General features: G+C 51.2%; 86 protein-coding genes and 3 pseudogenes (1 of these 89 cut by a window edge). 38 read left to right on the top strand and 51 right to left on the bottom strand.

Annotated elements, in window-relative coordinates; translation table 11 throughout:
* Together FDX24_RS07475 and FDX24_RS07480 are read left to right on the top strand one after the other, a co-directional pair.
* Nucleotides 1-470, top strand: the 3' portion of a protein-coding gene (locus FDX24_RS07475; RefSeq protein ID WP_137364076.1) for an alkene reductase. The gene continues 631 nt to the left of window position 1, outside the view; 470 of the gene's 1,101 nt are visible here — the last part of the coding sequence; the start codon falls outside the window, past its left edge; it ends in the stop codon at nucleotides 468-470.
* A 97-nt stretch (nucleotides 471-567) separates the two neighbouring features.
* Nucleotides 568-1,215, top strand: a complete 648-nt coding sequence (locus FDX24_RS07480; protein ID WP_137364077.1) for an NAD(P)-dependent oxidoreductase — start codon at nucleotides 568-570, stop codon at nucleotides 1,213-1,215.
* A gap of 213 nt (nucleotides 1,216-1,428) precedes the next feature.
* Here the strand turns inward: FDX24_RS07480 and FDX24_RS07485 are convergent, their stop codons facing one another.
* From FDX24_RS07485 to FDX24_RS07505, 5 genes are all read right to left on the bottom strand, one after another.
* Nucleotides 1,429-1,911, bottom strand: coding sequence for a glutathione peroxidase (locus FDX24_RS07485; protein WP_137364078.1), 483 nt, complete (start codon nucleotides 1,909-1,911; stop codon nucleotides 1,429-1,431).
* A gap of 118 nt (nucleotides 1,912-2,029) precedes the next feature.
* Entirely contained in the window at nucleotides 2,030-2,767 is a 738-nt protein-coding gene (locus FDX24_RS07490; protein ID WP_115602090.1) for an SDR family oxidoreductase, read from the bottom strand.
* A 202-nt stretch (nucleotides 2,768-2,969) separates the two neighbouring features.
* Nucleotides 2,970-3,974, bottom strand: a complete 1,005-nt coding sequence (trpS, locus tag FDX24_RS07495; protein ID WP_137364079.1) for a tryptophan--tRNA ligase — start codon at nucleotides 3,972-3,974, stop codon at nucleotides 2,970-2,972.
* Between the two features lie 257 nt (nucleotides 3,975-4,231).
* Nucleotides 4,232-6,016 (bottom strand): diguanylate cyclase, encoded by a 1,785-nt coding sequence (locus FDX24_RS07500; RefSeq protein ID WP_061067850.1) that lies wholly within the window; start codon nucleotides 6,014-6,016, stop codon nucleotides 4,232-4,234.
* Between the two features lie 116 nt (nucleotides 6,017-6,132).
* Entirely contained in the window at nucleotides 6,133-7,242 is a 1,110-nt protein-coding gene (locus FDX24_RS07505; protein ID WP_061067851.1) for an AI-2E family transporter, read from the bottom strand.
* Nucleotides 7,243-7,550: 308 nt separating this feature from the next.
* Between FDX24_RS07505 and FDX24_RS07510 the strand changes: the two genes are divergently transcribed.
* The gene (locus FDX24_RS07510) at nucleotides 7,551-8,249 is read left to right on the top strand and encodes an RluA family pseudouridine synthase (protein WP_048211772.1); all 699 of its coding nucleotides are present in this window, start codon (nucleotides 7,551-7,553) and stop codon (nucleotides 8,247-8,249) included.
* A gap of 19 nt (nucleotides 8,250-8,268) precedes the next feature.
* Here the strand turns inward: FDX24_RS07510 and mdtK are convergent, their stop codons facing one another.
* Nucleotides 8,269-9,642 (bottom strand): multidrug efflux MATE transporter MdtK, encoded by a 1,374-nt coding sequence (gene mdtK, locus FDX24_RS07515; protein WP_061067852.1) that lies wholly within the window; start codon nucleotides 9,640-9,642, stop codon nucleotides 8,269-8,271.
* A 217-nt stretch (nucleotides 9,643-9,859) separates the two neighbouring features.
* On the opposite strand from mdtK, the gene FDX24_RS07520 reads away from it, so the two are divergent.
* The gene (locus tag FDX24_RS07520; RefSeq protein ID WP_061067853.1) at nucleotides 9,860-10,507 is read left to right on the top strand and encodes a riboflavin synthase; all 648 of its coding nucleotides are present in this window, start codon (nucleotides 9,860-9,862) and stop codon (nucleotides 10,505-10,507) included.
* 41 nt (nucleotides 10,508-10,548) lie between these two features.
* On the opposite strand, the gene cfa is transcribed toward FDX24_RS07520, so the two are convergent.
* A complete protein-coding gene (gene cfa / locus FDX24_RS07525; protein ID WP_137346373.1) occupies nucleotides 10,549-11,697 on the bottom strand; it encodes a cyclopropane fatty acyl phospholipid synthase in 1,149 nt (382 codons plus the stop codon).
* A 290-nt stretch (nucleotides 11,698-11,987) separates the two neighbouring features.
* Entirely contained in the window at nucleotides 11,988-13,193 is a 1,206-nt protein-coding gene (gene punC / locus FDX24_RS07530) for a purine nucleoside transporter PunC (protein ID WP_048211768.1), read from the bottom strand.
* Between the two features lie 111 nt (nucleotides 13,194-13,304).
* Here punC and punR point away from each other — a divergent pair, with 111 nt between their 5' ends.
* Entirely contained in the window at nucleotides 13,305-14,237 is a 933-nt protein-coding gene (punR, locus tag FDX24_RS07535; RefSeq protein WP_048211767.1) for a DNA-binding transcriptional activator PunR, read from the top strand.
* On the opposite strand, the gene purR is transcribed toward punR, so the two are convergent.
* A complete protein-coding gene (gene purR, locus FDX24_RS07540; protein WP_137364080.1) occupies nucleotides 14,234-15,259 on the bottom strand; it encodes an HTH-type transcriptional repressor PurR in 1,026 nt (341 codons plus the stop codon). The two genes, punR and purR, sit on opposite strands and share 4 nt — an antisense overlap.
* Before the next feature lie 297 nt (nucleotides 15,260-15,556).
* Here purR and cydH point away from each other — a divergent pair, with 297 nt between their 5' ends.
* Together cydH and FDX24_RS07550 are read left to right on the top strand one after the other, a co-directional pair.
* A complete protein-coding gene (gene cydH, locus FDX24_RS07545) occupies nucleotides 15,557-15,646 on the top strand; it encodes a cytochrome bd-I accessory subunit CydH (protein WP_003029209.1) in 90 nt (29 codons plus the stop codon).
* A 178-nt stretch (nucleotides 15,647-15,824) separates the two neighbouring features.
* Nucleotides 15,825-16,994, top strand: coding sequence for an MFS transporter (locus tag FDX24_RS07550; protein ID WP_048211765.1), 1,170 nt, complete (start codon nucleotides 15,825-15,827; stop codon nucleotides 16,992-16,994).
* A gap of 40 nt (nucleotides 16,995-17,034) precedes the next feature.
* Here FDX24_RS07550 and sodB read toward each other — a convergent pair whose 3' ends face one another.
* Nucleotides 17,035-17,616: a superoxide dismutase [Fe] gene (gene sodB / locus FDX24_RS07555; RefSeq protein WP_048211764.1), complete on the bottom strand. Its 582-nt coding sequence runs from the start codon at nucleotides 17,614-17,616 to the stop codon at nucleotides 17,035-17,037.
* A 127-nt stretch (nucleotides 17,617-17,743) separates the two neighbouring features.
* Nucleotides 17,744-18,574 carry a C40 family peptidase gene (locus tag FDX24_RS07560; RefSeq protein WP_048211763.1) on the bottom strand — a complete coding sequence of 277 codons (831 nt, stop codon included), beginning with the start codon at nucleotides 18,572-18,574 and terminating at the stop codon, nucleotides 17,744-17,746.
* 334 nt (nucleotides 18,575-18,908) lie between these two features.
* On the opposite strand from FDX24_RS07560, the gene grxD reads away from it, so the two are divergent.
* Nucleotides 18,909-19,256 (top strand): monothiol glutaredoxin 4, encoded by a 348-nt coding sequence (gene grxD, locus FDX24_RS07565; protein ID WP_003832760.1) that lies wholly within the window; start codon nucleotides 18,909-18,911, stop codon nucleotides 19,254-19,256.
* Between the two features lie 53 nt (nucleotides 19,257-19,309).
* Here the strand turns inward: grxD and rnt are convergent, their stop codons facing one another.
* The 4 genes from rnt to FDX24_RS07585 form a co-directional block, all read right to left on the bottom strand.
* A complete protein-coding gene (rnt, locus tag FDX24_RS07570) occupies nucleotides 19,310-19,957 on the bottom strand; it encodes a ribonuclease T (RefSeq protein ID WP_137364081.1) in 648 nt (215 codons plus the stop codon).
* Between the two features lie 94 nt (nucleotides 19,958-20,051).
* The gene (gene gloA / locus FDX24_RS07575; protein ID WP_003029198.1) at nucleotides 20,052-20,459 is read right to left on the bottom strand and encodes a lactoylglutathione lyase; all 408 of its coding nucleotides are present in this window, start codon (nucleotides 20,457-20,459) and stop codon (nucleotides 20,052-20,054) included.
* A gap of 97 nt (nucleotides 20,460-20,556) precedes the next feature.
* The gene (locus FDX24_RS07580) at nucleotides 20,557-21,654 is read right to left on the bottom strand and encodes an alkene reductase (RefSeq protein ID WP_137364082.1); all 1,098 of its coding nucleotides are present in this window, start codon (nucleotides 21,652-21,654) and stop codon (nucleotides 20,557-20,559) included.
* A 54-nt stretch (nucleotides 21,655-21,708) separates the two neighbouring features.
* Nucleotides 21,709-22,308 carry a TetR/AcrR family transcriptional regulator gene (locus FDX24_RS07585; RefSeq protein ID WP_048211760.1) on the bottom strand — a complete coding sequence of 200 codons (600 nt, stop codon included), beginning with the start codon at nucleotides 22,306-22,308 and terminating at the stop codon, nucleotides 21,709-21,711.
* A 101-nt stretch (nucleotides 22,309-22,409) separates the two neighbouring features.
* On the opposite strand from FDX24_RS07585, the gene FDX24_RS07590 reads away from it, so the two are divergent.
* The 3 genes from FDX24_RS07590 (at nucleotide 22,410) to sodC (ending at nucleotide 24,198) form a co-directional block, all read left to right on the top strand.
* Nucleotides 22,410-22,649, top strand: coding sequence for a DUF1289 domain-containing protein (locus FDX24_RS07590; protein ID WP_048211759.1), 240 nt, complete (start codon nucleotides 22,410-22,412; stop codon nucleotides 22,647-22,649).
* 49 nt (nucleotides 22,650-22,698) lie between these two features.
* Entirely contained in the window at nucleotides 22,699-23,595 is an 897-nt protein-coding gene (locus FDX24_RS07595; RefSeq protein ID WP_048214269.1) for an aldo/keto reductase family oxidoreductase, read from the top strand.
* Nucleotides 23,596-23,676: 81 nt separating this feature from the next.
* Nucleotides 23,677-24,198 carry a superoxide dismutase [Cu-Zn] SodC gene (gene sodC / locus FDX24_RS07600; RefSeq protein ID WP_005127180.1) on the top strand — a complete coding sequence of 174 codons (522 nt, stop codon included), beginning with the start codon at nucleotides 23,677-23,679 and terminating at the stop codon, nucleotides 24,196-24,198.
* Here sodC and FDX24_RS07605 read toward each other — a convergent pair.
* The 3 genes and pseudogenes from FDX24_RS07605 to FDX24_RS07615 form a co-directional block, all read right to left on the bottom strand.
* Nucleotides 24,174-26,214, bottom strand: a pseudogene (locus FDX24_RS07605) (FUSC family protein). The gene sodC and the pseudogene FDX24_RS07605 sit on opposite strands and share 25 nt — an antisense overlap.
* Complete coding sequence (locus FDX24_RS07610; RefSeq protein ID WP_048211756.1) at nucleotides 26,211-27,074, bottom strand: HlyD family secretion protein; 864 nt, start codon at nucleotides 27,072-27,074, stop codon at nucleotides 26,211-26,213. Before FDX24_RS07610 ends, FDX24_RS07605 begins: the two are co-directional and overlap by 4 nt.
* Nucleotides 27,075-27,076: 2 nt before the next feature.
* Nucleotides 27,077-27,313 (bottom strand): DUF1656 domain-containing protein, encoded by a 237-nt coding sequence (locus tag FDX24_RS07615; RefSeq protein ID WP_005127177.1) that lies wholly within the window; start codon nucleotides 27,311-27,313, stop codon nucleotides 27,077-27,079.
* 192 nt (nucleotides 27,314-27,505) lie between these two features.
* On the opposite strand from FDX24_RS07615, the gene slyA reads away from it, so the two are divergent.
* Entirely contained in the window at nucleotides 27,506-27,946 is a 441-nt protein-coding gene (gene slyA, locus FDX24_RS07620) for a transcriptional regulator SlyA (protein ID WP_019076732.1), read from the top strand.
* A gap of 48 nt (nucleotides 27,947-27,994) precedes the next feature.
* Here the strand turns inward: slyA and slyB are convergent, their stop codons facing one another.
* Nucleotides 27,995-28,462, bottom strand: coding sequence for an outer membrane lipoprotein SlyB (gene slyB, locus FDX24_RS07625; protein ID WP_003029175.1), 468 nt, complete (start codon nucleotides 28,460-28,462; stop codon nucleotides 27,995-27,997).
* A gap of 274 nt (nucleotides 28,463-28,736) precedes the next feature.
* Here slyB and anmK point away from each other — a divergent pair, with 274 nt between their 5' ends.
* The 5 genes from anmK to pdxY all read left to right on the top strand — a co-directional run bounded on the left by anmK (nucleotide 28,737) and on the right by pdxY (nucleotide 33,315).
* Nucleotides 28,737-29,858, top strand: a complete 1,122-nt coding sequence (gene anmK / locus FDX24_RS07630) for an anhydro-N-acetylmuramic acid kinase (protein WP_048211755.1) — start codon at nucleotides 28,737-28,739, stop codon at nucleotides 29,856-29,858.
* Nucleotides 29,859-29,945: 87 nt separating this feature from the next.
* On the top strand, nucleotides 29,946-30,275 hold the full coding sequence (mliC, locus tag FDX24_RS07635; RefSeq protein ID WP_086523662.1) for a C-type lysozyme inhibitor: 330 nt from the start codon (nucleotides 29,946-29,948) through the stop codon (nucleotides 30,273-30,275).
* Nucleotides 30,276-30,333: 58 nt separating this feature from the next.
* On the top strand, nucleotides 30,334-30,990 hold the full coding sequence (gene pdxH / locus FDX24_RS07640) for a pyridoxamine 5'-phosphate oxidase (RefSeq protein WP_048211753.1): 657 nt from the start codon (nucleotides 30,334-30,336) through the stop codon (nucleotides 30,988-30,990).
* Between the two features lie 126 nt (nucleotides 30,991-31,116).
* Nucleotides 31,117-32,391: a tyrosine--tRNA ligase gene (gene tyrS / locus FDX24_RS07645; protein WP_020996426.1), complete on the top strand. Its 1,275-nt coding sequence runs from the start codon at nucleotides 31,117-31,119 to the stop codon at nucleotides 32,389-32,391.
* A 63-nt stretch (nucleotides 32,392-32,454) separates the two neighbouring features.
* Nucleotides 32,455-33,315, top strand: a complete 861-nt coding sequence (gene pdxY, locus FDX24_RS07650; protein WP_048211752.1) for a pyridoxal kinase PdxY — start codon at nucleotides 32,455-32,457, stop codon at nucleotides 33,313-33,315.
* A gap of 83 nt (nucleotides 33,316-33,398) precedes the next feature.
* Here the strand turns inward: pdxY and gstA are convergent, their stop codons facing one another.
* From gstA to blr, 12 genes are all read right to left on the bottom strand, one after another.
* Nucleotides 33,399-34,004 (bottom strand): glutathione transferase GstA, encoded by a 606-nt coding sequence (gene gstA, locus FDX24_RS07655; RefSeq protein ID WP_137364083.1) that lies wholly within the window; start codon nucleotides 34,002-34,004, stop codon nucleotides 33,399-33,401.
* A gap of 104 nt (nucleotides 34,005-34,108) precedes the next feature.
* Nucleotides 34,109-35,614, bottom strand: a complete 1,506-nt coding sequence (gene dtpA, locus FDX24_RS07660) for a dipeptide/tripeptide permease DtpA (RefSeq protein WP_048211750.1) — start codon at nucleotides 35,612-35,614, stop codon at nucleotides 34,109-34,111.
* 611 nt (nucleotides 35,615-36,225) lie between these two features.
* Entirely contained in the window at nucleotides 36,226-36,861 is a 636-nt protein-coding gene (gene nth / locus FDX24_RS07665) for an endonuclease III (protein WP_048211749.1), read from the bottom strand.
* Complete coding sequence (locus FDX24_RS07670) at nucleotides 36,861-37,553, bottom strand: electron transport complex subunit E (protein ID WP_048211748.1); 693 nt, start codon at nucleotides 37,551-37,553, stop codon at nucleotides 36,861-36,863. Before FDX24_RS07670 ends, nth begins: the two co-directional genes overlap by 1 nt.
* Before the next feature lie 2 nt (nucleotides 37,554-37,555).
* On the bottom strand, nucleotides 37,556-38,176 hold the full coding sequence (gene rsxG, locus FDX24_RS07675) for an electron transport complex subunit RsxG (protein ID WP_048211747.1): 621 nt from the start codon (nucleotides 38,174-38,176) through the stop codon (nucleotides 37,556-37,558).
* Between the two features lie 9 nt (nucleotides 38,177-38,185).
* Nucleotides 38,186-39,238, bottom strand: a complete 1,053-nt coding sequence (gene rsxD / locus FDX24_RS07680; RefSeq protein WP_101742540.1) for an electron transport complex subunit RsxD — start codon at nucleotides 39,236-39,238, stop codon at nucleotides 38,186-38,188.
* The gene (rsxC, locus tag FDX24_RS07685; RefSeq protein WP_137364084.1) at nucleotides 39,239-41,263 is read right to left on the bottom strand and encodes an electron transport complex subunit RsxC; all 2,025 of its coding nucleotides are present in this window, start codon (nucleotides 41,261-41,263) and stop codon (nucleotides 39,239-39,241) included. It abuts the gene before it with no gap.
* Nucleotides 41,256-41,834: an electron transport complex subunit RsxB gene (gene rsxB, locus FDX24_RS07690; RefSeq protein ID WP_005121200.1), complete on the bottom strand. Its 579-nt coding sequence runs from the start codon at nucleotides 41,832-41,834 to the stop codon at nucleotides 41,256-41,258. Before rsxB ends, rsxC begins: the two co-directional genes overlap by 8 nt.
* Nucleotides 41,834-42,415 (bottom strand): electron transport complex subunit RsxA, encoded by a 582-nt coding sequence (gene rsxA / locus FDX24_RS07695; protein ID WP_005121199.1) that lies wholly within the window; start codon nucleotides 42,413-42,415, stop codon nucleotides 41,834-41,836. The genes rsxB and rsxA overlap by 1 nt, the downstream gene beginning before the upstream one ends.
* 76 nt (nucleotides 42,416-42,491) lie before the next feature.
* The gene (locus FDX24_RS07700) at nucleotides 42,492-42,932 is read right to left on the bottom strand and encodes a DUF2569 domain-containing protein (protein WP_116361209.1); all 441 of its coding nucleotides are present in this window, start codon (nucleotides 42,930-42,932) and stop codon (nucleotides 42,492-42,494) included.
* A 91-nt stretch (nucleotides 42,933-43,023) separates the two neighbouring features.
* Complete coding sequence (gene ydgT, locus FDX24_RS07705; RefSeq protein WP_003832804.1) at nucleotides 43,024-43,239, bottom strand: transcription modulator YdgT; 216 nt, start codon at nucleotides 43,237-43,239, stop codon at nucleotides 43,024-43,026.
* 298 nt (nucleotides 43,240-43,537) lie between these two features.
* Nucleotides 43,538-43,663, bottom strand: a complete 126-nt coding sequence (gene blr, locus FDX24_RS07710; protein WP_040233850.1) for a division septum protein Blr — start codon at nucleotides 43,661-43,663, stop codon at nucleotides 43,538-43,540.
* A 241-nt stretch (nucleotides 43,664-43,904) separates the two neighbouring features.
* On the opposite strand from blr, the gene FDX24_RS07715 reads away from it, so the two are divergent.
* On the top strand, nucleotides 43,905-44,945 hold the full coding sequence (locus tag FDX24_RS07715) for an oxidoreductase (RefSeq protein ID WP_048211743.1): 1,041 nt from the start codon (nucleotides 43,905-43,907) through the stop codon (nucleotides 44,943-44,945).
* Nucleotides 44,946-45,035: 90 nt separating this feature from the next.
* On the opposite strand, the gene add is transcribed toward FDX24_RS07715, so the two are convergent.
* The 3 genes from add to malX all read right to left on the bottom strand — a co-directional run bounded on the left by add (nucleotide 45,036) and on the right by malX (nucleotide 48,913).
* Entirely contained in the window at nucleotides 45,036-46,037 is a 1,002-nt protein-coding gene (add, locus tag FDX24_RS07720) for an adenosine deaminase (protein ID WP_137364085.1), read from the bottom strand.
* A 100-nt stretch (nucleotides 46,038-46,137) separates the two neighbouring features.
* The gene (locus tag FDX24_RS07725; RefSeq protein ID WP_121584610.1) at nucleotides 46,138-47,310 is read right to left on the bottom strand and encodes a MalY/PatB family protein; all 1,173 of its coding nucleotides are present in this window, start codon (nucleotides 47,308-47,310) and stop codon (nucleotides 46,138-46,140) included.
* A 10-nt stretch (nucleotides 47,311-47,320) separates the two neighbouring features.
* Complete coding sequence (malX, locus tag FDX24_RS07730) at nucleotides 47,321-48,913, bottom strand: maltose/glucose-specific PTS transporter subunit IIBC (RefSeq protein WP_121584611.1); 1,593 nt, start codon at nucleotides 48,911-48,913, stop codon at nucleotides 47,321-47,323.
* A 169-nt stretch (nucleotides 48,914-49,082) separates the two neighbouring features.
* Here malX and FDX24_RS07735 point away from each other — a divergent pair, with 169 nt between their 5' ends.
* Entirely contained in the window at nucleotides 49,083-50,111 is a 1,029-nt protein-coding gene (locus FDX24_RS07735) for a Mal regulon transcriptional regulator MalI (RefSeq protein WP_048211739.1), read from the top strand.
* Nucleotides 50,112-50,168: 57 nt separating this feature from the next.
* Here FDX24_RS07735 and FDX24_RS07740 read toward each other — a convergent pair whose 3' ends face one another.
* Together FDX24_RS07740 and manA are read right to left on the bottom strand one after the other, a co-directional pair.
* On the bottom strand, nucleotides 50,169-51,677 hold the full coding sequence (locus FDX24_RS07740; RefSeq protein WP_137364086.1) for a YdgA family protein: 1,509 nt from the start codon (nucleotides 51,675-51,677) through the stop codon (nucleotides 50,169-50,171).
* A gap of 107 nt (nucleotides 51,678-51,784) precedes the next feature.
* Entirely contained in the window at nucleotides 51,785-52,960 is a 1,176-nt protein-coding gene (gene manA, locus FDX24_RS07745) for a mannose-6-phosphate isomerase (RefSeq protein ID WP_005121190.1), read from the bottom strand.
* Between the two features lie 263 nt (nucleotides 52,961-53,223).
* Between manA and fumB the strand changes: the two genes are divergently transcribed.
* Nucleotides 53,224-54,870, top strand: coding sequence for a class I fumarate hydratase (fumB, locus tag FDX24_RS07750; protein ID WP_048211738.1), 1,647 nt, complete (start codon nucleotides 53,224-53,226; stop codon nucleotides 54,868-54,870).
* A 141-nt stretch (nucleotides 54,871-55,011) separates the two neighbouring features.
* Complete coding sequence (fumC, locus tag FDX24_RS07755; RefSeq protein WP_137364087.1) at nucleotides 55,012-56,415, top strand: class II fumarate hydratase; 1,404 nt, start codon at nucleotides 55,012-55,014, stop codon at nucleotides 56,413-56,415.
* Here fumC and tus read toward each other — a convergent pair.
* Both tus and rstB read right to left on the bottom strand, forming a co-directional pair.
* Entirely contained in the window at nucleotides 56,412-57,341 is a 930-nt protein-coding gene (gene tus / locus FDX24_RS07760) for a DNA replication terminus site-binding protein (RefSeq protein WP_137364088.1), read from the bottom strand. The genes fumC and tus overlap by 4 nt on opposite strands.
* Before the next feature lie 73 nt (nucleotides 57,342-57,414).
* Nucleotides 57,415-58,716, bottom strand: a complete 1,302-nt coding sequence (gene rstB, locus FDX24_RS07765) for a two-component system sensor histidine kinase RstB (RefSeq protein ID WP_048211735.1) — start codon at nucleotides 58,714-58,716, stop codon at nucleotides 57,415-57,417.
* A gap of 352 nt (nucleotides 58,717-59,068) precedes the next feature.
* Between rstB and FDX24_RS07775 the strand changes: the two are divergent.
* The 7 genes and pseudogenes from FDX24_RS07775 to FDX24_RS07805 form a co-directional block, all read left to right on the top strand.
* Nucleotides 59,069-59,460 (top strand): annotated as a pseudogene (locus tag FDX24_RS07775) (DDE-type integrase/transposase/recombinase); the annotation flags it as partial.
* On the top strand, nucleotides 59,453-59,836 hold the full coding sequence (locus tag FDX24_RS07780; RefSeq protein WP_233608857.1) for a hypothetical protein: 384 nt from the start codon (nucleotides 59,453-59,455) through the stop codon (nucleotides 59,834-59,836). The pseudogene FDX24_RS07775 and the gene FDX24_RS07780, both read left to right, overlap by 8 nt.
* A 1,368-nt stretch (nucleotides 59,837-61,204) precedes the next feature.
* Nucleotides 61,205-61,703 (top strand): annotated as a pseudogene (locus tag FDX24_RS07785) (transposase); the annotation flags it as partial.
* A 101-nt stretch (nucleotides 61,704-61,804) separates the two neighbouring features.
* Complete coding sequence (locus tag FDX24_RS07790; protein ID WP_061068825.1) at nucleotides 61,805-62,149, top strand: DUF1294 domain-containing protein; 345 nt, start codon at nucleotides 61,805-61,807, stop codon at nucleotides 62,147-62,149.
* A gap of 41 nt (nucleotides 62,150-62,190) precedes the next feature.
* Nucleotides 62,191-62,715 carry a hypothetical protein gene (locus tag FDX24_RS23680; RefSeq protein ID WP_048211733.1) on the top strand — a complete coding sequence of 175 codons (525 nt, stop codon included), beginning with the start codon at nucleotides 62,191-62,193 and terminating at the stop codon, nucleotides 62,713-62,715.
* A gap of 44 nt (nucleotides 62,716-62,759) precedes the next feature.
* On the top strand, nucleotides 62,760-63,602 hold the full coding sequence (locus tag FDX24_RS07800) for an aminoglycoside phosphotransferase family protein (protein WP_137364090.1): 843 nt from the start codon (nucleotides 62,760-62,762) through the stop codon (nucleotides 63,600-63,602).
* A 121-nt stretch (nucleotides 63,603-63,723) separates the two neighbouring features.
* Nucleotides 63,724-64,752 (top strand): HoxN/HupN/NixA family nickel/cobalt transporter, encoded by a 1,029-nt coding sequence (locus FDX24_RS07805; RefSeq protein ID WP_048211731.1) that lies wholly within the window; start codon nucleotides 63,724-63,726, stop codon nucleotides 64,750-64,752.
* A gap of 84 nt (nucleotides 64,753-64,836) precedes the next feature.
* Here FDX24_RS07805 and rstA read toward each other — a convergent pair whose 3' ends face one another.
* A complete protein-coding gene (gene rstA, locus FDX24_RS07810; RefSeq protein WP_170973057.1) occupies nucleotides 64,837-65,571 on the bottom strand; it encodes a two-component system response regulator RstA in 735 nt (244 codons plus the stop codon).
* Between the two features lie 126 nt (nucleotides 65,572-65,697).
* On the opposite strand from rstA, the gene FDX24_RS07815 reads away from it, so the two are divergent.
* The gene (locus FDX24_RS07815) at nucleotides 65,698-66,033 is read left to right on the top strand and encodes a GlpM family protein (protein ID WP_137364092.1); all 336 of its coding nucleotides are present in this window, start codon (nucleotides 65,698-65,700) and stop codon (nucleotides 66,031-66,033) included.
* On the opposite strand, the gene folM is transcribed toward FDX24_RS07815, so the two are convergent.
* The 3 genes from folM to ydgH all read right to left on the bottom strand — a co-directional run bounded on the left by folM (nucleotide 66,030) and on the right by ydgH (nucleotide 69,304).
* Complete coding sequence (folM, locus tag FDX24_RS07820; RefSeq protein ID WP_048211729.1) at nucleotides 66,030-66,752, bottom strand: dihydromonapterin reductase; 723 nt, start codon at nucleotides 66,750-66,752, stop codon at nucleotides 66,030-66,032. The two genes, FDX24_RS07815 and folM, sit on opposite strands and share 4 nt — an antisense overlap.
* 37 nt (nucleotides 66,753-66,789) lie before the next feature.
* Complete coding sequence (locus FDX24_RS07825) at nucleotides 66,790-68,172, bottom strand: amino acid permease (protein WP_048211728.1); 1,383 nt, start codon at nucleotides 68,170-68,172, stop codon at nucleotides 66,790-66,792.
* A gap of 187 nt (nucleotides 68,173-68,359) precedes the next feature.
* A complete protein-coding gene (gene ydgH / locus FDX24_RS07830) occupies nucleotides 68,360-69,304 on the bottom strand; it encodes a DUF1471 family protein YdgH (protein WP_005121175.1) in 945 nt (314 codons plus the stop codon).
* A gap of 525 nt (nucleotides 69,305-69,829) precedes the next feature.
* Between ydgH and pntA the strand changes: the two genes are divergently transcribed.
* The gene (pntA, locus tag FDX24_RS07835; RefSeq protein WP_048212589.1) at nucleotides 69,830-71,359 is read left to right on the top strand and encodes a Re/Si-specific NAD(P)(+) transhydrogenase subunit alpha; all 1,530 of its coding nucleotides are present in this window, start codon (nucleotides 69,830-69,832) and stop codon (nucleotides 71,357-71,359) included.
* Between the two features lie 10 nt (nucleotides 71,360-71,369).
* Nucleotides 71,370-72,758 (top strand): Re/Si-specific NAD(P)(+) transhydrogenase subunit beta, encoded by a 1,389-nt coding sequence (pntB, locus tag FDX24_RS07840; protein ID WP_005121173.1) that lies wholly within the window; start codon nucleotides 71,370-71,372, stop codon nucleotides 72,756-72,758.
* Between the two features lie 45 nt (nucleotides 72,759-72,803).
* On the opposite strand, the gene FDX24_RS07845 is transcribed toward pntB, so the two are convergent.
* Nucleotides 72,804-73,655 (bottom strand): aldo/keto reductase, encoded by an 852-nt coding sequence (locus FDX24_RS07845; protein ID WP_048211726.1) that lies wholly within the window; start codon nucleotides 73,653-73,655, stop codon nucleotides 72,804-72,806.
* A 262-nt stretch (nucleotides 73,656-73,917) separates the two neighbouring features.
* On the opposite strand from FDX24_RS07845, the gene FDX24_RS07850 reads away from it, so the two are divergent.
* The gene (locus FDX24_RS07850) at nucleotides 73,918-75,114 is read left to right on the top strand and encodes a multidrug effflux MFS transporter (RefSeq protein ID WP_137364093.1); all 1,197 of its coding nucleotides are present in this window, start codon (nucleotides 73,918-73,920) and stop codon (nucleotides 75,112-75,114) included.
* A gap of 31 nt (nucleotides 75,115-75,145) precedes the next feature.
* Here FDX24_RS07850 and FDX24_RS07855 read toward each other — a convergent pair whose 3' ends face one another.
* On the bottom strand, nucleotides 75,146-76,180 hold the full coding sequence (locus FDX24_RS07855; protein WP_048211724.1) for an AI-2E family transporter: 1,035 nt from the start codon (nucleotides 76,178-76,180) through the stop codon (nucleotides 75,146-75,148).
* Nucleotides 76,181-76,588: 408 nt separating this feature from the next.
* On the opposite strand from FDX24_RS07855, the gene mdtJ reads away from it, so the two are divergent.
* Complete coding sequence (mdtJ, locus tag FDX24_RS07865; RefSeq protein ID WP_161958620.1) at nucleotides 76,589-76,954, top strand: multidrug/spermidine efflux SMR transporter subunit MdtJ; 366 nt, start codon at nucleotides 76,589-76,591, stop codon at nucleotides 76,952-76,954.
* A complete protein-coding gene (gene mdtI / locus FDX24_RS07870; protein WP_040233868.1) occupies nucleotides 76,941-77,270 on the top strand; it encodes a multidrug/spermidine efflux SMR transporter subunit MdtI in 330 nt (109 codons plus the stop codon). The genes mdtJ and mdtI overlap by 14 nt, the downstream gene beginning before the upstream one ends.
* A 34-nt stretch (nucleotides 77,271-77,304) precedes the next feature.
* Here the strand turns inward: mdtI and FDX24_RS07875 are convergent, their stop codons facing one another.
* The 3 genes from FDX24_RS07875 to FDX24_RS07885 form a co-directional block, all read right to left on the bottom strand.
* Nucleotides 77,305-78,126, bottom strand: a complete 822-nt coding sequence (locus tag FDX24_RS07875) for a serine protease (RefSeq protein ID WP_048211723.1) — start codon at nucleotides 78,124-78,126, stop codon at nucleotides 77,305-77,307.
* A 270-nt stretch (nucleotides 78,127-78,396) separates the two neighbouring features.
* Nucleotides 78,397-78,837: an acid resistance repetitive basic protein Asr gene (gene asr, locus FDX24_RS07880; protein ID WP_048211722.1), complete on the bottom strand. Its 441-nt coding sequence runs from the start codon at nucleotides 78,835-78,837 to the stop codon at nucleotides 78,397-78,399.
* Nucleotides 78,838-78,974: 137 nt separating this feature from the next.
* Nucleotides 78,975-80,462 (bottom strand): carboxypeptidase M32, encoded by a 1,488-nt coding sequence (locus FDX24_RS07885; RefSeq protein WP_137364094.1) that lies wholly within the window; start codon nucleotides 80,460-80,462, stop codon nucleotides 78,975-78,977.
* A gap of 173 nt (nucleotides 80,463-80,635) precedes the next feature.
* On the opposite strand from FDX24_RS07885, the gene FDX24_RS07890 reads away from it, so the two are divergent.
* Nucleotides 80,636-81,322: a CPBP family intramembrane glutamic endopeptidase gene (locus FDX24_RS07890; RefSeq protein WP_137364095.1), complete on the top strand. Its 687-nt coding sequence runs from the start codon at nucleotides 80,636-80,638 to the stop codon at nucleotides 81,320-81,322.
* A gap of 35 nt (nucleotides 81,323-81,357) precedes the next feature.
* Here FDX24_RS07890 and FDX24_RS07895 read toward each other — a convergent pair whose 3' ends face one another.
* Entirely contained in the window at nucleotides 81,358-82,611 is a 1,254-nt protein-coding gene (locus tag FDX24_RS07895) for an MFS transporter (protein WP_048211719.1), read from the bottom strand.
* Nucleotides 82,612-82,718: 107 nt separating this feature from the next.
* Between FDX24_RS07895 and FDX24_RS07900 the strand changes: the two genes are divergently transcribed.
* The 3 genes from FDX24_RS07900 to bioD all read left to right on the top strand — a co-directional run bounded on the left by FDX24_RS07900 (nucleotide 82,719) and on the right by bioD (nucleotide 85,787).
* Nucleotides 82,719-83,618 carry a LysR family transcriptional regulator gene (locus FDX24_RS07900; RefSeq protein ID WP_137364096.1) on the top strand — a complete coding sequence of 300 codons (900 nt, stop codon included), beginning with the start codon at nucleotides 82,719-82,721 and terminating at the stop codon, nucleotides 83,616-83,618.
* A 128-nt stretch (nucleotides 83,619-83,746) separates the two neighbouring features.
* Nucleotides 83,747-84,967 (top strand): sugar metabolism global transcriptional regulator Mlc, encoded by a 1,221-nt coding sequence (mlc, locus tag FDX24_RS07905; RefSeq protein ID WP_137364097.1) that lies wholly within the window; start codon nucleotides 83,747-83,749, stop codon nucleotides 84,965-84,967.
* Nucleotides 84,968-85,091: 124 nt separating this feature from the next.
* A complete protein-coding gene (gene bioD / locus FDX24_RS07910) occupies nucleotides 85,092-85,787 on the top strand; it encodes a dethiobiotin synthase (RefSeq protein ID WP_005121161.1) in 696 nt (231 codons plus the stop codon).
* Here the strand turns inward: bioD and clcB are convergent.
* From clcB to FDX24_RS07925, 3 genes are all read right to left on the bottom strand, one after another.
* The gene (gene clcB / locus FDX24_RS07915) at nucleotides 85,743-87,032 is read right to left on the bottom strand and encodes a voltage-gated ClC-type chloride channel ClcB (protein WP_137364098.1); all 1,290 of its coding nucleotides are present in this window, start codon (nucleotides 87,030-87,032) and stop codon (nucleotides 85,743-85,745) included. The two genes, bioD and clcB, sit on opposite strands and share 45 nt — an antisense overlap.
* A gap of 120 nt (nucleotides 87,033-87,152) precedes the next feature.
* Nucleotides 87,153-87,767 (bottom strand): Tat proofreading chaperone DmsD, encoded by a 615-nt coding sequence (gene dmsD, locus FDX24_RS07920; protein ID WP_116361219.1) that lies wholly within the window; start codon nucleotides 87,765-87,767, stop codon nucleotides 87,153-87,155.
* 42 nt (nucleotides 87,768-87,809) lie between these two features.
* On the bottom strand, nucleotides 87,810-88,664 hold the full coding sequence (locus tag FDX24_RS07925) for a dimethyl sulfoxide reductase anchor subunit family protein (protein ID WP_048211715.1): 855 nt from the start codon (nucleotides 88,662-88,664) through the stop codon (nucleotides 87,810-87,812).
* Between the last annotated feature and the right edge of the window lie 36 nt (nucleotides 88,665-88,700).

Raw genomic sequence — 88,700 nt, forward strand, 5'->3', positions numbered from 1 at the left:
TGCTTATAGAAGTGACAGAAGCCGTTGCAGAAATTTGGGGAGCTGACCGCACAGGCGTCCGTTTGTCACCCTTTGGTACATACAACGACGTGGGTGATTCAGACCCAATAGGTCTTTACAGCTATGTCCTGTCAGAACTTGGCAAACTGAATATCGCCTACGTAAGTCTCATTGAAGCGCGTGGCGGTAATGGCATGGAAATCGGAACACCACAATCCGTTGATCAACTGCGTCCTTTCTGGCCTGGAACGCTGATTCTGGCCGGTGGATTTACCGGGAAAACTGGTAATGAAGCCATTGGTTCAGGGCGAGCGGATGCCATTGCGTTTGGTCGTCAATTTATTGCTAACCCTGATCTCCCAGCTCGTCTTCGTCTGAACTTACCGCTGAACAGCTACGATCGTTCGACCTTTTATGGTGGTGGTGAAGAAGGTTACACAACATATCCGGAATTTGAAGACAGAACCTGATTTTAGCGGGCTGAAATTATCCCCAATTATTAATGCGGTGTTTCTGGAGAGGCTTTTTATAGCTGCCAGATATAGCACCGACCACTGGAGTTTTAATATGAAAATTGCAGTTGTAGCCGCAACCGGCCGAGGCGGTAGTACCGCGCTAGCTGAACTTATCCGCCGTGGGCATGATGTTGTTGCTATTGCCCGTGATACCAGCAAGCTCCCGGATGATCTGCCAGCAAACGTAGCTGTTATAAAAGATGACCTGAGTGATGTTGCGCGTCTTGCCGGTATTATCCGTGGTACAGACGCAGTCATCAGCGCAGTTGGCGCGCCACGGGATAACACTGACACAGATACTGATATCCTGGTCAGTACCTCTGCACAGGTGATTGATGCTGTCCGTATATCGGGTGTACCACGCCTTCTGGTTGTTGGAGGCTGCGGTTCGCTCTGGTACAGAGATGGGCTGAAAGTCGTCGATTCAGATGTCTGGCCTAAATTCCTGGTTCCGATTGCGCTCTCGCATATGAAACTTCTCACTGCACTGAGAGAATCTCCCCTGAACTGGACTTACGTCAGCCCTCCATTAATGATCGATCTGGGCGAGCGTACAGGGACTTATCGTAGTGGTAATGACGAATTAGTCGTGGATAAAAATGGTAAGAGCTGGATCTCGTTTGAGGACTATGCGATTGCGCTTGTTGATGAGCTTGAATCCCCAAAACATGAGCGCGCGCGCTTTAGCGTAGGATACTGATTTTTAATAATGTCGGGCCAGCTAATGCGGAATTGCATCTGCTGGCTCTTGATTAGTCCCCAAAATCTCCAAAGCAACTTCCCACAAGGGTTAAATATCCCGGAGCGTAAGAAGTATTACTTTCTGCTTAGTGATAATAATCAGCTCAACTCGACGATGCGTAAGCAACGTCCGCTCCTGGCACCAGGCAGACGGTTCAAATGACAATAATACCTAGATTTCAAGTGCAGCAAGGATGATGGTTTCCATTTTCTCCGGGGTAGTGAACGGCGCAAAACGCTTTAGCGGCTTGCCATCGCGTCCGATCAGGAATTTTGTGAAATTCCATTTTATCCGTCCCCCCAGCATGCCGGGCAACTCGTCTTTTAGATAACGGAATACCGGATGCGTAGCGGCACCGTTAACCTCCACTTTTTCGAACATTGGGAAGCTTACACCGTAGTTGATGTGGCAGGTCTGCGCGATTTTGCCGGCGTCGCCGGGTTCCTGCTTACCGAACTGGTTGCAGGGAAAACCAAGCACTACCAGTCCGCGAGCTGCATACTTTTTGTAAAGCGTTTCCAGACCTGCATATTGTGGCGTGAAGCCACAATGGCTGGCGGTATTTACCACCAGAACCAGCTTGCCAGCATAGTCAGCCATAGGGATACGCTGGCCGTCCAGGCTGGTGGCTGTTAGTTGATAAAAGGTGGTCATAGCGAACTCCTCAGAGCAGGACCTGTCAGACATCGGCATAGCCATACAGCATGGTGCTGCCGGGGCAAGTTAGGAGCGGAGGTGAGTCCGCTCGGTTTAGTGCTGCCAGATTCAGTCCCTAATGCTCCAAATCTTCGCGAGTGGGTCCTTGAAAGTAAAGGGTACTAATATGGCAACTACGCGGTTGAGTCAGCACAAAATGAATTGTTTCCCAGACAGAACGCCCATTCATTAGATGTTCTCCCATTCTGGATTGAGTGTCGACAAGAGGATCTAACCCGGTCAATTCAAAATCCGGTGGGTATAACCCGGTTACCCGTATATTTTCTTTGGATAACTGTTCCGACAGTTTAGTTGTAAAACCACTCATCCCGTGTTTACTGGCAAAAAAAGCGGGATGGGCAATTGAATCCGTAAAATTCGGAATGCCGCATACAGATATAATCGAAACAATGTCAGCACTGTCTGAGCGCCTTAATCCTGGAAGCAATGCCTGTGTTAGTAGAATTGAACCTGTCAGGCCTGAGCTGACGGTATTGTAGATTTCTGAGTCTGGTTGTTCGTCTATAGTCCCTGATAACCACTGAGCAGCATTGAGGATTAGAATGTCGATGGACCTGTCTATATCTAAGAGTTGTGAAGCAAACTGAGAAATAGATTCAGGCTGGGTTAAATCACACAGATACCCTTTTGCAACACCACCTTCAGCGGCGATGATGCTGCAGGTTTTGTGAATATCCTCAACCCGCCGGGCAGAAAAATCCACGTTGACGCCTTCTCGAGCCAACCAAACGCACAACGCCTGACCAAATCCGCCGCCGCCGCCGGTGATAACGGCTCTTTTACCTTTCAACATAACGATGCTTCCCTTTCGTGATGAGTTTGTGTCGCTGGATATATAGCATGGTGATACGGGGTCACATCTTCCCGTTAGTGCCATTTACGGCGGGATATAAATAGTGGTTTGCATGCGTTATATCGTTCTCAAAATGGGCTCAGCTCAGATTTAAGCAAAATGCATACCGACGGGGGGATGCATGATGGGACGTCAATCAAGATTAAAATACCGACAATCCCAATCCTTGTTTTACTTCTCTTAGCGTTTGCTGTGTGATGTCGTAGGCCTGCGCGCTGCCTTTTTTAAGCATCGCCATCAGCATACCTTTATCCTGAATATAGGTTGCCCGACGCTCACGCATGGGCGCGATGAGTTCTTGCAGGCACATCTCCAGCTCATTTTTACATGCCCGATCACCCAATCCTCCTTGCTGATAATTCACTTTCATTTCTGCGACTTTGGCCTTATCCGGGTGAAAAGCATCCAGATAGGTGAACACGACATTACCCTCAATTTGCCCCGGATCGGACACTTTTAGGTGGTTAGGATCAGTGTACATTGCGCTGACGGCGCGATGGATAGTCTCTTCACTTGCCGACAGGAGCAGCGTATTACCGAGTGATTTCGACATCTTGGCGTTGCCGTCAATACCAGGAAGACGGCTGGTTTCGCTTAACATAGCTTTACAGTGATGCAGAACGGGGGTCGGTAACAGGCTATTCATCTTATGCACGATTTCATTAGTCTGTTCGATCATCGGCAACTGATCGTCGCCGACGGGCACCAGGCTGGCTTTGAACGCCGTAATATCTGCTGCCTGGCTGATGGGGTAAACCAGGAAACCGACCGGAAGCGAACGGGCGAAACCTTTTTGCGCAATTTCATTTTTGACCGTTGGGTTACGCTCGACGCGAGCCACAGTAACGATATTCATATACAGCGCGGTGAGTTCGGCAAGGGCAGGTAGTGCTGATTGTAAACAAAGGGTGGTGAGTGAGGGATCAATACCTGCAGCGAGATAATCGGCCAACACTTCGGGTATGTTATTTTGGATCTTTTGTGGATCGTTGCCGTTATCGGTCAGACCTTGCAGGTCTGCGACCAGAACAAACTGCTGATAGTCGTGTTGCAGTATCGCGCGTTGGCGCAGGGAACCGACATAGTGGCCAAGATGCAGTGGCCCAGTAGGGCGGTCGCCGGTAAGGATGATGGATTTGTTGTTCATAGAAGACTCCTTAAGCATAAAACCGAAAGGGGTCTCAAAATGCAAATAACCGCCTTTCGGCGGTTATTTAAAAATGGATAAACACATTCTGACCGCCTTTAAGAAGGCAGCCACCAACGCTTGTGGTTAAAACCGTTGCAATCGTGTTTTATATTCATCGGGTCAACATATCACTACCAGTGGTAGAGGTAAAGTAATGCTCTGCCCGCTCGGGGGGATATTTTAGGAAGTACCCGTCTGGGCTTACGCACCGCTTTTTAGCTCGCTTCCAGCATCCCAAAGCTCACTATGCGCGAACGCCCCAGCTCTTTTGCGCGATACAGCGCGACATCCGCGGCACGTAACAGGTTATCGCTCTGGGCGTGCTGCGGGTAGCTGGCGACACCAATAGACACATCAACATGACCGATGTCAGAGACGCCAAAGCTGAGCGTCAACTCGCGTACCCCGTTGTAAATGTCCGTCGCAAAGCGATTGGCCGCTTCTTCATCCATACCGGCAAGCAGAACCAGAAACTCTTCACCACCGTAGCGGAAGGCCATTCCGTGGTCGTGAACAACGCGCTGAATAATTGCTGCGATACTTTTTATCACCCCATCACCAGCCTCATGACCAAATCGGTCGTTGATGTTTTTGAAGTGATCGATATCGATCATCAGGCAACTGATCGGTTCCTGGTTGTGGACAGCCTGACTCATTTGGGTGCGCAGAGTGTCTTCAAGGTGATGGCGATTGCGCAGACCGGTCAGTGGGTCGTAAAGCGCTTTTTCCAGTAGTGCATCGCGCAGACGTTGGTTGGCTAATGCCAGTCCAAGTGCCTCGGCCATCAGCTCCAGATAAGCACGGGAAGGGGCGGAATTGTCACTGAGATTCTGGAATGAGAGCAGGCCGATGGCTTCCCCCTGGGCGATCAACGGTACGCACAGGGTATGATCCTGACACGACTCAGGCAGGTGGTAGCAGGCGATATCAGGCTCACCTTGCACGGGAGGATGACTTTGCCCACGGCGCACTGCCCAGCAGTCATCCAGATGGAAAGGGTCTGTTTTGCCTTGCGGCGAAAGCCACTCGGCGGCACAGCGCATGTGCCAGGCTTGCCGATCAAGAATGTAGAGCCGTCCGGCAACGCCAGGGGCAATGTTCGGGGCAAAAAGCTGCGCAACATTGATAACATCGGCAAAGTTTTCGCAGCCCTGTAAACGCTGGGTCATACGAGCCAACAGTTCACGGATCGCCCAGTCGGCGTCCCGCTCTTTCTCCAGCCGCTGCCGCACCAGGCCGTTCTCACGAAAGATGCGAATGGCTTGCGCCATATCGCCAATCTCATCAATCTGATTAAAGTTAGGCGTTTCTACGGCATAATCCTGCGATGCGAGACGGTGAACCACGTCGCTCAGACGCACAACCGGACGCAGTACGCGGCGTTTCAAAATAAAGCCGAGGACAAACAAAAACAGCAGCGCGGTTAAACCGACCATAACTTCGGAGAGCGTACGCAGTATGCGGGAAGTCCTGGTGGCATCGTCAATGCTGTTACGTACACGGTTATCGAGCAACTGCCGGAAATGATCTATCCGCACCTGCGCCCGTTCCAGTTCCTGTTCATAGGCTTTGCCGTAGAGCAGGGCGATTGCCTGTGACGTTTCTCCGCGGGCCATACTGGCGAGCGCGGCTGCTTGCTCTTCCTGCAGCGCATCGACAATTTGTAATCCTTCATGCAGCAGCGCCAGCTCTTCACCTGTCGCGCCGAAGTCTTTTAATTTTGTTAACCGCAGCTCAATCGCTTTTAGTGATGACGCCTTTTGGCGATAGGCATTCAGTGCTTCTGGATCTTTGGCGATCACGTACTCGCGAGCTAAATCTGACAATGACCAGGCATCGAGCTCCACCTCTTCGGTTAGCTGATCAAATTTATACCGCTGCTCTACCACCTGACGTTCAGTATTGTCTGCTCCGGATGCCATCAGCATAACGACGCCGGAGGCAATGGTCAGGCATACCGTCGCACTGTAGGCCCAGTTGGTGATTGTGGCTATTCGCACTTTTTCGTTCCTTCTGCGACGATTAATGAATAAGCATGATTGAAATTATAGGAAACGTATGATTTTGCGTGAAAACAAAAGGCGACCCGCGGCCGCCCTTTGTTATCGTCATGCCATCATAAATCTGGAGGGTTTTTTCCTTCTTCCATGAAGGCTTCATCGATACCTTCTACGTTGCCCTCATGGTCACGTCCGGAGAACAGATTCCAGCTCGCCAAAAACAGTGCAGCGATCAGTGGGCCAATCACAAAGCCGTTGATACCGTAAATCTCCATCCCGCCGAGGGTGGTAATCAATATCAGGTAGTCCGGCATTTTGGTGTCTTTTCCTACCAGTAGCGGACGCAGAATATTGTCCACCAGTCCGACAATAATGACGAAGAATCCGACAATAAACAGTCCTTGCCACAGTTGGTGGGTGGCAAAGAGGAAAATAGCCGCCGGGACCCAGACTATCGCCGAGCCAACCGCTGGCACCAACGAGAGGAATGCCATTAGTGCGCCCCACAAAACGCTGCCGTCGATGTCGACAATGGCGAAAGCAATGCCGCCCAGCGTGCCCTGTACGACAGCGACAACCGCCGTGCCTTTGACTGTCGCCCGCGTGACACCCACGAATTTGGCAAACAAGTGCTGCTTGGCAAAATCAGACAGCGGTAAGGAATCCAGAATCTGACGCACCAGATACGGTCCATCCTTCAACAGGAAAAATAGCAGGTACAGCATGATGCCAAAGCTGATGGCGAAGCCGAAGGTCCCTTTACCAATCAGGAAAGCACTGCCTGCGAGGTACTGTCCGCCCTGCAGCGCAATGTCGGAGAGTTTTTTCTGGATCTGCGCGACATTATCCAGATTGTGTTCTGCGAGGAATCCTCTGGCCCAGTCAGGAAGATAAGAAAGAATAGAACTGACCACTTCCGGAAACTGCGTATCGTTTTGCTGCAACTTGGTGTAAACCACATTCAGTTCGATTGCCAACGATGACAGGATCACCATCAGAGGAATAAAGACAATTAAGCAAATAATACCAATAGTGATTAACGATGCCAGACCGTTACGTTCGCCAAGCGCACTGCGCAGTTTGTTTTTTACCGGATTAAAGATAGTCGTCAGAATTGCGGCCCACAAGATTGCGGAGAAGTAGGGGGACAATACGTCGAAAAACGCCCAGGTCACGAGGGCAAGAATGAAAATGAAGAAACCTTTGGTCAGTCCGTTAAATCGCATTAGTGAATCCTGTAACTGAGAAGCAGTCTCGACTATAGAACTGTTCAGCAGAATTACCAACTGTGGATGTTGATTCCGGCTTAACGCCGCCTTGATGAGCAAACAGTGAACTCAGAGCAAAAAATTGCCGCATGTTCCTGTCTCCGTAAGGGGTGAGCGAATGATCTATCTACTCGCCGAGAAAGGGGGCAACGTGTCTGGAAAGCCAAAAATTCTCCGTCGTTTACTGTCCACCATGAAGCGAGTTGATTCGCCAGCCGGTTGAAAATTCGTTATGATCTATCCCCACTTTTTAGTCTGGTTGTCTGATGTCTACGATTCTCGATACCTTTGTTGCTCCGCCGTGCCATGACGAAATAGAAATCCTTTACCAGGATGAACATCTGCTGCTTATCAATAAACCCAGTGGGTTGCTGAGTCTGTCGGGGAAAAATCCGCAAAATCTTGATTCGGTTCACTATCGTCTGGTACAGATATACCCGGGCTGCACGCTGGTACATCGGCTTGATTTTGGTACTTCGGGTCTGATGGTCGTTGCACGCAATAAGGCGATCAATGCAGCGCTCTGTCAGCAGTTCAGCCAGCGCGCGGTGACTAAGGTGTACAGCGCATTGTTATGTGGACACCTGAAACAGGATGACGGTGTGATTGATGCCGCCATTGTCAAAGATCCAGCACTGTTTCCGTTGATGTCGATTAGTGCTATTAGCGGTAAACCTGCGCGTTCCCGTTTTCGGGTGATTGAGCGCTTCAATCAGCTACTGAAGGATGGACGGTCACTGCCCCTGACACGGGTGCAACTGATGCCGGAGACCGGACGAACCCATCAGCTACGTCTTCACTGTCAGCATTTGGGTCATCCGATCTGGGGCTGCGATCTTTATGGTGGACGCGAGTGGCCTGGCACGGAGCAGACGTCGCGGCTGATGTTACACGCCAGCGAACTGCGCCTGGTACATCCCATCAGCCATGAACAAATCAACGTCTGCCATGCCAGCCCATTTTAACCCGGCGGCTATTACGGTGTTATCGTGCTGCACGTTGCAGAATGACGGCTGACGGCTGGCGTTGCAGAAAACGCATCCGCAGCATCATCAGCACCGCGGCAGAGGTCAGGCCAATAATAAAGCCCATCCAGAAGCCCGCTGGCCCCATGCGGTCGACGACCAGATCGGTGAGCGCAAGAATATATCCACTTGGCAAACCCAGCACCCAGTACGCCGTGAAGGTGATAAAGAAAATGGAACGCGTATCTTTATAACCACGCAGGATCCCGCTGCCAATAACCTGAATGGAGTCCGAAATCTGGTACACGGCAGCCAGCAACATCAGCTGTGCAGCCAGTGTGACAACTTCAGGATTATTGTTGTAGAGCAGGGCGATGTGCTCGCGCAAAGTGACGGTGAAAACGGCGGTCATCATCGCCATACATACGCCGACACCTAAGCCAGTTCTGGCAGCGGTCTGTGCATCCAACGTTGATCCCTGACCCAGGCGGTATCCCACACGAATAGTGACGGCAGCCGCCAAAGACATCGGCAGGACAAACATTAATGAGCTGAAGTTCAGCGCGATCTGGTGCCCGGCCACGTCAACAATCCCCAGCGGGGAGACCAACAGCGCCACCACGGCAAACAGCGTGACTTCAAAAAATAATGCCAGCGCAATTGGCAAACCCAGCTGTACCAGGCGTTTCATCACCGCGGTGTCAGGTTTCTGGAAGCCACGCTCATTACGGATATCACGCATTGATCGGGCGTGTTTTACGTAAGAAAGCATGGCGGCAAACATCACCCAATACACCGCCGCCGTTGCCACACCGCAGCCTACGCCACCCAGTTCTGGCATACCCAAATGGCCATAGATGAAAACATAGTTAACCGGAATGTTCACCAGCAGGCCGAGAAAACCCATTACCATTGCCGGTTTGGTCTTGGCCAGGCCTTCGCACTGATTACGGGCAACCTGGAAGAACAAATATCCGGGCGCACCCCATAGCAGCGCGCGCAGATATCCCACGGCTTTGTCGGCCAGTGCAGGGTCAATGTTATGCATAGAGCGGATAATGTATCCCGCATTCCAAAGCACAATCATAATCAGAACGGATACGATCCCCGCCAGCCAGAAACCCTGACGTATTTGATGAGCAATACGATCGCGGCGCCCGGAACCGTTAAGTTGCGCAATCACTGGCGTCAGAGCCAGCAACAGCCCGTGACCAAACAGAATTGCGGGTAGCCAGATGGACGTACCGATAGCAACGGCTGCCATGTCCGTCGCGCTATATCCGCCGGCCATCACGGTATCGACGAATCCCATTGCGGTTTGAGCGATTTGCGCAAGAATCACCGGAATTGCCAGAGCTAATAACTGACGCGCTTCACTTACATACTTTTGCACGTGTACACCACTATATTGTTGTTATTTGAGAGACTAAAAAAGCCGCCTTATATGGCAGCAAGGAGAAAATGCAGGGGAAATTTCAGTCTATTGTAGCGAGGAATCCGTATTTCTCCAGTGAAAAAATAGGCGGGAGCGGCGCATTGCTGGCAACCTGATTTTCCACCTGCTATTGTGCACAGCAGAGATGTCTTAATTGAGTTCAGGAGTTACAGGTATGTTTACGGGTATTGTGCAGGGCACCGCGAAACTGGTGTCGATTGATGAAAAACCGAATTTTCGCACACATGTAGTGGAGTTACCTGAATACATGTTGGATGGGCTGGAGACCGGCGCATCGGTAGCACACAACGGCTGTTGTCTGACAGTGACCGAAATTAACGGTAACCAGATAAGCTTCGATCTGATGAAAGAGACGCTGCGAATCACCAATCTGGGTGACCTGAAGGTCGGCGATTTGGTCAACGTTGAGCGCGCAGCAAAATTCAGCGATGAAATTGGCGGACATTTAATGTCAGGCCATATTATGACTACCGCCGAGGTATCGAAAATTCTGACCTCAGAAAACAACCGCCAGGTGTGGTTTAAAGTTCAGGATCCGTTGCTGATGAAATATATCCTGTACAAAGGATTTATCGGTATTGACGGTATTAGCCTGACGGTTGGCGAAGTCACACCGACACGCTTTTGCGTGCATTTGATTCCGGAAACCCTGGAACGTACAACGCTGGGCAAGAAAAAACTGGGTGCGCGAGTCAATATCGAAATCGACCCGCAAACACAGGCTGTTGTTGATACGGTTGAACGTGTATTGGCCGCGCGTGAAAGCGCTATGAGCAACGTTACTGGCGAAGCGGGCGTTTAAGTCGGAATAAAAAGCCCCCGGTAGTTCGGGGGCGATGCTGTCTAACGGGGAACGCGGAGCCCGTGTTCAACGCCACGAGAGAACACAACCTGCCACAGCTGGATGTCGCGCGCGCGAAATGCGCCAGCACACGCATTCAGGTAATAACTGAACATCCGTTTAAAGCGTTCACTATAGTTGGCGGCAATTTCTGGCCAGGCGGTTATGAAACGATCGTGCCAGGCCATCAGGGTAGTATCGTAATCCGCACCAAAGTTATGCCAGTCTTCCATCACGAAATGTGGCTCGCTGGCGTTGGCTATCTGGCGAACTGACGGTAAACAGCCGTTCGGGAAGATATATTTATTGATCCACGGATCAACATTATTGTCGGTTTTTTTAGAGCCGATGGTATGCAGCAAAAAAAGACCGTCTTGCTTTAAATTACGGTCAACAACGTCAAAATAGGTGTTGTAGTTTTTCGGCCCCACATGCTCAAACATACCGACGGAAACGATACGGTCAAACCGGTCATTCAGGTCACGGTAGTCCTGCAGCAAAATCGTGACATCCAGCCCTTCACAGCGCGTCTGCGCCATTTTTTGCTGTTCTGCTGAAATAGTCACGCCAGTCACGCTCACCCCGTATTGTGACGCCATGAACTGGGACAAGCCTCCCCAGCCGCAGCCAATATCGAGAACGCGCATACCTGGTTTCAATTGCAATTTATCGGCAATCATTTTTAGCTTCGCCTGCTGGGCTGATTCCAGGGTATCGGCATCTTTCCAGTAGGCGCAGGAATATTGCATGTAGGGATCAAGCATGCGGCTAAAGAGATCGTTGCCAAGATCGTAGTGTTCTTTGCCAACGACCCACGCACGTTTTTTGGTTTGTAAATTAAACAGACGGGCCGTTGCGATACGTAGCGTATCTCTGAAGTGGCGGGGAAGTTGGCTTTCAAGACCTGCACGCAGGACTTTGCTAAAAAACATATCCAGCCGATCGCATTCCCACCAGCCGTCCATATAACTTTCACCTAAACCCAACGACCCTTCCTGCAACACGCGTTTGAAAAAGTCGGGGTTTTTAACGCGAATATCTGCCGGTGCCGGGCCATTAATAGTAATGCCTGCACGGCTCAATAGCTCATTGGTGATTCGGTACCAGTCATCATCCGGTACGCTGACGTCTTCTATACATGATGAACTCATAGCTTCTCCATCACTGGTCGGTGATCAGAACCTTAAAACAGCGTAGACGCTTTTTTGGGCTTTGTGAGAAATCTCACGGAATTAATCCGCGAATCTATAATCCGACGTAGAACAGAGGAAGGGAGGAACCCTTGCCGAAAAGGCCATCCATGGAAGAACGGGAACCTGCTTATTCCCGTTACTCTATAAATCTTATCGTTTTATTAACAACCGAAAATCAGTATAGGCCTGAATTTTTGGCTATTCAACCGAAAATTGTTAGCGGGCTAACTAAATGCCCGCAACAATGATTAATGTGACTCACCGTGTGCAACTTGCGCGCTCTCATCCGGCAAGGATGTGTTCTCAGCCTGTGACTGCATTTTGTAACCTAACGCGGCCAGCAACACTGTCGTCAGCATAACGCTGGTGGTCGTGAGCAGCGGCGTGCTGATTAACCACGAAACGACCAGGCTTGCCAGGAAGCATAACCCCAGTTGCAGCGTATTCTGCAACGCAGCGGCGCGCCCTGTTGCCTGAGGGAATGGGCGCAGCGCCTGAGCGACAACGATAGGGTAGATTGCCCCGTTCGCAATGGCCATCACGCAGAATGGGATCAGGATTTCAGCCAACGCAACGTGGTGAATAAAGCCTGTAGCCCAGGTGCCGATAACGCTAATGGCGTACAGGATAAGCAACCATGGCAGAAGCTGGCGACCCTGCCATTTTTGCAGTGCCGCGCGGCAGCCGTAACCCCCGATCAAAAATGCAATAGTTTGCGGGACATAGCTCAGACCAATCACAGCCGGGCTATAGCCCATTTCGCTAAGGATAAATGGTGAACCCGTCAGCCATGCGAAGAAACTTGCAGAACATGCTGCGTAAATCAGTACATTTCCACGGTATGCTTTGGAGCGCAGCAGCGTAGCGAACGTCAGTTTATCCTGGCTGTCGTCGCGCGCTTTTGCCGTTGGTTTTAAGCGCAGGGCCGGCAGCATCAGGATCAGGGTAATCGCAAAAAGGGTAGCAAAAATGGCCTGCCAGGAAAAATGTACCAGGATCCAACTGCCTAATAACGGTGCAAGTGCAGGGGATAATCCAACCAGCGGCATAATGGTGGCAAAAATGCGGTTTACTTTTTGTGAAGGATAATAATCGGTAACCAGCGCCTGCCAGATAACCGAAGCCGCACAGACACCAACGGCCTGAATAAAGCGTAGCACCAGTAAGCCGGTGGCGTTTTCTACCCACAACATGCCCAGGCTGCCCAGCGCGAAGATGGATAAGCCCAGCAGCAAAATAGGTTTGCGACCATAGTGGTCAGAGAGTGGCCCCCACAAAAGTTGTGCGACGGCAAATCCCGCTAAGAACAAGCTAAGGCTGGCACTCACGGCAGAGGCGGGCGTCTGTAAATCGGACTGAATAGCCGCAAAGGCGGGCAAATACATATCCGTTGCCAGAAAACCCAGCACGCTAAGACCTGCCAGCCAGACTAAAAACCCTTTTCCCGGTTGCATTATCGTTTCTCTTTTTAGCAATAGAACATTGCCGCTGAGTGTAGTGAGTGTAATTCTCGCTGTGAAACGCTAATATTTGCTTACTGATTTCAAATTTTTTGCAGGCAGAATATGTGGTCTGAATATTCACTTGAGGTGGTTGATGCGGTGGCGCGTAACGGTAGCTTTAGTTCGGCCGCGCAGGAGTTGCACCGCGTACCTTCGGCGGTAAGCTACACAGTGCGCCAACTGGAAGAGTGGCTGGCTGTGCCACTTTTTGAACGTCGTCATCGGGACGTGGAATTAACGCCTGCAGGTGCGTGGTTTTTAAAAGAAGGCCGATCTGTTATCAAAAAAATGCAGATCACCCGTCAGCAATGTCAGCAAATTGCCAACGGCTGGCGCGGGCAGTTGGCGATTGCAGTCGATAACATTGTCCGCCCGGATCGTACCCGCCAGATGATCGTGGATTTCTACCGCCATTTCGATGATGTGGAACTTCTGGTCTTTCAGGAGGTGTTTAACGGCGTCTGGGACGCGCTTTCAGATGGTCGGGTGGAGTTAGCTATCGGAGCAACGCAGGCCATTCCGGTAGGGGGGCGCTATACGTTCCGGGATATGGGAATGCTGAGCTGGAGTTGCGTGGTGGCCAGTCATCATCCGTTGGCGGCAATGCCGGGACCGCTCAGTGACGATACGTTGCGCAACTGGCCATCGCTGGTACGCGAAGACACGTCCCGTACGCTGCCAAAGCGTATTACCTGGCTACTGGACAACCAAAAACGCGTCGTGGTGCCTGACTGGGAATCATCGGCCACCTGCTTGTCAGCCGGACTCTGTGTCGGGATGGTACCGACGCATTTTGCCAAACCGTGGATCGATAGCGGAAAATGGGTGGCGTTACAGCTGGAAAATCCGTTCCCGGATGCCGCATGCTGTCTGACATGGCAACAGAACGATACGTCGCCGGCATTGAGCTGGCTGCTGGACTATTTAGGGGATAGCGAAACGCTGAACAAAGAGTGGCTGCGGGAGCCGGATGAGGCTCCCGCACAACAGTCTTAACGACGGTAATCGCGGAACGGGCCGTCGGCCACGGAGCGACGTTCTACCAGGCGTGGGTGTACCTCAATGGACTGCGATTCTTCACGTTTATTCACGATTCGGTCTAACAGCATGTTGAAGGCCGTTTCACCAAGTGAATCTTTTGGCTGATGGATGGTTGTCAGCGCAGGGGTGAAGTAACGGGCGTTGCGCACGTTGTCGTAACCGATAACTGAGATATCCTGCGGCACGCGCAGTCCCATCTCATCTGCGGCACACAGCGCACCCATCGCCATAATATCGCCACCACAGAATACGGCGGTTGGGCGATGTGACTGGGAGATGATTTGCTGCATAGCGCGGTAGCCGGATTCAGGCTCAAAATCACCCTGGACAATCCAGTTGTCAGGCACTTTAATCAGCGCTTCTTCCATCGCTTTCATGAAGCCAGCCAGGCGGCCTGCGCCGGTATTACGCTCCATAGGTCCTGGGATCACGCCGATCTCACGATGACCGCGTTCAATCAGATACCGGCCTGCCATGTAACCGCATTCGAAAGCGTTATCAATGACGGTATCGGTAAAGTCGGCTTTTGCTTCGCCCCAGTCCATAACCACCATTGGAATATGGCGATACTCTTCGAGCATGGAAAGCAGTGATTCCGGATATTCTGAACACATTACCAGCAAGCCATCTACGCGCTTTTGCGCCATCATAGACAGATAAGCCTGCTGTTTTTCGAGACTGTTCCAGGCGTTGCCCAAAATCAGGGTGTAGCCTTTCTGGAAGCAATTTTTCTCAACGGCCTCGATAATTTCGGCGAAATATGCCGCTTCGCTGCTGGTTGCCAACAAACCGATCGATTTGGTGTGATTCACCTTCAGGCTACGTGCAACTGCGCTAGGGGAGTAGTGCAGCTCTTTGATCGCTGCCCAGACAGCGTTGCGCGTTTCTTCAGCGACAAAGCGCGTTTTGTTAATTACGTGTGATACGGTTGTAGTGGAAACGTTTGCTCGCTTCGCTACATCTTTAATAGTTGCCATTACATCTCACTCCAGACCATATCCTAAGCTCCTGAGAATACTCCAGGTAAACGTTTGCCTTCACACACCCTCAACGCAACGTCAGGGTTGCGGCACGCCGGGAAAACGACACGGAACGTCAGGAAGGGGTCAATGGCCGGTACGCTAATCAAGTAAGCGTGGAATTTTGTCTGATCTTAACGAAAAGGGGAAGAGTTAAAAGCAGTTATCAATATAAATCGTGAGAGATTTTTGCTTTCAAGTGTGTAAAAATGCGCAATATCACTTTTTGTGTGGGAATAAAAAGGAGAAAACTTGATGAGCACCGATCTGAAATTTTCGTTAGTAACGACCATAATTGTTCTGGGCCTGATTGTCGCGGGTGGCCTGACTGCAGCACTGCACTGATTTCCCCCCGAGGGAGTTCGCTCTCCCTCATCCTTTCTGCTTGCCTTTTCCGTCCTATTTTTTGCAAATAAGCAAAAGTCTTTTGCAGTTTTGTTAACTTTATTAATTTTGCGATCAATGTCATGCTTTTGACTCTTATGATGTGTCGTGCCAAGGCTCGACGTTATGGAGTCGATAGATGAAACTCAATTATCCTTTACTGGCGCTGGCGATAGGTGCGTTTGGCATTGGAACGACCGAATTTTCTCCCATGGGGTTGCTACCCGTCATTGCCAAAGGCGTGGATGTATCCATTCCGGCCGCAGGGATGTTAATCAGCGCGTATGCGGTAGGCGTGATGGTTGGCGCCCCGCTGATGACATTACTGCTGTCCCATCGTGCGCGTCGCAATGCGCTTATCTTCCTGATGGCCATTTTTACGTTGGGTAATGTACTTTCGGCGATATCTCCGGATTACACGACGCTGATGCTGTCGCGCATTTTGACCAGTCTTAACCACGGGGCATTTTTCGGCCTTGGCTCTGTGGTTGCCGCAAGCGTGGTGCCCAAACACAAACAGGCCAGTGCCGTAGCAACTATGTTTATGGGGTTAACAATTGCCAATATTGGCGGTGTTCCCGCAGCAACCTGGCTTGGGGAAACCATCGGCTGGCGTATGTCCTTTATGGCGACGGCGGGACTGGGTGTTATCGCCATGGTCAGCCTGTTCTTCTCATTACCCAAAGGTGGGGCAGGAGAGCGCCCGGATGTCCGCAGCGAACTGGCGGTACTCATGCGTCCGCAGGTGTTGTCGGCTCTGCTGACGACCGTTCTGGGGGCCGGGGCGATGTTTACGCTTTATACCTACATCTCACCCGTGCTGCATAGCATTACTCATGCTACACCGGCGTTTGTCACCGCTATGCTGGTGCTGATTGGCGTTGGGTTCTCTATCGGTAACTATCTGGGGGGTAAACTGGCTGACCGTTCGGTTAACGGTACGCTGAAAGGCTTTTTACTGCTGCTGATGATTATTATGCTGGCGATACCTTTCCTTGCGCGTAATGAGCTGGGTGCGGCCGTGAGTATGGTGGTGTGGGGTGCAGCAACGTTTGCGGTGGTTCCGCCGCTGCAGATGCGTGTGATGCGCGTTGCCAGCGAGGCGCCTGGATTGTCATCGTCAGTTAATATTGGCGCGTTTAATCTGGGGAATGCCCTGGGAGCGGCGGCTGGTGGGGCGGTAATTTCCGGAGGGTTGGGCTACAGTTTCGTACCGGTAATGGGGGCGATTGTGGCGGGACTTGCGCTACTGCTGGTCTTTGTCTCGGCAAGGAAACAAGCGGAAGAAGTCTGCAACGCAACGAATTAAAAACAAAAACGCAGAAGGGAAACCCTTCTGCGTTGTCATCTTATGCTGCGAAGTTTTTCGCAACAAATTCCCAGTTCACCAGTGCCCAGAAGTGTTCCAGGTAGCCAGGACGGGCATTACGATAATCGATGTAGTAAGCATGTTCCCACACGTCAACGGTCATCAGCGGCGTCGCGTCAGTCGTCAGCGGTGTACCTGCGTTGGAGGTGGACACGATAGCCAGTTTGCCATCCGTTCCTTTGACCAGCCAGGTCCAGCCAGAACCGAAATTCTTGATAGCGGCATCGGTGAATTGTGCTTTGAAGTCTGCAAAGCTGCCAAAGGAGGCGGCAATCGCTTCGGCCAGTTTACCGGTCGGCTCGCCACCTGCGTTCGGGGCCAGGCAGTTCCAGTAGAACGTGTGGTTCCAGACCTGGGCTGCGTTATTGAATACACCACCTTCAGAGCTACGTACGATCTCTTCCAGTGATTTACCTTCAAACGCCGTGCCTTTAATCAGGTTATTCAGGTTAGTAACGTAAGTCTGGTGATGTTTGCCATAGTGGTATTCCAGCGTTTCGGCAGAAATGTGCGGTGCCAGAGCATCTTTGGCATACGGTAATGCAGGTAATTCGAACGACATTGCTTCTCTCCTTATTATTTATATTGAGTACACACAATAGCCTCATTGTGAGTAAGGATAGGGTAGCAAATTGAAAGGTTATGCAAAAGAAGAACTTACCCTACAGCATATTCTGTAGGGTAAGTTTTTAGCGAATTGTTTTCGGCGTCATTACACGGCGAGCGCCCACGTAGTGGCGTTGCCAGTAATCTTCGCTCAGAGAGGTTATTTGAATTTCCTGACCGCTGCGTGGAGACTGGATAAATTTACCATTGCCGACATAGACGCCAACGTGGTCGGCGGTACCGCGACCTTGCGTGCGGAAGAAGACCAGATCACCGTTTTTCAGTTCGCCACGTTCAATCGGCGCAGCGTCGCGCAGGTGATACATTTCATTGGCGGTACGCGGAATACGGAACTTGACCAGATCTTTGTATGCGTAATAAACCAGCCCGCTGCAATCAAAACCGGTTCTGGGTGAGGTGCCCCCCCAACGGTAAGGTTTGCCGATTTGGTTCATCAGGGTAGACATGGCGGTTTTGGTTGCTTTCTGTACTTTCACTTTATGTACATCAGCAACGGCTGTTGGCGCAGTCGTCTTCACTTTTACACAACGTGGCTTATGACCTTTGCGCGGGGTACATTTTTCAGTCCAGGTGACGGCGGGGGATTGTATTGCCGCTGTTTTACTACGACGGTTTGCTGTTTTCGTCGATTTTGCAGGAGTCGCTGTGCGTTTTTTGGAGGAGGAAGCCGTTTTCGTACTGGTTTTACTGGTGTTTTTTGTCGCCGTTTTCTTGTTGGTTTTTGTTGCTTTTTGGCTGGCTGTTGCGCTTTTCTTTTTATCTACCGTCTTGACGGTGTGGGAAGCGGTAGGTGTCGTCCTGGCCTGCTTGGAAGCATGAGCCATAGGCGTAAAAGGCAGTGTGGTAAAAAGTAAAGCACAGAGCGTGATCGAGATTCGGTTTATCCGCGCCACTGAGCAGTCCTCTGGTAAGGCAGGTCTATCGTGCCTGCGTGTGATTTTCAAAACTTGACGATTCTAATCTATAGAAAGAGGGAAAGTTAATAGCTTTTTTCGTTTAAAACTACGTTTCGTAACCGACCGCAAAAAAAAACAGCAATTCAGGGCGTAATTGGTGAACAGATAATCAAATCCACAGGCTTCATGCGGATAAATGAGATTGTGAATGCAACTTTTAACGACAGGCGATAAAATAATATCGCGTAATGAAAATGTTATTTTCCGTTACCTGCCTGACCCGCTACAATGTCAGACTACTGCCGTAAAAGAAGTTTAAGGAAGCAAGATAATGAGCACCACTATCGAAAAAATCCAGCGCCAGATCGCTGAAAACCCGATTCTCCTGTACATGAAAGGTTCCCCAAAACTGCCAAGCTGCGGTTTCTCTGCTCAGGCTGTGCAGGCGTTGTCCGCCTGTGGTGAACGTTTTGCTTATGTTGATATTCTGCAGAACCCGGATATTCGCGCCGAGCTGCCGAAATATGCCAACTGGCCGACTTTCCCACAGCTGTGGGTTGATGGTGAACTGGTAGGCGGCTGTGACATTTTAATTGAAATGTACCAGCGCGGGGAGTTGCAGCAGTTGATTAAAGAAACTGCGGCGAAATACAAAACCGAAGAGCCAGACGCTGAGTAATTTTAGCGGAAATAAAAAAGCGACCTGTGATGGTCGCTTTTTTTATCGGTCCGTTATGCTTCTTCGGGCATGGGAAGAGGCCAACCGCCGAGGCGTTTCCAGCGGTTAACGATTTCGCAAAACAGAACGGCTGTCCGTTCTGTGTCATACAGCGCCGAGTGCGCCTGAGTCCCATCAAACTCCATTCCTGCAGCCAGACAGGCTTTTGACAGTACTGTTTGCCCCAACGACAGGCCGCTTAATGCTGCCGTATCAAAGGTGACGAAGGGGTGAAACGGATTACGTTTCAGTGAAGCTCGTTCTGCTGCAGCCATCATAAAACTGTGATCAAATGTCGCATTGTGCGCCACCATGATAGCCCGATTACAGCCGCTATCTTTGATACCTTTACGCACCATTTTGAAGATGGCATGCAGAGCGTCATATTCGCTGACCGCGCCGCGTAGCGGATTGTTCGGGTCAATACCGTTAAATGCCAGCGCTTCGGGTTGTAAATTCGCCCCTTCAAACGGTTCAACGTGGAAATGTAACGTCATGTCCGGCATCAGCCAGCCTTGTTCATCCATTTTCAGAGTGATGGCGGCAATTTCAAGCAGCGCATCGGTTTTGGCGTTAAATCCTGCTGTTTCGACATCAATGACGACAGGATAAAAACCACGAAAACGGTCACACAGACCGGAAAGTTGAGCGTTATCGGACATCTGGGTCTCTTAATACGGGAAAATTGCAGCGCGTATTATGGCAAAATGATGAGTATAAAACTACGGGCACAGACGATCTGCGCCCGAGGGGAGGTTAGTCGCCCAGACCGCGGCCGGCGTCTTTTTCTTCGATCAGCTCAATTTTATAGCCGTCCGGATCTTCAACAAACGCGATCACAGTTGTGCCGCCTTTTACCGGACCCGCTTCACGCGTTACGTTACCGCCGTTTTGACGAATACGTTCACAGGCCTCTGCCGCGTTATCTACGCTCAGGGCGATATGACCGTAGGCTGTGCCCAGCTCATACTTATCGACACCCCAGTTATAAGTCAGTTCGATCACCGCTTCGCTGGTTTCCGGGCCGTAGCCGACAAAGGCCAGAGAGTACTTGTATTCAGGGTTTTCGCTGGTACGCAGCAGCTTCATGCCCAACACGTTAGTATAAAACTCGATGGAACGCTGCAGGTCACCCACGCGCAGCATGGTATGAAGTAAACGCATCTTTTTCCCCTTCGAAAATGGCTAATACATTCAAAATGTTGTTTTAGTATAGCGGCGTTGTTACGCCGCTATCAATGGCAGAACTGAGTTTGTGAGATTACAGGGTAGGATAATCGGTATAGCCTTCAGCACCGCCGCCGTAGAAACTTTCCGCACGCTGTGGATTGAGCTCGGCTTTACGCTGCAGACGTGCAACCAGATCCGGGTTAGCTATGTAAGCACGACCAAAGGCAACAGCATCGATCAGACCTTTCTCGATCAGTGATTCGGCTTTCTCTGGCGTATAGGCGCCCGCACCAATAATCGGACCGTGGAAACGGGCGCGAACTTTCTCGCGGAACGCGTCTGAATACGGTTCGCCACCAGCCCAGTCTGGCTCAGACATGTGCAGGTAAGCGATTCCACGCTTGCCCAATTGTTCAATCAGATACAGAGCATCAGCCTCTTCATTCGGACCGTTGTCGACGTTCTGGAACGAGCCGATAGGGGAAACACGGATACCAATGCGATCGGCGCCCCATTCTTTAATACCGGCATCAACCACTTCCAGCACAAGACGCGCACGATTTTCGACGCTACCGCCGTATTGATCGGTACGCTGGTTAGACGTTGGTGACAGGAATTGATGCAGCAGGTAGCCGTGAGCGGAATGCAGTTCAACCATGTCGAAGCCCGCTTCGCGTGCGTTGGCAATCGCCTGACGGAAGTCATTTACGATGCCTGGGATTTCTTCGGTTTCCAGCGCACGCGGCATTGAGGTATCGACACGCGTTGCCAGGCCGTTTTCATCGCGCAGTGAGGTGCGGGTACCGGCGCTAATCGCAGACGGCGCAACCGGTGCCTGACCATTTGGCTGCAGACTGGCGTGAGAAATGCGCCCGGTGTGCCACAACTGAACAGCAATATGACCTTGCTCAGCATGTACGGCCGCAGTGATTTTTTTCCATGCGGCAATCTGTGCTTCGCTGTGTAGCCCCGGCGCCCCTGCATAGCCTTTCGCCTGGGCGGAGATCTGCGTCGCTTCGCTGATAATAAGACCTGCGCTGGCGCGTTGACGGTAATACTCGGCCATCAGCGGAGTAGGGATGTCGCCCGGCTCGATGCTGCGCAGACGCGTCAGTGGCGCCATGAATATGCGGTTCGCTGCCGTAATGGCGCCCACTTTCAGTGGGGAAAACAGTTTTTCAGATGACATGTGGCACTCCTGAATAGACCGGTCGTCTAGTAATAAAAGAAATAAAAACGCCTGTTAAACGGCAGGCGTTGTAATGATGGTTTTAACGTGCGCCAGCGCATTTTCCAACGGAGTGGCGCTACGAGAAATCTTGGCCTGGAGGTTGGCGCCCAGCCACAATGCATACAGCACCTGTGCCTGCTGTAACGGCTCGCCAACAAAGGACAGACAGTGATTGCCCCGGCCTTTCTCCAGCGCCTGCGCTAACAACGCAATAATGTGCCGTGCACCTTTATCCATCGCTGTGCGCATATCCTCTGACAGATCGCACACTTCGGCAGACAGCTTAACGGTTAAACAGCCGCTGATAATCCCGTGCTGGCTAAATTGGTTCAGGGTTTCCTGATAGTAGGCCAGGATACGGTCGCGGTAATTCCCCGCCCCTGTAGCAAAATGCGTAGCCAGTCGCTGATGATAGGCCGCATAGTGGCGTTCCAGCATCGCGACGCCGAACGCTTCTTTCGAGCGAAAATAGTGATAAAACGAACCTTTAGGAACTTCAGCGGTTTTCAGTAGTTCGCTTAAGCCCATGCCGGTGAAGCCGCGCTGCATACACAGCAGTTCGCCGGTCGCCAGCAGATGTTCGCGTGTATCGTGTTCAGTGACTTTGTTCATGGGAAGAAGTGTAATAGACCAGTCGGTCTAATGCAATAGCCCTTGCGAGAAATTCAGTTAACGTCTTCAATAGGTATATCAATCTTACTAAAGGAGGGGATGTGGCCGAACAGCTGGAGTTTTTCCCTGTCCAGAGCCCATGCCGTGGAATATGTCAGTCTGACGAACGCGGATTTTGCCGTGGCTGTTTTCGCAGTCGGGATGAGCGTTTTAACTGGCAGAAAATGAGCGATGCCCAAAAGCAGGAGGTACTGCGGCTTTGTCGCCAGCGCCTGATGCGTAAATTACGCGCAAACAAATCCAACCCGCCGGAAGAACCGCAACAACCTTCACTCTTTTAAAAGCGTAATTGCGTATACTCGATGCACATTCACTTATAAGGAAGCTGCTATGGTTCAGCGTATTACTATTGCGCCGCAAGGCCCGGAATTTTCGCGCTTTGTGATGGGGTACTGGCGCCTGATGGACTGGAATATGTCCGCACGTCAGCTAGTCAGCTTTATTGAGGAACATCTCGATCTGGGTGTCACGACTGTCGATCACGCGGATATTTATGGCGGATACCAGTGTGAAGCGGCGTTTGGCGAGGCGATGAAACTGGCTCCGCATTTGCGTGAAAAAATGCAGATTGTGACCAAATGCGGTATTGCCACGACGGCGCGCGCGGAAAATGCGCTGGGCCATTACATCACCGACAGCGCGCATATTATTGCCAGTGCGGAAGAATCGCTGAAGCTGCTGGCGACCGATCATATTGATCTGTTGCTGATTCACCGTCCCGATCCGCTTATGGATGCTGACGACGTCGCCGACGCTTTCAAAAAATTGCACCACAGTGGCAAAGTGCGTCACTTTGGTGTCTCTAATTTCACCCCGGCACAGTTCTCATTGTTGCAATCGCGTCTACCGTTTACGCTGGCAACCAACCAGGTTGAGATCTCTCCGGTACATCAGCCGCTCCTGCTGGATGGTACTTTAGATCAACTGCAGCAACTGCGTATTCGTCCAATGGCCTGGTCCTGCCTCGGCGGCGGTCGCTTGTTTAATGACGATGCGTTCCAGCCATTACGAAATGAACTTGCCGTGATAGCAGAAGAACTGAATGCACAGTCCATAGAACAAGTGGTGTATGCGTGGATCCTGCGTCTGCCGTCGCAGCCACTGCCGATTATTGGCTCGGGTAAAATCGAACGTGTGCGTGCTGCAATTGAATCAGAGTCATTGAACATGTCTCGCCAGCAGTGGTTCCGTATTCGTAAAGCGGCGCTCGGTTACGACGTGCCTTAATCACGTATTCAGCGTTCCGTCGTTCAAATTTGTGTCACTGGATTACACTTATCAGTCAGACACCTGGATGACGGAGGTTGTATGAAACGTTTGAGTTTAGCCATCATCACGTTATTGGCCTGTGCAGGTGCTCAGGCTGCCAGTGAGAAGGTGGTGATGAATCTGGTGACGTCGCAGGGCGTTGGCCAGGAGATTGGTACGGTCACTATTGCCGAATCCGCAAAAGGGCTGGAGTTTACGCCTGATCTTAAAGCACTGCCACCGGGTGAACATGGTTTTCATGTGCATGCTAACGGCAGTTGCCAACCCGCTATCAAAGAGGGTAAAGCCTCAGCAGCAGAATCGGCTGGCGGTCATTATGATCCGCATAAAACTGGCAAGCATGAAGGTCCGGAAGGCGCAGGTCACATGGGTGACCTGCCATTGCTGGTGGTAAATAACGAAGGGAATGCGACAACGCCGGTTGTTGCGCCGCGGCTCAAAACGCTCGACGAGGTAAAAGGTAAGGCGCTGATGATCCATGTGGGTGGCGATAATATGTCCGATCAACCGAAACCACTTGGCGGCGGAGGTGCGCGCTACGCCTGTGGTGTTATCAAGTAATCAGCGACTCAGCGTGCCCGGTGGCGGCGCTTGCTCAAGTTGTGAAAGTGAGCAGTGTAGTCGCCAGATAAGGGCCGATAACTCCTGCGCTGCGGGCTGATGATGATGGGCCAGTGCATCACAGATGCGCTGGAGTTCGTTAAGCGTGGCATTCAGCGGACGTTGCTGCACGCCACGTTCACTCATCACATCGCGTAACAGTGATATACACACATCCCTGACGCGCGCCAACGGATCTGATCGTGCCTCCCAGACGCGAAGTTGCCATACCACGTGTGAGCAGTTCAGTAGCACCACTCCCCAGCGTAGTAACCAACGTCGCGCCAGTGCATCCTGGCTGTTGCTGAGCTGGCTGACATGATGATAGGTCAGTGACTCAAACTCATTTTCACTGAGTGACGGATGGCGGCTAAGTTGATCGACAAAGTTACGCCGTAACGCGCGAATATGACGGCGGCTCTTTCTCGCATCAGAACCTGGCCGCAGAATGGCAAAAGCCAGCCACGACAGCGCGACGCCCGTGATCTTCGCCGTATTGTCATTCAAAAAAACTGCAAAATCATAGACGGGAGGATTGGTCACCGCGATGAACGATCCCATAAAGACGATCAGCTGTCCCCAAAGCCCCGCCAGTTTCGGCATCTGTAATTTTAACAACTGCATGGTGGCAAGCAGTGGGAAGAGAAACAGAATGAACTGCCAGAGATCGGTAATTTGTACCATCAGACCGAATTTCACCACAAAACTGAACAGCGACAGCAGGACCAGCGTGCGCATCAGCAAAGAGAGTGATTTGAAGGGGGCTGCTACGGCGGAATACAACACGCAGCTGATGGCGGCAAGTGTCAGAGCCCCGGAGCCTGATTCCCATTGTGCGCCAATGCTCCACGCGCCGATTGCCATCAGCGTAATGAATGTACGCAATCCGCTCCAGAGAGCCTCCGCGTTATCGGTATGACGGGCAAGACCCGGCGTGCGCTCAATATTGATATTATCGACCGTAACCCCCTTTTCCAGTAAGCGCAGATAATGGCTGCTTTTCAGATAGATACGGCAAAAATAGCGCAGACGCTGCCAGAAGGCGACGTGCCGATAGTCATGCTGATCGACGGGGCACAGCGGTGCGATAATCCGCGCGACGGCGTAGCTGTCGGTATCGGGTTTTACCAATGCGTTCAGCAACTGCTCAATGACATTCCGGGTATTTGCCGGGGGATTGGGCCAGTTCAGTAGCATCCGCCGCAGACTGGAAATTACGCTGGTCAACCGCAACTGCTGGTGTAACAACGCATTGAGCAAGGTATTTTGACGGCGAAAACGGTAGTGGCTCCAGAACGCCTGAATACGTAGCAGATTCATGGTCAGGATTTGGCCGATCACCCCTTCATGGGCGGTGCGGATAGCATCTGTGGTTTCTGGCTGCCAGAGTAAACTGGCATGCTCCAGCAAACGTGCATGCATATTTTTCAATGCGGTCAACAGCGTGGTGCCATCGGATGTACTGGGCAGGATCATCATCATCAAGCCGCCACACAGGATCCCGACAATGACTTCGCACACACGTGCCTGGGCGATATCCCATAGTTGCGTAACCTCTGTAATATGCACCATTGGAAACGCAATAATCGCCGCGGTATAGCCTGCCAGTTGAAAAGCGTAGGCCACGTTGTTGGTGAAATGCGCGCACGCCCAGGTACAAAAACCGATCCAGACTGACATGCTCAACAGAAACAGCCACGGTTCATTGAGCGTATGGCCGGCTATAATCAATGCGGCCGTTGCACCAAGTAAACTGCCCGCGATACGCCCCAGACTTTTGCTGATCACGCCACCAACGGTTGGAAAACTGACTACCGCTGCTGATGTCATCGCCCAGTAGGGTTCGTCCAGATTGAGGTAATAGGCGAAGGTTAGCGCCAGACACATCGCAATAGTATTACGCAGCGCGTAACGCCATTGTCCGCTCGTGGCTTTAAACCACGGCAGACTGGCTGGTGTCAGGCGGGGCAGTTTCATTTTTGCTGACCGATGGACACGCTACAGGTTGTCCCCGAAACCAGCGTAACATCGTGCGGAAGGGTATCAAATTCGATACGAACAGGAACCCGCTGCGCCAGACGGACCCACGGAACGTTTGGTTTGATGTCAGGAACCAGACCGGAATTGCTTTCCACGCTCTGATCATAAATAGCGCGACCAATGCTGGAAACGTGACCCTGTAACTTAATGTTACCGCTGTAGAGAGTGATTAGAGCAGGTGCCCCGTCTTGAATATGGCGTAGCTTGGTTTCTTCGAAATAGCCCATGACATAAAAAGAGTGACTGTCGACCAGAGCAAACAGCGGTTTACCGGTTGAGGCGTAGTCTCCGGTACGGGTTGATAGATTGGTGACCCAGCCTGTGACCGGGGCTTTGACTACCGTTTGCGCCAGTTGCCACTGAGCATGGCGCAAGCTGGCCTGGGCTGCGGCAACAGTCGCCTGCATGGCTTTTACATTGAGCAGTGCACTGTCCAAATCTTCTGCCGAGATGAAATTTTGCGACAAATTGCGGCGACGTCTGGCTTCATTATCGGCTTTGGTCAGATCGGACTGCGCTTTGGCCAGCTGAGCCTGTGCATTCAGCTCAGCTATTTGGAAAGGGGTCTTGTCGATAACAAAAAGAATATCGCCTTTGTTAACCAGTTGATTATCTTTAATGTTGAGTTCACTAATGCTGCCAGAGATTTGCGGTGTGATGCTGACCTGTTCAGCGCGGACTTTTCCGTCACGCGTCCATGGAGATTGCATATAGTAATTCCACATCCACCACCCGGCGAGGACGGCGATGACAGCGACTATAATAGTGGAGAAGTATTTAATGGTTTTAAGCGACATAATCACCACGCAATCAACATGACAAAGGCCAGACACACGCAAAGCGTAAAGAGGGACAGATCCATTAACAGGGGATGCCAGATTTCGCCAGAATAGATCCAGTCGCGTAGCAGGCGATGAACAACTAGCCAGAGGATAAATCCTGCAACAAACGCCTTGAAAATAGGGGGGAAGTAGACAGATGCTCCGATCATTAAATCTTGTAGGGGCAATCCTGTTGCATTAAACATAAACTTCACGGGCAAAATCCTTGGCGAAAAGAGCGTTGCTATAGGTTTAGCAAAAAAAGGGACAATGTGTCTCTGTAACGCATAATGTCTGAAAAAATGTCATCCGGTAAGCAAATTTGGCAATACATTTGTTTTGGGAATACAAATGCTGCACACTATTCTAAAATCAGCACAATAACTTAGCAAGCTAATTATAAGGAGATGAAATTGGAATCGCCATTAGGTTCTGATCTGGCACGGTTGGTGCGCATTTGGCGTGCTCTGATTGACCATCGCCTGAAACCTCTGGAGTTGACGCAGACGCATTGGGTTACGCTGCACAACATTCATCAGTTGCCACCGGATCAATCACAGATTCAACTGGCTAAAGCGATTGGTATTGAGCAGCCTTCATTGGTGCGTACACTCGACCAGTTAGAAGAAAAGGGACTCATTTCACGACAGACTTGCGCCAGCGATCGTCGGGCAAAGAGAATTAAATTAACGGAGAAGGCCGAACCGCTGATTGCTGATATGGAAGCGGTTATCAATAAAACGCGCGGCGAAATTCTGGAAGGGATTTCCGCTGAGGAAATTGATCTGCTGATAAAACTGGTCGCCAGACTGGAACACAATATCATTGAACTGCAGTCGCAGGGCTAAAGCGATCAAAACGACGTGTGGCCAGAGGCTGACCACACGTGAATTCGATTAACGTGGAGACACGGTAACCTGGCTACCATTGTTAGCCATAACAACGCGCTGACCCGCAGAGAATTTGGTCGCACCCTGCTTCTGAACCACCATAATGGTATTACCGTCATCCTTACGAATTTCCAGTTCTACGCCCTGGGTTTTATTCATCGCGCCTTGTACGCCCTGGCCTGCTACGCCACCAGCAACCGCACCTGCAGCTGTCGCTAATGAACGACCGGTACCGCCGCCTACGGTGTTACCGAGGAACCCACCCAGCACAGCACCACCAATAGCGCCAATCACGTTTGCGTCGTCACCACCCTGGATTTGCACCGGACGAACATGAACAATCGTACCGTAGGTAACGTTCTGAACTTGTTTCGCTTCGGATGCGGTATACACGTCACCGGAAAGGCTATCATTGTTAACGCAGCCCGCTAAAGATACGCCCATTAATGAAACAATCAGCACACGTTTAATCATTTACAAATCTCCTTTGTCACCACGAAACGCTAATAAAGCACTCCTCATGGCTAAATTATATGGCATTTGTGAGCCTAAGGTCACATGTTCTACTGGAACAATATGAAAATCTTAACCGAAATCGGGTTAACCGAGTATAAACGAATCATTCATCACGGTGATGGAATTTAGCGGTTACTGGAAAGATTAACCTGCAAAAATCATCAAGGAAGCATGGAATTAGTCGACACTTTATGGTGGAGTGTCAAGGCTAATTTGCTTAAAAGGATGACGTATGAAATCGGGCCGTTTTATCGGAGTGATGTCTGGAACCAGCCTTGATGGTGTGGATGTTGTGCTGGCGGCGATAGATGAAACGATGGTTGCGCAGCAGGCAAGTCTGACATGGCCCATCCCCGTTCATGTAAAACAGGCCATTCTGGATATTTGTCAGGGGCAGCAACTGACGCTTTCCCAATACGGTCAACTGGACACGCAGTTGGGGCGTTTGTTCGCTGATGCGGTGAACGCGTTGCTGCAGCAGGAAAAATTAAAACCGCAGGATATTGTCGCGATCGGCTGTCATGGGCAAACCGTGTGGCATGAACCGACAGGAATTGCGCCACACACGTTACAAATTGGTGATAACAACCAGATTGTAGCGCGTACCGGGGTAACGGTGGTCGGTGATTTTCGTCGGCGCGATATCGCGTTAGGTGGACAGGGGGCACCGCTGGTTCCAGCTTTTCATCAGGCGTTGCTGGCGCATCCAACGGAACGTCGGATGGTGTTAAATATTGGTGGTATTGCCAATCTGTCACTGCTCATTCCAAAACAACCGGTTCGAGGGTACGACACCGGCCCGGGCAATATGCTGATGGATGCGTGGATTTGGCGGCAATGTGGCCAACCTTATGATAAAGATGCACAGTGGGCCTGCTCGGGTACAGTGATCCTGCCACTGTTGCAAACGATGCTTAACGATCCGTATTTCTCTGCACCAGCGCCAAAGAGTACGGGACGCGAATATTTCAATTATGGCTGGATTGAACGCCATCTGGCGCAGTTTCCGGGAATTCGCCCACGAGACGTACAGGCGACTTTGGCTGAACTGACGGCCGTGACGATTTCCGAGCAGGTCCTGTTGAGCGGTGGGTGTGAACGGTTGATGGTATGTGGCGGCGGTAGTCGCAATCCACTTCTTATGATGCGTCTGGCGGCGCTGCTGCCAGGGACGGAAGTGACCTCCACCGATGAAGCCGGGATCAGTGGTGATGATATGGAAGCGTTAGCCTTTGCCTGGCTGGCGTGGCGTACACTCGCGGGACTGCCGGGCAACCTGCCTTCGGTGACCGGTGCATCTGAGCCCAGCGTTTTAGGGGCTATTTTCCCCGCCAATCCACGAACTCAGAGTTAACTGAAATTATTTCAGGCACTATACCGATAAACTAGGGATGTTAGGGAGGGTGTTTTTGCCCTCCGGGACCAGGAAAGTCTTCAGGATATGGCTATGAAAAAATTGTTATTAGTGTGTCTGCCCGTATTGCTTACCGGTTGTAGTGTGTACAACCAATTTGTCGAGCGCATGCAAACGGATACGCTCGAATACCGCTGTGATGAAAAACCGCTTACCGTAAAATTGAACAATACCCGACAGGTGGCGAGCTTTGTTTATGATAATCAACTATTGAATCTCAAACAGGGTGTGTCGGCATCAGGTGCACGCTATACCGATGGTATCTATGTCTTCTGGTCTAAAGGCGACGAGGCAACGGTCTATAAACGAGACAGAATTGTGCTAAATAACTGTCAGTTACAGAACCCGAAGCGTTGAGATTTTCACCTGGGCGGCGCACAATAGCGTCACCCACTGACAATCCGTAGCCAACATCATGTCTGATAACGACGAATTGCAGCAAATCGCGCATCTGCGCCGTGAATACACGAAAGGTGGTCTTCGCCGCCGCGATCTTCCCGCCGAACCCCTTGCGCTGTTTGAGCGCTGGCTGGGGCAAGCCTGTGATGCCAAACTGGCAGACCCTACCGCTATGGTCGTCGCAACAGTCGATGAACACGGTCAGCCGTATCAGCGAATCGTGTTGCTCAAACATTATGATGACAAAGGGCTGGTGTTTTATACCAACATGGGCAGCCGTAAGGCGCACCAGATCGAGAACAACCCACGCATTAGCCTCTTGTTCCCCTGGCATACGCTGGAACGGCAGGTGATGGTCATCGGCAAGGCCGAACGCTTGTCCACGCTTGAGGTGGTAAAATATTTCCACAGTCGCCCGCGCGATAGCCAGATTGGCGCCTGGGTTTCTAAGCAGTCCAGTCGGATCTCCGCACGCGGAATTCTGGAAAGTAAATTTCTTGAGCTGAAGCAGAAGTTTCAGCAAGGGGAAGTTCCGTTGCCGAGTTTCTGGGGCGGCTTTCGCGTGAGCATTGAACAAATGGAGTTCTGGCAGGGTGGTGAAAACCGTCTGCACGACCGTTTTTTATACCAACGTGAAGATGACGCGTGGAAAATTGACCGTCTGGCCCCCTAAAGATGCAAAATTCTTGTTTTAAGCGCTGGTGCTGATGAATCCGGCGCTTTATTCTATGTCTCTTTCGCATCAGGCGAAAAGTCGTGTACCGGCAAAGGTGCAGTCGTTTTATACATGGAGATTTTGATGGCAAGCAGTAACTTGATTAAACAATTGCAAGAGCGGGGGCTGGTGGCCCAGGTGACGGACGAGGAAGCGTTAGCAGAGCGACTGGCGCAAGGCCCGATCGCGCTCTATTGCGGCTTCGATCCTACCGCTGACAGCTTGCATTTGGGGCATCTGGTTCCATTGTTATGCCTGAAACGCTTCCAGCAGGCAGGCCATAAGCCTGTTGCGTTGGTGGGTGGTGCAACGGGTCTGATTGGCGATCCGAGCTTTAAAGCCGCCGAGCGTAAACTGAATACTGAAGATACCGTGCAGGAGTGGGTGGATAAAATCCGCAAACAGGTGGCACCGTTCCTCGATTTCGACTGTGGCGACAACTCGGCGATTGCTGCGAACAACTACGACTGGTTTGGCGGTATGAACGTACTGACTTTCCTGCGTGATATCGGCAAACACTTCTCCGTAAACCAGATGATCAACAAAGAAGCGGTTAAGCAGCGTCTGAACCGTGACGATCAGGGGATCTCCTTTACCGAGTTTTCTTACAACCTGCTGCAAGGTTATGATTTTGCCTGCCTGAATAAACTGCATGGCGTGGCATTGCAAATTGGCGGTTCTGACCAGTGGGGTAACATTACCTCGGGTATCGATCTGACCCGCCGTCTGCATCAGAATCAGGTATTTGGCCTGACGGTTCCGCTGATCACTAAAGCTGACGGTACCAAATTCGGTAAAACGGAAGGTGGCGCAGTTTGGCTGGATCCGAAGAAAACCAGCCCATACAAGTTCTACCAGTTCTGGATCAACACAGCTGACGCGGACGTATATCGCTTCCTGAAATTCTTCACTTTCATGGACATTGAAGAGATCAATGCGCTGGAAGAAGAAGATAAGAACAGCGGTAAAGCGCCGCGTGCCCAGTATGTTCTGGCTGAGCAGGTAACGCGTCTGGTTCACGGCGAAGAAGGTTTAGTGGCGGCGAAACGCATTACCGAAAGCCTGTTCAATGGTAACCTGAGCGACCTGAGCGAAGCGGACTTCGAACAGCTGGCACAGGATGGTGTACCGATGATTGAAATGGACAAGGGTGCCGACCTGATGCAGGCGCTGGTGGATTCTGAACTGCAGCCTTCTCGCGGTCAGGCGCGTAAGACCATTGCGTCTAATGCGGTCACCATTAATGGTGAGAAACAATCTGACCCGGAATATTTCTTCCAGGACAGTGATATTTTGTTCGGCCGCTACACCTTACTGCGCCGTGGCAAAAAGAACTACTGTCTGATTTGCTGGAAGTAAGTCAAAGTCAGCAGGGGTGTGGGAAACTACGCCCCTTTATTTTTTAGGGTTGTGGTAAGTAAAATGAAGAATATCCTCGCCATCCAGTCCCACGTTGTTTTTGGCCATGCCGGCAACAGTGCTGCCGAATTTCCGATGCGTCGTCTTGGCGCGAATGTCTGGCCGCTCAACACCGTTCAGTTTTCTAACCACACGCAGTACGGTAAATGGACCGGCTGTGTTATGCCACCCAGTCACCTGACTGAGATTGTTCAGGGCATTGCTGATATCGATAAACTTCAGACCTGCGATGCGGTGCTGAGTGGTTATCTGGGATCCGCTGAGCAGGGCGAGCATATTCTGGGTATTGTGCGCAAAGTGAAAGCGGCAAATCCCCAGGCGAAATTCTTTTGCGATCCAGTGATGGGTCATCCTGAAAAAGGGTGCATCGTGGCGCCTGGCGTTGCGGAATTTCATGTTCGTCACGCACTTCCGGCCAGCGACATTATCGCGCCAAATCTGATTGAACTCGAAATTCTGTGCGAGCATGCGGTTAACAATGTTGATGAGGCGGTGCTGGCTGCCCGTGAACTGATTGCGCAGGGGCCGGAAATTGTGCTGGTTAAGCATCTTGCCCGTGCAGGCATGAGCGCAGATCGCTTTGAGATGCTGTTGGTCACCGCTGATCAGGCGTGGCATATCAGCCGTCCGCTTGTTGATTTTGGCTCACGCCAACCGGTTGGCGTTGGTGATGTCACCAGTGGCTTGCTGTTGGTTAAACTGTTGCAGGGGGCTTCATTGCAGCAGGCGCTGGAACATGTGACTGCGGCGGTGTACGAAATTATGATCGCCACCAAAGAGATGCAGGAGTATGAGCTGCAGGTGGTTGCCGCTCAGGATCGTATCGCGAAACCGGAACACTACTTTAGCGCTACTCAGCTGTAATCAATGTGCAATGGCGCTCACGCTTATCGGGCCTGGGTTTGGCTGTAGGCCGGGTAAGCGCAAGCGCTACCCGGCAACAACAATTAATTTAATCCTTCCGCTTTAAGCGCTGCGGCAACCGCCGGGCGTTCAGCCATCCGCGCCATATACGCCTCGATATGGCTTAATCCTGCCATATTCAACTTAACCGCATACGCCCAACGCAGTACGGTAAACAGATAGGCATCAGCAATGCTGAAGCGTGCGCCGCAAATCCACGGGTTGTCTTTCAGCGATTCGTTCACATACTGCATTTTTTTCTCAAGCAATGCGCGTACGGTTGGTTTGTACTCATCTGGCGTGTCCGGGCGGAACAGTGGGGTAAAACCTTTATGTAGCTCTGTAGCGATATAGTTAAGCCATTCGATAGTTTTGTAGCGTGAGAGACTGCTGGTAGGGGCCAGGAGATGACGGTCTGGAACGGTATCTGCGAGATATTGCATGATGGCGACGCCTTCGGTCAGTAGTGTACCATCATCCAGCAACAGTGCGGGAACTTGTCCTTTCGGGTTTACCGCGAAAAAATCGTCGCCGTTTTCCAGGCGTTTCTTCATCAGATCAACACCATCCAGAGTGAAATCTTTACCGCTCTCACGAAGTGTGATGTGGGAAGCGAGAGAACAAGCGCCCGGTTTGTAGAACAGTTTCATCGGTAACTCCTTTTGGCTGAGGTATACCGTATGGTAGTGCTACCTGGAGCAAAAAAAAAGCCGCTAACAACAGTTAGCGGCCTGAAATTAAGTTTCCCTGAGAATTACGCTGTTGCGGCCTTAGCGGCTTTCTCATCGGCTTCGTCGTCCTGAGTCATACGATTCAGTTTCGGTGCCGTCAGCAGCATCAGAACAGCGATAACCGCCGTTGCAACACCAATCTGCAGGAACACGCGACCGTAGACTTCCAAAGACATCAGCGGATCGGTCACATTCTCCGGAACCGCCATCATGTTAGCCACGTAACCACCGATGATGTTTGCACCGGCAGTGGTCAGGAACCAGCTACCCATAATGAAGCCCATCAGACGCTGTGGAACCAACTGTGCCACCATCGCCAGGCCCAGACCAGAGATCATCAGTTCACCGATACTTTGCAGACCGTAGCAGATGATCAGCCAGTTAACAGAAACGATGCCCGCATCGGTCGCGAATTTAGCGCCCAGCGGCAGGATCAGGAACGCACCGGAACACAGCACCATACCAATCGCAAATTTGGTTGGCATCGGCAGCGTATCGCCCATCTTGTTATAGATAGCGGCGAGGATTGGGCTACCAATGATGATCCAGAACGGGTTCAGCGCCTGGTACTGTTCAGGTTCGAAAGCAATGCCAAGAATAGAGTGCTCAACGTTACGAATCGCAAAGAAGTTCAGTGAGGTCGGCATCTGGCTGTACAGCACGAAGAAGATAATCGCTTCCAGCATCAGAATGAAGGCGACGATCATTTTACGACGGGCAGCACCGTGCATGGTGAAGGCTTCTTTACCGAAGATAAATACGATACCGATAGCAATTACACCCAGAACCATACGTGCGATCTGCTGGTTGTGCAGCAGCCAGGTCGCAATCGCGATCAGCACCACAACGCCAACGATAGTCAGCAGCAGGTTACGGAAGTTGATTGGTTCAAAGTCAGGCTTGGAACCGTACTGTTTAACCCAGCGCTGGCAGAAGGCGAAGTTAACAACGGTGATCAGCATACCCACAACGCTCAGGGCGAACGCGGTGCTCCAACCGTAACGCGCTGCCAGCCACGGTGTTGCCAGCATAGAGAAGAATGAGCCGATGTTGACGGACATGTAGTACATGGTGAATGCACCATCAAGACGCGGGTCATCTTTGGCATAGCAGGTAGAAAGCAGGGAAGATGGGTTCGCTTTAAACAGGCCGTTACCGACCGCGATGGCTGCCATACCCATATAAACGATACCTGCATCGTGACCAGACCATGCAACCAGCGCATAACCAATGGCCAGGACAACGGCACCCAGCATAATGACGCGTTTTGTACCCAGAACTTTATCACCTAACCAGCCACCAATGGCAACAAGGCCATACACCAGGGCGCTAAAGGAGGAGAAAAGGGTGATGGAATCCGCTTCTGACATACCCAGTTGCTTCACCAGGTAGACGGCCATAATCCCTTGCAGGCCGTAATAACCAAAACGTTCCCATAGCTCAATTGAGAAAATGAGATAGAACGCTTTTGGTTGTTTGAAGGCGTTTAAACTGACGCTTTCTGTTGGTTTATTGTTTGCAGTAGACACTTTTACCTCTTTTTTTACATCCCATATCAACGGGGGTGTTCTGGTACGTGATGAGTCAAGTTCATCCGTCCGATTGTTATAGTGGGAGGGGAAACGGCAAGTAATGTTCACTATCTTGACCATTCAGACAAGGGGTTTGTAATAATCTGTTACATATAACTCAGGTGGTGAAATCGTCGGGGCTGAGAAATGTTATCCAGCGTTAAATTTCTTCATATGGAGAATGGCAGATTTTTACACTGTCAGGATGGGGTTAAAATGGGAATGTGGCGATATGTTCTGCTATTTTGGCTTGAAGGTAGTGATATGGTCCATTATCTGAAAAATAGCCAGTGTAATGTTTTGTATCGAAACGAACCTGTCAGGTCATCTGATTGTCATTTTAACTACAAAATAATAAATATTTTACATAATGTTATCAGGGTGATCTTGATCACGGATGGATAGAAATTTCTACTATTAAAAAAACGATTAACCTACTCAGGTGTTAGTTCACAAGAATATTACATTAGATATGCAGGAAGGTACGGCATCATTGTCGGGAAATTAACGGTTGAGAAGTGCATAACTAATCGTTATGAAATAGGGGCCAGCGTTGTGGCCCCATGTTGTCAGATATCGACTTTTTCTTTGAATTCGCAAAGATCTTCGATAATGCAGGAACCGCAACGTGGTTTTCTGGCTATGCAGGTGTAGCGACCATGAAGAATTAACCAGTGGTGGCAATCGACTTTAAATTCACTGGGGACGACTTTCAGCAGTTTCTCTTCGACCTGTTCGACGTTTTTACCTGGGGCAAATTGTGTCCGGTTACATACCCGGAAAATGTGGGTATCTACGGCAATCGTTGGCCAGCCGAAGGCGGTATTTAACACTACATTCGCCGTCTTGCGCCCAACGCCAGGCAGGGCTTCTAATGCGGCTCTGTCTTCCGGAACCTCGCCATTGTGCTTTTCCAGTAAAATGCGGCAGGTTTTAATCACGTTCTCCGCTTTGCTGTTAAACAAACCGATTGTCTTGATGTAGGACTTAACACCTTCAACGCCGAGTTCCAGCATCGCGGCAGGCGTATTAGCGACGGGGTAAAGCTTAGCTGTTGCTTTATTGACGCTGACATCGGTGGCCTGCGCGGAGAGCAAGACCGAAATCAGCAGTTCAAACGGTGATGTAAAATTAAGCTCGGTTGTCGGATGCGGATTGTTATCACGCAGGCGCGTCAGTATTTCCAGCCGTTTTGCTTTGTTCATTACACATTCCCTGTTTCACCCGCCGGGTCTGCTGCCATAGCGGCCTCGGCACGACGCTTCTTCATCTTTTCATCAATCAGATACTTAACAGCCAGCATCAGCCCCAGGCCAATGAATGCACCCGGCGGTAGCATGGCCAGCAGAAATGGTGTGTCAGTATGGAAGATCTCCACGCGCAGGACTTTGGCCCAATTGCCCAGCAGTCCGTCTGCGCCGTCGAACAATGTACCGTTACCTATGATTTCACGCAGCGATCCGAGAACAAACATGGCGCCGGTCGCCCCCATGCCAATAGAAAAACCATCGAGCGCGGATAAAGCAGGGCCCTTTTTAGCGGCGAAGGCTTCTGCGCGGCCAACAACAATACAGTTGGTCACAATCAAGGGGATAAAGATACCCAAAGACTGATACAGGCCAAAGGCGTAGGCATTGATAAGCATTTGTACCGCACTCACTACGGAGGCGATGATCATGACATAAATGGGAATACGGATTTCGGGCGGTGTCCAGCGGCGTAGCGCTGAAATCGTCAGGTTTGTCAGGGTCAACACCAGCGTGGTCGCAAGCCCCAGACCTAACGCATTGGTTGCAGTAGAGGTAACGGCCAGCAACGGGCACATCCCGAGTAACTGTACAAGGGCGGAGTTATTTTTCCAAAGCCCCTGAACAATGACGTCTTTAATTTCGCTCATGGTTATTCTCCACAGGCGCTAAGTTGAGGAAGTTGCGCAGGCAGCGTCTGCGCATATAAACCGGCGCGTTTTACTGCATTCACTACTGCACGCGGCGTGATGGTTGCGCCCGTAAACTGGTCAAAGTCGCCGCCGTCTTTTTTCACCGCCCAGTGAGGGTCGTTCTCTGCACTAATCGTTTTGCCGCTAAAATGGGTTATCCAGTCTGACAGACGTAACTCGATTTTATCACCGAGGCCTGGTGTTTCATGATGTTCTGTCACCCGCGTACCCAGCACAGTACCGTTGAAATCTACACCAACCAGCAGTTGAATTGCGCCGGAATAACCATCGGGGGCCGTGGCCTCCAGAATTGCCGCAACCGGACGATCGTCCTGGCGGGCAATATACACTCGGTGGCTGCCTTTGCCTAACGCTGGCGCATCGACCAGATAACAACTCTCAGGCAAGTTATTATTGTAGCGTTCGCCAGGCAGAACCTGATCGAACAGCGCTTTTTGCTGCAGCGCGGCCTGTTCATCAATAGTGGACTTGGTTAATTGATTGATTGCCGCGGTTAACCCCGTCGAGCCCGCAGCAAACAGCGCCAGTGTAATACCGTGTTTACGAATCGTTTTCAGCATAGGGAGTCCTTAGCGATGTCCGTACACGCGAGGGCGAGTGTAATAATCAATCAGCGGAACCGTGATATTTGCCAGCAATACGGCAAAAGCCACACCATCAGGATAACCGCCAAAACTACGAATCAGCCAGACCAACAGACCCGCAAGCGCGCCAAAAATCAGGCGACCACGGTTGGTAGTTGATGCCGTAACGGGATCGGTAAGAATAAAGAATGCACCCAGCATGGTGGCGCCGGAAAGCAGGTGCAACTGCGGTGATGCCAGAGAGTCTGGCGAGAAAATCCAGCCTAACGTGGCGCAAACAGCGAGCGATAGCAGGAAGCTCACCGGGATGTGCCAACGAATCGCTTTCTGCCATAACAACACGATGCCGCCCGCCAGCCAGGCAAGGTTAACCCACTGCCAACCCGCGCCCGCGAGCATGCCGCTGTAAATCGGATACTGCATCACCTGTTCAACGGTACGCCCTGCATGTAGTGACGTCTTAAAGGTATCGAGAGGCGTTGCCTGACTGATGCCGTCGATCCCTATACGGAGCGTGTTCATATCGCTGCCGCCAGCGGTATGTCCGGTAAAGATAACGTTTAAAGCATCAAAAAAGCCGGGCACCGTAGCGGCAATTTCATGTGGTGGCAGCCAGCTTGTCATCTGCACCGGGAATGAGATCAACAGCACGACATAACCAATCATTGCCGGATTAAATGGATTCTGCCCAAGACCGCCATACAGCTGCTTGGCAATGATAACGGCGAAGACGGTACCCAGGATCACCATCCACCACGGAGCCAGGGGAGGAATACTGACGGCAAGCAGCAACCCTGTAAGCAGGGCGGAGTTGTCTTTCAGGATCGCGGCAACGGGCTGTTTACGTAGTTTAAGCACGCCCGCTTCGGCGGCGATGGCACTGACCGATGCCAGCACTATCTGGAACAATGTACCCCAGCCGAAGAACCACCATTGAGCGGCAATTCCTGGTAATGCAGCAATCAGAACCAGCATCATGATACGCGATGTCTGACGCTGGTTATGGGTATAAGGGGAGCTAGCTATTCTGAATACCATTTATTCCTCGTTTACAACCTGCTGCTGTGCGGCTTTCTTTGCCTGAGCGCGAGCAATAGCGGCCGCAACGGCGGCTTTACGTGGATCAATCGGCTCGGCTGTTTCCGTTACTGCCTGCTGCTCAAGCTTGCGGGCTTTGGCACGGGCAATTGCGGCTTCGACGGCAGCTTTGCGCGGGTCAATCGGTTCGGTTGTTTCCGTGGCTGCCTGCTGCTCAAGCTTGCGGGCTTTGGCACGGGCAATTGCGGCTTCGACGGCGGCTTTGCGCGGATCAACCGGTTCGGTTGTTTCCGTAGCTGCCTGCTGCTCAAGCTTGCGGGCTTTGGCACGGGCAATTGCGGCTTCGACGGCAGCTTTGCGTGGATCCGCACCCGCTCTGCTGTCCTCATCTTTTGACGGATTATCAGTGCGTGCGGCGCGAGCCTGCGCTTTTCGCGCTTCACGTGCGGCAATCACTGCGCTGTTATCAGGTTTTTCACCCGCCTGAATGACAACCGGCTGCATAGCCTGGGCCTGTTTCTCTTTCACGCGAGCCAGTGCAGCAGCGATGGCATCATGATCTTTCGCTGCAGGTTGTACAGCTGCGTTTTTATGCCGCTCAAGACGCGCTGCTTTTTCACGTTCAAGGCGCGCCTGTCGGGCTTCAAATCGCGCTTTTGCTTCAGCCGCTCGTTTTTCTTCCTGACTAATGGCGTAAATCTCGGCTTTTTCCTGACGGAAATACTGCACCAGGGGAATGTTGCTTGGACATACCCAGGCGCAGGCACCGCATTCAATGCAGTCAGCAATGTTGTGGGTTGTCGCTTTATCATGCTGCTGGCCTTTACTGAACCAGTAAAGTTGCTGCGGCAGAAGATCGGCAGGGCAGGCATCGGCACAGGCGCTACAGCGAATACAGCCTTTTTCTTCCTGCGGTTCACCCATTTCACTGGCAGAAGGCGCAAGCAGGCAGTTGCTGATCTTCACGATGGGAACATCCAGCCAGGGCAGGGTAAAGCCCATCAGCGGACCGCCCATGATCACCATCTGGTCAGCAGAAGGACAGAAACCTGCATCATTGAGCAGGTGACGAACAGGCGTGCCCAATCGCGCCCAAACGTTGCCCGGGCGGCTGACTGCTTCGCCCGTTAGCGTGACCACACGCTCGGTGATTGGCTCGCCGTCAATAACGGCCCGCTTGACAGCATAGGCAGTCCCCACGTTTTGCATCAGCACCCCGATATCGGAGGAACGTCCACCGTGAGGAACCTGTTTCCCGGTCAGGATTTGCGTCAGTTGTTTGGCACCGCCTGACGGGTATTTAGTGGGAATGACTCGTAAACTGATATCGTGAGAATCAGCCAACACTGCGCGCAGCATGGAGATAGCCTGCGGTTTGTTATCTTCAATACCCAGCAGGACTTCGCGCGGTTGAAGAATATGAGCAAGTATGCGGATACCTTCGACCACCTGGGCCGCGCAATCTTGCATTAAGCGGTCATCGGCGGTGATGTAGGGTTCACATTCAGCGGCGTTGATGATCAGTGTTTCAATTTTATCACCGCCACCCTGCAATTTGACGCCGGTTGGAAAACCTGCGCCGCCGAGTCCGGCAACACCGAATTGGTGAATACGGGCTATGAGCTCCTCGCGGCTGCGGGCACGATAATTTGCCCAGCCGTCACGCTCAATCCAGCGATCTTCGCCGTCCGCATCAATGATGACGCTAAGTTCAGCTAAAGCCGAAGGATGCGCGGTAGAGTGCGGGGCAATGGCAACAACGGTGCCGGAGGTCGGGGCGTGTACGGGCAACATTCTGCCGCGCCCACGGGTTAGCGCCTGACCACGCAGCACGGTGTCGCCCACATTGACACACAGTTCACCTTCAGCGCCAATATGCTGCTTCAACGGAATAATAAAGCGCGGAGCCAGCGGAACCTGCCGCAGCGGTGTCCCGTTAGACTGGGTTTTCATTTCAGGTGGGTGAATGCCGCCATCAAAGTCCCAGATTTTATTTTTTCTGAATGCGGAGAATAACTTAAGCATGTTGTTCCACAGGAATGATGCGCACAGGAATAGTGTTTAAATCCCACTTCCAGCTGTCAGGCGTCTCGGCGACCGGGCGTAATTCGATACATTGGGTCGGGCACGGATCAACGCACAAATTGCATCCGGTGCACAGATCGCTCATCACCGTGTGCATGGCACGCGTAGCGCCCACGATGGCATCGACCGGGCAGGCCTGAATGCATTTTGTGCAGCCGATACAGTTATTTTCATCAATCACCGCCAGCATACGAACGGGGGTAGCGTCCTGTTCATCACCATCAATAGGTTGCGGATCGACGTTCAACAGGGTCGCAATTTTTAGCATCACCGCTTCGCCACCAGGGGCGCATCGGTTGATTTTTTCGCCCTGACAGCCAATAGCTTCAGCATAAGGACGGCAGCCCGGATAACCGCACTGCCCACACTGGCTTTGCGGGAGAATTTCATCAATTTTCTCCACGACTGGATCATCCTCGACGGCAAATCGACGAGAGGCATAACCCAAAATAGCGCCGAACGCCAGACCCAGCAGACTCACTGCGGCAACGGCAATCCAGATAGCATTCATTACAACTTCACCAAACCACTAAAGCCCATAAAGGCCAAAGACATTAAACCAGCGGTAATCAGCGCAATCGCATTACCGCGGAAGGGGGCAGGAACGTCTGCCACGGCGAGGCGTTCGCGAATTGCGGCGAACAGAACCATCACCAGTGAGAAGCCGACGGCGGCGGAAAAACCGTACAGCGCCGACTGTAAAAAATTATGCCCGAGGTTGATGTTCAGCAACGCTACACCTAATACCGCGCAGTTAGTGGTGATCAGCGGTAAGAAGATCCCCAGTAGGCGATACAGCGCAGGGCTGGTTTTGCGTACAACCATCTCGGTAAATTGTACCACCACGGCGATGACCAGAATGAAGGCCAGCGTGCGCAGGTAGATGAGATCGAGCGGGATGAGGATCCAGGTGTCAATCAGCCATGCGCAAATGGATGCCAGCGTCATTACAAAGGTCGTGGCGAGGCCCATACCCATTGCGGTTTCCAGTTTTTTGGAAACGCCCATAAAGGGGCATAAGCCCAGAAACTTGACCAGTACAAAGTTATTGACCAGTACAGTTCCGACAAACAGCAGCAGGTAATCAGTCATTTTTCGGCCTGAAATAAAAAAGCCGCCTATTATCTGACAATCTACAACAGGCGACAACAGGTTAACTGTAGGGTTATTACGGGTTCACAAACGTCGTCTTAACGCGTTGCGAGCGTTTGAAATAGGGTACCAGCAGCGCAGCCGCTAACAAAGGGAACAGCAGTTGACGCACGGCAAACGCATCCGGAACAGGTGAAAATGCAAACGCTTTAATTGCCAGTAACACCGAGATCAGCAGCCATATAATATAGTGTTTTGGCACACAGACTCTGCGTTTGAAAAACGCGATGGTCAGCCACAGCGTGTAGTACCACATGGCGATAGCGGTAATAAAGGAGACGCCCCATAGCAGCAAATTCGTCGTACTTTGCTCGCTCAGCGTGTGGAATGTCTGCGGTGTGGCCAACGCAGTGACATACAGCAGTAACGCCAGCGAAGCACTTAACAACGCGACTAACAGCCAGGCCAATGGCCCAAGTAGCCAGCCTCCGATACGTTGTGCCGGTGTTGTAGTCATTTCATCTCCAGGTTTACGCGCGCGAACAGACATGCCGTTCATTTTGGGGCAATTATTATAAAGCTTTTAACGCCAGGCGCTACTGTCTTGTTTATTGCACGTAATGCCAGACGGATTTGGGTACCTGGCCAACATCGAACAGGCGGCCTCCCGAAATGAGCTCGGCACGGCGGTGGTCTGCAGCGCGATACATATTGATAATGTCGCTATCGTCAGTAAGTGTGTAGTTAAGATGATCGAACAATTTTTCCAGACTTTCTAGCGAACTGATTTTGCGGAATTTTAATAAGTAATCCTGAACAGTCATAAAAGGCAATCCATATTAATAAAATAATACTAACGGAGTAGTAAATATTAAAAAACAACCAACGTTGTACAGGTAAACGCGAATTTGCGCGCAAATGTAAGAAGAGTTTTCAACCCTGTGGGAATCCAGGCGCTATTTACGCCTGCGGAAAGGGTAACGCGCTTCACGATCGCAGGCAATACGCGCTGGAGCGGGATGCGGCATAATTCGCTTTTTTTTTGACAAAAAATGATCTTTTACAGCCCTACCCAGCAACCATCGCGGAGTTAACTGCCAGGCTATAACGGGCTGCGTATATTTATTTTTTCTGTACTGCAGCGACGGGTTCCGGTGGTTGGTAGTTGTCAATATGATTGGCAACACCCAACAGGATCACGGAGACCACGAGAACAATCCAACCTGTTAACTCAATAAGACGATTCATTACTGACGACATTTGCTTTGATTTATCCATAAACACAGGTAGCAAATGTTACTTATCAATAAATGATACAGCAAGAGCATTGGGAACGATTTCGATGACTTTTTCGCGGCAAGTTAACTCTAAGTGGCATATGTTTGACTTAAGTTAAGCAACAACCTTTGTAGCGCAAAGGTTATTAAACTATTGTGGCGCTACTATCTATGGTGTGAAATAGGCCAGATCTGAATTGAGAGGCAAAAACATGAGTGACAACATCCGCGTTGGGCTAATCGGTTACGGTTATGCCAGTAAAACTTTCCATGCCCCCCTGATTGTGGGCACTCCGGGTCTGGAACTGGTTGCGGTGTCCAGTAGTGATGAAACAAAAGTGAAGGCGGACTGGCCTTCGGTGGCGGTTGTTACTGAGCCTAAACACCTGTTTAACGATCCGAGTATCGACCTGATTGTGATCCCTACACCCAATGATACACACTTCCCGCTGGCGAAAGCGGCGCTGGAAGCAGGTAAGCATGTGGTTGTTGATAAGCCTTTCACTGTGACACTGTCACAAGCACGCGAGCTGGATGCGCTGGCCAGAAGCGTAGGGCGCCTGCTTTCTGTCTTCCATAACCGTCGCTGGGACAGCGATTTTCTGACGCTGAAAGCCTTGCTGGCTGATGGCGCGTTGGGTGAGGTGGCTTATTTTGAATCTCATTTCGATCGCTTCCGCCCGCAGGTCCGTGACCGCTGGCGTGAACAGGGTGGCCCGGGGAGTGGTATCTGGTATGACTTAGCGCCGCATCTTTTAGATCAGGCAATTAACCTGTTTGGCTTGCCGGTGAGTCTGACGGTCGATCTGGCACAGCTCCGTCCGGGGGCGCAGTCGACAGATTACTTCCATGCCATCCTGACGTATCCGCAGCGTCGGGTGATTCTGCACGGAACGATGCTGGCAGCGGCTGAGTCTGCTCGTTATATCGTTCACGGATCGCGTGGCAGCTATGTGAAGTATGGTCTGGACCCACAAGAGGAACGTCTTAAAAATGGTGAGCGGCTGCCACAGGAAGACTGGGGTTATGACATGCGTGATGGTGTACTGACACGCATGGAAGGTGATGAGCAGGTGGAAGAAACCTGGTTAACCGTGCCAGGTAATTATCCGGCTTACTATGCGGGAATCCGTGATGCGCTGAATGGTAACGGCGAGAACCCGGTTCCAGCCAGACAAGCCATTCAAATCATGGAACTGATTGAGTTGGGCATTGAATCGGCGAAACACCGATCGACGCTGTGCCTTGCCTGATAATGCCAATGTCGGATGTCGAGGCATCTTATCTGGCCTACAATGCAATGTAGGCCAGATAAGCGTTAGCGCCATCCGGCAATAAAACCATTACGCTGCGGCGACTTTCTCACGCAGTGCTTGTTTCTCTTCATTGCTCAGGAACGCCATTTCCAGGCCATTGATTTGCGCCTGGCGAATCTGTTCACGCGTCAATCCTGCAGCCGGAGCGGCTACGGTGTATTCGTGAATAATATCCACACCCTGAACCGCCGGGTCGTCCGTATTCAGACTGGCCAGTACACCGTGTTCAAGGAATGTTTTCAGCGGATGCGTCGTCAGTGAGGTGACGGTACTGGTTTGAATATTCGATGTCAGGCAGGATTCAATGCCGATGCGCTGCTCGGCGAGAAAATCCATCAGGGCGCGATCTTCGACGGCTTTTACGCCGTGGCCAATACGTTCTGCTCCCAGTTCTCTGATAGCTTGCCAGATGCTTTCCGGGCCTGCCGCTTCACCTGCATGAACCGTGATATGCCAGCCAGCGTCGCGTGCACGGTTGAAATGGGACAGGAACAAACTGCCCGGGAAACCGAGTTCATCGCCGGCCAAATCCAGTGCGGTGATGTGATCACGATGCGCTAACAGTGCATCCAGTTCCTGCAAACAGGCAGCTTCGCCGAAAGTACGGCTCATAATTCCAATTAAGCGAGCTTCAACGCCGAACGTTTTACAGCCTTCGCGTACGCCTGCAATAACGGCTTCAACCACACCTGCAACGGGGAGTTGATGGGCCATCGCCATATAGCCTGGGGAAAAACGTAGTTCAACGTAATGCAGACCATTACGTGCGGCATCCTCAATATTCTCAAATGCGACGCGGCGACAGGCATCCAGCGAGGCCAGCACTTTGACACCCCAGTCAAGCTTTGACAAAAAACTGACCAAATCAGGCTCAGTTGACGTTACCTGCACGTGAGGGATCAGCATTTCAAGTGTTTGAGCAGGAAGCGTTAAATTAAACTGACGACCAAGATCCAGGATCGTTTGGGCACGGATGTTCCCATCAAGGTGGCGATGGACGTCGGTTAAAGGAAGGGAAGTATCAATCATGGTCGCACTCATGTTTTTAGGTAAAGTGCGCAGTATTATAAGAATAAATCGGGATAAAAATCTATGTTGCGCAATGATTAATTTCATTGCGCAACTTTAGTTAGCGAAGAGAGCGCAGGGCGTTAATTAATCCCTGAACACCTTTCTCAAGTTTTGAGCGGGGGCATCCGGTATTCAGGCGTACAAAACCGCATCCTTCCTCTCCGTAGGTCGAACCTGGCATGATCGCCACTTTTTGCTGGTGGATAAGCGCATTTTGTAACGCCTGGTCATCAACCCTGAGCGGACGTAAATCTATCCAGGCCAGATAGGTGGATTGCGGGATCTGCCAGTTAAGTTCAGGGAACGCGGTATTAAGTTCATCAGCAACGTAATGCAGGTTGCCGGCAAGATAATCCCGTAAGGCATCCAACCAGCGCTCACCTTGCTGATAGGCGGCAATATGTGCGGTGAGTGCCAGCACCGCAGGAGAAGACAATCCATCGCGTCCCTTTAGCGCACTGAGATAATCGTTGCGACTATTGGCGTCTTCGATGATCCCATACGCTCCGGTTAATGCCGGGATATTGAAGCTCTTGGAGCCGGAGGTGAGTAGCGCCCAGTCGCCGCGTGCGACATTGATCCACGGGATATGCGGTTGCTCTCCCCAAACCATATCCATATGGATTTCATCGGAAATGACGTTGACACCATGTCGCTGGCATAAATCAGCCATGGTTTCCAGTTCCTCGTGCGTCCACACTTTGCCCGTTGGATTTTGTGGGCTACACAGCAGAAGAATTTTACTCTCTGGCCGTGAGAGAGCTGCTTCCAGCTTTGCCATGTCGCAATACCAACCGTCGCTCCGCTTTTCCAGACCGACGGGGAGCACTGTGCGCTGGTTGCCCTCGATGGCCTTGTAGAATGCATCGTAAGCTGGCGTATGGACAACTACCGCGTCGCCAGCAGACGACCACTGGCGGATGAGTTCTGAGACCATATAGATAACTGAGGGGCCATATACCAGCGATTGAGGATCGATCCGGGTATTGTGACGAGTTAGAAACCAGTGGCTAATGGCCGCCAAAAACTCGTCATTTTTCCAGCGGCTGTATCCTAATACACCGTGTGACAGGCGCTGTGTCAGCGCCTCCAGAATGCAAGGGGCCGTAGCAAAATCCATATCAGAGATGGTGAACGGCAGCAGATCGGCAGTGCCAAAACGGTCGGCAACGTAATCCCACTGAGTACACCAGGTACCATGCCTGTCCACAACCTTTGAAAAATCAAACATGTCGTTGTCCTCACGCCTGTACGGTGTTCATCAGAACTGCGATTTCGTCTTTCACTGACTGGACCTGCGGGCCAATAACGACCTGAAGGTTATGCTGATTGAGCTGTACCACGCCAATGGCCCGGTTGTCTTTCAGTGCCTGGACATTTACGCGTGACATATCTTTGACCGACAAGCGCAAACGCGTAATGCAGTTATCCAGACTAACGATATTCTCCGCGCCACCCAATGCCGCCAGAATTGCCGGGACATTGTAGCCAGATTTACCGGGTGTGCCTGCCATCACTTTCTCGATATTGCTGGCAATTTCGACATCACGGCCCGGTGTCTTCAGATTAAAGCGGGTGATCGCGAAGCGGAAGATAACGTAGTACACCGCAAACCAGATGGCCGCGACAACAGGGACCAGATACCACTTGGTGGACAACCCGTGCAGGATCCCGAACACCACGAAGTCAATCAGGTTACCGTCTGTGTTGCCGATAGTTACACCGAGCACCGCCATCACGGTAAAGCCGAGGCCGGTCAATAAGGCGTGGATCACGTACAGAACTGGGGCAACAAACAAGAACAAGAATTCCAGTGGTTCGGTGGTACCGCCAATGACGCAGGCAATCAGACCAGAAATTAATAACCCTTTAATTTTATGTCGATTCTCAGGACGAGCACAGTGATACATCGCTAATGCTGCACCCGGCAAACCACCGAGGAACGCCGGCATTTTGCCCTGAGACAGGAAGCGGGTTGCGCTTTCAGAGAAGCCTTGCGTTGTCGGGCAGCTCAGCTGCGCCTGGAAAATAGTCAATGCGCCACTGACGCTATGACCACACACTTCCTGGGTACCGCCCGCTTCAGTAAAACGAATGAGGGCCACCAGAATATGGTGCAGGCCAAAAGGCAGCAGCAGGCGTTCGCCGGTACCAAACAGCATCGGACCAAATTCACCTGCGCTGTTGATGATATTGCCGAGCCCGGTAATACCCATCGCAAATACAGGCCAGATCAGAGGGATAACTAATCCAACCAGTCCCATGACCAGTGAAGAGATGATGGGGACAAAACGGGTGCCGCCGAAGAAAGCCAATGCGTCCGGCAGACGGATATTGTGGAAGCGTTCATGCAGCATCCAGACAATGATCCCAGCGATGACGGCACCGAGGATCCCGGTGTCGATCGACTGGATCCCCAGGATGTTTTGGATGTTATTGGCCTTCAGGATTGCTGCATCAGTGGTAGGTAAAATCCCTTTCGCCGTCAACCAGAAGTTAACGGCAAGGTTCATGACTGCATAACCAACAAACCCGCCAAATGCCGCCACACCTTTGTTCTCGCGCGCCAGACCGAGAGGAATAGCAATACAAAACATCACGGGTAAGAAACTAAAGGCGAAAGAGCCGACTTTACTCATCCAGGTAAAAAGAGCCTGAAGCACCGGGTTACCCAATGCGGGGATCAGCGTTAAGACATCATGACTGCTTAATGAACTGCCGATCCCCAACATGATCCCGCAGAAGGAGAGCAGAGCCACGGGCAACATAAAGGTTTTGCCCAACTGCTGGAAAAATTCCCATAACGTTATTTTTGGTGTGGTTCTCGTCGTCATCTAACGACTCCTCGTGAAAGCTCGGTGACTAATGATGGCGAGAAGATAAAACGTTTTACCTAATTTTAGTGCGGTATAAATCACATTATCGAATGATAATACGGCGTATAACTATAACCGATTGATAAAACGTTTTATCCGTCACGTTATCAGGGAGTTTTCTGTTTTTATGGCTATAGCCAAAAAAATAACCATTCATGATGTTGCGCTGGCTGCCGGGGTTTCGGTCAGTACAGTCTCATTGGTGCTTAGTGGAAAAGGGCGTATCTCATCCGCAACCGGGGAGCGGGTAAACGCAGCCATTGAGCAGTTGGGGTTCGTACGTAATCGTCAGGCATCGGTGCTGCGTGGCGGTCAGAGTGGTGTGGTCGGGCTGATTGTGCGCGATCTGTCTGCGCCATTTTATGCTGAACTGACGGCAGGCCTGACGGAAGCATTAGAAGCACAGGGTCGGATGGTCTTTCTTTTACACGGCGGCAAAGACGGTGAGCAATTGGCTCAGCGTTTTGCGATGCTACTTAATCAGGGCGTGGATGGCGTAGTCATTGCAGGTGCAGCTGATAGCAGTGATGCGCTGCGACAACTGGCTGAAGAAAAAGGGATTCCGGTCGTATTTGCCTCACGAGCCAGTTACCTGGATGACGTCGACACGGTACGACCCGACAACATGCAGGCAGCGCAATTGTTGGTTGAGCATCTCATTCGGCACGGTCACCAGCGAATCGCGTGGCTGGGGGGGCAGAGTTCTTCTTTAACCCGCGCAGAGCGTGTCGGCGGCTATTGTGCGACGCTGCTAAAATATGGTTTACCGTTTCATAGTGATTGGGTTCTGGAGTGTTCATCCAGTCAAAAGCAGGCTGCCGAAGCCGTTGCTGCACTGTTACGCCGCAACCCGACGATCAGCGCCGTAGTGTGTTACAACGAAACCATCGCTGTTGGTGCCTGGTTTGGTTTGATGAGAGCGGGGCGTCAGAGCGGCGAAATTGGCGTCGATCGCTATTTTGAACAGCAAGTCTCACTGGCCGGATTTGCGGATGTGGCGGAAAACGCGCTGGATGACATTCCCATTATCTGGGCCAGTACCCCGGCACGCGAAATGGGTTATACCCTGGCTGAACGTATACTGCAGCGCATTGGTAATGATGACAGCCATTCCCGCAATCTGACGCTTTCCGCCCGACTGGTCACGCAGAAGTAGCTTGCCGAAGATCAAAAGCCCGATAAGCGGTATTATCGGGCCTGGTTCAGAGAAGAATTACTGTTGTGGAACTGCCGGAGCATCCGGTTCGCCAAGGGTCGGCATACCGAACATACCAACAAACTCATCCAGCGGCATCTTCTGCCCGTTGAGCGTTACCTGGCCATTGGTGTACTGCAGGCTGGAGCCGATAGTGTTGTCCTGCATCGTGGTAATGCGGAACATCTGCCCCATCGCAGCCATGCCATTGACCTGCTGTTTAGCCAGCTCCGCGGCTTGCTCCTGCTGATAGCCCTCAATTTTGGCTATCTGTGTCATGAACTCAGTCGCCATATCCACAGGAATAGTCAGCTTCGCGTCCAGTGATTTGACTGAACGATCCACTTCCTGAGCCAGCGTTTGTGGCTCTTCTTTGGTCGCGGTTGGATCTTTGAGCAGCAGCGACAGATTAAACGTCGTTTCGCCTTTCGCATTTTTCCAGCTTAACGGCGCAATGGTGATTACTGGTTCACCTTTCATCAGAATGGGCAGCGCATTAAAGAACGCTTCCGTGACTTTCTGCTGATACAGCTCTGGGTTTTGGACGACGTCAATCTGCGACATTAGCGCCTTGGTTTGGGCACTGTACTGCTGGCTGAACTGATGCAGGGCTTCACCGTCAATCTGACCCACTTTCAGCGTTAGCTTACCGCTACCCAAATCCTGACCCTGTAATTTAAGGCTGTTCAAGGTGTAATCCAACTGACTGTTCACGGTTTTTCCGTCGTTAATCAGATCGGATTTACCATCAATTCCCATTCCTTCGAGCACGGCCAGTTCTTTGCCTTCGACCGATATCGACAGCTTATCGAGAGACAGCTTCTGGTCGCCGATGCGTTCACCAAAACTGGCGATACTGCTGGACCCTTCGGTTGTCAGGTTATTAAAGGTAATTTGCACCTTCTGATCGTATTCGTTGACTGCATTAACCTGACCGCTTTGCGCAGTGCCCGTCAGGGAAACCGCGTTACCGTCTTTATCTGCGGTGAACTGGAATTCCCCACCGCTGAAGGCCACTTTTTCGTCGCCTTTCTCGTAGTTCAACGGTTTAAGGGAAAGATCGGAACGGGTGTCGCCACTATAGCTAATACGGGAGTTGATGACGAAAGGAGACTCGCCTTTGGCTATATCAAACAATGACTTAGTGACATCGTTATTCACCAGTGTTGTTCTCACCGAAGCCATAGCAGGAATGAGGTTCAATGACTTAAGCTGGGTTAACGGGAAGGGGCCGTGATCCACCGTTTCATCCAAAACGATAGTTTGGCCTGCTTTCAGCCATGCGTTTTCCTGTCCGGCGATGGGCTTCACTACCAGTTGCAGTTGGCTATTGAACACGCCGCGCTGGTAGTTTTGATAACTCAGTTCAATTCCTGCCTCAGGTGAGTAGCGTTTGATCTGATCATTTGCCTGCGTCACCATCTCAGCGAGATGCGTTTCCAGTTTCTTTCCGGTGTACCAGGCGCCGCCCGTCCAGACGATACCCAGCGCAACCACCACACCCGCAGCTACCAGCGATTTTTTCATTTCGATATCCATAAAATAAAACCAGGCGTTTGAAGACGCCTGGAGGAGTGACATGTTTTTAACTCTCTACTAGCTTAGCAAGAGTTGTCAAAAATATCAGTATCTTGCTAGAGCTTGTTGTAAACACGCGCTAAACGGCCGACGCCGCTGACACTTATTGGCGATTCATTCGCACTAATAAATGCGGATTCACCCGGTTTTAGTACCAGACGTTGATCGCCTTTACTCAGTAGCGCTTCACCTTCGATGCAGAACAAAATCGCCGCACTGTGCTGGCTAATTACGGCTTCTCCGGCAGACAGTTCATGCAGGGAGAAGGCGAAATCATCAACCGGGATCGGGAAGTCGAGTTCACCACCGGTTTTGACCGGCGTGGTCAACAGTTGGTTCGCCGGTTTTGCGACAAATTTAACGTTGGCCACCAGCTCCGGAATATCGATATATTTCGGTGTCAGCCCTGCACGCAGCACGTTATCTGAGTTTGCCATGACCTCAAGTGCCACACCTTGCAGATAGGCGTGCGGCGTTTCGGCGAACAGGAACATCGCTTCGCCAGGATTTAGCTTCACCACATTCAGCAGCAGTGGGGAGAAAAGACCGCTGTCGTTCGGGTAGACATCAGCGATAAGGCGAATAGTCTGCCACGGTTCGCCTTGCTGGCTGTTAAGGGCTGATTTCAGTATTGCCAGTGCATGCGATTTTTCCTGGTCCTGCATATTTAACAGGCTGGCGAAAAGGTAGCTCAGGCGTTCGGCACCGGGTTCCTGCAAAAAGTGAGCAATGGCAGGATGTGCGCCCGCAACCGGTTGTAACAACGCAACGATGTCAGAGAACTCGCGAAACGCATTCATCGCCAGGAATGGCGTCAGGGCAAAAACCAGTTCTGGCTTGTGGTTCGGATCTTTGTAGTTACGCTCAGCGGCATCCATCGGGATCCCGGCAGCGTTTTCTTTGGCGAAACCTATCTCAGAGTTGTGTTTGTTTGGATGGACCTGAATAGAAAGGGGTTGAGCGGCGCAGAGCACTTTAAACAGGAAGGGCAGTTCGCCAAAGCGTTTTGCTACCGCATCGCCCAACAGTGCGGATTTATCGTGCTCGATAACATCGCGCAGAGCAACGGGTTGGCCATCGGCCCCTTGAACCTGAGAGCTGCTTTTCGGATGAGCACCCATCCACAGCTCGGCCATTGGCTGCTGGGTTGGGTTGGCAATGCCATAAAGTTCCGTTAACGCAGTTTTACTTCCCCAGGCGTAGTGTTGCACTGAGTTGATCAGTTTTTGCATTATCAATGCCCTGTTTCAATGTTGAAAAATCTCTGGCTATTAAACCAAGAAACCCCGGTCGAAGTAACCTGCACGTGCAAAAAGTCGTACTAGTCTCAGTTTTTGTTAAAAAATTGTGTAGGATATGGTGACTCGCTTTTAATACCCTGAGTAATTCTGGTTGCAGAAAGCCATATCTTCTACAACCCGATCTGCGGCAGGGAAGCAGGGCAATGGAACATCTGCCCAGAGAATAACCAGACCGAGCAGTAAGTGAGAGCACAATGTCAAACAAACCCTTTCATTATCAGCATCCTTTTCCCCTCAAAAAGGATGATACCGAATACTATCTGCTGACCAGCGACCATGTTTCCGTTGCCGAATTTGAAGGGCAGGAGATTGTCAAAGTTGCGCCTGAGGCTTTAACTTTGCTGGCTCGCCAGGCGTTTCATGACGCATCGTTTATGCTGCGTCCTGCTCATCAGCAGCAGGTTGCAGACATTCTGCGTGATCCGGATGCCAGCGAAAACGATAAATATGTCGCCCTGCAATTCCTGCGTAACTCTGATATCGCGGCAAAGGGCATTCTGCCGACATGTCAGGACACCGGCACAGCGATTATCGTGGGTAAAAAAGGACAGCGTGTCTGGACTGGCGGCGGTGACGAAGCGGCGCTGGCGCGTGGGGTTTATAACACCTACATCGAAGATAACCTGCGCTATTCACAAAACGCCGCGCTGGATATGTACAAAGAGGTGAACACCGGTACCAATCTGCCAGCACAGATTGACTTGTATACCGTCGACGGCGATGAATATAAATTCCTGTGTATTGCCAAAGGCGGCGGTTCGGCGAACAAAACCTATCTGTACCAGGAAACCAAAGCGCTGCTCACGCCAGGCAAATTAAAAAATTACCTGGTGGAGAAGATGCGTACGCTGGGAACAGCAGCTTGCCCGCCGTACCACATCGCGTTTGTGATCGGTGGAACATCCGCAGAAGCCACGCTGAAAACGGTGAAACTGGCGTCGGCGAAATACTATGATGAGCTGCCGACCGAAGGTAACGAACATGGCCAGGCATTCCGTGATGTGGTGCTGGAAAAAGAGCTGCTGATTGAGGCACAGAATTTAGGGCTGGGCGCGCAGTTTGGCGGAAAGTACTTTGCTCATGATATCCGTGTAATCCGCCTGCCGCGTCACGGCGCGTCGTGTCCGGTCGGTATGGGGGTCTCTTGCTCTGCTGACCGTAATATCAAAGCCAAAATCAACCGTGAAGGGATCTGGATTGAGAAGCTCGAACACAATCCTGGCAAATATATCCCGGAAGAACTGCGTCAGGCAGGCGAAGGTGAAGCCGTGCGTGTCGACCTGAACCGTCCGATGAAGGATATCCTGGCACAGTTGTCGCAATATCCGGTTTCTACCCGCTTGTCGCTGAATGGTACGATCATCGTTGGACGTGACATAGCGCATGCGAAACTGAAAGAACGTCTGGATAACGGCGAAAGTTTGCCGCAGTATGTTAAAGATCACCCAATCTATTACGCCGGACCGGCAAAAACGCCGGAAGGTTATGCATCTGGCTCGCTTGGTCCAACCACTGCCGGACGTATGGACTCGTATGTTGACCAGCTTCAGGCCGCGGGCGGGAGTATGATCATGCTGGCAAAAGGAAACCGCAGCCAGCAGGTTACTGACGCTTGCCATAAACATGGCGGTTTCTACTTAGGCAGCATTGGTGGGCCAGCGGCCGTGCTGGCTCAGGGCAGTATCAAGAGTCTGGAGTGCGTGGAATATCCCGAACTGGGGATGGAAGCCATCTGGAAAATTGAAGTGGAAGATTTCCCGGCGTTTATCCTGGTGGATGACAAAGGGAACGATTTCTTCCAGCAAATTCAGACGTCGCAGTGCGCACGCTGCGTTAAGTAACGTCAGCCGCCCTACGGGGCGGTTTTTTTTACCGCACGAACCACCAAACGACAGTTTTTTCCTCGTTAATACTCATAAGACCAATGCAAGTGGGCAATGTCGAAACATAACCTAATCAATCGTTAATATAAGGAGCAGGTAATGGTAACGGTACGCCGCGAGAATGATTCAATGGGTGCGATCGATGTCCCGGCCGATAAACTCTGGGGCGCGCAAACGCAACGATCGCTGGAGCATTTTCGCATTTCAACAGAGAAAATGCCGGTTTCGCTGATCCACGCGTTGGCGCTGACTAAACGGGCCGCTGCGAAGGTTAACCAGGATTTGGGGTTGCTGGCTGCGGAAAAAGCCTCCGCCATCATGCAGGCTGCAGACGAGGTTCTGGCAGACAAACATCGTGATGAGTTTCCGCTGGCTATCTGGCAGACCGGCTCCGGCACGCAAAGCAATATGAATATGAATGAGGTGCTGGCAAACCGGGCCAGCGAATTGTTGGGCGGCGTGCGGGGGATGGAGCGAAAAATACATCCGAACGATGACGTCAACAAAAGCCAAAGTTCAAATGATGTTTTTCCCACAGCAATGCATGTCGCCGCGCTGTTGGCTTTGCGTGAGCATCTGATCCCTCAACTGAATGTGTTGACCACCACGTTACGTGAAAAATCGCATGCCTTCGCCGACATTGTCAAAATCGGCAGAACCCATTTACAGGATGCGACGCCCCTGACGCTGGGTCAGGAAATCTCAGGCTGGGTGGCCATGCTGGAACATAACCTGAAGCATATTGAACATAGTCTGCCACACGTTGCTGAACTGGCGTTGGGCGGTACGGCGGTAGGGACCGGGCTGAACACCCACCCGGAATATGCCGAGCGGGTTGCGGATGAACTGGCTGTGTTGACCTCTGCACCTTTTGTCACCGCGCCGAATAAATTCGAAGCGCTCGCCACCTGCGATGCCCTGGTTCATGCTCACGGCGCGCTAAAAGGCCTGGCTGCATCGCTGATGAAAATCGCCAATGATGTACGCTGGCTGGCATCCGGTCCGCGCTGCGGCATTGGCGAAATTTCTATTCCTGAAAATGAGCCGGGCAGTTCCATCATGCCGGGTAAGGTTAACCCGACACAATGTGAAGCCCTGACTATGCTGTGCTGTCAGGTTATGGGTAACGATGTTGCCGTTAATATCGGCGGGGCGTCAGGGAATTTTGAACTGAACGTCTATCGCCCGATGGTTATCCACAACTTCCTGCAATCGGTTCGCCTGTTGGCTGATGGTATGGAAAGCTTCAACGAACACTGTGCGACAGGGATCGAGCCAAATCGTGAACGCATTGATCAGCTGCTCAACGAATCACTGATGCTGGTAACCGCGCTAAACACCCATATCGGTTACGATAAAGCGGCTGAGATTGCTAAAAAGGCGCATAAAGAAGGACTGACCTTAAAAGCGTCAGCCCTGGCGCTGGGATATTTAACCGAGGTCGAATTCGACAGTTGGGTCCGCCCGGAACTGATGGTCGGTAGCATACGACCGGGTCGTTAATCCGCTACATACAGGTGCAGCCGTGGGATAATCAGTCTTAACGGTTGTGCCTGAGGTTTAAAACGGTGCTGAACATTGTCAGCATCGTAGTTCAGTAATCCTCCGATATCCGGCACCGTCATGCCGTTTTCGTTATTTACTAGCGCAATTAATGGCGTCGGGCAGGCATATTGCACCTGTTTTTGCTGCCCTTTGTACCAGACTCGGGCGATGGGTTGTACTTTGACCGGGCGTTTGATCTTCAATTTTGCCTGCTGTGGCAGGGCAGCAATGTCCTGGTATTCATGCTCAAGCCTGGCCTGCCACTCTTCGCGTGTCCACGGATGTACGCTGCGTGGTGATGTCAGGCTCTTTTCCAGTTGTTGCAGTACCTCATCACGTGTCAGGTTCTTAATAATATGCTTGTTGGCCCAGCCAAATCGCAGGGTAGCCGGATTTCTGACGACCGTTAGCGTCCGATAGGCGTTCAACGTAATCAGCCCCGGTAGGTGGCGGTGCACCCATTCAAAACGCGCCGCCGATGGCAGACCAGAATCTACGGTGACAATACGCTCAAAGGTGGTTTTAAGCTGATTAATACGTTGTATTTGCTCTTCCAGCACGACTTGTGTGCCGGTATTCACCTGATAGCAGAGTACCCCCGGCAGGCGGACAGCCGCCTTGCTGCTGCGATTCTCGGACTGCTGTTGAATAAACAGGTGGCGAAAGTGGCGTAGTGCCAGGGTTTCCGCCTCTTTACCCAAGTGCTGTTTAACGTCGATGGTTTCCAGTGGCGCGTGTTCTGCCTCTTTCACCACTTCCGGCAACGAGAACACGCGAGCAATTAGCAGCGTCTGCTGTTGCAATTGCCCAGTGAGGTGTGCCAGTTCTTGTTCCATCTGGCGAAAGGTTCCGTTTAAGCGTTCGACAAGATCATAGCGAGACATAGGCTTACCATTTTAGTTACAACATACTTTTTTATAGCACAAGACACTCAACCTGACCACCGAGCGGTGTAAGTCAGGCAGCTGAAAATTCAGGTATGTTATGCCAGACAGGCCAACTGAAGGAGAAGCGGGCACCACCGAGTTCACTTTCACCACAGACCACAGTACCGCCCATAGCCAGAGCAATGGAGTGGACGATGGCGAGGCCAAGTCCGCAGCCACCTGTCGCCCGGTCACGGCTGGGGTCCAGACGAACGAACGGTTCAAAAATCTGCTCGCGCGCAGCTGGCGCGATGCCGGGTCCATCATCTTCGACGATAAGCGTTGCCTGACTCCCATTGAGTTGCAGGCTGGCTTGCACAGTAGACTGGCAGTAACGCAGAGCGTTGTTTAACAAATTATCCAGCACACGCTCCATCAAACGCATATCCAGTGCGCCGTAGTCTCCGATTTGAAGATGGCGCAGGCGTACCGCACGATCGGGATTGACGCTTTGTACATCTTCCAGATGGGTTGTTAGCCACATAGGCAGGTCCGGGACACTGAGTTTTAGCTCATTTTGCGGCCGATCCAGACGAGCATAGGTGAGCAATTCTTCAATTAACGCTTCCAGTTGACCAATATCGCGGTTTAGCGCCTGCGATTCCTGCTCGGTGAGGTTATCGCTCATTTCCAGGCGGTAACGCAATCGCACCAGCGGTGTGCGAAGCTCATGGGCAATGCCGTCAATCAGCTGTTTTTTACTGGCAATCAGGGCATTGATATTGTCTGCCATTTGGTTAAACGCCACGCCCAGGCGCTCAAAGCTTGATCCGCTGTCAAAGTGCAACCGCTCATTAAGATGCCCTTCACCAAAACGCTGCGCAGCGGCCTCCAGTCTGAGCATCTCTTGCCAGTGTGGGCGCATCCAGATCAGCACAGGGAAGGCCAATGAAATAGCAATGAAGGCCATCAGCGCGACGTCCAGCAAGCGCATCTGGTGCAGGAAATAGAGATAAGGTACCGGGCCGACGGCTAGTACATAGTGGCTTCGTGGAATTCGTTGAATAAAGGTGTACTGATCGTCGAGCGCAACGATATCACCTTCCCGTAAGCGCTGCATGGTGGGAGCATCCAGATGGTATTTATTCAACGGTTCTACGCGAAGATCAAAAGACAGATTTAAATCCATCTCTTTCAGGGTTTTCCCCCAGTCACGCGGCGGGATTTCGCGTAATTCGCTGCGCATCAGATACAACGAGCTTTTCATCAAGTCGTCGAGCGACTGTCTGCCCGCACGTTCTGCGGTGAATTTGTACACCAGGCCAACCAGCAGGGTCATCACCAGAAAACAGACAAACAATAAGAGATAAAACTGCACAAACAGCTTTTTCATGAAAAATCACTCAATGTTCAATATGTTAGCTATTGCGCGTTTCCCTCTGGGGCACCAGGGGACACTGTTGTATCCGCTGATGCGCTGGTTCAGAAAGGCTATTTGATCACCATCAAGCGCGTTTATCCAGGCAGAGTACACTGTATAAACCATTTCTGCATTCTCATGACCCATCTGATTTGCAATAAACGCAGAGTTGGCTCCAGCGGAGAGCATCCAGCATGCATAAGTATGCCGGGTTTGCTATGGGCGACGGCGGCGCACGCCAGAACGCCTTATGGTTGTGTTCCAGAGTGAGCTTATCGAATTAGCAGTGAATCGCCACAGGTTTAACAGACACCTCGGAGTCATCCTGCGAGATAGCGGGCAACAATGTGGGATTAACCGGGTCTGGCGGCTGATGAAACGTGCCGGGATAAAGGCTCAGGTCGGGTATCGCAGCCCACGAGCGCGTAAAGGTGAAGTCAGTATCGTGACACCCGACAGGCTCCATCGGCAGTTCAACCCGGAAGCTCCGGATGAACGTTGGGTAACGGACATAACCTACATCCGAACCCACGAAGGCTGGCTGTATCTGGCCGTCGTTGTTGACCTGTTCTCGTGCAAAGTTATCGGCTGGTCAATGCAACCCCGGATGACAAAAGATATTGTTCTGAATGCGCTTTGATGGCCGTGTGGCGACGTAATCCCCAAAAACTCCTGGTTCATTCTGACCAAGGTAGTCAGTACACAAGCCATGGTTACGGATGCGGTGCTGCTTACGGGGCTGTATAGGGGTATATTCTTTGCCACTAATGTTTTTTTACGACGAAAAGATATGATTGATTTGGCGTATTATGTGAATGTTATTAAAAGCGGAAAGGAAGTAATTTGTATTCAAGAATCTTGTGAATGCGATGATTTGGCTGAGGTTGAGACCATAACCATGGAATGGAGACATGATAGTGGTGTGGTAATCCGCTGTACTCATGAACTTGAAGCTACACAACATCCCAATGATGTTTGCCCTGAATGTTGGATTTGTTGGGAAGTGATAGATGCGGCAGGGCAGGAAATCAGGCCAATGAAGAAGAATTTTTATAATGTTTGTCAGGAGTCATTCTGGTTGAGTATGAATTGACAGTCTGTACTACATTTCACTTTTTGCAACACTGCAAGCAATCGCTCCTTTTTATGAGATGACGCTCGCGGCCAAAGCAGGTTAGTGAGAAATAAAAATGAGCACAGAAGCGGCTATCAAAATCTTCGATCCCGGGATAGCTAAGCTGGAACCACGAGGCGGTAAGTCGTCCATCCACTGGGATGATAGGTGGACGATCGAAGTGGCGATATTTAGTACAGGCATCTCGCAGTAATAGCTATTGTGAAGCTCATCTGCGGATAGGTTTGATAGTGGAAATGAGTTATCAATGATTTTGACAAAACATCCAGAGGATAAGAATTATCATCTTCGGTAACTGGTTGGATAAAATATTATAATCTTTCTCGGTTAGATAGTGCTTCAACAGGTGATGATTTATAGTCTTATTTAACATGAAATTAACTTTGTATGACGTGTATAATATTTTGATGTGAATAAATTGACCGATATTGCCATTATGAAATTCGCTTAGGTGCGGCGGTTAGTAAAAAACCCGCACCCATAGCTAAAATTACCTAAAAGATAATTGAGTAGAATGTGTTTGCGGTGAATCCCCCTAAGCGGTGGGGCATAAACAGCAAAGTGTAATTAATTTTACATGGTCCAAAATTGGTGCGAGTCACGGAGGCTGTCCAAAGACTCACCGGGAGGCACCCGGCACCATACTCAATTAGCCCCGACTCCCCTGCCGGGGCTTTTTCATACCTGTTTTCTGCAAATTCCATAATTAGCCGTCAACCAGTGAAGAATACTGCTATAGCATTTGCTTACATGACTCTCAATTGCTCTGCATTAACCGCCCATACTGAAAATACTTGGCACACCGAATCCACGTCGGAGAACGATAACGCGTTAAGCGTGTTTCTATTGCTGCCAACATAAACGAGACCGCAAGCCCCAGTGCCTGTATTAATGCTGATAGTAGTATGAGTGAACAGCAGAGTGCGACAATCTACGAAATGATTAAAAGGCCGGGGGATGGACATCATCATCCCCGGTAACCGGTTGGCAAGCTGTTGTTGTTTTCTCCAGATTAGAGAGTGGACTGATAGCTGTGATTACACAATATGATTTAACATGAAATTAACTCATCATTAGTATATCTAATATTTTTATTATGAATATATTGGTAGTCAAAAAATTGAATGCGGCCTGTAAAATAGTGGTTATTGCCCTGCATAGACGTTGAGCAATGATTATTTGGTGATGTTATGCCGAAAATGGACTGGAAAAATCTGGAGCAGGAATTCCAGCGTGCGCAGGTATATTAAAACGCGCAAGAGTGCGCAGAAAAAGAAACCAGAAGCCAGTTGTAGTGGCACAGTAAATTTGGCCACCTGATTAAAAGTGATATTCTCACCACTACATAAAACAGGTGACTTAATGAACAAGAAAACTAAGCGTACTTTCACCCCTGAGTTCAGGCTGGCATGTGCACAGCTGATTGTTGATAAGGGCTACTCAATCGACAAGCCAGTGAAGCAATGAATGTCGGTTCTACCACGCTTGAAAGTTGGGTTCGTTAGCTCAGGCGAGAGCGTCAGGAGGAACAGAATACGATATTAAAAAGGCTACCGCACTCTTGATGTCCGACTCACTGAACGGTTCACGATAGCCGCCAGACTGAGTGACAGCCACACGGTAGTAAGCCTTTGTTCCGCACTGGAAATACACCGTAGCAGTTACCGGTACTGGCGAGAAGGCGAAAACGACGCGATACTGTCAATCCGGCGCGAGTGAGGCTGTACAGCGAAGTACGCCGGCGTGGAACCGGAGCCGGGGCTCAGCAGGGGCGCGCACTCTGGCTGAAATGCTGACCCAAAATGGCGTTCCGATATTACACTATATCCACTATTTCTGCATTGCCATCCTCCGCTCGGCGCTTTGGCATGTATGACGTATAATGCGGCTTTGATGCATTCTGATCTATTCCACACAACTAATAAAATGAACCTCAATCGTTTCTGTTACTTGCTACTGATTTTGGCTGCGTCAGGCAGTATATTCACCCCACATCCCTTGGTCATGTGGTGCCTGCTTGTTAATGTTTTGACGCTGGTGATTTACGGCGCAGATAAAATGGCGGCGCGTAAGGCCTGGCGCAGAGTGCCAGAATCCACTTTGCTGGTGTTTGGCGTGGTGGGCGGGTGGCCTGGCGCGATTGCGGGCCAACAACTTTTTCGTCATAAAACACAAAAACAGCCATTCAAAACCTATTTCATAATCAGTATTTTATTGAGTGTTTCAGCGATGGCAGCTGTTTATTGGCTTTTAGCATTTTCATCTTCCTGAGTATCAATCACGAGTATCAAAAACAGCGGAGACAGGATGATATGAAGATCTATATTATCGACCAGAATGGCGATTTAGCCTTACAAAATGGTCGCAGTATTGTTGTTGAGTTTGCTGATGGCAAATCGCTTGAACTGGCTGGTAGCCCACAACCGTTACCGGAGGGAATCCCTGACGGGATCCATATTTGGGGCGGCAGAATTCCGTATCAAACGTCAGAAGAAGTGAAGACCTCGCAACTGGATTTCAAACCGGTAGCGGCCAATGGCATGATTGTTTCACCGCTCCCGATCAAAGAATCTGATTCCTGTGTAACAGAGATGTTTATTGCAGATGATGACGGTTCCCTGCAACCGCTAAAAGGGAGCAGGGTGGTTATTGCGCTTGAAAATGGCAAAACCCTGGAGTTCATGGAACATTATGCCAACAATGGGCTGCTGGTTTGGGGAGGACGCGAGCCCGATTCGCAACTTCCTTTTGAAGAAGTTAAGCAAAGAACCGAGAGTCTTGGAGTGTATCTACTGGCAGGCAACGTTGTTCATGTATTTCCCTATAAAGTGGAGTAACAATATGCTTTTCGCCTCAAGGCTCAATCAAATAAGAGGTCGCATTGGATAAATCTGTAGTCAATGGCTGGCTCAGCCGATGGGGACTCACCCCTGATGGCGAACAGATTGCAACGCACACATCGCAGCTTTTGCCCGTTACCGTTATTAAAAATGGACAAAAAGCGATACTCAAACTCACCACCGATGATAGTGAACGAAATGGCGGCGAGCTGATGGTTTGGTGGAGCGGGAATGGCGCAGCGAGAGTGCTTGCTCATGCTGATGGCGCGGTTCTGTTAGAACGAGCGACAGGGTCGAGTTCTTTAGCTGACATGTCCCGCTCTGGCAAAGATGCGCAGGTTTGTCGCATTATTTGCCATACTGCCAGCCGTCTCCATCTCCCACAAAATACGTCTACACCCGCGCTAACGCCGCTACATCATTGGTTTGGCGATCTTGCCCCAGCGGCGAAAATCTATGGTGGAGTTATGACGCGCTGTGCAGAGATCGCAAACGAATTGTTCTCATCTCCTCAGAATGAGGTCGTATTGCATGGTGACTTACACCACGGCAATGTCCTCGATTTTGGCCCGGCAGGCTGGCTGGCAATTGATCCCAAGGGACTACTGGGTGAGCGAGGGTTTGATTACGCCAATATATTCACGAATCCTGACCTTGCCGATCCCTGTGTTGCTATCGCGACAGACCCAAACATTTTTAAGCAACGCGTGCAACTTGTCTCTGAGATAGCCGGGATTGAACGACAGCGACTGCTGATGTGGATAGTCGCATGGTGTGGTTTATCTTCTGCATGGTTTCTGGAGGATGGGGAAAATGCGGCGATAACCTTGCGTGTCGCGGAGTTAGCGATTGTTGAACTGGACGAAGAGAGCAGGCAACTTTGATCTAAGACACTGGGCTGGTAATTCTTAAACGTTATCATTAGGCTGGTAAACGTTTTATTAATCTATCAGTGAACGGCGGTGATGTTGTGTTGTTTATTACAAAACGAGTGGGCCGGAAATAATGACTTCGTTGTATTCATTAATAAAAAAACGGCCAAACCTCATATTGCTGGTGGTTTTTCTCATCGGAGCAAACATAGTCGCCTGGCTTTGGGCATTCACCGCGTTTCGGCATAATACGTCACTTCTGGCGCTGAGCCTGATCGCGTGGTGTTATGGTCTGCGTCATGCAGTCGATGCCGATCATATTGCGGCCATAGATAGTGCGACGCGAAAGCTCATGCAGCAAAACAAACGCGCGCTGACGACGGGGGCATGGTTTTCTCTGGGACACTCCACCATCGTCGTGCTGGCAAGTATGGGTATTGCTCTGACCACCAGCGTGTTTAAGCAGCATATGGTATGGTTTCAGAATATTGGTGGCATTATCGGCACCACCGTTTCTGCCGCATTTCTGCTGATTCTGGCTACCATCAACCTCATCATTTTCTGTCAGGTCTGGAAGGCGTTCCGCCATCTGAAACGTACCGGTATTTATGATCTCTCCACGGAAGATGTCACGGTTTCAGGTCCGCTGAATTGGCTATTTCGCTCAGCCTTCAGGCTGGTTGGGAAAGACTGGCACATGTATTTTGTTGGTTTCTTATTTGGCCTGGGCTTTGACACCGCGACTGAAATCTCGTTATTGGGCATATCGGCTTCAAGCGCCTCCAACGGGATGTCTGTCTGGTCCATTTTAGTCTTCCCGGCGCTGTTTACCTGCGGTATGGCGCTGATTGACTGCCTCGACAGTATTCTGATGGTTGAGGCCTACGGTTGGGCATTCAATAAGCCGCAGCGTAAGCTGTATTACAATATGACCATTACCGGAACCTCAGTGATTGTGGCGCTGTTTATCGGTGGACTGGAGGGGTTGGGCCTGCTGTCTGATGCTTTTTCGTTACAGGGCGGGCTGTGGGACACGGTCAGTAACTTAAGTGACCACATGGGCAACGTCGGGTTTGTCATTATTGGCGTTTTTATTGCCTGTTGGATTATTTCCGCGTTGAACTACCGCTGGAAAAAATATGACGGTCTGACGTTCAGTTGAGGTAGAAAATCGGTATGCAACTCAACGTGACGCTGTCACGTTGAGTTGCATTCACGCGATAGGTTATGCGCCTCATCCGGTGGGTTATTTCTGAGATTCGTCGTCCCAGGCGTGCGGCGCGAACAAATAACCTTTGTTGCGTACCGTTTTGATTCGATAGGGTTCAGTCGCGTTATCGAGCAGTTTTTTACGTAACCGGGAAATTGCGACATCGACACTGCGGTCCATACCGTCGTAACTTACGCCGCGCAGATTCTTCAGCAACGCATCACGGTCCATAATCTGCCCGGCATGGGTTGCCAGTTCCCAAAGTAACTCAAAATCCGCCGTAGAGAGGGCGACCAGCTCACCGCCGAGCAGCACAGACCTATTCGTTGGGTCAATGATCAGTGCGCCAAAACGCAGAGTGGTGTGCGGGGTGATGGTGGCAGCCTGAATTCCTTTAGCCTGGGCTGAATGTTCGTTTTGGCGTAAATGCAGGCGCAGGCGAGCCAGCAGTACTGCCGGTGGTGTGGTTTTCAGGATATAGTCGCAGGCACCCATTTCGAGAGCCAGAATATGGTTCATGTCACTGTCCAGCGAAGTCAGCAGGACAATTGGACCTTGCCAGCGCCCACGCAAATCACGGCAAATAGTCATACCGTCCTTACCTGGAAGCATAATATCTAACAACACCAGATCGGGTTGCACTTGCAGAATTTTCTCTTCGGCCAAATCACCACGAGATTCAACGATAACCTCAATATCATGCCGGGCCAGATAGGCCGCAATCAGCGAACCTACTTCGGGATCATCTTCAACAAATACGATGGTGTTCATATCATTCATTTTGAATATAAAACGCCAACATACACCGCCATCGTTTTTCCTTCCATTAATCTTTTCTAAACGAGAACGCTTCCGTTATGCTAGAGGCTGATGTTATTGATGTGTTAAGGCAAAACGATGGGGCTCGTAGTAAAAGCGGCGCTGGGTGCGCTGGTAGTGGTGCTGATTGGTTTACTGGCTAAAACAAAGAATTACTATATTGCCGGATTAATTCCGTTGTTCCCAACCTTTGCGTTGATTGCCCACTATATTGTGGCCAGTGAACGTGGGATCGAGGCGCTGCGTACAACGATTGTATTCAGCATGTGGTCGATTATTCCCTATTTTGTCTACCTCATTTCACTGTGGTACTTCACCGGTTTTATGCGTTTACCCATCGCGCTCATTGGCTCGGTAGTCTGCTGGAGCCTGAGCGCGTGGTTGCTGATCTTTTGTTGGATAAAACTGCACTAGCGCAGGTGGCGACCACCGTCAACGGCAAAGCTACGGCCGGTGACAAAGCAGCTGGTAAACAGGTAGTCTATTAAATCAATGACTTCTTTTTCACCGGGCGCGGTTTTCATCAACGATTTATTCAGCGCCTGCTGACGATATTCTGCATCGTCACCCTCGTTAAACAGGATTAGCGAGGGGGCGATTGCGTTAACTTTCACTTCCGGGGCCAGTTTGCGGGCAAATGAGCGGGTCATATTATCCAGAGCAGCTTTACTGGCAGCATAGGCAATATGCTTGTCGCTGCCACGCTCTACGACGTAATCAGTAAAATGGATAATATCGCTGGCCGCATGCCCATGTCCGCGCAGCAGGCCTTCCAGCGCGTGATTAAGCAGGTAAGGGGTATTCACGTGGATCTGCATCATGCTGGACAGCACCTCGGAAAGCGGCAGCCCCGGTTTTTCGGCAAGCCAGGCGCTGGCATTATGCACAATAGCGCGTAAACCTTCGGTACGGGCTTTCACTTCCCTGGCAAAAGCGAGGACGCCTTCGTCGGTCGCGAAGTCAGCCTGAATACATTGTGCCCCCGCCTCTTGCAGGCCATCAATCGCCGGGTAGTGTGTCCGGTAACTGACGATCACCGGCTGCTTTTGATTCAGAAAATGCCACGCGATGGCGAGACCGATACGACGGCCCCCTCCGGTGATAAGTATTGGCAAAGCGGGCTTTTTACCCATCGAGATCTCCATGAGTCGCAAACGATGGGTCAACTATTTAACCCATCAGCATCCAGGTCGCTGGAACAGCTGCTACAAGAAGCAGGCCGATCAAAGCCATTTCCTGGCGTTTTAATACGTTGTCATGCGCGTGAGTTTTGCGTGCATAAAGGAAAACCAGCAACCCCGGAGCATACAGCACCACGGACAACAGCAGGTGCATCGGACCTGACGCGTACAGTAACCATAAGCCATAAATGCATGCACCGACACCAACAGCCTGATGAATTGGGCGGGTCGCTATTTTCAGCAAAAATGCGCCGACGAGGAAATAGGGCACCAGAATCATCTCAGAGGCAATAGTCAGCAGCGTATTGTAGTCAGAACCTGTGAGCCAGATCAGCACCAGACAGACCTGCACGCAGATGTTAGTCAACCACAGTGATGCAGATGGCGCACCTTGCGCATTCTGACGGGCAAAAATACGCGGGAATGCTTTGTGCGTGGATGCCAGAAATGGGACTTCCGCCGCCATAATCGTCCAGCTCAAATAGGCACCGCAGACAGAGACAATCAAACCCGCGGCGATAATGATTTCGCCCCATGGCCCCATCATTTTAACCATCAGACCAGCCATTGATGGGTTGCGGATCTCAGCCAGTTCCGGGCGTGCGACCACGCCAAGAGAAAGCAGGGTCACCAACAGGTAGACGCCAAGCGCGGCAAGTACTGCCAGCAGTGTCGCGCGCCCAACGTCGCGTTTGTTCCTCGCCCGTGCGGACACCACGACAGCGCCTTCCACGCCGATAAACACCCACAGAGTGATAAGCATGGTGTTTTTAACTTGCTCCCAGACAGGAACACCCAGTTTCACACCGGTAAAGTCCAGGCTAAAGGTGTCGAGCTTAAATAACATAAATGCCAGAACGATAAACAGGCCAAGCGGCAGTAGCTTCGCCAGCGTCGCCACCAGATTAATGCTGGCGGCTGTCTGTACACCACGTAACACCAGAAAATGCACGACCCACAGCAGTACCGATGCGCCAACAATAGACTGCCAGGTATTCCCGTCGCCAAACAGACGTAACGCAGGTGTATCGGTAAAGAAGCTAAGTGCGGAAAAGACGATAACCAGATAGGAAACGTTAGCGATAACGGCGCACAGCCAATACCCCCAAGCGGAACAGAAACCGATCAGTTCTCCGAAGCCTTCACGCGCGTAGGTAAAGATACCGCCGTCCAGTTCCGGGCGGATACGCGTCAGGATAAGCATGGCAAACGCGAGCAGCAGGATCCCCGCGCCCGTAATCGCCCAACCAATCAATAACGCTGCCGGGCTGGCTACTGCAGCCATATTTTGTGGCAGGCTGAAAACACCGGCGCCAAGCATTGAGCTTAGAACCAGCGCTGTCAGTGCGCTCAGACCCAATTTCTTTTCCATTTGTATCCAGTTACAAAAACGAGAGTGAGAGAATAATTATTTTGGCAAATCGCATAAAAATGGTGAAAGCGACTCAAGGCGCGGGATTTTACGGAGAGAAGACAGCGCATGCAATGGGGATAGGCAGATTTGTGACTAAAAATGCTAAAGGCGGCATAAAGCCGCCTTTTATTGTTACAACTGTCTGTTACTTATACAGGTCGGCGCTGATGGTCATGTTGTTACCACGTTCCGACCACTGGCGGGTAATGTGGTAGTACTTGGCACCTTTTTTCGCTGCACGTTTCGCAACCTGGTAAGAGACTTCGGTCATGTTGCCATAGTTACCGGTGAACTTGATGCTGTCGAACGGCACCATCATCGCGGCGGTAGCTTTGTTCAACTCCTCAACTTTAGTACCGTCAGGCAGGGTGACAGTGTAACGTCCGCCTTTAGTTGACTGAGTTTCGAAGAAACGACCCACTTCGGCACTCGGAGACGCGGTTGTTGCCACGCCTGGGATTTCAACTTTCTTCGCGGCTTCGCCACCGGCTGCTAAAGCGGCACGTCCGGCATCAGAATCGGCAGGGATCGCATCAGGGCTTTGAACAACACGTTTTTTCGCATCTTCTTTGTAGATGAATGCGGTAATACGTTGGTTACCCCCCTGGTTGGCATCAACCTGGCGTACGATATAAAAAGAGTAAGCCCCTTTTTCTTTCGCCACTTTGGTGATGGCATCATTTACTTCAGGCTGGCTGCGGTAGAAACCCTGAACCGTAACGGTATCGAAAGGTTCAATCAGAACAGCCTGGTCTTTCGGTAATTCCATAACGCCGTTGATGACGCGATTTTTGGTGACTTCTGCTTTTTCAGCGTCGGCTTTATAGATATCGGCGACGACGCGCCAGTTACCGCCACTGCCAAAATCTGAGGTATCAACAACATAAAAGGAGGCTGCACCGTCTTTATCTGCACGACGAGATACGGCGTCTACCGCATCACCGATAGCATTAAAACGACCGGTAACCACAATGCGGTCATAGGGTTTCAGGGCAGCTGCTTGCTCCGGCGTCAATTCTGTCGCTGCATTTACAGAAAAAGCAGTCGCAGAAAGAAGAGCGGACGCCAGGAGAGTGTTCTTAAGCTTCATAAAAATAATCCTTCGCCTTGCGCAAACCAGGTACTGGTATTGTTATTGACTAGAAACGTGGCTGATTATTGCATTTAAATTGTGTCAGTGTCTGCGTGATTTTTCACTCATCGTGCCACCCATGCTAACAACATCGATAACATTTAGTGATATGTCTAAAAATTCGGCGTTTGGCGGCTAAAACTGATAAAGCAGTTGAATTTCATAAGTTAATTTAATGTTAATCAATTGTTCTACGGTGGCGCTTAATCATGTTTTGCCGCTTCGCTTGAGCGAATTATCGGCCTTTGCGGGCTATTTAAAGGGCATTATCCCTGCTTGCGAATGAATTCATTCCTGTTTTGCAAATTTCATAATAAATACTGTTTTTTGGCGCTAGATCACAGGCGTCATTTTCAGTAGCTTATACAGAGTTTGTTACTGTTTTATTTTATTGGGGTAACACTGAGCTCTCTCGGGAGTGTGCGCATGCCTCTTGCGAACATTGATAAACCATCATCAAAAATACAGATGGAAGGGAACATTATGCGAATTGGCATACCAAAAGAACGGTTAACCAATGAAACCCGTGTTGCAGCCACACCGAAAACGGTTGAGCAGCTGCTGAAGCTGGGTTTTAGCGTCGCGGTTGAAAGCGGCGCAGGTCAACTGGCTAGTTTTGACGATAAGGCGTTTGTGCAAGCAGGCGCAGAAATTGTTGACGGGAATGCTGTCTGGCAGTCAGAGATTATCCTGAAGGTCAATGCGCCAGAAGCGTTTGAGATTCCGTTGCTTAATTCGGGTACCACGCTGGTGAGTTTTCTCTGGCCTGCACAGAACCCTGAGCTACTGCAAAAGCTCGCTGAGCGAAATGTGACGGTCATGGCGATGGATTCCGTGCCGCGTATTTCGCGTGCGCAGTCACTGGATGCCTTAAGCTCGATGGCCAACATTGCCGGGTATCGTGCAATTGTTGAAGCGGCACATGAGTTCGGACGGTTCTTTACCGGGCAAATTACCGCGGCGGGTAAAGTTCCACCTGCCAAGGTGATGGTGATCGGTGCTGGCGTGGCGGGATTGGCCGCTATCGGTGCAGCAAACAGCCTCGGGGCGATTGTTCGCGCCTTTGACACGCGCCCGGAAGTAAAAGAACAAGTTCAGAGTATGGGCGCTGAGTTCCTCGAACTGGACTTTAAAGAAGAAGCGGGCAGCGGCGATGGCTACGCCAAAGTGATGTCCGAAGCGTTTATTAAAGCGGAGATGGAGCTGTTCGCCGCTCAGGCAAAAGACGTCGACATCATCGTTACCACCGCGCTGATCCCGGGGAAACCAGCGCCGAAACTGATCACGCGTGAGATGGTTGATTCGATGAAGCCCGGCAGCGTGATTGTCGATCTCGCCGCGCAAAACGGGGGTAACTGCGAGTATACCGTTGCCAATCAGGTGACCACCACCGAGAACGGCGTCAAGGTTATCGGCTATACCGATTTGCCGGGACGTTTGCCGACTCAGTCTTCACAATTGTATGGCACCAACCTTGTAAACCTGCTGAAACTGTTGTGCAAAGAGAAAGACGGCAACATCACCGTTGATTTTGACGATGTGGTGGTGCGCGGCGTGACAGTGGTTCGCGATGGTGAAATTACGTGGCCTGCACCACCCATCCAGGTTTCTGCTCAGCCACAAGCGGCGCCTAAAGCTGCACCTGCACCACAGGAAGAGAAAAAACCTGCATCCCCATGGCGCAAATATGCGCTGATGGCGCTGGTGGTGATTTTGTTTGGCTGGCTAGCCGACGTCGCGCCAAAAGAGTTCCTCGGACACTTTACGGTGTTCGCACTTTCCTGCGTGGTGGGTTACTACGTGGTGTGGAATGTCTCGCATGCGTTGCATACCCCGCTGATGTCCGTGACTAACGCTATCTCCGGGATCATCGTCGTGGGGGCATTATTACAAATTGGCCAGGGCGGCTGGGTGAGTTTCCTGAGTTTTATCGCGGTGCTTATTGCCAGCATTAATATTTTCGGTGGCTTCACCGTGACTCAGCGCATGCTGAAAATGTTCCGGAAAAACTAAGGGGTAACATATGTCTGGAGGATTAGTTACAGCTGCATACATTGTTGCCGCAATCCTGTTTATTTTCAGCCTGGCGGGACTTTCCAAACACGAAACGTCTCAACAGGGTAACAACTACGGCATCGCCGGGATGGCGATTGCGCTGATTGCCACGATTTTTGGCCCGGATACCGGCAACGTCGCCTGGATTCTGGTTGCAATGATCATTGGTGGTGCAATTGGTATTCGTCTGGCGAAAAGAGTCGAGATGACCGAGATGCCGGAGCTGGTGGCGATTCTGCACAGCTTCGTCGGTCTGGCCGCCGTACTGGTTGGTTTCAACAGCTACCTGTATCACGATACCGGTCTGGAACCGATCCTGGTGAACATTCACCTGACTGAAGTGTTCCTCGGCATCTTTATCGGTGCAGTAACCTTCACCGGTTCTATCGTGGCGTTTGGTAAACTGCGCGGCAAGATCTCATCTAAGCCGCTGATGCTGCCGAATCGCCATAAGTTGAACCTGGCGGCACTGGTGGTTTCTTTCCTGCTGCTGGTGGTGTTTGTTCGTACCGAGAGCGTGGGCCTGCAGGTTCTGGCGCTGCTGGTGATGACCATTATCGCACTGGCGTTTGGTTGGCACCTGGTAGCATCCATCGGTGGGGCCGATATGCCAGTCGTCGTCTCTATGCTGAACTCCTATTCAGGATGGGCGGCAGCAGCGGCAGGCTTTATGCTGAGCAACGATCTGCTGATCGTCACGGGTGCGCTGGTCGGTTCCTCGGGTGCGATCCTGTCTTACATTATGTGTAAGGCAATGAACCGTTCTTTCATCAGCGTTATTGCGGGTGGGTTTGGCACCGATGGGTCCTCAACCGGTGATACCGAAGAAGCAGGTGAACATCGCGAGATTAATGCCGAAGATACCGCTGAAATGCTGAAAAACTCTCATTCTGTGATTATCACCCCGGGCTACGGTATGGCGGTGGCGCAGGCGCAGTATCCGGTGGCGGAAATCACTGAGAAACTGCGCGCCCGTGGTATCAAAGTCCGCTTTGGTATTCACCCGGTAGCAGGGCGCTTGCCTGGTCACATGAACGTGCTGTTGGCGGAAGCAAAAGTGCCGTATGACATCGTGTTGGAAATGGATGAAATCAACGATGATTTCGCCGATACCGATACCGTGCTGGTTATTGGCGCCAACGATACGGTGAACCCGGCAGCGCAGGATGATCCGCGCAGCCCGATAGCCGGAATGCCGGTGCTGGAAGTGTGGAAAGCGCAGAATGTTATCGTGTTCAAACGCTCAATGAACACCGGTTATGCAGGCGTGCAGAACCCGCTGTTCTTTAAAGAAAACACCCATATGCTGTTTGGTGATGCCAAAGCCAGCGTGGATGCGATTCTGAAAGCGTTGTAATGCGTGCTTAAAAGTAAGACGGCCTCTGCGGAGGCCGTTTTTTTATTAAACATCCAGTTTACGCTGGGTTATCCATTCCACGCGCGCCGGATCGCGATGCGAGAAAAATGCGCTGATCCCGGCGTCCATGGCGGCGATTTGCGTCATTTCCTCAGTCGTTAAGGTAAAATCCAGAATCTGAATATTCTCTGTCATACGCGCTTTACGCACGGTTTTCGCCAGAGAAATAATTCCGCGCTGATAAATCCAACGCAGTACTACCTGACCGATGCTTTTCCCGTACTTTTTACCAATCGCGGCCAGTGTCGGATTTTGAAACAGGTCATTGCGCCCCTCGGCGAACGGCGCCCAGGCTTGTGGTTGAATATTGCGGCTCTGCATCCAGGCTACGGCATGCGGTTGCTGGTGGAAGGGATTCACTTCTATCTGATTCACCGCCGGGATGATGCGGTTGAAGGCCATCAAATCTGCCAGACGGTCCGGGTGAAAATTGCTGACGCCAATTGCGCGAATTTTCCCTTCCTCGTAGAGTTCCTCCATCGCACGCCAGGCACCGTGTACGTCGCCATAGGGCTGGTGGATTAAATACAGGTCAAGGTAGTCAAGTTGAAGGCGCTGCAACGAACGCGCAAACTGAGCTTTCGCGCCAGCGTAGCTGGTATCCTGTAACCACAGCTTGGTTGTGATGAAAAGTTCATCGCGGGGTACGCCGCTTTGTTTCAGCGCATTGCCGACCTGAGTTTCATTCAGATAGGAGGCGGCGGTATCGATCAGGCGATATCCTGTTTCGATGGCATCCCGCACGGCTTGCTCACACTCGTTCGCTTCGGTCATTTGGTATACACCAAAACCGAGCAGAGGCATCTCAACACCGTTATTTAAGACCGTTGTATTCATGGAACGCTCCTGAACATCATTTTTTGCATTGCCAGCAGATTAGCAAGAATCTGTTCACACCATTAGTCCGTTAAATCAGCATAGACCTATGAGCTAAATTCATTTTTAGCAGGCTAAAATGCGAAGGTTGTCGCATATGTTAGCGGGGAGAGGGTGTTACTCATGATTGGCGTTCATAAACTTATGCTTCTTCGGCTATCTAATCACTGTCATTCACCCCGTATATACTGCCACCTGACTTTTCCTAAGATAACAGGACGCTATGCGCACACGTGAACAGTGCCTGCCGGCTGCTGCTGCAAGCCAGACCGGTCTCTCTTTTATTCTCATCCTCAGCGGCCTGATGGCCTTTACTTCACTTTCAACCGATATCTACCTCCCGGCGATGCCGACCATGGCGGGGGATTTAAACGGCAATGTGGAGCTTACTGTTACCGGTTTTTTGGTGGGGTTTGCTATTGCGCAACTGATCTGGGGACCGATCAGCGATCATCTGGGCAGACGTACACCGTTGTTCATCGGCATGGTGCTGTTTATCATCGGTTCTGCGGGGTGTGCGCTGTCCACGGATATCACGCAAATTGTTTTCTGGCGGGTCTTTCAGGCGCTGGGGGCCTGTACCGGACCGATGCTGGCGCGTGCCATTATTCGTGATCTCTTTGCTCGTACTCGTGCGGCGCAAATGTTGTCAACCCTGGTACTGGTTATGGCGATTGCCCCCATCGCAGGGCCATTGATTGGCGGGCAAATTATTCGACTGAGCACCTGGCACTCTATTTTTTGGTTACTGGTGGCCATTGGCGTGCTGATGTTTATCTCGTTGCTGTGGTTACCGGAAACACTCCCTGAAGAAAGACGCGTAAAAGCCTCACTGGCAGGCGCATTCCGGCATTACCGCGCGCTATTAACCAATGGTCGATTTATGCGCTACACCCTGAGTCTGACCTTTTATTACGTGGGTGCGTATGCGTTTATTACCGGTTCGCCATTTGTTTACATTCGCTATTACCATGTCGATCCGCAGCATTATGGCTGGTTATTTGCGTTAAATATTGTCGGCGTTATGGCGATGAGTGCGGTCAACCGCCGGCTGGTGCAACGGCACGCGTTAGAACAGTTGCTTAAGTACGCGACAATGTTGGCGGCACTGGCTGCTGTTGCATTGGCACTGCTGGTTCAGCTGGAAATAGGGGGGGTTATTGCCATTATCATCACTGTGTTTCTGCTATTTTCGATGAATGGGATCATTGCAGCAACGTCGACGGCCGCCGCGCTGGATGCGGCCCCCAATATCGCCGGATCAGCTTCGGCGCTGATTGGTTCATTACAGTATGGCAGTGGCATCATCTCATCGTTACTGCTGGCGAGATTGAGTGACGGCACCCCCTGGACCATGGCCTGGATTATTGCGCTATTCACACTGATGAGTGCCGCACTGGTGTTCCGTGACAAACAGTAGTTGAACAGCTCCGTGATAGCGGGGCATACACTTATTCTTTGTTAAGATCGCTCAGCAGGACGGCAATGCTTTGACCACCATTTGTTTGCTCAAGGGCAATCTTTACAATGATGGTCAGCGGTACTGAAAGCAGCATCCCAACGGGGCCGAGCAGCCAGCCCCAAAAAATCAGCGACAGGAATACCACCAGCGTAGAAAGTCCCAGCCCACGTCCCATGATGCGGGGTTCGAGGATATTGCCGAATACCAGGTTAATCACCAGATAACCTGCCAGCACGAGCAACGCGTCGTAAAAACCGCTGAATACCAGTACCTGAGCAATAGGGGGAATCGCTGCCAACACCGAACCGATGTTAGGAATATAATTCAGGGCAAAGGCCAGTAGTCCCCAGACAAACGCGAAGCGGACATCCAGTGCGGCAAGCATGCCCCAGGCGACCAGGCCGGTGACGATGCTGATGGCGGTTTTTAGTACCAGATAGTGTGAGACACTGTCGATAGCGCGTTGGATCGCGGCCATTCCCTCAAGAGGGCGGCTCATCATTTGTTTGAGTTTTCCGGGGAGTTGCGGTACTTCCAGCAGCATAAAAACCACGGTCAGCAACAGTAGAAATATCGAGGACATCGCATTAGAGAGTTGCGTCAATAAATTGGTGACCAGCGTCATCGCAGCGTTCGGATCGACATATTTCACCAACTCGTCTACGGAAACGCCGATCCCCGCACGTTGTAGCCACGGTTCGATATTTTTCAGTGGGATAACCAATGACGAACGATACTGCGGCAGTGTCCGTGCCAGCTCATTTAAGGATGTACCTAAATAAGCCAGAAGCAGCACCATTAGCATGACAATAATAACAACCAGCAATGACACGGCAAATACACGCGGTATGCGGAGCTTAACCATGCGCTGTACTACGGGATTAAGCACGACGGCGATAAATAACGCCAGAATAAACGGTACGATGATATCGGCGGCAAATCGGATACCGGTTAAAATGATAACCAACATGCCGAGCATAATAACTATTTTTAGGCCGTTAAGCGTGATGATCGGTTTTGCCATGTGAATCCCTGAGTTTTTTATCAATATAATAATGTGATCTGCCTCGAGCCGTTATAACAAAAATCAAACGAGTCGGGTAAAGAAGTGAAAAGATTTTGAGTTCGCATTGAACCTATGATACAAATCATCTGTGTTTAACTACCGAGGACAATTATCATCCGCGATGATGAGAAGCAACACTGCGGATAATTGTAATATTATGGACAATACGTTCAGGATGTTTTTGCGTTTACCTACACTTCTTCGTACCTCCTCCACTTTCTTGCTTGCGGGTGAGCAACACTGGCGCAACGCGCTTTAGTCCCTTCTTCTGCCTGAGCTGGCGTTATGCGCTGAGCTATCTGATTCTATTTTTTGGTTTACTGCATGCAGTAGGCCCAAAGGACTATATTCTCAAGCAGGAGAAGCATCATGTTTTACTGGATATTATTAGGTCTGGCCATTGCGGCTGAAATTACCGGTACGCTTTCAATGAAATGGGCCAGCGTAGGCCATGGTAATGCGGGCTTTATTTTAATGCTGGTAATGATCGCCTTATCGTATATTTTTCTCAGTTTTGCCGTTAAAAAAATCGCCCTTGGTGTGGCCTATGCCTTATGGGAAGGTATCGGAATTTTATTTATTACGCTGTTTAGCGTGTTGTTATTCGACGAAACCTTGACCACGATGAAAGTTGCTGGACTGGTCTCGCTGGTGTTAGGCATTGTGTTGATCAAATCGGGTACACGCAAGCCGGCAAAAGCGAGGAGGGAGGTGACCCATGCAGCAGTTTGAGTGGGTTCACGGCGCGTGGCTTGGAATGGCCATCGTTCTTGAAATCGTTGCTAACGTCTTCTTAAAATTTTCCGATGGTTTCCGCCGTAAGGCTTATGGCGTGTTGTCGCTGGTGGCGGTGTTAGCGGCCTTTAGTGCGCTGTCCCAGGCGGTAAAAGGGATCGACCTTTCTGTCGCCTACGCGCTGTGGGGAGGATTCGGGATCGCCGCAACGTTGGCCGCAGGATGGGTGCTTTTTGGTCAGCGCCTGAATAACAAAGGCTGGATTGGCGTCGCCTTGCTGCTGGCCGGAATGATAATGATCAAACTTGCTTAATCTACGTGCTGCCCGCAAACGTGGGCAGCATGCGTCATCCCTTCGCCAGTGCTTCGAGTTTATCGCGAAAACCCGTCACAGAAATGGCGCGATTATCTGCCCGCCAGCGATCTTTTGCTGCTGGAGCGGAGCTTTGCACACCAATCAATTGCCAGCCTGAATCTGTCTTTAACATCAATGGGGAGCCGCTGTCGCCAGGGAGCGTATCGCACTGATGCGACAAGACTGTATTTTGCGCCCAGCCAGTTACCACGCAATCCTGATGCGTGTACAGGTCATCCAGGTGATCTTCCGGGTACCCCGATTGAGTCACTTTACGGTCAGCAGCTTTTAGCGCAGCGGTTAACGCGGCTTTATCACCGTCAAATAACGGTAGCGGCGTGATCCCGGAGGGGGGATAACGTAACACTACCAGACCAAAATCCCACGGAGCTGCAGAAGGTGGGACAATCCAGCCGTCACCATCTGCTTTTAAACGCTTGCCGAGAGAGGGATCAACCCGTCCTTCAATGCCGTGGATTTCATAGCGCCAGATACCCTTTTTCGACACAAAACGTAGCGCGACGGCTTTATCCGGCTTGCCTTTTGGTGGGGTGAGTAAGCAGTGCCCGGCGGTCAGGGCCAGGTGAGGTGAAATGAGCGTAGCCGTACACAGGTTACCGCTGGCGGTTTCCAGTTGCCCGATAGCGTCCCACGGTGATTGTGTAGGGTCAGTCACCCTCACACGATCATCATGACCAAAAAACAGCGTTTTTATGTTATCGGCTTCAGCAATGGTCGTTGCAGGCTGCTCCGCATGTGCAACGACAGGAAATAGACAAATTGAACCCAGTAATACCGCAATGGTTTTATGCATATCACACTCTGGTGGGGAATTATGATTATTAACAGCAAACCCTCAGTTAATACTATAGACGGGACGGCGGGAAAGTGGGAGTAAAATCAGATAACTACACTCAGGAAAGATAAAAATGCATGGCGATAAGAGCGCAAATTATCAGGGTAATAAGAATGAACTCAAAGCGGTAATGTGACACCATTTTACCCTCCGAAAGGCGGCGCTAAATCAGACTGATTTAGCGCCGTATGCTATGGCATGGGGGATGCCATGGTTACTACAGATGTTTTATGCAGCCGGTTGAGCAGCTGGTTTAGCGGTTTCGTGTTTTACTGCTTTTTTGGTGTGTTTTTTAGCGGCCTGAGCTTTCTGCTCTGCGGCTGGTTTGGTTGCAGCTGGTTTAGTTGCTGCTTTTTTGGTGTGTTTTTTGGCAGCCTGAGCTTTCTGCTCTGCAGCTGGCTTGGTTGCTGCTTTTTTGGTGTGTTTCTTCGCAGCCTGAGCTTTCTGTTCTACAGCCGGTTTAGCTGCGGATTTTTTAGCGTGCTTTTTGGCAGCCTGCGCTTTCTGCGGAGCTGCTTTGTGCTGTTTTTTATGATGAGTGGTTTTTGCCGGTGCGGCTTTCGTGGTCGCAGCAGCAGTCGGAGCGGTAGTAGCAGTTGTTTCAGCAGCAAATGCAGCGGAAGACAGACCCATAGCAGCGGCAACAACCAGAGCTAATACTTTTTTCATTCTCATACCCTCGATTTGGTTTTTCATTCAACCCCACTGCGGGGCCGTTGAAATAACTATATCGCTGTAATCTCTGGGCTTCCGTGAGTCATTGGTTTCGACGTGTAACCGTTTGTACAATGACTCACGGTTTACGATTACAGATAGCGGGCTTCCAGATGGGCGCGGAAATAGCGGCTGCTCAGCGGCTCTCCGGTTGCCTGGGTAATGAGCTGCTCGGTCGTGAAACGACTGCCATGTTGCCAGATATTCTGGCGCAACCAGTCAAACAAGGCGCTAAAATCTCCTTGCGCAATGGCGTGGTTTAAACCTGGCAAGGCACGGTTAGCTGCACTGAAAAGCTGGGCTGCATACATCGCCCCCAATGTGTACGAAGGGAAGTAGCCAAAACCGCCATCGGTCCAGTGGATATCCTGCATACAGCCGTTACGGTAGTTCCCGATCGTAGAGAGCCCTAACCAGGCCTGCATTTTTTCATTCCACAAGGCAGGAATATCATCGACCTCAATGTCGCCGTTAATCAACGCGCGCTCGATTTCATAACGCAGGATCACGTGAGCAGGATAGCTAACCTCGTCGGCGTCAACGCGGATATAGCCCGGTTTGACCTGCTGGTTCCAGGCGATGAAATTGCTTTCCTCAAAGGCGGGTTGATTGCCAAAATGTCGGGTTACTGCGGGAATTAACCGTTTCAGAAACGCTGGGCTGCGGCCTAATTGCATTTCAAAGAACAGGCTCTGAGATTCATGGATGGCGGTTGATCGTGCCAGGGCAATAGGTTGTCCTGACCAGTTCTGAGGTAGATTTTGCTCATAACGCGCATGACCTGTCTCATGAATGACGCCAAATAACGCGCTGAGCAGTTCGTTTTCATCGTAGCGGGTGGTAATCCGAACATCTTGCGGTACGCCGCCGCAGAATGGATGTGCACTGATGTCCAGGCGTCCCGCGGTAAAATCAAAACCTAACTGCGCCATGGTTTCAAGGCCCAGCTCACGCTGAACTGAAGTCGGGAAGGGACCAGTGGGGGCGATAAGCGATTGTTGTGATTGTTTTGCCACTACCTTATTGAGCAATTCGGGTAGCCAGCTCTTGATGTCGGCAAAGAGAATATCCAGCCGGGCGCTGGTCATCTCTGGTTCAAAGACATCCAGTAATGCGTCGTAGGGCGAACATCCTTTCGCTTCTGCACGCAGTCGGGCTTCTTCGCGGCTGTACTTAACCACCTCTTTCAGGTTTTCAGCAAACCCTTCCCAGTCATTGGCCGGGCGTTGGCTGCGCCAGGCATGTTCGCAACGACTGCCCGCCAGTGATTTCGCTTCTACCAGTGATTCGGGTAGCAAGGACGCTTGATGATGTAGCCGTGACATTTCGCGCAGATTGGCCTGCTCGACATCGTTCAGGTCTTCCTGCTGTGCGGCGGCGATCCACTTTGCCACATTGGCACCGGTTAACAGTTGATGTTCAAGCACGCTCAGTTCAGCCAGCGCTTCACCCCGGGCTTTGCTACCGCCAGGCGGCATCATGGTAAACATGTCCCAACTGGCTATTGCCGAGAGGTGGGAGAAGCGAGAGAGGCGCTGGAACGTACGGGTGAGTTGATGGTAATTATCGCTGTTACTCATTTTTTGTTCTCGTTCTGTTGGACCAGATTTCAGAGTCTAACGCGATTTCGCAAATTAACCCATTCATCATAGGCATGGGAATTTTGGTAGCTTGTCAATGATAATGATACTTTTTATCATGGTTGTGTATTGTTCAGATAACGAGAACATTTCATTTTATCCAAGGAGCAGGTGTGCAACAGGAAGTCAGTAACGAATATATCGCAAGGACAAAAGCGGTGGCTGGCTGTTTCTCTATGTTTTTGTTGATGTTCGGCCTCACATTTTCCCCATTATTTTTCCCTGCCAGTCACGACTTGCTCGCCAAAGGATTACTTTTCCCGCTGCTGTTTACACTGGAATTCGTCGTCCTGGTGCCGTTGTATTACGTTTTCTTTAGAAAAAGAGACGGTCTCGGCAAAGGAACATTCAACGCCAGGTGGTTTGTCATATTGTTTGTTGCGCTGCTGATTGTGCAGCTGGTCCTGCCCTGGGTATTGGGGATCAGAAAGACCGAAGAATGGGTGACAAGCCAGGTCTCACTGAACAGCTACGCGCTTTGGTTATCCAGTGTAACGCTGATATTTATTGCACCCGTGTATGAAGAAATCATCTTCAGGGGCTGCCTGTTCAATGCCTTTCAGTACTGGTTCAATAATAAAACAGGATTGTCGTCAGTGGTGGTGTCGGCTATTTTCGCCGTGATGCATACACAGTATGTGGATCTGAGAACGTTATTGATGTTGTTTATTGTGTCCCAGGTTTTGATCCTGGCGAGGCTGAAAAGTAACGGTTTACTGATGCCGATTTTGCTACATATTTTGATGAACGGTACGGTAATTGCTCTGCAGATTAGCGCCCAGACGTTTATGTTATCGTGAGACGTTTATGATGCCCGGTTTTCGGGCATCATTGATTATGCGTGCAGACGGTGGTGCAATCGGGCACCAACCAATAGCGCCAGCACCAGCATCAGTGCGATAAACCCGCCCACGCCGTTCCAGCCATAGCTATGCCAGAAAACACCCCCTAGTGTACCGGCAATGCTTGAGCCCAGGTAATAGCTGAACAGGTACAGTGAAGAGGCCTGGCCTTTAGCGCGTTTGGCTCGCGGCCCGATCCAACTACTTGCCACGGAATGCGCCGCAAAAAAGCCGGCTGAAAAGAGCAACATACCGGCAAAAATCAGCCATAACGAGGTAAACAGAGTCATTATTAGTCCGAACAACATCACGCCTGTCGAGAACAACATTACCGGGCCGCGCCCATAACGGGTGGTCATGGAACCGGCTTTTGGTGAGCTCCAGGTGCCGGTAAGATAAGCCACAGACAACAAACCGACGACAGCCTGGCTCAGCGCCCAGGGAGACAGCATCAGACGGTAGCCGATGTAGTTAAACAGTGTGACAAACGACCCCATCAGCAAGAACCCTTCTGCGAACAACAGTGGAAGTCCTCTGTCACGCCAGTGCAAACGGAAGTTGATAAATAACGTTTTAGGCCGTAACGATGTCGGTCTGAAGTGCCGTGATTCCGGTAAGATCTTCCAGAACATTAGCGCGGAGGCGAGGGCAAAGCAGCCAATAGCCGCCAGCGCGATTCGCCAGTTAAAAAAGTCAGTAAACACGCCGCTAATCAAACGACCACTCATACCACCAATCGAGTTTCCGCTGATGTATAAGCCCATTGAAAATGCAACAAAACTTGGGTGAATTTCCTCACTCAAATAGGTCATTCCCACGGCCGCCACGCCGCTCAGTGACAGTCCGATCAGCGCACGCATGATTAAAATACCGTGCCAACTGGTCATCATTGTTGAAAGGAGCGTACAACAAGAGGCGAGCAGCAGCGCGGTAACCATCACCGGCTTGCGGCCAATAGCATCTGAAAGTGGGCCGGTAAACAGTAACCCTATCGCCAGCATCGCTGTTGAAATGGAGAGCGAAATACTACTGCTGGCAGGCGATACGCCAAACTCGTGCGAGAGCACAGGCAGTATGGGTTGTACGCAATAGAGGAGGGCAAAAGTCGCCAGTCCGGCGGAAAACAGCGCCAGCGTGACGCGCATAAATGGGGATGTTCCGCGTTTGATAAAACCATCCGGCGGGGTAACTATCTGTTCATCAACATCGCTTGTTGGCGCGGTATCGACAGTTGTTGTACGGCTCACTTGAAATCCTTGCTCATCCAATTACGTCTACAGGACCAGCCTTAAGAGTATGAAAATCACAATATTCTGTCTAATATATTAATAATCTCAAATAATATTTTAAAGATATGAATATCGAACTGCGTCATTTACGTTACTTTGTGGCAGTTGCGGAAGAGCTGCATTTTGGTCGTGCAGCGGCACGACTGAATATTTCGCAACCTCCGTTGAGCCAGCAGATTCAGATTCTTGAGCAGCAGGTGGGTGCACGGCTACTGGCGCGGACTAACCGCAGCGTGGCGCTTACCGCTGCCGGAAAACAGTTTCTGGCGGACAGTCGGCAAATCCTGGGTCTGGTAAATGAGGCTGCCGCCCGTGCTGAGCGATTACACCTGGGGGAGTCGGGGGAGCTGCGCATCGGTTTTACGTCATCAGCCCCGTTTATTAAGGCCGTGTCCGATACGCTGTCTCTTTTTCGCCAATGTTATCCTGCGGTGCATATGCAAACCCGTGAAATGAATACGCGCGAGCAAATTGCCCCGCTCAACGAGGGAACACTGGATTTAGGGCTCCTGCGCAATACGCAACTACCGGACACGCTGGCGCGGGAGGTCATTTTGCATGAGCCGCTGATGGCGATGATTCCACGCGCACATCCTCTGGCGCAAAAGCCGGTGGTGACGCTGGCGGAGCTGGCAAACGAGCCGTTTGTCTTTTTTGATCCGCATGTTGGAACGGGGTTGTATGACGATATTCTCGGCCTGATGCGCCGTTATGCTCTGAAACCAACCATCGCCCAGGAGGTCGGTGAGGCGATGACCATCATCGGACTGGTGGCCGCAGGGTTGGGGGTTTCAATTTTGCCTGCCTCTTTTAAACGGGTGCAATTGTATGAAATGTGTTGGATCCCTATTGCCGAAGACGATGCGGTCTCCGAAATGTGGTTGGTGTGGCCGAAGCATCATGAACAAAGCCACGCTGCGCAGCGTTTTCGCCAGCAGCTTTTAGCCGCAGTGCAGCGCGGTTAATTTAGTTTAAAAATGGTCGAAAATGTGCAGTAAATCACAAGGCTAAGCAAAAAGTTGACGGAAACCATTGAAGTGCTTCACCATAGTCTACAGATTATTTCGGAGCGCGAAAATAAAGGGAGTAAGTGGTGGTTGCTGATAGTCAGCCTGGGCATATCGATCAAATTAAGCAGACCAATGCGGGCGCGGTTTATCGTCTGATTGATCAGCTGGGACCGGTATCGCGTATTGATCTCTCTCGCCTGGCACAATTGGCGCCTGCCAGTATAACCAAAATTGTCCGAGAAATGCTGGAAGCGCATTTGGTGCAGGAGCTGGAAATAAAAGAAGCCGGTAACCGCGGACGTCCGGCGGTTGGGCTGGTTGTCGAAACAGAAGCCTGGCATTACCTTTCTATTCGTATTAGTCGTGGCGAGATTTTCCTGGCGCTGCGCGATCTGAGCAGCAAACTGGTGGTCGAGGATTGTCTTGAAATGGCGCTGGTCAGCGAGATATCGTTACTGGAACGGGTTGTTGCGCAAGTCGATCAGTTTTTTATTCGTCACCAGCAAAAACTCGAACGCCTAACTTCCATCGCGATTACCTTACCCGGCATTATTGATACAGAGAACGGTATCGTACATCGTATGCCGTTCTATGATGACGTAAAAGAGATGCCGCTCGGCGAAACGCTGGAGCGGCATACCGGCGTGCCGGTATACATTCAGCACGATATCAGCGCATGGACCATGGCCGAGGCGCTGTTTGGTGCATCACGCGGGGCGCGTGATGTTATTCAGGTAGTCATCGATCACAACGTGGGTGCAGGGGTGATCACTGATGGTCATTTACTGCATGCAGGCAGCAGCAGCCTGGTCGAAATAGGTCATACGCAGGTGGACCCTTACGGCAAACGGTGCTACTGCGGTAATCATGGGTGTCTGGAAACGATCGCCAGCGTCGACAGCGTGCTGGAACTGGCGCAGGTGCGACTGAAGCAGTCAATGAGCTCCTCTCTGCACGGACAACCGTTGACGGTAGACGCACTGTGTCAGGCGGCCATGCAGGGCGATTTATTGGCGAAAGATATTATTAACGGCGTTGGGACACATGTCGGTCGTATCCTGGCCATCATGGTGAATTTGTTCAACCCGCAAAAGATATTGATAGGATCTCCACTCAGTAAAGCCGCTGACATTTTGTTCCCGACGATTGCTGACAGCATTCGTCAACAGGCGCTTCCGGCCTACAGCCAGCGCATTGTTGTCGAAAGTACGCAATTTTCTAATCAGGGGACGATGGCGGGGGCCGCTCTCGTTAAAGACGCGATGTATAACGGTTCTTTGTTGATTCGTCTATTACAGGGTTAACATTTTTTAACTGTTGTACGAAAAATTGCGCTATCTCAAGCTGGTTCTGGCCGTCATACTTTAGACTTTCTCCACTGTTTTATTTTCCTGACTTATATTTTCAGAGCATACGGTGGAGTTAGTGATGCTGAAGCGTTTCTTTATTACAGGTACAGACACTTCTGTTGGGAAGACCGTGGTTTCCCGCGCATTACTACAAGCGTTGGCGTCAGGGGGTAAACGTGTGGCGGGTTACAAACCCGTCGCCAAAGGCAGCAAAGAGACCCCGGAGGGTATGCGCAATAAAGATGCACTGGTGCTGCAAAGTGTGTCATCCATCGAACTGCCGTACGAGGCGATTAACCCTATCGCGCTGAGCGAAGACGAAAGCAGCGTGGCGCATAGTGGTCCGGTTAACTACACCCTGTTATCCAATGGACTTGCAAGCCTGAGTGAGAAGGTTGATCACGTTGTTGTTGAAGGTACAGGTGGCTGGCGTAGTCTGATGAACGATCTGCGTCCGTTATCGGAGTGGGTAGTACAGGAGCAACTCCCGGTTCTGATGGTGGTGGGCATTCAGGAAGGCTGTATTAACCATGCCATTCTCACCGCACAGGCGATTGCCAGTGACGGGCTGCCGTTGATTGGCTGGGTAGCGAACCGTATTAACCCCGGATTGGCGCATTATGCCGAAATCATCGACGTGCTAAGCAAAAAATTACCGGCACCGTTGATGGGTGAATTGCCTTATTTGCCACGTGCCGAGCAGCGCGAGCTTTCTCAGTATATTCGTCTGTCAATGCTCGGCAGCGTGTTGTCTGTAGATAGAGTCATGGCGTAACGTTCGCGACAGCACTGACGACACGACGCAAGCGATCAACAGGCCGGGGAGCAGTCGATACTCCCCGGTCATTTCACAGACCATCAATGTCGACATAATGGGGGCATGGGTCGTCGCCGCCAGCAGTGTGGCCATTCCTGTTAAGCCCAACAGTACCGCTATTTCATCCGCCCCCGGAAGCCAGAACCCCCATACCCGACCCAGTAACATACCGATCGACAAACCGACGAACAACGTTGGTGTAAACACGCCGCCGGGGGCTCCTGAACCGCTACTGGCGAGTACGGCCAGCAATTTGCAAATGAAAATTCCGCTGATGACGGCGAGCAAAGGCGGAGAGAGTAAATACGACTGTACCACGCTGTAGCCGTTGCCCCAGACCGCAGGTGTGAGTAGCGACAACAGGCCAACGATCAACCCGCCCAGGGCTAACTGGCCTGGTGGTGCGAGTTTTAAGCGCAAAAAGCCGTTGTGGCTGGTGGTCATAAGCCACATAAAAAGAGGTCCGCAGAGACCGGCTAACAGACCCGTGCTGATAATCATCACATATTCCAGCACATGCAGCTCACGTGTCAGATGAACGGTATACAGTAGCGCGTTGCTGTTGCTAAGCGCATTGGTGGTTAACAATGCGACGACGGCGGAGACAACCACCGGCCCTAATGAGGCGAGGATCAACGTGCCAAACAGCACTTCGGCAATAAATAAGCTACCCGCCAACGGAGCGTGATACGCACCGGCCATACCAGCAGCAGCCCCGCAGGCAATCCATAATTTCCATTCCGAACGCGGGGTGAAGCGTTGTGCGAAGCATGAGGCCGCCAATGCGGCCAATAAAATCATTGCTCCTTCACGACCAATGGCGCTACCGCTCGCCACGACGACCAAAGAGGCCAGTGATTTCACCAGACTTGCGCTGACGTCGAACTGCCCGTCAGTCTGCAGGGCTTCCATATAATCTGTGGGGGCCTGTGGGCGTAAACGATTAAATTTTTGCCAGCCCCAGAGCAAGAGTCCTGCCGCCAGACCACCGAGCGCAGGTGTCAGCATGCGTCTGAACGGCGGCAGATTTGTCGCGGCATTGACCAGACTTCCCGTATCGTTACTCAGGAACAGCCATTCAAGCAATTGCATCGCATGACGAAATCCTGCAACGGCCAGGGCTGCAAGGATACCAATCATCGCGGCGATCAGCAGACGCCGAAACAGAGTGCGTAGGTCAGGATAAGCATGTAAACGATGCATGGGTTGCCAGACAGGAATATTCAGACGGCTTATTTTGCGGGTAATTAGCCGCAGAAGCAAAAGCTCAGCGTGCGAAACTTAGCGGGAAATGGGCAGGAACTGTCCTGCCCGTGGGTGACATTAACGAAACAATGGTTTATCTGCCACCGGAACTAATAACTGCGACTGCCATTGTGCCAGCGTCAGGCGTGCCAGTTTACCCAACCCCTGGTAGAACGGATGGTCCGCCTTCTCGATAAAAACATCGAGAAAGCGAGCCGACCACGGCAGTAGATGCCAGGCCAGCAATTGCTCACATTCGGTGTGGCGGCCATTTTCGGCAAGCCAGGCGGTTAGCAGTAACAGCGAACCAAAGTGATCTTCTGGCTCATTCTGTTGCAGCGCAAACTGAATGCCGTTGTCGCGCATCCATTGACGTAATGCCAGCGTGGAATCGCCAAACAACACGTTTTCGCGATCCAGCCAGACCGAACCCCAGGGCGGGGATGGCAAAGCGTAGGGGCCGATAAACAAACGTTGCCAGGCTTGTGGGAGCGTTTCATCGCTATCTGTCTGCATTTGTGCAGCCAGTGGCGACAACGTAGCTTCCGGCAGCGGCCACTGTGCTTGCCAGCCATCAGCTTTTAACGCACTGACCATCGCAGATGCTTCAGCGCTATCTGGCGCATAGAAGAACAACGCGCCCAGAACGCGCGCTGCGGTTGAAAAGTTGTCACATTGTGAAAAATGGGTCATGCAAACAATCCTGAACAGTGCGGGTTGCCCCGCACCCGAGAGTTAACCTGCAACAGCCATTCCGACTGTCATATGCAAACCATAAAACAAACCACGACCAATGATTTCACCGGCCAGGACTAAAATTAAACCTAACGCCAGCCCAGCGGCATGCGGGTTTTTACGGCGGATAAGCGGGCATATCCAGCACCCAAGACCTGCGGCCAGCAAGACGATGCGCCACACCTGTAAGCGGCCGTAGTCAGGTACCAGCGCATTGGCGAATTGCACCGAACTGTGGATTGTGCCGAGGGAAAGTCCCTGCAGGACAATCACACCTGCACTCACCAGTAACGCCAGCACGCTTATTCCCGCGAACACGTTGGCATTAAAAGGAACACCAGCAGCACGCAACAGCAGAGCGGCAAAGAGTGGCCCGCTCAGAAGCATGGTCATGAAAAAGGCCACCGTAGTGTAACCATTATACCAGGTCGGTACGGTATCTATCTGGTAAACGTTGGTCATCGCCCAGACAAACACCACGCCCAGCAACATGCTTACCAGCAGCCATATTTTACCTAATGCAGCAGGCATTTTACCGAGAAAAGCGACCAGCCACCATAAACCACCGACGGCAAAAAACAGCGAACCGCTGGCGATTTCATTACTTAGCGCTGATTCACCGACTCTGTTCAGTGAGTTAAATGCGCGTAACGGAGACCCCAAATGCATAACCGAGGCCAGGAATGCGATTCCCATTACCAGCCAAAGAAAAAACATACTGCGAACAATGCGCTGCCTTACAACATCGTCTTTGGCGGCAACCCAACCCAGCCCACTGACGATTAGCGCGCCTGCCACGCATTGGCCCAGAACCGTGAACAGTACCAGCGGCCATTCATGCCATCCACTTCCCATTTTAGACCTCCTTCGGATTAGCCAGATAACCCGTGG

It is taken from the genome of Citrobacter sp. wls716 (genome assembly GCF_005280975.1).
GTDB classification, from domain to species: Bacteria; Pseudomonadota; Gammaproteobacteria; order Enterobacterales; family Enterobacteriaceae; genus Citrobacter; species Citrobacter youngae.

What these genes read in the sequence shown, in the direction of transcription:
- purR (WP_137364080.1), bottom strand. Translation starts at nt 15,259, where the DNA reads ATGGCAACTATTAAAGATGTAGCGAAGCGAGCAAACGTTTCCACTACA.
- rsxC (WP_137364084.1), bottom strand. Translation starts at nt 41,263, where the DNA reads ATGCTTAAGTTATTCTCCGCATTCAGAAAAAATAAAATCTGGGACTTT.
- FDX24_RS07790 (WP_061068825.1), top strand. Translation starts at nt 61,805, where the DNA reads ATGAACCTCAATCGTTTCTGTTACTTGCTACTGATTTTGGCTGCGTCA.
- FDX24_RS07900 (WP_137364096.1), top strand. Translation starts at nt 82,719, where the DNA reads ATGAATATCGAACTGCGTCATTTACGTTACTTTGTGGCAGTTGCGGAA.
- ydgT (WP_003832804.1), bottom strand. Translation starts at nt 43,239, where the DNA reads ATGACTGTTCAGGATTACTTATTAAAATTCCGCAAAATCAGTTCGCTA.
- FDX24_RS07670 (WP_048211748.1), bottom strand. Translation starts at nt 37,553, where the DNA reads ATGAGCGAAATTAAAGACGTCATTGTTCAGGGGCTTTGGAAAAATAAC.
- tus (WP_137364088.1), bottom strand. Translation starts at nt 57,341, where the DNA reads ATGTCTCGCTATGATCTTGTCGAACGCTTAAACGGAACCTTTCGCCAG.
- FDX24_RS07700 (WP_116361209.1), bottom strand. Translation starts at nt 42,932, where the DNA reads ATGACTACAACACCGGCACAACGTATCGGAGGCTGGCTACTTGGGCCA.
- pntB (WP_005121173.1), top strand. Translation starts at nt 71,370, where the DNA reads ATGTCTGGAGGATTAGTTACAGCTGCATACATTGTTGCCGCAATCCTG.
- asr (WP_048211722.1), bottom strand. Translation starts at nt 78,837, where the DNA reads ATGAAAAAAGTATTAGCTCTGGTTGTTGCCGCTGCTATGGGTCTGTCT.
- FDX24_RS07595 (WP_048214269.1), top strand. Translation starts at nt 22,699, where the DNA reads ATGGTTCAGCGTATTACTATTGCGCCGCAAGGCCCGGAATTTTCGCGC.
- slyB (WP_003029175.1), bottom strand. Translation starts at nt 28,462, where the DNA reads ATGATTAAACGTGTGCTGATTGTTTCATTAATGGGCGTATCTTTAGCG.
- blr (WP_040233850.1), bottom strand. Translation starts at nt 43,663, where the DNA reads ATGAATCGTCTTATTGAGTTAACAGGTTGGATTGTTCTCGTGGTCTCC.
- FDX24_RS07815 (WP_137364092.1), top strand. Translation starts at nt 65,698, where the DNA reads ATGGGGCTCGTAGTAAAAGCGGCGCTGGGTGCGCTGGTAGTGGTGCTG.
- pdxY (WP_048211752.1), top strand. Translation starts at nt 32,455, where the DNA reads ATGAAGAATATCCTCGCCATCCAGTCCCACGTTGTTTTTGGCCATGCC.
- malX (WP_121584611.1), bottom strand. Translation starts at nt 48,913, where the DNA reads ATGACGACGAGAACCACACCAAAAATAACGTTATGGGAATTTTTCCAG.
- FDX24_RS07490 (WP_115602090.1), bottom strand. Translation starts at nt 2,767, where the DNA reads ATGTTGAAAGGTAAAAGAGCCGTTATCACCGGCGGCGGCGGCGGATTT.
- FDX24_RS07480 (WP_137364077.1), top strand. Translation starts at nt 568, where the DNA reads ATGAAAATTGCAGTTGTAGCCGCAACCGGCCGAGGCGGTAGTACCGCG.
- add (WP_137364085.1), bottom strand. Translation starts at nt 46,037, where the DNA reads ATGATTGATACTTCCCTTCCTTTAACCGACGTCCATCGCCACCTTGAT.
- nth (WP_048211749.1), bottom strand. Translation starts at nt 36,861, where the DNA reads ATGAACAAAGCAAAACGGCTGGAAATACTGACGCGCCTGCGTGATAAC.
- FDX24_RS07520 (WP_061067853.1), top strand. Translation starts at nt 9,860, where the DNA reads ATGTTTACGGGTATTGTGCAGGGCACCGCGAAACTGGTGTCGATTGAT.
- anmK (WP_048211755.1), top strand. Translation starts at nt 28,737, where the DNA reads ATGAAATCGGGCCGTTTTATCGGAGTGATGTCTGGAACCAGCCTTGAT.
- sodB (WP_048211764.1), bottom strand. Translation starts at nt 17,616, where the DNA reads ATGTCGTTCGAATTACCTGCATTACCGTATGCCAAAGATGCTCTGGCA.
- punC (WP_048211768.1), bottom strand. Translation starts at nt 13,193, where the DNA reads ATGCAACCGGGAAAAGGGTTTTTAGTCTGGCTGGCAGGTCTTAGCGTG.
- folM (WP_048211729.1), bottom strand. Translation starts at nt 66,752, where the DNA reads ATGGGTAAAAAGCCCGCTTTGCCAATACTTATCACCGGAGGGGGCCGT.
- manA (WP_005121190.1), bottom strand. Translation starts at nt 52,960, where the DNA reads ATGCAAAAACTGATCAACTCAGTGCAACACTACGCCTGGGGAAGTAAA.
- FDX24_RS07735 (WP_048211739.1), top strand. Translation starts at nt 49,083, where the DNA reads ATGGCTATAGCCAAAAAAATAACCATTCATGATGTTGCGCTGGCTGCC.
- pntA (WP_048212589.1), top strand. Translation starts at nt 69,830, where the DNA reads ATGCGAATTGGCATACCAAAAGAACGGTTAACCAATGAAACCCGTGTT.
- FDX24_RS07780 (WP_233608857.1), top strand. Translation starts at nt 59,453, where the DNA reads ATGGTTACGGATGCGGTGCTGCTTACGGGGCTGTATAGGGGTATATTC.
- gstA (WP_137364083.1), bottom strand. Translation starts at nt 34,004, where the DNA reads ATGAAACTGTTCTACAAACCGGGCGCTTGTTCTCTCGCTTCCCACATC.
- mdtI (WP_040233868.1), top strand. Translation starts at nt 76,941, where the DNA reads ATGCAGCAGTTTGAGTGGGTTCACGGCGCGTGGCTTGGAATGGCCATC.
- gloA (WP_003029198.1), bottom strand. Translation starts at nt 20,459, where the DNA reads ATGCGTTTACTTCATACCATGCTGCGCGTGGGTGACCTGCAGCGTTCC.
- clcB (WP_137364098.1), bottom strand. Translation starts at nt 87,032, where the DNA reads ATGCATCGTTTACATGCTTATCCTGACCTACGCACTCTGTTTCGGCGT.
- FDX24_RS07805 (WP_048211731.1), top strand. Translation starts at nt 63,724, where the DNA reads ATGACTTCGTTGTATTCATTAATAAAAAAACGGCCAAACCTCATATTG.
- FDX24_RS07510 (WP_048211772.1), top strand. Translation starts at nt 7,551, where the DNA reads ATGTCTACGATTCTCGATACCTTTGTTGCTCCGCCGTGCCATGACGAA.
- fumB (WP_048211738.1), top strand. Translation starts at nt 53,224, where the DNA reads ATGTCAAACAAACCCTTTCATTATCAGCATCCTTTTCCCCTCAAAAAG.
- FDX24_RS07485 (WP_137364078.1), bottom strand. Translation starts at nt 1,911, where the DNA reads ATGACCACCTTTTATCAACTAACAGCCACCAGCCTGGACGGCCAGCGT.
- cfa (WP_137346373.1), bottom strand. Translation starts at nt 11,697, where the DNA reads ATGAGTTCATCATGTATAGAAGACGTCAGCGTACCGGATGATGACTGG.
- rstB (WP_048211735.1), bottom strand. Translation starts at nt 58,716, where the DNA reads ATGAAAAAGCTGTTTGTGCAGTTTTATCTCTTATTGTTTGTCTGTTTT.
- FDX24_RS07875 (WP_048211723.1), bottom strand. Translation starts at nt 78,126, where the DNA reads ATGCATAAAACCATTGCGGTATTACTGGGTTCAATTTGTCTATTTCCT.
- FDX24_RS07610 (WP_048211756.1), bottom strand. Translation starts at nt 27,074, where the DNA reads ATGTCGCTTAAAACCATTAAATACTTCTCCACTATTATAGTCGCTGTC.
- mliC (WP_086523662.1), top strand. Translation starts at nt 29,946, where the DNA reads ATGGCTATGAAAAAATTGTTATTAGTGTGTCTGCCCGTATTGCTTACC.
- FDX24_RS07585 (WP_048211760.1), bottom strand. Translation starts at nt 22,308, where the DNA reads ATGAACAAAGTCACTGAACACGATACACGCGAACATCTGCTGGCGACC.
- trpS (WP_137364079.1), bottom strand. Translation starts at nt 3,974, where the DNA reads ATGAACAACAAATCCATCATCCTTACCGGCGACCGCCCTACTGGGCCA.
- sodC (WP_005127180.1), top strand. Translation starts at nt 23,677, where the DNA reads ATGAAACGTTTGAGTTTAGCCATCATCACGTTATTGGCCTGTGCAGGT.
- slyA (WP_019076732.1), top strand. Translation starts at nt 27,506, where the DNA reads ATGAAATTGGAATCGCCATTAGGTTCTGATCTGGCACGGTTGGTGCGC.
- grxD (WP_003832760.1), top strand. Translation starts at nt 18,909, where the DNA reads ATGAGCACCACTATCGAAAAAATCCAGCGCCAGATCGCTGAAAACCCG.
- dmsD (WP_116361219.1), bottom strand. Translation starts at nt 87,767, where the DNA reads ATGACCCATTTTTCACAATGTGACAACTTTTCAACCGCAGCGCGCGTT.
- FDX24_RS07580 (WP_137364082.1), bottom strand. Translation starts at nt 21,654, where the DNA reads ATGTCATCTGAAAAACTGTTTTCCCCACTGAAAGTGGGCGCCATTACG.
- FDX24_RS23680 (WP_048211733.1), top strand. Translation starts at nt 62,191, where the DNA reads ATGAAGATCTATATTATCGACCAGAATGGCGATTTAGCCTTACAAAAT.
- pdxH (WP_048211753.1), top strand. Translation starts at nt 30,334, where the DNA reads ATGTCTGATAACGACGAATTGCAGCAAATCGCGCATCTGCGCCGTGAA.
- cydH (WP_003029209.1), top strand. Translation starts at nt 15,557, where the DNA reads ATGAGCACCGATCTGAAATTTTCGTTAGTAACGACCATAATTGTTCTG.
- FDX24_RS07505 (WP_061067851.1), bottom strand. Translation starts at nt 7,242, where the DNA reads ATGCGATTTAACGGACTGACCAAAGGTTTCTTCATTTTCATTCTTGCC.
- FDX24_RS07855 (WP_048211724.1), bottom strand. Translation starts at nt 76,180, where the DNA reads ATGGCAAAACCGATCATCACGCTTAACGGCCTAAAAATAGTTATTATG.
- ydgH (WP_005121175.1), bottom strand. Translation starts at nt 69,304, where the DNA reads ATGAAGCTTAAGAACACTCTCCTGGCGTCCGCTCTTCTTTCTGCGACT.
- rsxD (WP_101742540.1), bottom strand. Translation starts at nt 39,238, where the DNA reads ATGGTATTCAGAATAGCTAGCTCCCCTTATACCCATAACCAGCGTCAG.
- rsxA (WP_005121199.1), bottom strand. Translation starts at nt 42,415, where the DNA reads ATGACTGATTACCTGCTGCTGTTTGTCGGAACTGTACTGGTCAATAAC.
- rsxB (WP_005121200.1), bottom strand. Translation starts at nt 41,834, where the DNA reads ATGAATGCTATCTGGATTGCCGTTGCCGCAGTGAGTCTGCTGGGTCTG.
- rsxG (WP_048211747.1), bottom strand. Translation starts at nt 38,176, where the DNA reads ATGCTGAAAACGATTCGTAAACACGGTATTACACTGGCGCTGTTTGCT.
- FDX24_RS07850 (WP_137364093.1), top strand. Translation starts at nt 73,918, where the DNA reads ATGCGCACACGTGAACAGTGCCTGCCGGCTGCTGCTGCAAGCCAGACC.
- bioD (WP_005121161.1), top strand. Translation starts at nt 85,092, where the DNA reads ATGCTGAAGCGTTTCTTTATTACAGGTACAGACACTTCTGTTGGGAAG.
- punR (WP_048211767.1), top strand. Translation starts at nt 13,305, where the DNA reads ATGTGGTCTGAATATTCACTTGAGGTGGTTGATGCGGTGGCGCGTAAC.
- rnt (WP_137364081.1), bottom strand. Translation starts at nt 19,957, where the DNA reads ATGTCCGATAACGCTCAACTTTCCGGTCTGTGTGACCGTTTTCGTGGT.
- FDX24_RS07885 (WP_137364094.1), bottom strand. Translation starts at nt 80,462, where the DNA reads ATGAGTAACAGCGATAATTACCATCAACTCACCCGTACGTTCCAGCGC.
- FDX24_RS07715 (WP_048211743.1), top strand. Translation starts at nt 43,905, where the DNA reads ATGAGTGACAACATCCGCGTTGGGCTAATCGGTTACGGTTATGCCAGT.
- fumC (WP_137364087.1), top strand. Translation starts at nt 55,012, where the DNA reads ATGGTAACGGTACGCCGCGAGAATGATTCAATGGGTGCGATCGATGTC.
- FDX24_RS07845 (WP_048211726.1), bottom strand. Translation starts at nt 73,655, where the DNA reads ATGAATACAACGGTCTTAAATAACGGTGTTGAGATGCCTCTGCTCGGT.
- rstA (WP_170973057.1), bottom strand. Translation starts at nt 65,571, where the DNA reads ATGAACACCATCGTATTTGTTGAAGATGATCCCGAAGTAGGTTCGCTG.
- tyrS (WP_020996426.1), top strand. Translation starts at nt 31,117, where the DNA reads ATGGCAAGCAGTAACTTGATTAAACAATTGCAAGAGCGGGGGCTGGTG.
- FDX24_RS07825 (WP_048211728.1), bottom strand. Translation starts at nt 68,172, where the DNA reads ATGGAAAAGAAATTGGGTCTGAGCGCACTGACAGCGCTGGTTCTAAGC.
- FDX24_RS07725 (WP_121584610.1), bottom strand. Translation starts at nt 47,310, where the DNA reads ATGTTTGATTTTTCAAAGGTTGTGGACAGGCATGGTACCTGGTGTACT.
- FDX24_RS07550 (WP_048211765.1), top strand. Translation starts at nt 15,825, where the DNA reads ATGAAACTCAATTATCCTTTACTGGCGCTGGCGATAGGTGCGTTTGGC.
- FDX24_RS07740 (WP_137364086.1), bottom strand. Translation starts at nt 51,677, where the DNA reads ATGAAAAAATCGCTGGTAGCTGCGGGTGTGGTGGTTGCGCTGGGTATC.
- FDX24_RS07925 (WP_048211715.1), bottom strand. Translation starts at nt 88,664, where the DNA reads ATGGGAAGTGGATGGCATGAATGGCCGCTGGTACTGTTCACGGTTCTG.